The sequence below is a fragment of the Corynebacterium sp. HMSC074C03 genome (assembly GCF_001838285.1).
Lineage (GTDB): Bacteria > Actinomycetota > Actinomycetes > Mycobacteriales > Mycobacteriaceae > Corynebacterium > Corynebacterium amycolatum.
This window is the reverse complement of sequence record NZ_KV836196.1, coordinates 1-115,343: the sequence shown is the minus strand read 5'-3', so window position 1 is coordinate 115,343 and position 115,343 is coordinate 1. Positions and strand designations below refer to the sequence as shown.

Annotated in this window: 97 protein-coding genes (1 of these 97 running past the window's edge); 69 read left to right on the top strand and 28 right to left on the bottom strand. The window is 59.4% G+C overall.

Going from position 1 to position 115,343, the window contains the following annotated elements:
* The 3 genes from HMPREF2847_RS02205 to HMPREF2847_RS02195 form a co-directional block, all read left to right on the top strand.
* Position 1, top strand: a 1-nt sliver of a protein-coding gene (locus tag HMPREF2847_RS02205; protein WP_070595620.1) for a lysophospholipid acyltransferase family protein. 791 nt of this gene lie to the left of the window's left edge; a 1-nt sliver of its 792-nt coding sequence is all that appears in the window; the start codon falls outside the window, past its left edge; the stop codon is cut by the window's left edge — 1 of its three bases falls inside, at position 1.
* A gap of 151 nt (positions 2–152) precedes the next feature.
* On the top strand, positions 153–644 hold the full coding sequence (locus HMPREF2847_RS02200; protein WP_048731205.1) for a polyadenylate-specific 3'-exoribonuclease AS: 492 nt from the start codon (positions 153–155) through the stop codon (positions 642–644).
* A 68-nt stretch (positions 645–712) separates the two neighbouring features.
* Entirely contained in the window at positions 713–2,098 is a 1,386-nt protein-coding gene (locus HMPREF2847_RS02195; protein ID WP_005510339.1) for a class II 3-deoxy-7-phosphoheptulonate synthase, read from the top strand.
* 71 nt (positions 2,099–2,169) lie between these two features.
* Here HMPREF2847_RS02195 and HMPREF2847_RS02190 read toward each other — a convergent pair whose 3' ends face one another.
* The gene (locus tag HMPREF2847_RS02190; RefSeq protein ID WP_070851377.1) at positions 2,170–4,542 is read right to left on the bottom strand and encodes a Stk1 family PASTA domain-containing Ser/Thr kinase; all 2,373 of its coding nucleotides are present in this window, start codon (positions 4,540–4,542) and stop codon (positions 2,170–2,172) included.
* A gap of 79 nt (positions 4,543–4,621) precedes the next feature.
* Here HMPREF2847_RS02190 and HMPREF2847_RS02185 point away from each other — a divergent pair, with 79 nt between their 5' ends.
* Positions 4,622–4,996 (top strand): Rv2175c family DNA-binding protein, encoded by a 375-nt coding sequence (locus HMPREF2847_RS02185; RefSeq protein WP_005510311.1) that lies wholly within the window; start codon positions 4,622–4,624, stop codon positions 4,994–4,996.
* A 30-nt stretch (positions 4,997–5,026) separates the two neighbouring features.
* Here the strand turns inward: HMPREF2847_RS02185 and HMPREF2847_RS02180 are convergent, their stop codons facing one another.
* From HMPREF2847_RS02180 to HMPREF2847_RS02165, 4 genes are all read right to left on the bottom strand, one after another.
* Entirely contained in the window at positions 5,027–6,007 is a 981-nt protein-coding gene (locus HMPREF2847_RS02180) for a phytoene/squalene synthase family protein (protein ID WP_016423016.1), read from the bottom strand.
* Positions 6,008–6,013: 6 nt separating this feature from the next.
* The gene (locus HMPREF2847_RS02175) at positions 6,014–7,630 is read right to left on the bottom strand and encodes an alpha-(1->6)-mannopyranosyltransferase A (protein ID WP_070851376.1); all 1,617 of its coding nucleotides are present in this window, start codon (positions 7,628–7,630) and stop codon (positions 6,014–6,016) included.
* Between the two features lie 86 nt (positions 7,631–7,716).
* Positions 7,717–9,417 carry a phytoene desaturase family protein gene (gene crtI / locus HMPREF2847_RS02170; protein WP_070851375.1) on the bottom strand — a complete coding sequence of 567 codons (1,701 nt, stop codon included), beginning with the start codon at positions 9,415–9,417 and terminating at the stop codon, positions 7,717–7,719.
* 18 nt (positions 9,418–9,435) lie between these two features.
* Positions 9,436–10,548: a polyprenyl synthetase family protein gene (locus HMPREF2847_RS02165; protein ID WP_049182151.1), complete on the bottom strand. Its 1,113-nt coding sequence runs from the start codon at positions 10,546–10,548 to the stop codon at positions 9,436–9,438.
* Positions 10,549–10,614: 66 nt separating this feature from the next.
* On the opposite strand from HMPREF2847_RS02165, the gene metF reads away from it, so the two are divergent.
* Entirely contained in the window at positions 10,615–11,601 is a 987-nt protein-coding gene (gene metF / locus HMPREF2847_RS02160; protein ID WP_070851374.1) for a methylenetetrahydrofolate reductase [NAD(P)H], read from the top strand.
* A 3-nt stretch (positions 11,602–11,604) separates the two neighbouring features.
* Here metF and HMPREF2847_RS02155 read toward each other — a convergent pair whose 3' ends face one another.
* Positions 11,605–12,279, bottom strand: coding sequence for an LppM family (lipo)protein (locus HMPREF2847_RS02155; RefSeq protein ID WP_070851373.1), 675 nt, complete (start codon positions 12,277–12,279; stop codon positions 11,605–11,607).
* The gene (locus HMPREF2847_RS02150) at positions 12,260–12,850 is read right to left on the bottom strand and encodes a GNAT family N-acetyltransferase (RefSeq protein WP_070851372.1); all 591 of its coding nucleotides are present in this window, start codon (positions 12,848–12,850) and stop codon (positions 12,260–12,262) included. Before HMPREF2847_RS02150 ends, HMPREF2847_RS02155 begins: the two co-directional genes overlap by 20 nt.
* A gap of 206 nt (positions 12,851–13,056) precedes the next feature.
* Here HMPREF2847_RS02150 and HMPREF2847_RS02145 point away from each other — a divergent pair, with 206 nt between their 5' ends.
* The 22 genes from HMPREF2847_RS02145 (at position 13,057) to HMPREF2847_RS02040 (ending at position 41,673) form a co-directional block, all read left to right on the top strand.
* Positions 13,057–13,545 carry an SAV_6107 family HEPN domain-containing protein gene (locus HMPREF2847_RS02145; protein ID WP_246821910.1) on the top strand — a complete coding sequence of 163 codons (489 nt, stop codon included), beginning with the start codon at positions 13,057–13,059 and terminating at the stop codon, positions 13,543–13,545.
* Between the two features lie 230 nt (positions 13,546–13,775).
* Positions 13,776–14,219, top strand: a complete 444-nt coding sequence (locus tag HMPREF2847_RS02140) for a DUF3040 domain-containing protein (protein ID WP_070851370.1) — start codon at positions 13,776–13,778, stop codon at positions 14,217–14,219.
* A gap of 706 nt (positions 14,220–14,925) precedes the next feature.
* A complete protein-coding gene (gene mraZ, locus HMPREF2847_RS02135; protein WP_005510286.1) occupies positions 14,926–15,357 on the top strand; it encodes a division/cell wall cluster transcriptional repressor MraZ in 432 nt (143 codons plus the stop codon).
* Positions 15,358–15,616: 259 nt separating this feature from the next.
* A complete protein-coding gene (rsmH, locus tag HMPREF2847_RS02130) occupies positions 15,617–16,657 on the top strand; it encodes a 16S rRNA (cytosine(1402)-N(4))-methyltransferase RsmH (protein WP_070851369.1) in 1,041 nt (346 codons plus the stop codon).
* Positions 16,658–16,722: 65 nt separating this feature from the next.
* A complete protein-coding gene (locus HMPREF2847_RS02125) occupies positions 16,723–17,559 on the top strand; it encodes a cell division protein FtsL (RefSeq protein ID WP_070851368.1) in 837 nt (278 codons plus the stop codon).
* A gap of 170 nt (positions 17,560–17,729) precedes the next feature.
* Positions 17,730–19,811, top strand: a complete 2,082-nt coding sequence (locus HMPREF2847_RS02120) for a peptidoglycan D,D-transpeptidase FtsI family protein (RefSeq protein WP_083327299.1) — start codon at positions 17,730–17,732, stop codon at positions 19,809–19,811.
* A gap of 138 nt (positions 19,812–19,949) precedes the next feature.
* Complete coding sequence (locus tag HMPREF2847_RS02115; protein WP_070851366.1) at positions 19,950–21,524, top strand: UDP-N-acetylmuramoyl-L-alanyl-D-glutamate--2,6-diaminopimelate ligase; 1,575 nt, start codon at positions 19,950–19,952, stop codon at positions 21,522–21,524.
* A 132-nt stretch (positions 21,525–21,656) separates the two neighbouring features.
* Positions 21,657–23,183, top strand: a complete 1,527-nt coding sequence (gene murF / locus HMPREF2847_RS02110; protein WP_070851365.1) for a UDP-N-acetylmuramoyl-tripeptide--D-alanyl-D-alanine ligase — start codon at positions 21,657–21,659, stop codon at positions 23,181–23,183.
* Complete coding sequence (mraY, locus tag HMPREF2847_RS02105; protein WP_070432109.1) at positions 23,184–24,290, top strand: phospho-N-acetylmuramoyl-pentapeptide-transferase; 1,107 nt, start codon at positions 23,184–23,186, stop codon at positions 24,288–24,290.
* Positions 24,287–25,765, top strand: a complete 1,479-nt coding sequence (gene murD, locus HMPREF2847_RS02100; protein WP_070851364.1) for a UDP-N-acetylmuramoyl-L-alanine--D-glutamate ligase — start codon at positions 24,287–24,289, stop codon at positions 25,763–25,765. The genes mraY and murD overlap by 4 nt, the downstream gene beginning before the upstream one ends.
* Positions 25,758–27,566 carry a putative lipid II flippase FtsW gene (ftsW, locus tag HMPREF2847_RS02095; RefSeq protein ID WP_070851363.1) on the top strand — a complete coding sequence of 603 codons (1,809 nt, stop codon included), beginning with the start codon at positions 25,758–25,760 and terminating at the stop codon, positions 27,564–27,566. The genes murD and ftsW overlap by 8 nt, the downstream gene beginning before the upstream one ends.
* Before the next feature lie 4 nt (positions 27,567–27,570).
* Entirely contained in the window at positions 27,571–28,743 is a 1,173-nt protein-coding gene (gene murG, locus HMPREF2847_RS02090) for an undecaprenyldiphospho-muramoylpentapeptide beta-N-acetylglucosaminyltransferase (protein WP_048731177.1), read from the top strand.
* 13 nt (positions 28,744–28,756) lie between these two features.
* The gene (gene murC, locus HMPREF2847_RS02085; RefSeq protein ID WP_070851362.1) at positions 28,757–30,250 is read left to right on the top strand and encodes a UDP-N-acetylmuramate--L-alanine ligase; all 1,494 of its coding nucleotides are present in this window, start codon (positions 28,757–28,759) and stop codon (positions 30,248–30,250) included.
* A gap of 4 nt (positions 30,251–30,254) precedes the next feature.
* Complete coding sequence (locus HMPREF2847_RS02080; RefSeq protein ID WP_070851361.1) at positions 30,255–31,031, top strand: cell division protein FtsQ/DivIB; 777 nt, start codon at positions 30,255–30,257, stop codon at positions 31,029–31,031.
* Positions 31,032–31,299: 268 nt separating this feature from the next.
* Entirely contained in the window at positions 31,300–32,619 is a 1,320-nt protein-coding gene (gene ftsZ, locus HMPREF2847_RS02075; RefSeq protein ID WP_048731171.1) for a cell division protein FtsZ, read from the top strand.
* Between the two features lie 6 nt (positions 32,620–32,625).
* The gene (gene pgeF / locus HMPREF2847_RS02070) at positions 32,626–33,348 is read left to right on the top strand and encodes a peptidoglycan editing factor PgeF (RefSeq protein ID WP_070851360.1); all 723 of its coding nucleotides are present in this window, start codon (positions 32,626–32,628) and stop codon (positions 33,346–33,348) included.
* Positions 33,349–33,470: 122 nt separating this feature from the next.
* Positions 33,471–33,992: a cell division protein SepF gene (gene sepF / locus HMPREF2847_RS02065; protein ID WP_070605634.1), complete on the top strand. Its 522-nt coding sequence runs from the start codon at positions 33,471–33,473 to the stop codon at positions 33,990–33,992.
* A gap of 63 nt (positions 33,993–34,055) precedes the next feature.
* Positions 34,056–34,355 carry a YggT family protein gene (locus tag HMPREF2847_RS02060; RefSeq protein WP_038625790.1) on the top strand — a complete coding sequence of 100 codons (300 nt, stop codon included), beginning with the start codon at positions 34,056–34,058 and terminating at the stop codon, positions 34,353–34,355.
* 398 nt (positions 34,356–34,753) lie between these two features.
* Entirely contained in the window at positions 34,754–35,767 is a 1,014-nt protein-coding gene (locus HMPREF2847_RS02055; RefSeq protein WP_049192954.1) for a DivIVA domain-containing protein, read from the top strand.
* Positions 35,768–36,188: 421 nt separating this feature from the next.
* Positions 36,189–39,449, top strand: a complete 3,261-nt coding sequence (ileS, locus tag HMPREF2847_RS02050; RefSeq protein WP_083327298.1) for an isoleucine--tRNA ligase — start codon at positions 36,189–36,191, stop codon at positions 39,447–39,449.
* A 15-nt stretch (positions 39,450–39,464) separates the two neighbouring features.
* Entirely contained in the window at positions 39,465–40,931 is a 1,467-nt protein-coding gene (locus tag HMPREF2847_RS02045) for a DNA polymerase IV (protein WP_070851359.1), read from the top strand.
* A gap of 79 nt (positions 40,932–41,010) precedes the next feature.
* The gene (locus HMPREF2847_RS02040) at positions 41,011–41,673 is read left to right on the top strand and encodes a DapH/DapD/GlmU-related protein (protein WP_083327297.1); all 663 of its coding nucleotides are present in this window, start codon (positions 41,011–41,013) and stop codon (positions 41,671–41,673) included.
* A gap of 1 nt (position 41,674) precedes the next feature.
* On the opposite strand, the gene HMPREF2847_RS02035 is transcribed toward HMPREF2847_RS02040, so the two are convergent.
* Entirely contained in the window at positions 41,675–42,661 is a 987-nt protein-coding gene (locus tag HMPREF2847_RS02035) for an asparaginase (protein WP_070851358.1), read from the bottom strand.
* Positions 42,662–42,785: 124 nt separating this feature from the next.
* Here HMPREF2847_RS02035 and HMPREF2847_RS02030 point away from each other — a divergent pair, with 124 nt between their 5' ends.
* Positions 42,786–43,553, top strand: coding sequence for a WKL family lipoprotein (locus HMPREF2847_RS02030; protein WP_246821907.1), 768 nt, complete (start codon positions 42,786–42,788; stop codon positions 43,551–43,553).
* Positions 43,554–43,721: 168 nt separating this feature from the next.
* Here the strand turns inward: HMPREF2847_RS02030 and HMPREF2847_RS02025 are convergent, their stop codons facing one another.
* A complete protein-coding gene (locus tag HMPREF2847_RS02025; RefSeq protein ID WP_246821906.1) occupies positions 43,722–44,750 on the bottom strand; it encodes a hypothetical protein in 1,029 nt (342 codons plus the stop codon).
* A gap of 90 nt (positions 44,751–44,840) precedes the next feature.
* Between HMPREF2847_RS02025 and lspA the strand changes: the two genes are divergently transcribed.
* The 4 genes from lspA to rarD all read left to right on the top strand — a co-directional run bounded on the left by lspA (position 44,841) and on the right by rarD (position 48,201).
* Entirely contained in the window at positions 44,841–45,410 is a 570-nt protein-coding gene (gene lspA / locus HMPREF2847_RS02020) for a signal peptidase II (RefSeq protein WP_070851355.1), read from the top strand.
* A gap of 68 nt (positions 45,411–45,478) precedes the next feature.
* On the top strand, positions 45,479–46,390 hold the full coding sequence (locus HMPREF2847_RS02015) for an RluA family pseudouridine synthase (RefSeq protein ID WP_070831731.1): 912 nt from the start codon (positions 45,479–45,481) through the stop codon (positions 46,388–46,390).
* A complete protein-coding gene (locus HMPREF2847_RS02010; protein WP_038625766.1) occupies positions 46,387–47,112 on the top strand; it encodes a hypothetical protein in 726 nt (241 codons plus the stop codon). Before HMPREF2847_RS02015 ends, HMPREF2847_RS02010 begins: the two co-directional genes overlap by 4 nt.
* Positions 47,113–47,232: 120 nt before the next feature.
* Positions 47,233–48,201 carry an EamA family transporter RarD gene (gene rarD, locus HMPREF2847_RS02005; RefSeq protein WP_070851354.1) on the top strand — a complete coding sequence of 323 codons (969 nt, stop codon included), beginning with the start codon at positions 47,233–47,235 and terminating at the stop codon, positions 48,199–48,201.
* Here the strand turns inward: rarD and HMPREF2847_RS02000 are convergent.
* The 3 genes from HMPREF2847_RS02000 to HMPREF2847_RS11540 form a co-directional block, all read right to left on the bottom strand.
* On the bottom strand, positions 48,198–49,625 hold the full coding sequence (locus tag HMPREF2847_RS02000; protein WP_070851353.1) for a D-arabinono-1,4-lactone oxidase: 1,428 nt from the start codon (positions 49,623–49,625) through the stop codon (positions 48,198–48,200). The two genes, rarD and HMPREF2847_RS02000, sit on opposite strands and share 4 nt — an antisense overlap.
* On the bottom strand, positions 49,622–50,911 hold the full coding sequence (locus HMPREF2847_RS01995; protein WP_070851352.1) for an alanine racemase: 1,290 nt from the start codon (positions 50,909–50,911) through the stop codon (positions 49,622–49,624). Before HMPREF2847_RS01995 ends, HMPREF2847_RS02000 begins: the two co-directional genes overlap by 4 nt.
* Before the next feature lie 80 nt (positions 50,912–50,991).
* On the bottom strand, positions 50,992–51,156 hold the full coding sequence (locus HMPREF2847_RS11540; protein ID WP_005510327.1) for a hypothetical protein: 165 nt from the start codon (positions 51,154–51,156) through the stop codon (positions 50,992–50,994).
* 243 nt (positions 51,157–51,399) lie between these two features.
* Here HMPREF2847_RS11540 and dnaE point away from each other — a divergent pair, with 243 nt between their 5' ends.
* The 3 genes from dnaE to HMPREF2847_RS01980 all read left to right on the top strand — a co-directional run bounded on the left by dnaE (position 51,400) and on the right by HMPREF2847_RS01980 (position 60,165).
* Positions 51,400–54,957 (top strand): DNA polymerase III subunit alpha, encoded by a 3,558-nt coding sequence (dnaE, locus tag HMPREF2847_RS01990; RefSeq protein ID WP_070851351.1) that lies wholly within the window; start codon positions 51,400–51,402, stop codon positions 54,955–54,957.
* 56 nt (positions 54,958–55,013) lie between these two features.
* On the top strand, positions 55,014–56,309 hold the full coding sequence (ilvA, locus tag HMPREF2847_RS01985) for a threonine ammonia-lyase IlvA (protein WP_070851350.1): 1,296 nt from the start codon (positions 55,014–55,016) through the stop codon (positions 56,307–56,309).
* Between the two features lie 106 nt (positions 56,310–56,415).
* Positions 56,416–60,165 carry a hypothetical protein gene (locus HMPREF2847_RS01980; protein WP_246821904.1) on the top strand — a complete coding sequence of 1,250 codons (3,750 nt, stop codon included), beginning with the start codon at positions 56,416–56,418 and terminating at the stop codon, positions 60,163–60,165.
* Between the two features lie 9 nt (positions 60,166–60,174).
* On the opposite strand, the gene treZ is transcribed toward HMPREF2847_RS01980, so the two are convergent.
* Positions 60,175–62,091 carry a malto-oligosyltrehalose trehalohydrolase gene (treZ, locus tag HMPREF2847_RS01975; protein WP_070851349.1) on the bottom strand — a complete coding sequence of 639 codons (1,917 nt, stop codon included), beginning with the start codon at positions 62,089–62,091 and terminating at the stop codon, positions 60,175–60,177.
* A gap of 128 nt (positions 62,092–62,219) precedes the next feature.
* On the opposite strand from treZ, the gene HMPREF2847_RS01970 reads away from it, so the two are divergent.
* Positions 62,220–62,921: a YigZ family protein gene (locus tag HMPREF2847_RS01970; RefSeq protein WP_187401131.1), complete on the top strand. Its 702-nt coding sequence runs from the start codon at positions 62,220–62,222 to the stop codon at positions 62,919–62,921.
* A gap of 6 nt (positions 62,922–62,927) precedes the next feature.
* On the opposite strand, the gene HMPREF2847_RS01965 is transcribed toward HMPREF2847_RS01970, so the two are convergent.
* Entirely contained in the window at positions 62,928–63,674 is a 747-nt protein-coding gene (locus HMPREF2847_RS01965) for a helix-turn-helix domain-containing protein (RefSeq protein WP_048734728.1), read from the bottom strand.
* Between the two features lie 152 nt (positions 63,675–63,826).
* Between HMPREF2847_RS01965 and HMPREF2847_RS01960 the strand changes: the two genes are divergently transcribed.
* Positions 63,827–64,072 carry a hypothetical protein gene (locus tag HMPREF2847_RS01960; protein WP_005510313.1) on the top strand — a complete coding sequence of 82 codons (246 nt, stop codon included), beginning with the start codon at positions 63,827–63,829 and terminating at the stop codon, positions 64,070–64,072.
* Entirely contained in the window at positions 64,073–64,465 is a 393-nt protein-coding gene (locus HMPREF2847_RS11200; RefSeq protein ID WP_016422972.1) for an RNA-binding S4 domain-containing protein, read from the top strand.
* Here the strand turns inward: HMPREF2847_RS11200 and HMPREF2847_RS01955 are convergent.
* From HMPREF2847_RS01955 to HMPREF2847_RS01945, 3 genes are all read right to left on the bottom strand, one after another.
* Positions 64,413–65,579 (bottom strand): GTP pyrophosphokinase, encoded by a 1,167-nt coding sequence (locus tag HMPREF2847_RS01955; RefSeq protein WP_070600824.1) that lies wholly within the window; start codon positions 65,577–65,579, stop codon positions 64,413–64,415. The two genes, HMPREF2847_RS11200 and HMPREF2847_RS01955, sit on opposite strands and share 53 nt — an antisense overlap.
* Positions 65,569–68,031: a malto-oligosyltrehalose synthase gene (gene treY, locus HMPREF2847_RS01950; RefSeq protein WP_070851348.1), complete on the bottom strand. Its 2,463-nt coding sequence runs from the start codon at positions 68,029–68,031 to the stop codon at positions 65,569–65,571. The genes HMPREF2847_RS01955 and treY overlap by 11 nt, the downstream gene beginning before the upstream one ends.
* Before the next feature lie 113 nt (positions 68,032–68,144).
* The gene (locus HMPREF2847_RS01945) at positions 68,145–69,788 is read right to left on the bottom strand and encodes an exonuclease domain-containing protein (protein ID WP_070851347.1); all 1,644 of its coding nucleotides are present in this window, start codon (positions 69,786–69,788) and stop codon (positions 68,145–68,147) included.
* A 323-nt stretch (positions 69,789–70,111) separates the two neighbouring features.
* On the opposite strand from HMPREF2847_RS01945, the gene HMPREF2847_RS01940 reads away from it, so the two are divergent.
* Entirely contained in the window at positions 70,112–70,354 is a 243-nt protein-coding gene (locus HMPREF2847_RS01940) for a HigA family addiction module antitoxin (RefSeq protein WP_005510305.1), read from the top strand.
* Between the two features lie 148 nt (positions 70,355–70,502).
* Here the strand turns inward: HMPREF2847_RS01940 and glgX are convergent, their stop codons facing one another.
* Positions 70,503–72,644, bottom strand: coding sequence for a glycogen debranching protein GlgX (glgX, locus tag HMPREF2847_RS01935; RefSeq protein ID WP_070841043.1), 2,142 nt, complete (start codon positions 72,642–72,644; stop codon positions 70,503–70,505).
* Positions 72,645–72,918: 274 nt separating this feature from the next.
* On the opposite strand from glgX, the gene HMPREF2847_RS01930 reads away from it, so the two are divergent.
* The 5 genes from HMPREF2847_RS01930 (at position 72,919) to HMPREF2847_RS01910 (ending at position 78,242) form a co-directional block, all read left to right on the top strand.
* The gene (locus HMPREF2847_RS01930; RefSeq protein WP_070841042.1) at positions 72,919–74,415 is read left to right on the top strand and encodes a methylmalonyl-CoA carboxytransferase subunit 5S; all 1,497 of its coding nucleotides are present in this window, start codon (positions 72,919–72,921) and stop codon (positions 74,413–74,415) included.
* Between the two features lie 23 nt (positions 74,416–74,438).
* Positions 74,439–76,052 carry an acyl-CoA carboxylase subunit beta gene (locus HMPREF2847_RS01925; protein ID WP_070600829.1) on the top strand — a complete coding sequence of 538 codons (1,614 nt, stop codon included), beginning with the start codon at positions 74,439–74,441 and terminating at the stop codon, positions 76,050–76,052.
* Entirely contained in the window at positions 76,052–76,357 is a 306-nt protein-coding gene (locus tag HMPREF2847_RS01920) for a hypothetical protein (RefSeq protein ID WP_049182113.1), read from the top strand. The genes HMPREF2847_RS01925 and HMPREF2847_RS01920 overlap by 1 nt, the downstream gene beginning before the upstream one ends.
* Positions 76,358–76,428: 71 nt before the next feature.
* Positions 76,429–76,788 carry a biotin/lipoyl-containing protein gene (locus HMPREF2847_RS01915; RefSeq protein WP_016422964.1) on the top strand — a complete coding sequence of 120 codons (360 nt, stop codon included), beginning with the start codon at positions 76,429–76,431 and terminating at the stop codon, positions 76,786–76,788.
* 89 nt (positions 76,789–76,877) lie between these two features.
* Positions 76,878–78,242 (top strand): Na+/H+ antiporter family protein, encoded by a 1,365-nt coding sequence (locus tag HMPREF2847_RS01910; protein WP_070851346.1) that lies wholly within the window; start codon positions 76,878–76,880, stop codon positions 78,240–78,242.
* A 40-nt stretch (positions 78,243–78,282) separates the two neighbouring features.
* Here HMPREF2847_RS01910 and HMPREF2847_RS01905 read toward each other — a convergent pair whose 3' ends face one another.
* The gene (locus HMPREF2847_RS01905; RefSeq protein WP_246821902.1) at positions 78,283–78,951 is read right to left on the bottom strand and encodes a TetR family transcriptional regulator; all 669 of its coding nucleotides are present in this window, start codon (positions 78,949–78,951) and stop codon (positions 78,283–78,285) included.
* A 191-nt stretch (positions 78,952–79,142) separates the two neighbouring features.
* Here HMPREF2847_RS01905 and bioB point away from each other — a divergent pair, with 191 nt between their 5' ends.
* From bioB to nadC, 6 genes are all read left to right on the top strand, one after another.
* Positions 79,143–80,150, top strand: coding sequence for a biotin synthase BioB (gene bioB / locus HMPREF2847_RS01900; RefSeq protein ID WP_038625737.1), 1,008 nt, complete (start codon positions 79,143–79,145; stop codon positions 80,148–80,150).
* Positions 80,137–80,439 (top strand): biotin synthase auxiliary protein BsaP, encoded by a 303-nt coding sequence (locus HMPREF2847_RS01895; RefSeq protein WP_070851344.1) that lies wholly within the window; start codon positions 80,137–80,139, stop codon positions 80,437–80,439. Before bioB ends, HMPREF2847_RS01895 begins: the two co-directional genes overlap by 14 nt.
* 75 nt (positions 80,440–80,514) lie before the next feature.
* A complete protein-coding gene (locus HMPREF2847_RS01890; RefSeq protein WP_070851343.1) occupies positions 80,515–81,093 on the top strand; it encodes a hypothetical protein in 579 nt (192 codons plus the stop codon).
* Between the two features lie 292 nt (positions 81,094–81,385).
* Complete coding sequence (gene nadA / locus HMPREF2847_RS01885; protein WP_070438948.1) at positions 81,386–82,462, top strand: quinolinate synthase NadA; 1,077 nt, start codon at positions 81,386–81,388, stop codon at positions 82,460–82,462.
* Complete coding sequence (nadB, locus tag HMPREF2847_RS01880) at positions 82,443–84,032, top strand: L-aspartate oxidase (RefSeq protein WP_187401134.1); 1,590 nt, start codon at positions 82,443–82,445, stop codon at positions 84,030–84,032. Before nadA ends, nadB begins: the two co-directional genes overlap by 20 nt.
* Before the next feature lie 6 nt (positions 84,033–84,038).
* Entirely contained in the window at positions 84,039–84,920 is an 882-nt protein-coding gene (gene nadC, locus HMPREF2847_RS01875; RefSeq protein WP_070851341.1) for a carboxylating nicotinate-nucleotide diphosphorylase, read from the top strand.
* Positions 84,921–84,954: 34 nt separating this feature from the next.
* Here nadC and HMPREF2847_RS01870 read toward each other — a convergent pair whose 3' ends face one another.
* From HMPREF2847_RS01870 to HMPREF2847_RS01860, 3 genes are read right to left on the bottom strand one after another with little or no spacing between them, the layout of a single operon-like run.
* On the bottom strand, positions 84,955–85,530 hold the full coding sequence (locus HMPREF2847_RS01870; protein WP_048734664.1) for a hypothetical protein: 576 nt from the start codon (positions 85,528–85,530) through the stop codon (positions 84,955–84,957).
* Between the two features lie 50 nt (positions 85,531–85,580).
* Entirely contained in the window at positions 85,581–87,407 is a 1,827-nt protein-coding gene (locus tag HMPREF2847_RS01865; protein WP_246821900.1) for a hypothetical protein, read from the bottom strand.
* 40 nt (positions 87,408–87,447) lie between these two features.
* Positions 87,448–89,154, bottom strand: a complete 1,707-nt coding sequence (locus tag HMPREF2847_RS01860) for a hypothetical protein (RefSeq protein ID WP_070851339.1) — start codon at positions 89,152–89,154, stop codon at positions 87,448–87,450.
* Positions 89,155–89,450: 296 nt separating this feature from the next.
* On the opposite strand from HMPREF2847_RS01860, the gene hisD reads away from it, so the two are divergent.
* The 4 genes from hisD (at position 89,451) to HMPREF2847_RS01835 (ending at position 94,335) form a co-directional block, all read left to right on the top strand.
* Positions 89,451–90,803, top strand: a complete 1,353-nt coding sequence (gene hisD, locus HMPREF2847_RS01855) for a histidinol dehydrogenase (RefSeq protein ID WP_070851338.1) — start codon at positions 89,451–89,453, stop codon at positions 90,801–90,803.
* Positions 90,803–91,945: a histidinol-phosphate transaminase gene (locus tag HMPREF2847_RS01850; protein WP_070851337.1), complete on the top strand. Its 1,143-nt coding sequence runs from the start codon at positions 90,803–90,805 to the stop codon at positions 91,943–91,945. Before hisD ends, HMPREF2847_RS01850 begins: the two co-directional genes overlap by 1 nt.
* Before the next feature lie 45 nt (positions 91,946–91,990).
* Positions 91,991–92,629, top strand: a complete 639-nt coding sequence (gene hisB / locus HMPREF2847_RS01845) for an imidazoleglycerol-phosphate dehydratase HisB (RefSeq protein ID WP_070851336.1) — start codon at positions 91,991–91,993, stop codon at positions 92,627–92,629.
* Between the two features lie 284 nt (positions 92,630–92,913).
* A complete protein-coding gene (locus tag HMPREF2847_RS01835) occupies positions 92,914–94,335 on the top strand; it encodes an MFS transporter (RefSeq protein ID WP_070851335.1) in 1,422 nt (473 codons plus the stop codon).
* A gap of 112 nt (positions 94,336–94,447) precedes the next feature.
* Here HMPREF2847_RS01835 and HMPREF2847_RS01830 read toward each other — a convergent pair whose 3' ends face one another.
* The gene (locus tag HMPREF2847_RS01830; RefSeq protein WP_070851334.1) at positions 94,448–95,071 is read right to left on the bottom strand and encodes an arsenate-mycothiol transferase ArsC; all 624 of its coding nucleotides are present in this window, start codon (positions 95,069–95,071) and stop codon (positions 94,448–94,450) included.
* Between the two features lie 188 nt (positions 95,072–95,259).
* Here HMPREF2847_RS01830 and hisH point away from each other — a divergent pair, with 188 nt between their 5' ends.
* The 12 genes from hisH to pyk all read left to right on the top strand — a co-directional run bounded on the left by hisH (position 95,260) and on the right by pyk (position 106,735).
* On the top strand, positions 95,260–95,958 hold the full coding sequence (hisH, locus tag HMPREF2847_RS01825) for an imidazole glycerol phosphate synthase subunit HisH (RefSeq protein WP_070851333.1): 699 nt from the start codon (positions 95,260–95,262) through the stop codon (positions 95,956–95,958).
* A 148-nt stretch (positions 95,959–96,106) separates the two neighbouring features.
* Positions 96,107–96,841, top strand: a complete 735-nt coding sequence (gene priA / locus HMPREF2847_RS01820) for a bifunctional 1-(5-phosphoribosyl)-5-((5-phosphoribosylamino)methylideneamino)imidazole-4-carboxamide isomerase/phosphoribosylanthranilate isomerase PriA (protein ID WP_070851332.1) — start codon at positions 96,107–96,109, stop codon at positions 96,839–96,841.
* A gap of 102 nt (positions 96,842–96,943) precedes the next feature.
* Entirely contained in the window at positions 96,944–97,756 is an 813-nt protein-coding gene (locus HMPREF2847_RS01815) for an inositol monophosphatase family protein (protein ID WP_070851331.1), read from the top strand.
* A gap of 83 nt (positions 97,757–97,839) precedes the next feature.
* Positions 97,840–98,616: an imidazole glycerol phosphate synthase subunit HisF gene (gene hisF, locus HMPREF2847_RS01810; RefSeq protein WP_070851330.1), complete on the top strand. Its 777-nt coding sequence runs from the start codon at positions 97,840–97,842 to the stop codon at positions 98,614–98,616.
* On the top strand, positions 98,613–99,011 hold the full coding sequence (gene hisI, locus HMPREF2847_RS01805; protein ID WP_070851329.1) for a phosphoribosyl-AMP cyclohydrolase: 399 nt from the start codon (positions 98,613–98,615) through the stop codon (positions 99,009–99,011). Before hisF ends, hisI begins: the two co-directional genes overlap by 4 nt.
* A 112-nt stretch (positions 99,012–99,123) precedes the next feature.
* The gene (locus tag HMPREF2847_RS01800; RefSeq protein WP_070851328.1) at positions 99,124–100,668 is read left to right on the top strand and encodes an anthranilate synthase component I; all 1,545 of its coding nucleotides are present in this window, start codon (positions 99,124–99,126) and stop codon (positions 100,666–100,668) included.
* A gap of 7 nt (positions 100,669–100,675) precedes the next feature.
* Positions 100,676–101,326, top strand: a complete 651-nt coding sequence (locus HMPREF2847_RS01795) for a TIGR02234 family membrane protein (RefSeq protein WP_038625711.1) — start codon at positions 100,676–100,678, stop codon at positions 101,324–101,326.
* A 4-nt stretch (positions 101,327–101,330) separates the two neighbouring features.
* Positions 101,331–102,137 (top strand): indole-3-glycerol phosphate synthase TrpC, encoded by an 807-nt coding sequence (gene trpC / locus HMPREF2847_RS01790; protein WP_070851327.1) that lies wholly within the window; start codon positions 101,331–101,333, stop codon positions 102,135–102,137.
* A 148-nt stretch (positions 102,138–102,285) separates the two neighbouring features.
* Positions 102,286–103,575, top strand: coding sequence for a tryptophan synthase subunit beta (gene trpB, locus HMPREF2847_RS01785; RefSeq protein ID WP_083327295.1), 1,290 nt, complete (start codon positions 102,286–102,288; stop codon positions 103,573–103,575).
* Complete coding sequence (gene trpA / locus HMPREF2847_RS01780; protein ID WP_070851326.1) at positions 103,576–104,355, top strand: tryptophan synthase subunit alpha; 780 nt, start codon at positions 103,576–103,578, stop codon at positions 104,353–104,355.
* Positions 104,356–104,362: 7 nt separating this feature from the next.
* Complete coding sequence (gene lgt / locus HMPREF2847_RS01775; RefSeq protein WP_070851325.1) at positions 104,363–105,286, top strand: prolipoprotein diacylglyceryl transferase; 924 nt, start codon at positions 104,363–104,365, stop codon at positions 105,284–105,286.
* Positions 105,287–105,319: 33 nt separating this feature from the next.
* Complete coding sequence (pyk, locus tag HMPREF2847_RS01770) at positions 105,320–106,735, top strand: pyruvate kinase (RefSeq protein WP_038625706.1); 1,416 nt, start codon at positions 105,320–105,322, stop codon at positions 106,733–106,735.
* 138 nt (positions 106,736–106,873) lie between these two features.
* Here pyk and HMPREF2847_RS01765 read toward each other — a convergent pair whose 3' ends face one another.
* Together HMPREF2847_RS01765 and HMPREF2847_RS01760 are read right to left on the bottom strand one after the other, a co-directional pair.
* Positions 106,874–108,151, bottom strand: coding sequence for an amidohydrolase (locus HMPREF2847_RS01765; RefSeq protein ID WP_070851324.1), 1,278 nt, complete (start codon positions 108,149–108,151; stop codon positions 106,874–106,876).
* 44 nt (positions 108,152–108,195) lie between these two features.
* Positions 108,196–109,545 carry a DUF4921 family protein gene (locus tag HMPREF2847_RS01760; protein ID WP_070851323.1) on the bottom strand — a complete coding sequence of 450 codons (1,350 nt, stop codon included), beginning with the start codon at positions 109,543–109,545 and terminating at the stop codon, positions 108,196–108,198.
* Positions 109,546–109,658: 113 nt separating this feature from the next.
* On the opposite strand from HMPREF2847_RS01760, the gene HMPREF2847_RS01755 reads away from it, so the two are divergent.
* The 3 genes from HMPREF2847_RS01755 (at position 109,659) to HMPREF2847_RS01745 (ending at position 112,499) form a co-directional block, all read left to right on the top strand.
* The gene (locus tag HMPREF2847_RS01755) at positions 109,659–110,042 is read left to right on the top strand and encodes a hypothetical protein (RefSeq protein ID WP_038625702.1); all 384 of its coding nucleotides are present in this window, start codon (positions 109,659–109,661) and stop codon (positions 110,040–110,042) included.
* Positions 110,043–110,297: 255 nt separating this feature from the next.
* Positions 110,298–111,641, top strand: a complete 1,344-nt coding sequence (gene gdhA / locus HMPREF2847_RS01750) for an NADP-specific glutamate dehydrogenase (RefSeq protein WP_070851322.1) — start codon at positions 110,298–110,300, stop codon at positions 111,639–111,641.
* A 96-nt stretch (positions 111,642–111,737) separates the two neighbouring features.
* A complete protein-coding gene (locus tag HMPREF2847_RS01745) occupies positions 111,738–112,499 on the top strand; it encodes a sulfite exporter TauE/SafE family protein (protein ID WP_070851321.1) in 762 nt (253 codons plus the stop codon).
* A 49-nt stretch (positions 112,500–112,548) separates the two neighbouring features.
* Here the strand turns inward: HMPREF2847_RS01745 and HMPREF2847_RS01740 are convergent, their stop codons facing one another.
* The 3 genes from HMPREF2847_RS01740 to HMPREF2847_RS01730 form a co-directional block, all read right to left on the bottom strand.
* The gene (locus HMPREF2847_RS01740; protein ID WP_070851320.1) at positions 112,549–113,322 is read right to left on the bottom strand and encodes an amino acid ABC transporter ATP-binding protein; all 774 of its coding nucleotides are present in this window, start codon (positions 113,320–113,322) and stop codon (positions 112,549–112,551) included.
* Positions 113,323–114,240, bottom strand: coding sequence for an amino acid ABC transporter permease (locus HMPREF2847_RS01735; protein ID WP_370523131.1), 918 nt, complete (start codon positions 114,238–114,240; stop codon positions 113,323–113,325).
* Positions 114,241–114,303: 63 nt separating this feature from the next.
* Positions 114,304–115,197, bottom strand: a complete 894-nt coding sequence (locus HMPREF2847_RS01730; RefSeq protein ID WP_070851318.1) for an ABC transporter substrate-binding protein — start codon at positions 115,195–115,197, stop codon at positions 114,304–114,306.
* Positions 115,198–115,343 lie beyond the last annotated feature (146 nt).

The following is a 115,343-nucleotide window of genomic DNA, read 5'->3' as shown; positions in this document are numbered from 1 at the left end:
GAATAATTAGGCGCAGATAGTTTTCGCGACAGTGGGGCTGCACACTTCCTATGGCGATTCGGTGCATGGGTAAGATTTGCTCGGTAGGGCTCCACGGTCTTTTGGTCGCGAGGTAGCCGACGCGAGGCCGAGGCTGGAGAGGATTCCACACCGTGCGTTATTTTTATGACACCGAGTTTATTGAAGACGGCAAGACTATTGATCTTGTCTCCATCGGTGTCGTAGCTGAGGATGGCCGCGAGTACTACGCGGTGTCTACCGAGTTCAATGAGAGCAAGGCCGGGCCGTGGGTTCGGACCAATGTGCTCAATCAGCTGCCCAACCCCTCATCTCCGCTGTGGAAGAACCGGGACACGATCCGCGAGGAACTGCTGGCATTTTTCACCGAACCCGGTACGGGCAGCCCAGAGCTGTGGGCCTGGGTAGGTGCCTACGACCACATTGCGTTGGTGCAGCTTTGGGGCGATATGACCAAGTTGCCGCAGTTTATGCCGCGCTATACCCGTGAACTCAAGCAGTACTGGGAGATGGCGGGTAAGCCACGGTTGCCAAAACAGACTGCAGGTAAGCACGACGCGCTGGCAGATGCCCAGCACAATCTGCTGAAGTTTCAAAAGATTGCACAGAAATTGCCGCTCGATTAAGCAGCGGAATTCGAATATTTGGTGACCTGACTAACACCCTTCTAGCAGGGGCACTACAATGAACTTCTGTGAGTTGGACTATTGATCTCCCTGTAGATGACCTGCCCGATCTGCCACCGCTTCCCGGCGACATGGCTGAGCGTTTTGCTGATGTCGTATCCCGCCAAGCCCTACAGCAGCCAAGCTGGGATGCCCGCGCCGCTGCAAACGTACGTCGCATTCTCGAATCGGTACCGCCAATTGTGGTCGCGCCTGAGGTTCGTAAGCTTCGTCAGGAGCTTGCCGACGTCGCTAATGGTAAGGCCTTCCTGTTGCAGGGTGGCGATTGTGCGGAGACCTTTGAGTCCAATACTGAGCCGCACATTCGCGCCAATGTGAAGACCTTGCTGCAGATGGCCGTTGTGCTGACCTACGGCGCATCCACCCCGGTCGTAAAGATGGCTCGTATCGCTGGTCAGTACGCCAAGCCGCGCTCGAAGGATATCGACGGCGACGGTTTGCTTAGCTACCGCGGTGACATGGTCAACGGCGTTGAGCCGACCGAAGAAGCTCGAGTTCACGACCCAGCTCGAATGGTGCGTGCTTACGCCAATGCCTCTGCGGCGATGAACCTGGTACGTGCACTGACAGGTTCGGGCACCGCTGACCTGCACCGTCTGCACGAGTGGAACCGTGAGTTCGTCAGCAACTCGCCGGCTGGCGCCCGCTACGAGGACCTGGCACGCGAGATTGATCACGCACTGCAGTTCATGGCTGCCTGTGGTGTTGCGGACTCGAACCTGCAGACCGCGCAGATTTACTGCTCGCATGAGGCGCTGGTTGTTGACTACGAGCGCGCTATGCTGCGCCTTTCTGAAAACGATGGCAACCAGGAGCTGTTCAATCTCTCCGCGCATCAGCTGTGGATTGGTGAGCGCACCCGTGGCATTGAGGACTTCCACATCAACCTGGCTGCCATGATTGGCAACCCCGTCGGTGTGAAGATTGGCCCGACCACCACGCCGGAGGAGGCTGTCGCTTACGCCGACAAGCTCGACCCGTTCTTCCAGCCTGGTCGCCTGACCCTGACTTCGCGTCTGGGCAATGACAAGGTTCGCTCCGTGCTGCCTCCCATCGTTGAGGCTGTGGAAGCTTCTGGTCACAAGGTCATTTGGCAGTGCGACCCGATGCACGGCAACACTTACTCGGCTTCCAATGGTTACAAGACCCGCCATTTCGACCGCATTGTCGACGAGGTTCAGGGCTTCTTCGAGGTGCACCGCTCGATCGGTTCGCACCCGGGCGGTATCCACGTGGAGCTGACCGGCGAAGATGTCACTGAGTGCCTCGGTGGCGCGCAGGACATTTCCGATGTCGACCTGCCAGGCCGTTACGCATCCGCTTGTGACCCGCGTTTGAACACTCAGCAGTCGCTGGAGCTGGCCTTCCTGGTTGCCGAGATGCTGCGCAACTAGTTGCAACCAGCTCAGCTAGGTACAACTAGCCCAGCTAGTGCAGCGCCGCACTCATTAGCGCGCCGCACTTTTTACAGAGTGCTGACCGAAATGCTGTCACCCGCCGTGGCCTTAGCGCCCGGTCGGGGTGACTGCAATACGATGCGATCGTCCTCGTTCGCAGAGCCGTCGATGTCGAGCTGAAGATGCTGTTTCTCCGCTTCACGACGTGCCTGCGCAACAGTTTTACCCAGCAGCTGCGGAACCTTCACTGCTCTGGACACCGTCAGCGTGACAGTCGCATCATTGGGGTTAACCAGACGACCTGCACTCGGTGAGACTGCGTCGACACGGCCGTAGTCGCGCGAGGAGGAGGACGCGTCCTTTACTTCGCTTACCTCAATGCCCTCGCGCTGCAGAATTTGGCGAGCAGTATCCTCCGACTTGCCCACTACATTGGGCACTTCGATGCCGTTGTTAATGGTCAACGTCACAGAACTACCGCGTTCGAGGCCAGTGCCTTCCTCAGGAGACACGGAAAGAACCTCTTCCGGCTCAGCAGAGGAGGAGAACTCCGCCGATACTTCTCGGACCTCCAGCCCGGCCTTGCTCAACAGCTCACGAGCTTCATCCTCTTGAAGCCCCACGATCTTTGGCACCTTCACCGGTGCTGGCCCCTTGGAGTAATGCACAGTCACAACCGAGCCAACTTCGACGGTCTGTCCTGGAGCAGGAACCGCAAAGACCAAGCCGCCGGTGGAGACATCATCGGAAAAGACGGGGTCTCCGACCTCTTCTTTCAACGTCCGCTTAGCTAGGGCAGCGCTGAATACTTCCTTTGAGTGGTTCGCGGGATATGCGGGCACTGTCGGGCGGCCGAGGCTGACCAGCACGCGAACATCATCACCGCGGACAACCCGCGCTCCAGCCAGGGGGTCCGAGCCAATAATCTGGGACACTGCGACATCGTTGTCGTAGCGCTCATCAACCACCGGTTCAAAGCCCGCCTCACTGATTGCGGTCATCGCCTGTGGTTGCGACAGCCCAGTGATAGAGGGCACTTCGCCGTAACGGCCAGAGCCCAGCCACCATGCGCCAAGCCCCATGCCCAACGTGGCAACCAGGGCGATAATCAGCCACAATGCACATCCACGGCGCGTCCGCTGTCGGGTAGCTCGACGGCTCTTAGGCGTCTGAGTCTGAGCAGATCGCGGCTGCGGATGCTGTGGGTGCTGTGGGCCCTGAGTGTCCGGCGGCAGCGGATATTCCGGAGCGCCTGGAACGTCGGCTGGTACGAGAGCTCCACCAGACGGCTCCGGGGATTCCCAGCCAGGGGGGTTGTACTCGTCATAGCGATCGAAAGTGCGTGTCCGCCCCGCATCCGGGTCGTCGAAATCATCGAAAACGTTTGGTGGTCCCGGTGGTCGGGAAGAAACGGGGCTACCGGGTGCGTCCGTCGAGAAGCCATAGCCGTCGTGACCGAAGCGCTCGGGTGCCGTCTCTGCGGTGCCGTGTCTGTCATCGAAATGGTCGTTGCCCGGTCGGTGGAAGTCCTCTGTGAGCCCCTCCATGGCGGCAGCGTTGGCGGCTGCTGAATTGACGGGCGACGGCACGCGGAATGGTGGCAGCGCGAGTTTGTCCGCAATGTCTTCGAGTGCGTCACCGAATTCCTCGGCCGTCTCAAACCGATCCTCCGGCCTGCGGGAACAAGCGCGGGCGACCAACTCGTCGAACTCCTCGGGAACGCCGTCGATGAACTCCGAGGGTGGCGGGACATCTTCGTTCAATCGCTTCATGGCAACGCCGAGCGAAGAATCGGCGATGAATGGCGTGGTGCCGGTAAGCAGCTCAAAGAGCAAAATACCCGCCGCATACACATCGGATGCAGGGGAGATGGATTCACCCGTGACCTGCTCCGGAGCCAGATAAGCGACGGTGCCGACGATGACCGAGTTAGAGGTCACCTTGGCATCAGCGGCCGCGCGCACTAGACCGAAGTCCGCCAGCTTCACTCGCCCGTCCGAGGCAATCAGCACATTTTCCGGCTTGATATCTCGGTGCACCATGCCGCGGGAATGCGCCACCGATAGGGCGCGCAGAACTGAGCGCATCACGACGGCAGCTGCATGCGGAGGCATCGGACCGCGCTGACGGAGCAGTTCGCGGAGGGTCCCACCGTCGACGAATTCCATAATGAGGAAAACATGCCCCGCCGGGTCCGTGCCCTGGTCGTAGACGTTGACAAGCGACTCGTCATTGAGGTGCGCGACCGCGCGGGCCTCACGTTCGAAGCGGATGCGGAAAGACTCGTCGTCGACAAAACGCGGATCCATGACCTTTGCGGCCACCCTGCGATCGAGCCGCAAATCGGTGGCGCAGTACACGGTGCTCATGCCACCGTGTGCGATGGTGGCTCCGATGCGGTAGCGACCATCGAGAATCTGCCCCTCGACAAGCTGCGACATAAACCAGCCTTCCCTGTTCCAATCAGTTGCTTCTAATAAGTATATGGGGACGTACCTACTGCAAGGCCAACGCGCTAAAGTGACCAGTGTGAGAAAGATTCCAACTTGCCACGATGTCCTGAGCGCCGACGAACCCACTCTTGCGCTGCCCGATGCCGCTGACCTCATTGGCGTCACCGTCACCCGAATTCACGCGTTGCTGCAGGAGGGTCGCCTTATTGCAGTCCACCGCGACGGCATTGCACAAATTCCCGCCCGCTTCTTTGAAGATGATGAGGTCGCGCGTTTTGTACCTGGCGCACTCGCATTGCTTGCCGACGGCGGCTACACGCGAGAAGAAACGCTGGAGTGGCTATTCACCGAAGATGAATCTCTGCCTGGACGTCCGGTGGACGCCCTGCACGGTCACCTTGCACGCGAAGTAATGCGCCGCGCACAGGCTATGGCGTTGTAAAGACCCGGACGGCGTCCTACGCCCGCCGTCCTACGCCCGCGATAGCTCCTGTCGTAATCGCCCGGCCACTGCTGTGAAAAGCAGCGGGAGGGCGATTTTTGCTTTTCGAGCGCGTCCCACTTGAGCGCGTTGCGCAAAGACGTTGTAGTTCATGCGCTCAATTTCGCCGAGAATGTCTGAGTAGAGAATCTCCGCGGCACGGATAGCCTGACGCCCTGGCACCTCTAACATGTCCACGCCGCTGCTGGCTTCGGCATAGAGTGCGCGGTTGCGAGCGATGAAGAAGGCCAATGCCTGACGTACCGCCGGGGTCGTCTGTCCCGTGGCGGCACAGTAGCCGATCTCCTCGGTACCCACTCCGAAGGCCTCCCACTCATTCAGTGGTAGGTAAATACGGCCACGGCGAAAATCCTCGGCGATGTCGCGGAGGAAATTCGTCACCTGAAAGGCTTTTCCCAGGAGCTCTGCGTAGGGAGTGGCTTCCTCGCGGGAGACCCCTGCGCGGGTGCCTAGGATGGGCATCATCTCAAGGCCGATGACTGCTGCGGAGCCCCACATATACGAGTCGAGTTGCTCCCATGTTTCAAAATGCGCAATGTGGCACGATGTGTCGGGCACGTCCATCAACATGGAGTGAACAAAGTCCGCAGAGAGCTGTGGATCGATGTCGTAGTCGCGAAAAGTCTGTGCGGCCGCCGAGATGACGGCACGGTCGCGGTCGCGGTGGACGTCGTCAAGCGAACCGATGACGACAGCTGAGTGGAAAAGCTCGCTTAAACGTGTGACCGTGGCTTCGATGTGCGTGGGGGAGCGGTCGGCGTCGGCGGGGCAGTCGACGTAGTCATCGACGATGCGTGCCCAGGCGTAGAGAGACCACACCGCACGCTGTTGGCGGGGTGCCAATAGTCGCGTGGCCAGGGAATACGTGCGACCGTGGGAGGCCATAATATCGCGGCAGAGCTCGTAGGACTGTGGCAGCGCGATGGTCGAGAGGGGCTGTGGGGTGGGCATGGACAACTATGCGACCTCGGTCGACCGCGACAGGGGCGCCACCGTGGAATCCGTGTCTGCGGCGGTTTTATCGTCGCGCCACGGGTACTTCCAGCTGAATTTTCCAGTGGTCAGCCAGCCGACGGCCAGCCAGCCGAGAACGGTAATGATAACCATCCAGGGCACGTCGTAGAAGCGGTGATTGCCGCCGCCGGCGAAGGACAGCGACAGGATGAATGTGAACAACACGGTGCCTTGAACCACCCATCGTGGCGGGCGAATCGTTCCCATGGGAGTCAATAAGCTGGCGTAGTACCAGGGAAGTGCCACGGCATTAAATACGCAGGCCACCACGTAAGCGGCAATCATGCCAGCGACACTGTTACGAGGGGTGGCTCGGAAGTAGAACCAGGAGATCACGAGTCCCACCAGCATGATGATAGAGGAGACCACGCGTGTGTGGCTGACGATGACATTGAAACCGATGTCGTCGTTGAACCACGCCATGACGCCCGAGATCACACCAGCGACCGCTGACGGTGCTGCCAGGGGGTTAATCACCTTGGTATTGCCACTGATCTCGGAAATCCAGCCCCAGCTCGAGCCGGTCAGCCACGTCACCACTGCAAGCGTGCCGACGCAGACTGCGACCAACACGATGCCCACACCGGCAATCGCCGGAATCTTGCGCAGCATCTCTTGAACCGTGGCGATGGGCTCGCGCCTGGTCAACACAATCCACACGACGAAGGGAAGCGCCAGGACAGCGGTGGCTTTCAGCGCGACGCCGATTCCGATGAGGACAGCAGCGACCAGGCCACCCCGCATGTGCTCCATGTGCAGTGCGGCAACTAGTGCCAGGCTGACCAATCCGACCATCAGTGCCTCGTTGTGCATACCCGCAATCAGATGCAGTAGCACCAGTGGATTGAGCACACCGAGCCACTGTGCGAAAGCCGGATTTGCTCCAAGCTCCCGGGCGATTCGCGGGATCGACCAGACAATGGCGGCGAAGCCCAGCAGACACACAATGCGGTAGAGAATCACGCCGACGGTGATGTTGTCGCCGACAATCCGCGTGATGACCTCGCCAATTCCCAGATGCAGCGGGCCATACGGGGTGGTGGTATTCCGCCAATCTGCGGATACCTCCAGCAGCATCGGCCCTGGATTGGCTGCAGCTCCCTCAGTGTAGGGATCAAACCCATCGCGGACCATCGCGCCCTGCATGAGATACGAATAGACATCGCGAGAGAACAGCGGTGCGGCCAGCGCGAGGGGAATTGCCCAGGCCATCAGGATTGAATTGAACCGACGCAACGTGGACTCATCGCCGCCAGCGTTCGCTGGAACCGCAGCGTCTGCTGCGTCGCCATCATGGGCAGAACCGGCCACAATGTCCCGGATGGTCCCCGTCGAGAACAGCAGTTCCCGCCCGATGCGCAGCCACGAGATAAGCAGCAGGGCGATACCTACCCAAATCACAATCTCACAGAAAATCTGACCGTGACCATAGGTGATCCAGTCAAGTCCCAGAGCGTGGACAAGGCCGCCACGGTAGCGGTTCGCACCGGAACCGTAGGAGCCCAGAGCAATGAGGATGCCACCGTAGACACCCAGCTGAGCACTCCGCGATAAATTCATGTCAACCTAAACAATCGATACATTGCTGATGCATTAATCCTAGTTGGTCAGTGACCACCGGCAGACATCCGGGAGACCTTCAGGAGCTAAGGCGTTTCAAACCGCTGTGCCGCAAGTCGTCCAGAAATCATGACCGTCGGCACGCCAACTCCCGGCACCGTCGTCGATCCCGCCAGCGTCAGATTCTTTGGCATCTTCGGAGAGAAGTTGCGGGGACGGAATGGCCCCGTCTGTCGGAACAGATGCGCCAGCCCAAACGGCGAGCCAACGCCCATGTCACGTTCTTGCCACTGTTGAGGGGTATCGATCCGACCGACTCGCCACTTCGTAGAGATCCCGGTCAGTCCGCGCCGCTCCAGCTCAGCGGTTATTTTCGCGACGTAGTCCCCACCGATTCGCGACCAAATCAGATTGGCCGACTGCAAGTTGGGGCACGGCGCGAGCACGCTGACAGGCTCCCACTGCACGCCGTTCGCATCTGTGACGATACGCTCCGGCGCGCTCACCGCAGGCCGGGTGACCAGCAATGACGGGTCCGACATTAGCTTTCCATGACGCGGTGACGAGATTTCTTCAAAGGTCTCGTTCCACTTTTCGCCAAACGAAATCAGGTGATGCCGTTTCGGCCACGTCGTCGTCTCCGAAACCGGAATCAGTCCGTGCGCCACCACCGCCGATGGGGAAAATCGAACCGGGAACAGCCGCCGCGCTCCTGTCCGCTTTACGACGCTCCGAAGGCCTCGCCGCTTCGATGAGCTACTGGCGGCAGAGGTAGTCGCGTCGTGAAGCCAGCTCTGCACCACAGGTAAATCGGTAGTAGCGATGACGGCATCGGCGGGACGCTCGCCAGTTGCTGTGGTGATGGCGGAGACAAAGCCTGCCTCGTCGACTTTCAGTCCAGTGACTTCAACGCCGAAGTCGATGGTTCCGCCAGCTCGGCGGACGGCCTCGGCGAGCAGTTCGCTGACGGCGCCTATACCCGAACCAAATGCGGGGGAGTGTGGATAGTAAACCCCCATCGAGGTATCCATGTGGGAAATGCAGCCGTAGACCGCACGGGCCTTAGCAGGAGGTACACCTGCGTAAAGCGCCTGGAAGCTGAAAACGCGAGCGAGATCATTATCTCCGAGGAAGGCACGAATCTTAGGTTCGAGGGCCCCGAAGGCACCGAGTCGGAGGAGCGTAGTGAGGTCGCGAAGCGCGCCGGGCCCGGTGAATAGGTCCGTAACGCGGTCAAAGCTGCGGGACATGAAGTTGTCGAAGCAGGCATTGAAGAGACTTTGCAGCCATGCGCGGAGTTTGCGGTAACCGGCGACGGTGGAGTCAGAGGCGCCGAAGCGGGCGAGCTCATCGGCCATCATGTCTTCGTTGGAAAACACGTCGAGCCCGCCGCGGGTGGCAAATTCCGCACGGTAGGTGGGCGTGATTGGGGAGGCCGAAAAACCCGGGTCGATATCGCGCGCGTAGAGGCCGACGGCGGTGAGGGCATCGTCGACAAGCGAGGGCATGGTCCATACAGTTGCGCCAGTGTCGAAGACCGCGGTGAGCGATTGCTCGTCGATGTCGACGGTGACGGGTTCACTGGCGCAGCGTCCGCCGACGAAACTTTCCCGCTCGACAACGGTGACATCGTAGCCATCGGCGATGGCGTAGAGCGCGGCGGTAAGTCCGGACAGGCCTGCGCCGATGATGGTCAGTCGTGGTGTGGCGCCCTTATGAGGACGAGTGATCGCACGTCGCAGACGCGGGGAATTACTGAGGGCACGAGTGGGGGAAGCAGCGGGCATGACTACGCAACACCTGGTCTAATGCTGACGAGCGGTGGCGCGAACGCCCATAGCAATGAGGTTCTCGCGCGAGGTTGCAGGCAGGTCTGCATTCTCGATAGTGGAGAAAGCGCGGCTGGTCAGGCGGTCAATTTCACGTTCGACGGCATCGGCAGCTCCGGATTCAGCGATAAGATTGCGTAGCTCATCGATTTCTGCAGCAGACGAGACTGTTCCCAGGCGTTCATCGATAAAGCGGGCCTTTTCAGGTGCGGAATCGCGGTAGAGGCTCAAAGCCTGGCCGACCAGGACGGTTCGCTTGCCCTCGCGGAGGTCATCGCCGGCGGGCTTGCCCGTGACTTCGGGATCACCGAAAACGCCAAGCTGATCGTCGCGGAGCTGGAATGCCACGCCGATATCGCGGCCGAAGCTGCGGTAGGCCTCAACCAATTCCGCTGGCGCGCCGGCAATCGCGGCACCAATGTGGAGAGGCCGCTCGATGGTGTAGGCGGCGGTCTTGAACAGATTGATTTTCTCAGCGGTCTCGACGCGACTGTCCCGGCTGGCTTCGGCCGTGATATCGAGCAGTTGGCCGCCAAGTACTTCAGTGCGCATAGCCCGCCAGGGGACAAGTGCGCGGGTTAGTGCCTCCGAGCTGAGACCTGAAGAGTGCATCATGTCATCAGCCCAGGTCAAAGCGACATCGCCAATGAGAATTGCGGCCGAAATACCGAAGCGGTCGGCGGCTCCATTCCAGCTATTGGCCTCGTGCTTGGCCTCGAATACCTTGTGGATAGTCGGTGCGCCACGGCGCGTATCAGCGTCATCGATGATGTCGTCATGAATGAGTGCGCAGGCTTGAATGAGTTCCAGGGCACTCACCGCGTTCATCACAGCCTGGGAATCCTCTGCTGGGGAGAAACGGCCTTCGAGTCCGCCTGCTCCCAACCACCCCTGCCAGGCGAAGGCTGGACGCACGCGCTTGCCCCCATTGAGGACGAAGGAGTGGAGCGAATCTATGGCCTCGGTGTACACCGCATCGACCGACGCGACATCGTCGCCACGGCTTTTGAGGTAATTCTCCAGCGTTTTGGTAACAGCAGCTGGTACTTCGCGGGGCTGCAGCGCGGCCAAATCCAGTTCTTCGCTCATGTGAGCCTCTCGTCGATGACGGGTAATGCTGACTCAAGAATAGGACACCGCTTAGTATGAGTGACTATGTCCTCAACAATGCCACTGTCGCCAGGCCGCCAAGTGACGATCCGCCAGGCTCTTTCAATGCCGAGCGCGGGCAGTATTCCCTTCTCGGTCGAGTTCATGCCTCCGCGTGACGACGCGGCCGAGGAACGTCTTCTCCGAGCAGCTGAGGCTTTCCATGATCTTGGCGCCTCCTTTGCATCGGTGACATACGGCGCCGGTGGTTCTAGCCGCGACCGCACCCTGCGAATCGCCCAGCGCGTTTCGAAGCAGCCGCTTACAACGCTTGTGCACCTGACATTGGTAGAGCACACTGTCGACGAGCTGCGGGAAATCCTGCGTTCTTACCTCAGTGCGGGGCTGACAAATCTGCTCGTTCTACGTGGTGATCCGCCGGGAGACCCGCTTGGCCCTTGGATGGAGACCGAAGGGGGTCTGCACTACGCCAGCGAATTGATTGAGCTGATTAAGGCCGAATCGGAGTTCGAGAGGTTTGAAATCGGCATTGCGTCGTTTCCGGAGGGACACTACCGCTCGCCGGATTTGGACCATGACACGCAGTACACGCTGGCCAAGCTGCGCGCGGGAGCCGAATACTCGATTACGCAGATGTTCTTCGATATTGAGCACTACTTGCGCCTTCGAGACCGCCTGGCGGAAGCCGACCCAGTGCACGGTGTCAAGCCCATCATTCCGGGGCTGATGCCGATTACGTCGCTGCGCTCAGTGCGCAGGCAGGTTGAGCTCTCAGGTGCGCAGTTGCCATCCGATTTGGAGGAACGCCTGATTAAGGCAGCAGATGGTGACGAGCAGGCCAATAAGGATGAGATTCGCAAGATTGGTATCGAGTTTTCGACCAACATGGCAGAGCGTCTCATCGCCGAAGGCGTGCCGGGGCTGCACTTTATGACTATGAACTTCGCCCGCGCCTCCCAGGAGGTTTTGCACAACCTCGGCATGGCACCCGCATGGGGCACCGGCCAGGATATGCTGCGCGGCGGTTTTTAATTGCTAAAAGTCCTGCATGTCGCGGATTCTTCGCGCCCACAGGACGCCTAGTACTGAGGCCAGGACACCGGTGGCTGTAGTCACACCGGCAAACAAGAGGAATTGATTCCGCTTGGTGGATCCAGCCGGCGACGAAGCCCATACATTATGGTTCTCGCCACTGGCGAGCTGCCACTCCACCTTGTTCGGTTCGGTCTGGCGGCCATTGGAGTCAGTAACCTGCTCCGGGAACGCGACGACGAAATCTACCTTCGCGCCGGGCAGATGAGTCAAATCCATGTGACCGTTCATCGAAATCTTGCCGCCACCGGTACGGTCTAGGTCGATGTCTATGCGATCGTCGGAAAGCTGTCGGAGCGTATCGGTGAGTTCAATGAAGTGCAGCTCGTTGAACGAGACTTCCATCTTTCCCGTGGAGGAGTCGATTTCTCCCTGTGAGACGCGGTCGGAGAGATCTTCCGGCACTTGCCACTGCTCAAATTGGGAACGGACTTCCTCCGTGGGCGTTACGTGAATTGTGCCCGAGACCCTGTCGTCGCCGGAAATGGTAATGCCAGCCTGCGCGTCAAAGCAGCCGCTGAGCGGCAGGACGGCGGCAATCCCTGCCATTGCTGTGGCAATGCGCAGAGGCGAAAGCCGTCGACGTGGTGTGGAAGGTTCACTCGGTGATGATGTCACGGGGAAGATCTACTCCTAGAACTGCAAAGGGACGGGAGTCCCCTGTGAAATAAAAGTTCCTTAAAACATCCTTGAAGCCAAATTGGCGGTAGAGCTGCCATGCCCTATTGGCCTCATTCGGGTATTCCGGGGTTGACAACAGAACTCGCGTCTCTGGGCGGGAATCGACCAACTCGCGGAGCAGCCGTTTACCGAGTCCCCGCCCCTGAAAGCTGGGGTGTATGTGAATCTCAGACAGTTCGGCGTAGTTTCCCAAGAGCTTGACGACGTCCGGTAGCGAGCGCCCGTCCATGAGCAGTCCATCTCTTACCTGGCGATACCACCAGTGCGTGTCCAATCCTGTACGGCAGTAGCCGATGCCAACCAACCTGCAGCGCGGGTCGCGGAGAGCCTGGGTAGGGGAGAGCTCTTCGGGGTGAGCTATGGCTGCAGCAGCCATGAAGCCGGGTTGAGTGGTTTGCTTCTGCCATTCATGGAGACGACCGGGCAAGATCGCGGGGTTGTACTGCATCGCGGTGATGTAGAGAGCCACTGCTTCTTGCAGGCGGAGATTGAAGTCTCCTGCTGTCATCGGAACCACGCTGTATTTCACAGTGACCAGATTAGCGACTTAGACGAACTTAGTTGTGAGATTACTGCAATAACATAGGGTCGAACGGGTGTTCGAAACTATGCCTGGCGTAGTCCGGGGTTGGGGATAGATTGCAGTCAATCCCGCTAAGGGGAAGCGGAAAATCTGTGCTCATGTGAATGCTGTGCGAAAGGAGAAGCAGGGTGGTGGCAAGGTCGAACGTGGTGGAGTTTAGGGCGATTTCGCAGTCGGGTTCGGTCGCCCCGGTCGGTGTCTCAAAGCAATCGCTGGAGCTGCTGGGGCGGGCAGAGGCTTTGCTAGTGAATGCTCGGAATGTCGGCTCTGATGAGATGCTGGAGCTTTCCTACTGTGCGGCACTGCGCTGCGCAGGCGCGCTGTTGAATCGCGACGATGCATCGGCGGCTGGGGGTTCCGGCTCGGGCTCTCGTTCGGGCTCGGCAGTTAAGCGTCGTCGTTCGACAACACAGAGTGCCTGGTTGCGTTTAAAGAAAGAGCAGCCCGAATTTGATAGCTGGGTCGCCAAATTCGAGCAGTTCACCGCGCTGCGTGAGGAAGTTCGGTTGGGTATTTCGCGTCGCATTGACTCGCGGCGGGCACAGGAATTGTGGGATTTAAGTTGTGCATTTTTGGGGGCTGTCCGGGCCGAGCTGGGTGTTCTGCCCGCGGCTGCGTAAGCCGGTGGGAGCGTGTTAGAGCGTTGCTTTCCTAAATAAATGGGGGATTGTTGGGATTCATGGAACAATAGAGGTGAGTTGCCCGTTGAAGGGGTAAGAATGAAGCTAACGGACGCCGCGTTAGCAGCAGGTGGCCTGTGATTAGCTTTGTTGTATCGACATTGTTAGTTGAAGGGTCGAGGCTCGCCAGTACCGCGGTGGGCAATGCTCAAGTAGGCGATGGAGGAATTGTGGGACTATCTGAGCACGAACAGCGGATGCTCGACGAAATCGAGTCTGCACTCTACGCTGAGGATCCTAAATTTAGTTCGACGATGGCCGGAAATGCGTTCAGCTTTCCGGAGGAAAACAGCGCACCCCGTGGGTTTTCGATCCAGGTTTTTGCGCTCATGCTCCTTGGTCTGCTGATGCTGATCGGCGGCGTCGCTCTTTTCTCTGTCAGCAATTGGTTCATTGTGTTGTCGGTAGCCGGCTTTGGTCTTATGTTCGGTTCCGGCGTTTGGGCTCTGACTGGCGCCGGTAAGCAGGAGAAGTCTAGTTCTGCTTCGGGGCTGAACTTTGGAAAGTCTAAGTCTGGAGCGGCAAAAAGTCGTCGAGGAGCCTCGGGTGGTCGTGGTTCCTCTGGTGATTCCACGTTGGAATCACGTTTCCGTGGCCGCTTCGAGGGGCGTTAGGGGACAGGCCTCAAAGATAAAAAGTGAGGGCAAGCCAGTGATGGCTTGCCCTCACTTTTTGTTTTTCTAGACGCGAATCGGCTCCGCAAGATCTCACCCACTTTGCCCCACCGCGAGTCCCCACTTTCCCCCACTTAGCTATTGGGGTGGAGGAATTGTTGTCTGCAGTCGTTGCCGGCATTCCTGAAACCTTGGCTCCGGCGATACAAAGTTGCAGTTCAGCGGGCTAAGTCCGGCAACCAGGTTGAATCTGGATAGTTTTTAGTAGGTAAGTGGTGTGTATTGGGGTGCAGGCCGCCTGTTGTTAACTATGTGGTTGGTGTGGCGTCGTTATCTGTGGGGTTGCGGGTGGGTGCCCCACTTTTTGTTCACACTTTAATTGTCGACGATTTTCTTTAAAAGCCCATGTCAACTGGGTTAAATCAGGTGTCGCAGCGGTGGGGTTGCGCTGATATTGTGGCTATTTTTCTCCTTCTTATGTTGATAGTGGCAGATAGTGGGGTAAAGTGGGGCGTGATGTTGATTGAGGTTGGTCAACATTGCAGAAGTGAATATCCGATTTGCGCTTAAAGTTTGGCGAGATTTTGGCACGGCGGGAAAAGCACGGCCCTCCGGCTCTGCTTGAAGGCAATGCCTAAATCCCTAATTCGGTAAGCGTTTGTGCGTTGACATTGAGGTTGACACGGGGATAGGAGGCCAGTGACGCATGTTTCTGGGCACCTATACTCCGAAACTTGATGACAAAGGGCGCCTGACGTTGCCGGCGAAGTTCCGCGAGGATCTCGCAGGTGGCCTGATGGTCACTAAAGGGCAGGATCATTCTCTGGCGGTGTATCCGAAAGAGGAGTTCGTCAAACTAGCTCAGCGGGCCACTAAGGCCTCTCGTACGAATGCCAAGGCGCGAGCTTTCATCCGAAATCTTGCGGCGAGCACCGATGAGCAGCGCCCCGATGGTTCCGGGCGAATCACGTTATCGATGGATCACCGTCGGTACGCGAATCTCTCCAAGGAGTGCGTGGTTATCGGTTCTATTGACTTTCTGGAGATCTGGGACAAAGAGTCCTGGGAGGCCTACCAGGCGGAGCATGAAGCTGATTTCTCCGAAGGTGAGGATGACTCGCTGTTCGGCGTTTTATAAACCGCTTGGAATAACCGAAAAGAGGGAATGTCCGCATGGACTCTGCCTGATAGCCCCTGGTGTACTTCCCCGATACCAGGTTCTGTCAGGCGGGGCCCTGTGAACATCCCCGCTTTTTGTTTTAGCACCGATAGCAGCATTCCCAGTAGTGCTCATGAGGTGCGGTCTGGTTGCTGGCGCGGCACTCGTCGTCAAGCAAACCGGGAATACACTCGATAGATTCTCTGACCAGTGCAAACATACCCGGTGAGGAGGGGAAATGAACGGATCGGCGCCTGCGGATGATCGCAAGTCCGGCGAGTTTGGTCATGTCCCCGTTTTGCTTCATCGAGTAACTGATTTGTTGCGCCCGGGCATCGAGGCACTGGGTGACGACGCAGTAGTTGTCGACGGCACTCTTGGTGCCGGTGGGCACACGGAATATCTGTTGGAGCAGTTCCCGAAGCTCTGCGTTGTTGGACTCGATCGCGACGACAATGCACTGCGCGGGGCAGAAGAACGTCTCGCGCGTTTCGGTGATCGCTTTGTAGGGTTCCGTGTGCGTTTCGATTCGCTCGCCGAGGTGCTTAGTGGTGAGATTCCTGCAGCCGCTGGTGGAAGCGGCGCGGAGAACATTCTTGCCTGCGCCGCTGAGAAGGGTATCGCAGGTGCGCTTTTCGATCTCGGTGTTTCCTCGATGCAGCTTGACCAGGTCAATCGTGGATTCGCCTACCGAGTCGACGCCCCGTTGGACATGCGCATGGATGCAAGCCAGGGGATTACCGCAGCGGATGTGCTCAATACCTATTCGCACGGTGATATCGCGCGCATCCTATCGACTTACGGCGACGAGCGCTTCGCCGGCAGGATTGCCTCGGCAATCCTGCGTGAGCGGGAAAAGGAACCGTTTACCACCTCCGGCCGTCTGGTTGAGCTGCTCTATGAAACCATTCCGGCGGCATCTCGCCGTAAGGGCGGACACCCGGCCAAGCGTACGTTCCAGGCTCTTCGTATCGAGGTAAATCGTGAGCTTGAAGCTATAGAAAATGTGCTGCCGCAGGTCTGCGATGCACTCGCAGTCGATGGGCGTGCAGTGTTCATGAGCTACCAGAGTCTGGAAGACCGCATCGTTAAGAAGGACTTTGCGGAGCGTGTGAAGTCGACAACCCCACCGGGGCTCCCGATGGAGCTTCCGGGGCATGAACCGCACTTCGCTCTCATCACGAGAGGTGCGGAGAAGGCGTCGGCAAGCGAGATCGAAGACAACCCCCGAGCCGCACCGGTGCGAGTTCGCTGTATCGAGCGAATTCGAGCCGATTGACCCAACCCTTTCCAACCGCACCAAACGCACCCTTCACAATCTAAGTACTGGGAGAACTTTCGAGCATGGCAACGACAATCACGGAGCACGCCCCCACCCGGCGCACCTCCCGCGGCGCGTCTGCAACCGTCGCCGGTGCCAAGACGAAGACGCGTCAGCGCGGTCGCAGCGCCCGCACGGAAAAGGATCTTTATCAGCGTCGGCGGTTTGGGCGCACAGGTTCTCAGCAGGTCATCTCGGTGCGGGGGCGCCGCGTTACGACGTCCTCGAGGGATAGCCACAAGTTTGCCGGTGCGGCTCTAATGATTTTTCTCGTTGTCGCGGGCATCGTGATGGCGATGTTCCTGTCTGGTATTTCGACCTCGACATCCTTGCAGCTGGATGCTGCGCAGACCAAGGAAAAGGAGCTGCGTAACCAGCTGGAGGTGCTCGAGCGGGATGTTGCTTACATGAAGTCAACCGGCGCTATCGCGCAGCGTGCCGTGGAAGAGGGCATGGTTAATCCGGAGCAGCCTGCCGTTTTAACTACTGACCCGGAAGGCAAGGTCGTGGAAGTGCGACCGGGCGATGAGAAGCAGCAGAAGATTATCGACCTCAACAGTGAGTCGCCGAATAATCCGCATGCGCCGTCGTCGAACCCGAAGGACACCGAGAATGTTCCGGGGATGCAGGCACCGGCTATTGAGGAAGCGCATCCACGTCCGAACGGGTTGCCGGCTACTGCTCCGTATGCGCCGCAGAACCACGCACCCGCACCAGCACCAGCACCAGCACCTGCGCCGGCTCCGGCACCCGCGCCTGAGGCTGAAGCGCCAGCGCCAGCTCCGGAAGCGCCCGAAGCGCCAGCCTCGGTGCCGGGAGCACCGGAAGCACCGGCACCCGAGCCAGCTCCAGCACCGTAGGAACTTAGAAACTAAACACGGCCAAACTGGCCAACTGTCCGATATTCTGGCGGTTCCACTGTTTCTGGTCAGGCGACTGTAGACTAATTAATTCAGTACTCGCGATGGCAGGGAATACCGCCTAACGTTATCGCGCGCGGGAGAATCGACTTAGTAGAAAGCACTAGCGCATGATTCGATCTGAAGACGACTACCCCAACCGTGGAGGGGGGTATGACTTCGGCGAACGTGCTTACCGAATTACATCCCGTGAGCGCAGAGACCAAAGTCGAGTTCGGGATGGTCAGCGCAGCCGGAGGCTCGATGCTAATACCAACCGAAGCGTGCACCCGCGCGAAAAAATGCGCATTAGTAATAAGGACTTCATCCGGCGTCGCAACTGGCTGCAGTTTATAGGCGCTATCGCAGTCGTAGTGCTGGTCTCCCGTTTGGCTTGGGTGCAGCTCGTCGCAGGTCCTGACCTGTCGGCGGCGGCACAGAATCAGCGCACGGTGGAAGTTGTTGATGCAGCTCGGCGCGGTGCGATTCTCGACCGTAATGGAGCTCAGCTTGCCTTCACGATGGAGGCACGCAGTATTACCGTGCACCCGAACACTTTGCGCAAGTGGATTGGGGACGCACATAAGCAGCGCCCGGATGATGTCGATACCTATGATGAACGCCTCGAGCAGATCGCCAAGGATTTGCCGAAGCTACTCGACGTGGCCGACATCGACGCGGAGAAGTCGGGAAGCAGTCGCCGTCGTCAAGCGGAACCCGAAACCGAGGAGAACTCGGTGATGAGCGCGCCGTCCCGGGTGAGCTCGAAGGACATTCTGGAGAAGCTGCGCAATGAGGACAGCACCTACGAGGTGCTCGTGCGTAATGTCGATCCGGACAAGGCCGCCGCCATCGTGGAAAAGTATCCGGAACTGGTGGCGGAGCGTCAGGATATTCGCCAGTACCCGAATGGGGCGACGGCGGCTAACGTCATCGGCAAGATTGGCATGGACGGCGTCGGTCAATTCGGCTTTGAAGCCTCCCGTGACGCAACTCTGCAGGGTATTAACGGTGGTAAGACCATTGATATCGCTTCTAATGGTGTGGCAATCCCGGGGTCCACGCGCGATGTGCACGCAGCTGTGGACGGTACGACATACGAGCTGACCCTGGACCTCGACATGCAGTACTTTGTCCAGCAGCAGGTCAACCAGGCGAAGGCCAACTCGGGAGCGAAAGATGCGTCGGCAGTTGTGCTCGACGCGAAGACCGGCGAAGTGCTAGCAATGGCGCAGGCGGACACGGCTAACCCGAATAAGGATATGGGGGCCGAGCTCGAAGAGGGGCGCACTATCGGAAACTCCGCTGTATCGAACCCATTTGAGCCGGGCTCTGTAGCAAAGATCATTACCGCCGCGGCCGCTATCGAAGATGGCAAGACCACACCGGATGAGGTTCTGCAGGTCCCGGGCACGATTGATATGGCGGGTGTCACCGTGCGCGATGCATGGGAGCACGGCACGGAAGCTTTCACGACGACCGGTGTATTCGGCAAGTCCTCCAATGTCGGCACCCTAATGCTGGCAGAGCGTTTGGGTCAGGACCGCTTCGCTGAGATGCTGCATCTCTTCGGGCTGGGGCAGTCCACGGGTATCGAGTTGCCCAGTGAATCGTCCGGCTTTGTGCCACAGCGTCCGCAGTGGTCCGGCGGTACATTTGCGAACCTGCCCATTGGTCAGGGTATGGCCATGACACTGCTGCAGATGACAGGAGTTTTCCAGGCAATCGCCAACGATGGCGAGCGCATCCCGCCGCGTATGATTCGTTCGACAATTTCCCCGGACGGCACGAAGACGGCAACAGAGCGCCCGGAAACAGTGCGTGTGGTTAGCCCGGAGACCGCCCAAACTGTGCGCGCTATGTTTGAAGGCGTTATGCAGTCTGATCCCACGGGGCAGCAGTCGGGTACCGCGGCCGGCAATAGTATTGAGGGATACTCGCTCACAGGCAAGACAGGTACGGCGCAGAAGTTTGACCCCGACACCGGCGCGTACTCGAATTCCAAGTACCACATCACATTTGCAGGTATCGCGCCTGCCGACGATCCCCGTTTTGTCATTGGCATCATGCTTGATGAACCCCAGCGCGGTGTCCATGGCGAAGGTGGCCAGTCGGCAGCCCCACTGTTTAAGGACATTGCCGCCTGGGCGCTCAATCGCTACAACGTACCGCCGTCGCCACCCCGCGAGGGCAAGTTGTTGCTGCAGCCGTAACGAGGTCACCACCACAATGAAGTTACAGCGACAGCACTAATACACAGACTTTTATTACTTTGGTTTCTGCAAAGTGAATCTCTTGAATTTTTCCAACCTGTTGTACACCAACGACTGACTTGAAAGAGGGAACAGCCAATGACCGCCACCCTTGCGAAATTGTGTAACCTCGCGCATGGCCGACTTGACAGCATTACCGAATCCGCGGCGGCAGGAACGGATATCGCCGCAATCGAACTCAACGCTGCCGACGTACCTGAAGGCGGAATGTTTGCTGCCGTCCCAGGTACTCGCACGCACGGTGCGCGCTACGCGCAGCAGTCGGCTGCTACAGCGATTCTGACTGATGAGGAAGGTCTGAAAATCCTGCGGGAAGCAGGGGAGACTCGCCCAGTCCTGGTCGTCGACGATGTCCGGGCTGTCATGGGGCACGTTGCTGCAGAAATCTACGATCACCCCTCGGATTCACTGACCATCATTGGAGTTACCGGCACCTCTGGCAAGACCACCACGACCTACATGCTGGAGGGCGCGCTGCTGGCAGCTGGATGCTCGACAGGCATCATTGGTACTACCGGCACGCGCATCAATGGCCGTGCCGTTCCATCGAGCCTGACTACCCCAGAGGCTCCGGCCCTCCAGCGCCTGTTCCACCAGATGCTCTCCGAAGGCGTGACGCATGTTGTCATGGAGGTTTCTTCTCACGCACTGTCGTTGGGGCGTGTAGACGGAGTCAGTTTCGACGTCGGATGTTTCCTCAATCTCTCGCAGGATCACCTGGACTTCCACAAGACCTTGGAAGAGTATTTCCAGGCCAAGGCCAAGCTCTTTGATCCCGCAGGTCCGACACACGCACCGAAAGCTGTCGTGTGCATCGACGACGACTGGGGCGTCCGCATGGCGGATATCGCTGCCGGTGACCCGGATGTCCAAGTCACCACTGTCCACACTCAGCATCGCGTAACCGACAAGACACCAGCTGCCGAGGTTTTTGCAGAATGGCACGCCGCCGCAGCGACCGTCACCACTAATGGTGTCCAGCATGTGGAGCTAACGCGAAATAACACTGACACAGTTGAGGTGGAAGTTCCTCTTCCTGGCGCCTTTAACGTTGCCAATGCCGCAGTTGCGTGGTCTGTTCTCGATGCGATTGGGCATGCCAATGACGCGGCCAAGAGCGGCCTGGCACAGGTTCGTGTGCCGGGCCGGATGGAGCGCATCGATCGCGGACAGGACTTCCTGGCTGTGGTGGACTATGCCCACAAGCCAGCCGCAGTAGCTGAGGTGTTGGCCACATTGCGTGCACAGACCGAAGGTCGCGTGTTGGTTGTCGTCGGCGCCGGTGGCGATCGTGATAGCGCCAAGCGTCCAATTATGGGAGCTGAGGCTGCTTGCGGTGCCGATGTCGTCATCATCACCGATGACAATCCACGCTCTGAGGTGCCCTCTGAAATCCGTGCGGCCGTGGTCGCTGGTGCGAACGAAGCCGTTGCCAGCGGCAAGGCCAGTTCTGACACGGTTGTTGAGGAAATCGGCGATCGTGGCCAGGCAATTCGTCGTGTCGTCGAGCTCGCCCGCAGCGGCGACAGCATCGTGGTGGCAGGCAAGGGACACGAAACCGGCCAGGATATCGGTGGCGTGATTCACCCGTTCGATGACCGTGAACAGCTGGCCGAAGCACTCGCACAGCGACTGAACGGATTCGCTGATTGAGATTGCCGAAATCGCTGAGGAAGCACACCACCTGACATGCCTACCGCGAACCAGTCGCGGTAAGCGAATAAAATCAAGAAATCATCCTTTACTAGGCGCCTGGAACTCTAACCAACAAGGACTATAGACATCATGATTGCCCTGACCGCCGCGGAAATCGCTCACATCGTGGGAGGTGAACTCGTCCACGTCGATGATGACGCCACAGTGACTCAACCCGCAGAATTCGACTCTCGAAAGATCCGCGAAGGCTCGCTCTTCCTCGCCCTGCCGGGCGCGCGGGTCGACGGCCACGACTTCATCGATCAGGCTGTGGCCGCTGGAGCGACGATGGCACTGGCGGCACGAGATGTTGGGCAACCTGCGGTCGTCGTCAAGCCCCTTGGTAAGCAGGACTCCAATGCTGACGCATTTGCACACGATCCGGATGGGTCCGGGGCGGCGGTGCTGGAAGCGCTTGGTAAGTTGGCGCGTTACGTCGTCGACGAGCTGAAGAAGGATCAGCTGCATGTCGTCGGTGTGACGGGTTCGGCGGGAAAGACGTCGACGAAGGACATGATGGCGACGCTGCTGCGTACCGACGGTCCGACGGTGGCTCCGAAGGGGTCGTTTAACAACGAAATTGGGCATCCGTACACGGTGCTGCAGTGCGCTCCGGAGACGAAGTACCTAGTTGCGGAGATGAGCGCGCGCGGAATTGGGCATGTGGCTCACCTGGCGCGCATCGCACCACCGACGATCGGTGCGGTGCTCAATGTTGGTACGGCGCACCTTGGCGAGTTTGGCTCGCGCGAGGCAATCGCGCAGGCTAAGGGCGAGCTCGTGGAAGCGCTGCCGGCTGCGGAGCAGGGCGGCGTGGCCGTACTCAATGCCGACGATGACTACGTCACTGGCATGGCTCCGCGTACCCAGGCGAAGGTGGTGTTCTTCTCTGCCGATGAGAACTCCGAACGCCACGCAACCGCGGATTACCGCGCCACGAATGTGCAGCTCGACGATTTTGCTCGTGCGTCCTTCGACCTGCATATACCGGATGGGCGTACATTCCCGATCCAACTGCAGGTCTATGGTGCGCACCAAGTGGCCAATGCCCTGGCGGCGATTGCGGTGGCAGTGGAGTCCGGTATTGATGCTGAGCAAGTCGCAAAGGCGATGGCCGCGCATGTGGCAGCCTCGGAGCGGCGCATGGATGTCCAGCAGCTCACTGGCAATATCGTCGTTATTAACGACTCCTACAATGCCAACCCTGATTCGATGCGTGCGGGGATTGATGCTCTGGCTCGTACAGCAGCTGGCCCAACGCACCAGGACGCCTCATCGTGGGCGGTGCTGGGACAGATGGGTGAGCTTGGCGATTCCGCTGAGAATGAGCACTCGTCACTGGGCGAGTACCTTGTGGGCCGCGGCATCGATCGACTAATTGCAGTCGGAGAGAGTTCTAATGTGCATGCCTTGGCCGACAAAGCGGAAGAGTTGGGGTTAAATACTTCTAGGGTGCCGGATACATCCGCTGCCGCGGAGTTGGTGGCGGCTGAGGTGCGTCCGAACGATGTTGTGTTAGTCAAGGCCTCCTACGCGGACGGTATGTGGCGGGTCGCGGACTCGCTAGCTGCCAAGGTTGGAACTGCGCCCGAAAGTGAAAGCGGAGAGGAAAAGTAAGTGATTCAACTTATTCTCAGTGGTGCGATTGCATTCCTGGTGAGTGTCTTTTTAACACCAGTGCTTATTCGCAAATTCTCTGCTGAAGGTCTTGGCCAGGAGATTCGTGAAGAAGGGCCGAAGAGCCACCTGCGCAAGCGGGGAACTCCGACCATGGGCGGCATCGCCATCATCGCCGCAATCGTCGCTGGCTATTTCCTCTCTCACCTCGTCACTTATATCCAGACTGGCGTGGGGCCGTCCGCCTCCGGTCTGTTGGTCATGTTCCTGGTTCTGGCGATGGGCGCATTGGGTTTTGCCGATGACTTCATCAAACTCTATAAGGGCCGCAACCTGGGGTTGAACAAGACAGCGAAGCTAGTGGGGCAGCTGGCGGCAGCGTTGATTTTTGGCGTGCTGTTGCTGCAGTTCCCGGATGCGTCAGGCTTGACTCCGGGTACGACGAATTTGTCGCTGATTCGAGATATTCCGTTCCTGAATCTGGCTCCGGGGCCGGTGTGGTTCGGCATGATTGTCTTCCTGGTATTTGTCTTCATCGTCATTGCTGCATGGACAAATGCCGTCAATCTCACTGATGGCCTTGACGGCCTGGCCGCTGGTGCCACCGCGCTGCTGCTGGCCACCTACACGCTGATTTCCTTCTGGCAGTTCCGTAACTCCTGCGACGCTTCGCTGGGTAGCGGCTGCTATGACGTCCGCGATCCACTGGATATCGCCGTTATTTCCGTCGCGGGTCTGGGCGCCTGCTTGGGCTTCCTGTGGTGGAATGCAGCGCCGGCAAAGATCTTCATGGGAGATACCGGTTCGTTGGCTCTTGGCGGTTTGGTAGCGGGTCTGTCATTTGTCACCAAGACTGAGCTGCTGATGGTTATCATTGGCTTCATCTTCGTGATGGAAGTTGCTTCCGTGGCAATCCAGATTGCGGTTTTCCAGACGACTGGCAAGCGCGTATTCCGCATGGCTCCTCTCCATCACCACTTCGAAAACGGAGGTTGGGCGGAGACAACTGTTGTCGTTCGCTTCTGGCTACTCGCAGGCATTTTCAACATGATTGGTGCAGCCATCTTCTACAGTGACTGGCTCTCTCAGGTAGGCGTATTTCAATGATTAACTCACCAGACCCGACCAACCTCACCGATATCCGAAACCTCGACTTAGTCGCTACGGTGCGCTCTGGTCGAGTTCTGGTGGCAGGAGCCGGGGTTTCCGGTCGCGGTGCCATTGCGATGCTCAAGGACATCGGCTGTCCGGAAGTTGTCGTCGTGGACGACTCCGCTCTCGGCGCACTGGTTGCCGCTGACTTTTCGGTTCGGCATGTCACGACTGCAGACGCTCGCGACGAGCTTGCCGACGCGGTTGCGATTGTGACCTCCCCGGGGTGGCGTCCGACCAGTCCGCTGTTCGACGCTGCCGCTGAGGCCGGTGTCCCGGTATTCGGTGATGTGGCGCTGGCTTTCGCTGGTGACTGTGCCCAGCTGTGGGGGCCGAAACGTACCTGGTTGGTAGTCACCGGCACTAATGGCAAGACCACAACTACCTCCATGCTGGCCGCCATGCTCGGGGAGCAGGGCGCTGCTGTGGGCAACATTGGCGTGGCTCTGTACGATGCACTGACCGCTGAGCCTCGTATCGAGGTGTTGGCCGCAGAGCTGTCCAGCTTCCAACTGCACTGGGCGCCGAATATTCGCCCAGATGCGGGAGTACTGCTGAACCTGGCGGAAGACCACATCGACTGGCACGGTTCTTACGAAAACTACGGTCTGGACAAGACCCGTGCGCTGCGTGGTGCTGTCGCAATCTACGGCGCGGATGACGCCGATGTCGTCGAGCACGTGGAAAAGATGCTGAAAAACGATGAGCTCGGCAACTCCGTCGTGGGCTTCACCGATGGTCCCCCGGAGGCACACCAGGTCGGAGTTCGCGATGGCATGATTGTCGACCGCGCTTTTGGCGGTGGCGATGCCGCAGATGACGACTCTGAGCCGGGCATTGTCATCGCACCGGTAGCGGGAATTTCTCCTCCCGGCCGGGCAGGTGTTCTCGATGCGGTGGCCGCCACCGCGATGGCGCGCAGTATCGGTACATCACCGGAGCAAATTGCAGCGGCGCTGGAGACTTTCGAAGTCCGCGCACACCGCGGTCAGATCGTCCATAAGACAAATGATGTCGTGTGGATTGATGACTCCAAGGCCACCAATCCCCACGCTGCCGACGCGGCACTGTCCGGCCATGAACGTGTTGTTTGGATTGTCGGTGGCCAGCTCAAGGGCGCGGAAATCTCGCCGCTAGTGGCAAAGCATGCTCATCGCCTGCAGGCCGCCGTGGTTCTGGGCGTCGATAGGCAACTAGTCAGCGATGCGCTCTCCCGCATCGCACCTGCTGTGCCGGTCGTTGTCATCGATGACACCGACAAGGTCGATGCCATGGCGAAGGTCTGTATGGCAGCTAGTGAATATGCCAATCCGGGGGACGTGGTGCTATTGGCACCAGCTGCCGCCAGCTTGGACATGTACTCCGGTATGGCTGAACGCGGCGACTTGTTCGCGCAATGGGCGCAGAAGGTGACATCAACTGATGGATAACTCCCGCAAGGCTCGTAATTTAAGCGCTAGCGCCGCGACAGCACAAAAGGGGACGAAGGCCACCAAGTCACAACAGCCCTCGTCGTCAAGCACTAGTGCTCGAGAGCGGCCGGCGTGGGTGGAGCGTTTTAACGACTGGAAGTCGCGCCCGCTGTTCGACTACCACCTGCTGATGATTATCGTCGCACTGCTGACGTCTATCGGCCTGGTGATGGTGCTGTCGGCATCCATGGCCAGTGCGGGTAACGACTCGGGCAGCGTGTGGTCGGTGTTTATCCGCCAGCTGGTCATGGTGGTGGCGGGTCTCATCTCCATGTGGATCGTGTTGCGAATGCGGGTGGAGCTGATTCGCTCGCTATCGACGGCAGCGCTGATTCTGTCCTTTGTGCTTCTGGTTTTGGTGATTATCCCTGGCATCGGCATTGGCCTGGAGGAAACCGGTGCGCGTTCGTGGCTGAGTATTGGTGGTATCACCATGCAGCCATCAGAAATCGCGAAAATTGCGCTGGCATTGTGGGGCTCGAAGCTACTGGCTGAGAAGGTCCGCACTGCTGTGTCCTACACCGATTTATTTGGGCTGTTTGGCGTGGTCAGCTTCGTGATATTGGCACTGGTGATGCTACAGCGTGACCTCGGCATGGTTGCTTCTATGGCGTTCGTCGTGGTGGCGTTGGCGTGGTTTGCTGGCCTGCCGCGAGTCTTTATCACCGGGCTTCTTGCTGCAGCGGCTTTTGCCATGGTGATTTTCACCGTCACCGCGGGTTTCCGTTCGGCGCGAATCAGGGTCTACTTGGACTCGCTGCTCGGTAACTTCAACGACGTGCAGGGCGATGCCTACCAGTCTTACCAGGGCTTTCTTTCGCTTGCCGACGGATCTCTCACCGGTGTCGGTCTCGGTCAGTCGAGCGCGAAGTGGGGATACCTACCGGAGGCGAAGAATGACTTCATTTTCGCCATTATCGGTGAGGAGACTGGTTTCCTCGGCGCGCTGATGGTTATTTTGCTCTATGCAGCGCTCGGCTGGGTGGGACTTCGTATCGCCGGTCGCCAGAACGATCCGTTTCTCCGTTTGCTCGCGGGCACGATTACTGCTGCAACCGTGGTGCAGGCCTTCATCAACATTGGCTACGTCGTTGGTGCGTTGCCAGTGACTGGTCTGCAGCTGCCGCTGATTTCCGCCGGTGGTACATCGGCGATGGTGACGTTGTTCTCGATGGGGCTGCTGGCCACATGTGCCCGCCACGAATCGGAAGCAGTCTCTGCAATGCAGACTTCGGGCCGTCCGGCGCTGGATAGGTTCCTGGGTATTCCGGAGCCGATTCCGTATGACGAATCGCGTCGCCACGCGCCGAAGGTGCGTGCCCATCGCGATCCGCAACGCTTCGGCCCTCCCGTGGTGACCAGTGGAGCGCGTACTCCACGCGGCGAGGGGGCGCAGGTGCGGGAAACCTACAGCGGCCGAGCTGACCGATCCAATCGGGCCGGCCGTAGTGGAGGCAGCCGCAGTGGTCGAGGTGCCGCCTCGCAGCGTCGCTCCCGAACCTCCGGCAGCTCCGGAAACTCGGGCAGCGTTCGTGGCCGCGAAGTGGATTATTCCTCTCGTAGTGACAACGGACGGGCTTGGGGATTTACAGCGAGGTCGCCGCGGGCTGGACGGGCACAGGGCTCCTGGTCGTCGTCAAGCTCAGGTCGGGGCAGTAGGATTCGGGGCGAAGGCCGTGGCGGACAGTCGCGTTCGCGCCAGCGCCCGGGCCGAAACAATAGGAATGGCGGTTCAGCACCGCGGAGGAGGAATCGATAACACCATGGCAGACAAGAATCTGGGCGCAGCCGCTGGGGCGAAAGGCGCTTCGGAGTCTGAGCAGTTTCTCAAGGAAGATGGCTCTGCTCCGACCATTGTGGTGGCCGGCGGTGGTACGGCTGGCCATATCGAACCCGCACTGGCAGTGGCGGATGCGATTTTGAACCTGCAGCCGGAAGCCCGCGTCATTGCACTCGGTACGAATCGGGGGCTGGAGTCGACCCTCGTACCGGCGCGAGGCTATGACTTGGAGCTAATTCCGCCAGTGCCGGTGCCGCGCAAGCCGACTGCGGATTTGTTCAAGCTGCCTCTCAACGTCGCTCGTGCGGTGCGTGAGACCCGCAAGGTTTTCAAGCGTATTGACGCTGATGCGGTCATCGGTTTTGGCGGCTACGTATCGGCACCTGCCTACATGGCGTGTCGTGCGGGGAAGAGGATTCCGTTCCTGGTTCACGAGGCCAACGCCCGTGCGGGTCTGGCCAATAAGCTCGGTGTCGCACTCGGTGGCGTCGGCCTGGCCGCTGTGACCGGTTCGGGTCTGAAGGCCGAGGTCGTCGGCAATCCCGTGCGTGCCAGCCTCGCGGCGCTGGACCGCGACGCCAAGCGTGCCGAAGCCCGCGAGTTCTTCGGTTTACCGCAGGAGGGACCGGTGCTCTTTGTCACCGGTGGTTCGCAGGGGGCGCGTTCCATCAACGAAGCTGTCAGCGGTGCAGCCGCAGAGCTCGCCCAGGCCGGTGTATCCGTACTGCATGCCTACGGAAAGAAGAATCACGTCGAGGTCGAGTCCATCCGCGAGGACGCCCCCTATGTCGCTGTGCCGTACATCGACCGGATGGATCTGGCGTACTCCGCCGCTGACCTGATTTTGTGCCGTTCCGGTGCGATGACGGTAGCTGAAGTCTCAGCTGTCGGCCTGCCTGCGGTGTATGTACCGCTGCCACACGGAAATGGGGAACAGGCACTCAACGCCACCGATGTCATCGATGCTGGCGGCGGCATTCTCATCGCCGACGAGTCGCTGACTGCGGCATCAGTTTCGGATATCGTAATTCCGCTGGTCACGTCCCCTGAAAAGCTTGCCGACGGGCGCCGCGCCCTGGCCAATATCGGACATGGTAACGCTGCGGAGAACATCGCCCGTCGGGTGCTGTCTGCGGCTGTGAACTCTAAGAAGTAAAGCGAGCATAAACATGAACGTTAATTTCGATGGCTTTCAGCCGGTAACGGGAGAGCTGCCCGCAAGTGTCCACATGATTGGCATTGGCGGTGCCGGCATGTCCGGTATCGCTCGCATCCTGTTGGCGCGTGGCATTCGTGTTACCGGTTCCGATGTCAAGGAGTCCCGCGCGGTGGTGGGACTGCGTGCGATGGGAGCCACCATCGCCATTGGCCATGACCGTGCGAATCTCGAGCTGGCCGGTGAGGGAGAGCTGCCGGAGGCAGTGGTCATTTCCTTCGCAGCTATTCCGAAGACGAATCCGGAGCTGGCCGGTGCACATGAGCTGGACATTCCGGTGCTCAAGCGTTCCGATGTGCTAGCGCTGTTGATGCAGGACTCCAGGGCTCTTCTGATTGCCGGTACTCACGGCAAAACCTCTACTACGTCGATGACCGTCGCCGCTTTGCAGGCAGCCGGTTTGGATCCGTCTTTTGCTGTTGGCGGTCTAATGAGCAAGGCCGGTGTCAATGCTCACCAGGGCAGCGGTGACGTCTTTGTTGCTGAGGCCGATGAGTCGGATGCCTCGTTGTTGACTTACCAGCCGCAAGTGGCCGTAATTACCAACATCGAGCCCGATCACCTGGACTTTTTCGGGGACGACGAGACCTACTACGCCGTCTTTGACGCTTTTGCAGAGCGCATTAAAGATGGCGGTCATCTGGTCGTCTGTGCTGAGGATCCGCATGCGGCCGCATTGGGCGAGCGCGCGGTGGAACGCGGCATTAACGTGCTGGCTTATGGTGGGGAAGAAGCCTTGGCTGAACACCCGACGCTGCCGGTCGGTGCCGTTTTGCACGGCTGGACTCCCGTCGGTGGTGGCGCCCGCGTGGAGGCCACCGTTGGTTCGACATCGGTGAGGTTTGAACTGCATCAGCCCGGCCGTCACATGGCGCTCAACGCGCTGGCCGCAATGGTTGGTGGCGACTGCGTCGGGGCAGATTTGGGGCGTATGGCACGCGGTCTTGGTGAATTCACCGGTGTCCGTCGTCGCTTCGACTACCACGGCACTATCGGCGAGGGGCCATTTGTTGGTGCTCGTATCTACGACGACTACGCGCATCACCCGACCGAGGTCTCCGCAGTTCTCGGCGCAGCTCGGGAATTGGTCACCGAGGCCGGTCGTGGCAATGTCATCGCTGTTTTCCAGCCTCACTTGTACTCGCGTACTCGCAACTTTGCCGACGAGTTCGCTGCCGCCCTGTCGCTGGCGGACGAGGCCGTTTTACTCGACGTCTTCGGTGCCCGCGAGGAGCCACTGCCGGGCGTCGACGGTGCGCTCGTTGCCAACAAAATGACCATCCCTGTGACGTATGAGCCGCATTTCGCAAGTGTCCCGGCTCGCGTCCGCGAAATCGCCGAACCGCACGATGTCATCTTGACCATCGGCGCTGGCTCTGTGACTATGCTTGCCGACGAAATCGTGCGCGAGCTCAGCGGAGACAACGACGAACAGGTGGAGTCGTAGCACTGTGAAAACCAGCCGAAAGCAATCTCAGCAGACCGACGGTGCAGACCAGGGCACAGCCGTGTCGCGGCGACAGCGTTCAGCGCGCGCCCCGCGACGCGGCTGGCTCATCGGCGGTGGCCTGGTCGCGATTATCGCCATTGTTGCAGCGGTGGTGTGGTTTTCGCCGTGGCTGGTTGTGAAAAACATCGATGTTGAAGGCGTCGTCCACGGGGATAAAGACGCAATTGTCGAGGCCAGTGGTATCTCCGAGAATCAAAAGCTCATTCGCTTGGACACGGATGCCTCAGCGCGCTCCGTGGCGGGGCAGCCGTGGGTCGATAGCGTGACCGTCAGTCGTTCATGGCCGCAGAGCGTGACTATTTCGGTACGGGAATTCACCCCGGTGGTGTTTGTCCGTGCCACTGACGGAGAGCATCTGTTTTCCGCAAATGGGCAGGAGTTCGTCACGGCGGCCCCGCCTCCGGGTGTCATCGAAGTTGTTGATGCACCTCGCGTGGATGAGCCAACAGACGGCAAAGTTGACCCCGAACCGCGCGTTATCAAGGCGGTTTTGAACGTCGTCAAGGCGTTGCCGGAGCCCGTCGCACACCGTGTGGAGCGGATTAGCGCGCCTTCCGAGGCAGAAATCAAGCTATTTCTGACCGATGGATACGAGGTGTACTTCGGGTCCTCGGATAATGCGGCAGAAAAAGCGCGTGCGACGGAGATTGTCCTGAACCGTGGCGAGAAGATTTGGAATGTCTCCAACCCCCGACTACCCGCTGCAAAGGGAGAGTAGAGAATGGTGGTGTCTGGAGTGATTTCTGTGGCTAAACACTATCCCTCAAGTGCAGGTTTAAGGTAGCGACACGCGCTAAAAGGTCGCTGAATTATTTGCAGTTTTCGACCACAATGGGGTCAACAGCTTTTCGGCCATGATGCACTTCTTCCGTGCGGTGTCATGGAGAGCTGTACTGCCCGGCGGTGCCAATGCTGTCGTGCGGCCCATGTGCAACGTGGCTAGATGAAATTATTTAGGACCTATAGGAAAGGGCGAGAAACGCGCAATGACCTCCCCGAATAACTACCTCGCCGTTATCAAAGTCGTCGGTGTCGGCGGCGGTGGCGTCAATGCTGTCAATCGCATGATCGAGGAGGGGCTGAAGGGTGTCGAATTTATCGCAGTCAACACCGACTCGCAGGCCCTGATGTTCTCCGACGCTGATGTCAAGCTCGACATCGGGCGTGAGGCAACTCGTGGTCTGGGAGCTGGCGCTAACCCCGAGGTTGGCCGCACTTCTGCGGAAGACCACAAGGATGAGATTGAAGAGACCCTCAAGGGCGCCGATATGGTCTTCGTTACCGCAGGTGAGGGCGGTGGCACCGGTACTGGTGCAGCTCCGGTTGTCGCGAGCATCGCCAAGAAGTCCGGCGCCCTGACCGTCGGCGTAGTAACCAAGCCGTTCGACTTCGAGGGCAAGCGCCGTGCGCGCCAGGCCGCTGAGGGCATTGAAACCCTCAAGGAGGTCTGTGACACCCTTATCACCATTCCGAACCAGCGTCTGCTGCAGATTGGTGAGCAGGATCTGTCCATGATGGACGCGTTCCGCTTTGCCGACGAGATTCTTTACAACGGTGTCCAGGGTATTACTGACCTGATTACCATTCCGGGCATGATTAACGTCGACTTCGCCGACGTCCGCTCGGTAATGGCGGAGGCTGGCTCGGCTCTGATGGGCGTTGGTTCCGCACGCGGCGACGACCGTGTGATGAACGCCGCTACTCAGGCCATTAACTCCCCGCTGCTGGAGTCCACCATGGATGGTGCACAGGGTGTGCTTATTTCCGTCGCCGGCGGCTCCGACCTCGGCCTGATGGAGGTCAACGCTGCCGCGTCCATCGTGGAGGAAAAGGCTGACCCGGATGCCAACATCATCTTCGGTACCATTATCGACGACAACCTCGGTGACGAAGTTCGTGTCACTGTGATTGCTACCGGTTTTGAGCAGGGTAATGGCAACCCGCTGGATAAGCCAGCTGCAGGTGCCGCTGCACGTCCGGCTGCACAGGATGCCGAGGCACGTTCGGCTGCTGAGCAGGCGCCGCGCCAGGGCAGCGCACTGCCGGGCGGTGACAATCTCGGCGCTCCGGCTCCACGTTCGGAGGAAGAGCGCCCGGTCGCACAGCCGCGCGAGCGTGAGGACCGCGACCGCTTTGTCCCGCGCACGAACCCGAACAGCGGTGGTCTGTTCACCGACAACCCGACACCGCGTACGCAGGAAAACCGCAACTACCGTGGTGCTCACCGTGACGAGGATCGCGATGACCGCGATGATCGTCGTGGTGGCTACCAGGCCTCCAGTGACCTGCCGGAGTGGGGCTTCTAAGAAATCATGACTGAATCCCGCCGCAGCCGAAAAATTCTGACGAATCGGCGCGGCGGGTTTTCGCTGCCACCATATGATTCCTTCAATCTTGGAGATCATGTCGGCGATGACCCGTCCGCAGTCGAACGCAACCGCCAGCGGTTGGCCGATTCTCTGGGAATCGACCGCGCCCGCTTCGTCTACATGGAGCAGCTTCACACCAACACGGTCACCGTCGTTAACGAACCACAAACTGAGCCTGTCCCGGCTACCGATGCCATCGTCACGACCACGCCGGGTCTCGCGCTGGTAGTGCTCGTTGCCGATTGCGTTCCCGTCTTGCTTTCCGACGATCATGCGGGTGTCGCCGCTGCGGTACACGCGGGGCGGACTGGTGCCCGCAACGGAATCGTTCGTAAATCTGTCGAAAAGATGATTGAGCTCGGTGCCACGCCCGAGAATATCCATGCGCTTCTCGGTGCAGCGGCTTCTGGTCACAATTACGAGGTGCCTGAGTCGATGGCCGATGATGTCGATAAGCACTTGCCCGGAGCGAAGACGCGGACGAAGCAGGGGACTGCCGGTGTCGACGTGCGCGCCGGCCTGTTGCGTCAGCTCTATGACCTCGGCGTGCGGCATGTCAACGTCGAGCCCAGCTGCACTATTGACAATGAGCAGTACTTTTCTTACCGGCGGGAGGGAAAAACTGGCCGTCAGGCGGGCATCGTGATCCTGTCTGAGCAGGACTAAGTTTCAAAGTTGTAATTTTGGCTCGCCAAATTTGCGCGTGTCTATGCGATATTGCTGACCCAGCCGGTAGGTTGTGGGTAGCACAGACTTAAATTCGCACACTAAGAAGGACGTAGCAGAAGATGGCTGATTTCTTCCGTGGGGTTTCAAATTTCTTCGGTCTTACCCCGACTGATGACGCGGCTTACGACGAGCACTACGACGAGTTTGACCGCCGTGACGAGGAGCGTTTTGATGACTCCTATGCCGACTCGCGTCGTGCGGAGCGCCACCGCTACGAGCTGCGCGAAGAGGCTCCACGTGAGGCTGCAAGTGTGAACTCCCGCGAGGAGGACTACCGCTACGGCAACCTGCACTCCGTTGCTGAGACCAAGGAACCAGAGCAGGTCTTTATCAAGCCGGAAAGTGGTTTCCAGGACAAGTACTCCAAGGCTCCGGACATCGGTTCACACTTCCGCGACGGTGACATCGTCACCTTCGATCTGAGTGGGCTCGACCCATCTGAGGCTAAGCGCTACGTCGACTTCGTTGCTGGACTGGTTTTCGGTCTGCGCGGCCGGATCAAGGCTGACGGCTCCGTGTTTACCCTGTACCCGCACGGCTGCGATGTCAACGAGGGACAGTTCGACCGGATGTCCGGCTAGTCAGCCGGCTCGCATGACTTGTTAGTGTTTCGTATTTCGATTAATTAGCTAGACTGTTTATTCGTGTCTTCACTACTGCTAGTTCTGCTAATCCTGCTGAAGCTTTTCACCTATCTGCTGTTGGCTCGCATCGTGATTGAAATGATTCAGTCATTTTCTCGCTCCTGGCGACCAGGCAGGGTGTTTTCGTCGATTGGCGAAATTGTCTTTGTCATCACCGACCCGCCGGTGAAGCTGTTACGCCGACTCATCCCGCCTATGCCGATGGGCAACGTGATGGTGGACATGTCTGTGCTTGTTTTGTTCTTCATCCTTATGATTCTGCGAATGGTGCTGCAGGTAGCTCTCGGCGCGGTGGCGTAAATATCGCTAACTGTTTGCTTGGGGTCCACAATGTGGATTTCGGTGGAGCTGTGTTGTTTTGGCTGTCCCGAATGTGATGTTCTCGGGCATTGAATTGCTGCCGGGGGTGTTAATCGGGGGCAATAATAGGAACCCGTTGGGGAATGTAATCCCCAACGGGTTTTTGTTGTGTCGGGGGTAAAGTTCTGTGGCTAAAGGTGCAGGGTAAGGGCGAGGTTTAATGTTTTACTAGAACTTTGCCACTGGTTAGAACGTGGGGGATAGAGTCCTGCCCAAAATAAATGGGGTGAGGACTGTGACTAGAGCAGGTAGGATTGGCCGGGTAAACAGTACTACTGGAAATAATTCTCTTAAGATTTCTTAAGAACTGTCCGCTCAAAGTGTTAGGGGAACTCACCATGCCGTTGACTCCGGCTGATGTGCATAATGTGGCTTTCAGCAAGCCTCCGATTGGCAAGCGTGGTTACAACGAGGACGAGGTCGATCAGTTCCTCGACCTCGTGGAGGACGCACTGGGTGAGCTCCAGGATGAAAACGCTGAGCTGCGCCAGCGCGTTGAAGACCTTGAAGGTCAGCTAGAGCAGGGTGGCGGCGCAGACTATGCCGCTTCCGGTGCTGCCGCTGCGACACCGGCTGTCGATGAGGACAAGCTGCGCAAGGAAATTGAGCAGGAACTGCGCGCTGAGTACAACGAGCGCCTGAGCGCTCAGCAGCAGGAGATTGAGGCTCACTACCAGGATCGTCTGGATGCTCTCGAGAAGCGTGCTTCTGAGGCAGAGGCTTCTGCACAGCAGGCTTCCTCCGCATCTGCGGAGCAGCCGCAGGCAGTTGCAGCAAGCACCGGCACTGAGTCGCAGGAAGTTAGCCTCCGCGCTGCTCGTATCCTGCAGGCTGCTCAGGACACCGCTGATCGCGTCACCACTGACGCCTACGCTGAGGCCAACAAGCTTGTCACCGAGGCTCGTGAGAACGCTGACCGCACCGTGGCAGAGGCCAATGAAGAGGCCGAGCGCACTATCACCAACGCTCGCAATGAGGCAGACGCAACTTTGGCTGATGCCAAGGAGCGCAGTGAGCAGCTGCTGGCTGATGCCCGCAACGAGTCTGAGTCGACCCTCACTGACGCTCGCCAGCGCAGCGAGCAGATGATCAGCGACGCAGACGCTCGCTCTAACGCCACCATCACCGCAGCGCAGCAGAAGGCAACCGCGCTGCAGGATGATGCAGAGCGCAAGCACCACGAGATCATGACCACCGTCAAGGAGCAGCAGACCGCTCTGGAGGGTCGCATCGAGGAGCTGCACATCTTCGAGCGCGAGTACCGCACCCGCCTGAAGACCTTCCTGGAGTCCCAGCTGGACGACCTGAACTCTCGCGAGTCGGCTGCCCCGGCCGACGGCTACAACAACTAATTACGTAGCCAGCACGTAGAAAATCACCACGCTCGGCTCCCCAGGGAGGGGAGGCAGAGTGCGGTGGTTTTCTGTTATCGTTCCCTGCGAACCAAGCGCATTCTTTGTTCCGGTCAGGGTTGTAGTAGTTGCCTGAGAGACTGCTATACTGACACCCATACGCGCAATGAGCCGGCCATCACCGGGGAGCGTTTCGGAAGAACGGTTCAGCAGAAAATGGGCCCAGTAGAACCGAACGGTTTGGCACCGTTACAAAGCCTTATCAAATAAGCGGGCTATCGCGTGAAACCGCATGGTTCTTGGTCGCAAGAACCGTCGTAAAGCGTGATGCCAAGCGGGGTGGTACCGCGCGAGACTCCTTTTCAGCGTCACCAGTAACAACGCCGAAGGGGCTAGGCACGCGTCCCCGTGGTGAGTATTAATGATGTTCGACCACGGAAGCGACGTAAAAACGGTGTCTAATTCGAACGATGTAAATGCCTCTGCTGAGGCCACTCCGGCAGGTGGCGCATATCCGCGCACTGCTGACTTTGGTAAGTACACCTCGAGCCCGAAGTTCCCGGAACTGGAAGAAAAGGTCCTGGACTACTGGGGTAAGGACAGCACTTTCCAGGCCTCTATCGATCAGCGTGATGGTGCTGACGAATACGTCTTTTATGACGGCCCTCCGTTCGCCAACGGTCTACCGCACTACGGTCACCTGCTGACCGGTTACGTTAAGGACATCGTTCCGCGTTACAAGACCATGCGTGGCTACCAGGTTGGCCGTGTCTTTGGCTGGGACTGCCATGGTCTGCCGGCTGAGCTGGAGGCAGAGAAGCAGCTCGGTATTAAGGACAAGGGTCAGATCGAGGAAATGGGTCTGGCTAACTTCAACAAGTACTGCGCCGAGTCGGTGCTGCGGTATGCGGGCGAGTGGAAGGAATATGTCACTCGTCAAGCTCGTTGGGTTGATTTTGACGGCGGATACAAGACCATGGACATGAGTTACATGGAGTCCGTGATCTGGGCCTTCAAGGAGCTCTATAACAAGGGCCTGGTATATCAGGGGTTCCGCGTGCTGCCGTACTCCTGGGCAGAGCACACCCCGCTGTCCAACCAGGAGACTCGCCTGGATGACTCCTACAAGATGCGGCAGGACCCGACCCTGACCGTGACCTTCCCGTTCACCGGCGCCAAGGCTGGCTCTGCAGCGGAGAAGACGCTGGCGGACAATCCGGTGCTCGCTGACACTGCAGCTATCGCTTGGACCACCACGCCGTGGACGCTGCCGTCCAACCTTGGCCTGGCCGTGAACCCGAAGGTCACCTATGCCGTAGTTAAGGTCGGCGAGGATTCCTCCGTGCCGGAGTTTGCAGGTAAGACCTTCCTGCTGGCAGAAGCACTGATTGGTGCCTACGCCAAGGAATTGGGCAAGGAACACGAGGTCGTGGCTACGTTCGCTGGTGCTGACCTGGAAGGTCTGACCTACCAGCCGATCTTCGAGTACTTCGCAGATCACCCGAACGCCTTCCAGATTATGGTGGCCGACTATGTCACCACCGAGGACGGTACTGGTGTGGTCCACCAGGCACCGGCATTCGGTGAAGACGATATGAACACCTGTAATGAATATGGCATCGATGTCATCATTCCGGTGGACATGGACGGTAAGTTCACTTCCCAGGTGCCGGAGTACCAGGGCAAGTTGGTCTTCGACGCCAACAAGGACATCATCCGTGACCTGAAGGCCGCTGGCCGCGTCGTCCAGCACCGCACCATCGAGCACTCCTACCCGCACTCCTGGCGTTCGGGCGAGCCGCTGATCTACATGGCACTGCCAAGCTGGTTCGTGTCCGTTACCAAGATCCGCGAGCGCATGGTGGAGCTCAACCACAACGAGATTGAGTGGATGCCGGAGCACGTCCGCGACGGTCAGTTCGGCAAGTGGCTCGAGGGTGCACGTGACTGGAATATCTCCCGTACCCGCTACTGGGGTTCGCCTATTCCGGTGTGGGTTTCCGACAACGACGAGTACCCGCGTGTCGACGTCTACGGTTCCCTCGATGAGCTGGAGGCGGACTTCGGCGTTCGCCCGACCACACTGCACCGCCCGGAGATTGACGAGCTGGTGCGCCCGAACCCGGATGACCCGACCGGCAAGTCCATGATGCGTCGCGTCCCGGATGTCCTGGATGTCTGGTTCGACTCCGGTTCCATGCCGTTTGCGCAGTTCCACTACCCGTTCGAGAACAAGAAGTGGTTCGAGTCCCACGCACCGGCCGACTTCATTGTGGAGTACATCGGCCAGTCCCGCGGCTGGTTCTACCTGCTTCACGTCCTGTCGGTGGCACTGTTTGACCGCCCGGCGTTCAAGAAGGTCGTCGCCCACGGCATCGTGCTGGGTGATGACGGCAACAAGATGAGTAAGTCCAAGCGCAACTACCCGGATGTCAACGAGGTCTTCGACCGCGACGGCTCCGACGCCATGCGCTGGTTCCTCATGTCCAGCCCGATTCTGCGCGGCGGCAATCTGATTGTCACCGAGCAGGGCATTCGCGAGGGCGTGCGCCAGGCGCTGCTGCCGATGTGGAACGCATACTCCTTCCTGCAGCTCTACGCTTCCAAGCCGGCCGAGTGGTCGGTGGACTCCGACAACATCCTGGACAAGTACATCCTGGCCAAGCTTGCAGCAACTGTCCGTGCTGTCACTGAGTGCCTGGACAACACCGACATTGCTGCTGCCACCGATGAGGTCCGGCAGTTCTGTGACGCACTGACCAACTGGTACGTGCGCCGCTCCCGCGACCGCTTCTGGGCCGGCGATGTCAAGCACCCAGAGGCGTTCAACACCCTGTACACGGTGCTGGAGGTTCTCACCCGCGTGGCTGCTCCGCTGTTGCCGATGGCCACCGAGGTCATCTGGCGCTCGCTCACTGGCGGCCGCTCGGTGCACCTGGAGGATTGGCCGGACGTCGACAAGCTGCCGACCGATGACGAACTCGTTGAGTCCATGGACATTGTCCGCAATGTCTGCTCGGCAACATCGCGCATCCGCAAGGCCAACCAGCTGCGTAACCGCCTGCCGCTGAAGAAGCTAACCCTGGCATTCCCGGATGCCGAACGTCTGCGTGATTACGCCGACATCGTTTCCTCTGAGGTCAACGTCGACAAGGTGGAGTTCACCTCCGACGTGGACTCGGTGGGACGTTTCGAGGTCTCCGTCAACGCCCGCGTTGCCGGACCGCGCCTGGGTAAGGACGTTCAGAAGGTCATTAAGGCTGTGAAGTCCGGCAACTACGAGGTTGTCGACGGCGCCGTTGTCGCCGATGGTATTCCGCTGCAGGAGGGCGAGTACACCCGCAATCTGGTCGCGATCTCGCCGGATTCCACCGCTGAGGTCGACGGCGTCAATGGCCTGGTCGTGCTTGACACCGAGCTCGACGAGGACCTGGAGTCCCGTGGCTGGGCTGCTGACCGTATCCGCGGTCTCCAGGACGCCCGCAAGAACGCTGGCCTCGAGGTCACCGACCGTATCTCGGTGAAGCTGCAGGTCCCGTCCGAGCGTGAGGAATGGGCCAACCGCCACGCTGACCTCATCGCCCGCGAGGTTCTCGCAACCGCCTTCGACGTCGTCGCTGGCGGAGAGCCACTGAGCTACGACGTGGCGGACGGCTGCTCGGCGGATATTGCCAAGCAGTAGGGGAGAGTAATCTCAATGCCGACTTCCGGGCGGTGGGTCCTGCACATCGACATGGACGCGTTCTTCGCGTCCGTCGAGCAGCTCACCCGCCCGACTCTGCGCGGGCGGCCAGTTCTCGTCGGCGGACTGGGTGGTCGAGGTGTGGTCGCCGGTGCCTCCTATGAGGCCCGCGCGTACGGCGCGCACTCGGCTATGCCGATGGCCCGCGCACGTCGGCTCATGCCACCGAACGCAGTGACGGTCAGCGCGCGCAAGGGCATCTACGGGCCGGTGTCGCGCCGCGTGTTCTCTGTAATCCGCGAGCGCGTGCCCGTGGTCGAGCAGCTCAGTGTCGACGAGGCTTTCATGGAACCCGAAGAGCTTCAGGGAGCCTCGAAGGAGCAGGTCATTGCCTGGGCGGAGCAACTGCGGGCAGATATTCGGCGGGAGACCGGTTTGGCCTCGTCGATAGGCGCGGGTGCGGGCAAGCAGTACGCGAAAATTGCGTCCGGCCTGGCGAAACCCGACGGCGTGTATGTGCTGGATCCCGCACGCAATCACGAACTGTTGCACCCGCTGCCGGTAGAGAAGCTCTGGGGCATTGGCCCTGTCACCGCTGCGAAGCTGCACACGATGGGCGTGGAGACAATCGGCGATTTCGCCGCCATGTCCCAGCGCGATGTCGAGGTATCGCTGACCTCCAAGACCGGTGTAATGCTGTGGCAACTGGCGCAGGGAAGGGATGACCGGCCGGTCAAGGAGCGCGATGTCGCCAAGTCCGTGTCGGCTGAGTACACCTATCCCGAGGATTTAGAGTCGCAGGCACAGCTCCACGCCGCCGTCGATCGCGCAGGTGAGTCCGCTTTTCGACGGCTCAAAAAAGATGGCCGTGGTGCGCGCACTATCACTTGCAAGGTGCGTCTGTCCGACCTGAGCATCCATACCCGATCTGAGACGCTCGCCTACGCCACACAGGACTTCGACACTCTCATGGCTGTCGCTCACCGAATCGCGTTCACACCCGCGGAGGTTGGCCCAGTGCGACTGGTGGGCGTCGGTTTCTCCGGGCTGGATTCGCACATACAGGAAGTCCTGTTTCCTGAGCTCGACCGCGCTATCACCGTCGAAGATCGAGTGCCGGCCCCTACGCTTTCCGACGCTCCCGCCGGCCTGGTCGAGCTATCTGGAACCGGTGCGTTGCCGACTGTTCGGCTTTCCGACTCCAAGTGGGCACCCACCTCGGACGTACACCACAGCGAGTATGGACATGGTTGGGTACAGGGGTCGGGGCACGGGATTGTGACTGTCCGTTTTGAAAGCCGCACCAGTGGCCCCGGGCGCATGATCACGCTGAAGGAGGACGACCCGGAGCTGCGCCCGTGCTCTGCGGTGTGCAGTTTGGACTGGCCAGAGTGGCTGGCTTCCGACAAAGAAGCAGCTCTTGACTTGCCGCAACCTGAGCGTGAAAGTGAAGATGAGGTTGGCCCCGATGCGGATGCTTGATGCGGCTGCCTGACGTGGCCGTTATCCTCGGTGCCGTTGGCGGCTCTCTGTTTATGGGCTGTCCGTAAACTGGGGCACTATGACTACCGAATCCCGCATTGCAGAGCTCGAGGCAGCTCGCCGCGCCTCGTTGCGCAACACCGATCGAGATCCGAATCCGACGACCACACTTCCCGACGACGGTCTGGATAACCGCCAGCGCATGCTGAACGGTCAGTGGTATATCGCCGATCATCCGGAATCGCAGGCTCTGAACGCGCGAATTGGCCAGGTGGCCGCTGAATTTGAAGTCGCATTCCGCGAAGACCAGCAGGCAGCACAGCAAGTGCTGGCACCGGCACTGGGGTCTTTCGGAGAGGACAGCACCGTCCGCCCGCCGATCTACCTGGACTACGGCGATAACATCCACATCGGCGACAACGTTTTCATCAACTTTGGGCTCACCGCACTTGACGTGGTGAAGGTGACAATCTGCGACTACGCGCAGCTCGGGCCCAATGTGCAGCTGCTTCCACCAGTACACCCACTGGGAGCTGAGGCCCGCGCCGCTTATCTAGAGTCCGGTGATGAAATCATCATCGGGCGCAATGCTTGGATCGGTGGTGGAGCCATCATCCTGGGCGGTGTTTATGTCGGCGACGATTCCGTGGTCGCCGCGGGTGCGGTGGTGACAAAGGACGTTCCCGCGGGCGTAGTCGTGGCTGGAAATCCGGCGAAAATCATCCGCATCATCGAGGCGTGAATTAGAACAGCGTCTGCGGATGCACATTCGCGGCCAGCGCGGCAGCGAGAATGATGCGCGCCTGCGGTGCATGCACGCAACCAGCGCTAATCACACCGTGCCGAGCCAGCGTCGCACCGCCACCGGCGCCACCGTAGGCGGCGTGGACATCGCCACGCGGGACGCGCGTCGCCATCACGACGGTCACATCAGCGGCAATGGCCCGGTCAATGGCGGCGGCAAACTCATCGGAGACATTGCCCGATCCCAGGCCTTCTACGACAATGCCGCGTGCACCGGCGGCGACGGCCGAATCCAGCTGTGAACCATCTGCACCTAAGTAGGCGGGGATAATCTCTACCTTCGAGCCCGCCAAGGCGGCCAGCGGCAGCGGATCTGGACGAACCGGCTCCTCCGGGGCATTAGTGGCAAAAGCCAAAGGATCGGTTGTGTGCCATTTTGTCGCACCTCGCACCGGCAAGACTGCGTGGCCAAAGACAATAAGAACGCCAATTCCCTGCGCAGAGGCATCGGAAGCAATGGTCACGGCCTCAAAGAGGTTCCCGGGTCCGTCGGTTTCCGGATGATCATAGGGAAGCTGTGCACCAGTAAAGACAACCGGACGCGAGTCCGCATGGAAAATATCGGCAGCCATGGCCGTTTCTTCCATCGTGTCCGTGCCATGAGCTACGACGACACCGTCCACGGAGTCGTCGTCAAGCACTTCGTGAATAGTGGCGAGAATACGATCGACATCGTTGAGTGTGAGACTCGACGAGTCCAACATGCCGAGCTCACGAACTTCCAGCTCTAACATGCCCTCTGGATAACGCTGCGCGACCGCCGCGACGAGCTCCGCGCCCGAGATGGTCGGGGTTAGCGCACCATTGCGATTCGTGGTGCAGGCGATGGTGCCGCCGGTGGTGATGACAACGATTCGGCGAGGGGAGGCCGGGGTAGACGAGGCCGAGCTAGCCGGGGAATGATCCTGAGTCGACATGTCCACCATCTTACCTAGGCGATGTTTTGGCCTTGTGTAGGATTATGGAAGGCGTGAAGCCAGCGAATCTTCATGCAGATTTTATTGGAGTAGTGCACATATGAAAGTCCCCTGCAACCAGCGCGTTAGCGGAATGCGTTGGCGCACAGCGCGTGGTGTGACAGTAGCGGCGATGGTCTCGGTCAGCGCACTTGGGCTCGCTGCCTGCGGTGGTGGCAATACTGCAGCGCCGACGACTGAATCGAAGACATCCAGCTCGGCGGAACCCGTCATCATGCTGCCGACGCGTGCAGAGCTTAACGACGTTCTCGCACGCCTCATCAACCCCAATCTACCTATCGAGGAAAAGGCGCTGACCATCGAGGACGGCGATACTGCCGGCGATTTCTTCGACATTGTCACTCACAGTGCCAATGAGCAGGAAATCAGCTTTGATGTCATTGACCCGGTCACGCCTGGATTTACTACTAAGCAGGCCGTAGCCGGTGTCAATATCCTGCGTCCGGAGGAAGATCCGATGCTCGTGGAGCAGGTGGACTTTATCCACCGGGATGGCCGTTGGATGCTGAGCAAGGAATGGGCCTGCAACCTGGCATCGACGCTTGATCCGGAGCACAAGCCTGGGTTCTGCCTCGCGCCCGGCGAGACTCCTCCGCCGCCGCCTGATCCAGAAGAGGAAGAAACCCCGGTTGAAGAGGCTCCGGTTGAAGAGGCTCCGGTTGAAGAGGCTCCAGCACCGGTCGAGGAGCCAGCTCCGGCTGCGGAGCCCGAAGCGCCGGTCGAGGAAGTGCCGCCTCCGCCGCCTCCCGCACCTGAACCACCGGCTGAAGAGGCTCCGCCACCGCCGCCACCGCCGCCGCCGGCTCCGGCTCCGGCGGAGGACGCGCCTCCACCGGCTTAGGTGCCGTCGGGCCAGGCATCACAGCCTAGTCCGGTCGGGTGCACTGGCCACACAAAAGAAAGTGTCTAGGTTTATGACAGTTCCGCCCATTTTTTGGGCAGAAAAGTGACATAAACCTAGACACTTTCTCGTCTTCTAACCTTGCAGTGCCCGAGCTATTCTTCTGGGCTACTTCCTCGAGCCGTCGCCGTCCTTAAACTCCAGCCCGCGGTGCGTCTGCTGAGTGATGCGCACATCGGAGTTGCCGTCGCCGTAGGTCACGGAGGTCACAAAGTCGATGTTGCCCTTCATCGGAAGCGGCTTAGTCAGGTCGATGGTGACGCGGTCGGCAAGCATGTCAGTCGTGGCCTCGACAACCTTCAGTGCACCCTCGCCGCCAGTGTCCAACTCGGTGACTGTCGGAACCTGCTTGACATCGACCTTCAAATTAACAATGTCGCCCGCACGGCTGAGCAGGGTATAGGTCACTTTCTGCGTCATCGTGGTCTGGCCTTCGACCTCGCTTTCGACCGTCCAGGTCGCATCCTTTCCGATGTCCTCGGAGGGGAAGACGATAGGTACGGAATGCAGCTGCTGCAGCGCCATCTCCACGCCAGCGCGAGCGGTGTCGGTCGCCTTCTCCGGCGCTCCCAGTTTGAGTTCCTTGACCTCACCAGTGGCCGTTGTTGACCAATCAGAGATGAAGCCCTGCGCGGTCGCGATATCCTCATTCAGCTCATCGTTGGAGCCGTGGGGTTTACCCACCTCTGACGTCACCACACGAGTATCGTCATCGCTGGTAACAGTACTAGTCAGGGGGATTTCCAGGCGGGTGTCCGGGAAGGTCTGGTCGCTATCGGCGTTTCCGCCACGCTGCGCGAAGCCCTGCGTCACCGCCACGGTCGACTCCTGCTCTGCACCGTCGTCCTTCCAGCGCACGCTCGCCAGCTCACCGCTACCAGCACTGGTCAATTCGACCTTGGGTTGTGCAACGTCCACGGGTTGCGTTTCCACCGAGCTTTCCGACGAGCACGCGGCCAATGACACCACAGTGGTAGCGGCAACAACAGCGGTGCCGACCCTCGCCAGCAGGCCATGCTTGGTGTGACCAGGCTGGTCGCTGCGGCTAGGTCGACGGAACCACGAGGAGGTGGTGTCTCCTGCACGTCGTAAAGCAGTGGAGGCCGGAACAAACTGAGATTGGAAACGTCGAGTCACACCGGTTAGCGTACCGGTTTCGCGGTGGATAGGAACCACCCGGGCGGTGTCAGTTGGCTGAATATGGGTTTGTTAGGCCATTATGGGACAGTGACTAAGAAGGAAACGAGGACATATTTCCCGCGGCGGGGGATTCTCGCTGCGGTTATTGTGTCAGTTGCGATTATCGATCAGCTGACCAAGATTATCGCTTTGAAGACTCTCGATGGCCGTCCTGCGGTGCAGGTCATTGGCGATCTCTTCGAGTTGCGGCTCGTTTTTAACCCCGGTGCAGCCTTTTCCTTTGGCACGAACGCCACCTGGGTTTTTACTACGTTGCAGCTGGTTTACATCCTGGCTGTGATGTGCTTTTCCCATTGGTTGCGCAGTCCTATATCGGCGACTGCGGCGGGGCTTATTGCTGGTGGTGCGCTGGGCAACCTCATCGATAGGCTGTTTCGGGAACCCGGTTTCTACGTCGGCCACGTCGTCGATTTCCTGTCGGTTAAGGGTTTTGCCGTATTTAATATCGCGGACTCCGCGATTACAGTGGGCGTTATTATCCTCGTTATCTGGATGGTTTTTTCCAAGGAGCCGGATCTCTTCGCTGATCAGATTGCAGCGGAGAAGAAATCTGCTCAGAAGAATCAGAAGCAGTCGGCGGAGGGAGGACAGCAGTGAACGACAATGCATTAAATCGCGGTGCAGCACTCGGGGGAGCGCACCAGCCCGACCGAGAAACCCGGCAGATGCCCGTTCCACCGGGCTTGGCCGGAATGCGGGTAGATGCCGGTGTGGCTAAGTTGCTGGGGCTCTCGCGCACAGCGGTGGCTGATTTGGCAGCGGCTGGGGACATCACGGTTGATGGCGTGAGCGTGGGCAAGTCCGACCGACTGGAAGAAAACGCTTTCCTCTCCGTGTTGTTACCGCCCGTGGAAAAGCCATTGGTTCCCAAAGAGGAACTCGTCGAGGGCATGGACGTGCTCTACCACGACTCCGATTTGGTAGCTGTTCACAAGCCTGTTGGCGTGGCTGCGCATCCGTCGGTCGGTTGGGAAGGTCCAACGGTTATCGGCGGGCTGGCGGCTGCTGGTTTCCGCATTTCTACCTCCGGTCCGCCCGAGCGAAAAGGCATCGTGCATCGCCTGGATGTTGGCACCTCTGGCGTGATGGTTGTCGCCTGCTCAGAGCGGGGCTACTCCGTGCTCAAGCGGGCGTTCAAAAACCGTGAGGTGTCGAAGACCTATCACGCTCTGGTTCAGGGGCATCCGGATCCGCTGTCGGGGACAATTGATGCTCCGATTGGCCGTCATCCTTCGGCGGGGTGGCGCTTTGCCGTCCGTCAGGATGGCAAACATGCTGTGACGCACTACGAAACGCTTGAGGCTTTCGCCCCAGCAACGCTGTTGAAAGTGAATCTAGAGACTGGGCGCACGCACCAAATTCGTGTGCACTTCTCTGCGCTGAATCACCCATGTTGTGGCGATCCCATGTACGGTTCCGATCCGGCATTGGCCCAGCGGCTTGGGCTTAACCGCCAGTGGCTTCATGCTGTCTCGCTTGGTTTCCACCATCCGGCAGATGGTCGCTGGATGGAAATCGAATGTCCATACCCAGATGATTTGAACCACGCATTGGAAGTTTTGAGGCAGGGCGCATGACGCAGACTCCATTGGGATCCAAGAATCGAGCGCGCCCCGAAACTCGTGCGAAAAGCACCGGTGACGGCAGTATTTCGCCAGTGATGGCACTAATCTCAGGTTTCTGTGTTGTCGTATTGGTGATTGTTTTAGCAGTCGCTTCGACATCCGATCGCGTGAGCAAGCCGCAGAATATCAACGGCGATGCGCTCGGTCCAGACCCGTGGGAAGCAACCGAGCAGTACGTAGAGCGTGCCGACGAGTCCCTCGAGAATATGAAGAAGGAAGACTACCAGCTAAAGAACGGCCAGCCAGTCGTGGAGGACCCGAAGTTCTGGGCGATGGTGACTTTTGACCGGCTGCTCGATGCGCAAGAAGCGGCACAGGTCTATGAAAAAGAGCCCTCTCTGCGAGTATCGACTGCAATCATCGGTGGCGTGAGTACCCGGTATTTGCCGCAGCCGAGCAAAACGGCGAGTGAAGAAAAGCTGCTGCAAGATCAACTGGAGTTAGCGGCTGCCTACGCAGACGTCGCGATTGACGACGAACGGCTCGGCTTCAACGGTTTACTGGTCTATGGAGACGCTGAGGCGTTGATGAATGTCAAGAAACTGCCTGCTGTTAAAGCAGTCGAGGCGCTGCCATCAGATGCGGCACGCGGCCGTTTTGGTATCCGACCGGTGCTGAGTTCCGGTTTCACGGATAAAGATCCGCTTTTTGCGCCGGGGCTGAGCCAGAACTAATAGAAGCCAGAACTAAGTGCCCAAATCCAAAAGACTAGGATGAAGCGGCTAGAACTCTGCCGTCAGTACGCCGCCAGTACGCAGTCAGTTTCAACGAGAACGAAAAGGAGTCAGTCAACAGTGATTCAGGCATTCGGTGCGTACCTTTTGTGGGCGCTGTTTCCGCTCTACTTTCCGCTGCTGGAGCCGGCGGGGGCCGTGGAGATTTTGGCGCATCGATTCGTCTGGACGCTTGTCTTTATGGCCATTGCCCTCAGCTTCATGCGCGCATGGCCAGAGCTGAAGGCCGCGAGCGCCAAGACGTGGGGCACTATTTTTATTGCCGCACTGTTGATCTCCGTCAACTGGGGCGTGTACGTCTACCTGGTCAACAATGGGCAGGTGGCGGAGGCCGCACTCGGCTACTTCATTAACCCGCTGGTCAGCGTTTTGTTGGCGATGATTTTCTTCCGTGAAAGCATCTCGCGGTTGCAGCTCGGCAGTGTCATCTTGGCAACCATTGCGGTCATTGTTCTCACTATCGGTGTGGGACATCCGCCGTTGGGTGCGCTGGCGCTGGCGTTCAGTTTCGGTTTTTACGGACTAATGAAGAAGCGGGTATCGCTTTCCTCGGCAGCGTCGCTGACGGCCGAGTCCGCTGTAATCACACCGATCGCGCTGGCCTACATCTTCTGGTTGAGCTCCAACGGGCAGAGCACCTTTACCTCCGAAGGAACCGGCCACACGCTGCTCATGATGAGCGCCGGTGTTGCTACCGCCATTCCGTTGCTGCTCTTCGGCGAAGGTGCCAAGCGCCTGCCACTAGCCACCTTGGGCCTGATGCAGTACATCACGCCGGTTCTCCAGATCACTTTGGCAGTCACCGTGCTCGGCGAGGAGCTCGAGCCGGAGCGCTGGATTGGCTTCTTCATCATCTGGGGTGCCGTCGCGCTGTTCATCTGCGACCTCATCCTGAAGATGCGCCGTCAGCGTCGGGTACGCCGGGAACTCCGCAAGGCTGGCATTGAACCGGCCACGGTTCCCGACGATGCCGCCGACCAGACGGATGGGGCGGTTACCCGGGACGTCGTAAAGCCGGCAGACAGTTAGCAGAAAAGGTCGCGCAGGTGCTCGTTGAGGAAGATTCCCTGCGGGTCGACCTTTTCGCGTAACGCCTGGACCTCGCCGAAGAGTGGATAGCGTTCTGCGAAATCCTCCGCGCGGAGCGTGTGCAATTTGCCCCAGTGCGGGCGACCTTCGTGGGCCTTGAAAATCGGCTCAATGAGGTTGAAGTACTCTCGGTAGTTTTCCTTCCAGTAGCGGTGGATGGCGATGTAGGCACTGTCGCGGCCGTACGCAGTTGACAGGGCCACATCATCGGCTTTTGCGGAGCGCACCTCGATGGGGAAGGAGATTTTCATCCTCTTGCGGGCAATCGCGTCGCGGATTTCTCCGAGGACATCGGAAGCGGCCTCGAGCGGGACGGAGTACTCCATCTCGGAGAAACGAACGCGGCGCGGCGAGACAAAGACCTTGTGCGCCTCGTTGGAGTAGCGGCGCTCGGGCACTGTGTTGGTGGCAATCCGGTTGATGGTATCGGTCGTAGCGGGAATGGCTTTGGCAATCTCGCAGCACGCCAAGAGTCCCATGTTGTTGACGACTTCGTCGTTAAGATACGTGCGCGCGCTGCCCAGGCGCTGCTTCAGGCTATTGCGGCTCGGGCGGCGGTGGCGCTGCGGTTCGATGCGAGTATTGTGCTTGACCAGCGTCTCGCGCTGTCCCGGGAACCAGAAAAACTCCAGGTGGTCAGCTTCTTTGCAACGCTCGGCGAAGCTCTTGCGCAGGGAGTCAAACTCTTCGCGATGCTCGTCGGCATGCAGATCAAACGCCGGTACAACGGACATCGTGACCTCCGTGAGCACGCCGAAGACACCCAGCCCCAGCCGTCCGAGGCGGTAGAGCTCGCCGTCGATTCCCTCAGCGTCCGGATGACAGTGCCTGACGACGCCATCCGCGGTGACAATCTTGAATCCCTTAACGGTGCCTGCGAAGCCGGTGAACCCAAGGCCGGTGCCGTGCGTGCCAGTAGAGATAGCGCCGGCCAGCGACTGTGGATCGACGTCGCCCTGGTTGGGAAGCGCCCAACCGAGTGGGCGCAGAATACCTGGAGTGTCGCGCAGGCGAGTGCCGGCACGCAGCGTGGCGGTTTGGTTGGCCGCGTCCAGTTCGACCAGGCCAGCGCAGCGGTCGAGTTGAATGCGATGCCCATCGGTGGTGGCCACGGACGTAAAGGAATGACCGGCTCCCAGCGGACGCACCGTAGTGCCGTCGGTCTTCGCTGCCTTAATTACCGAGATGACGCCCTCGTCATCGTGCGGCTGATGCATATAGGACGGGGTGCACGACTGAGTGTGAGCCCAATTGTTCCACCGCGAGTTGGCAGCAGCTTTCGCCTGCGCACGCCGACGTACGCGTGGTACGCGGGACTCAACTGTGGAGACTGTGAAGCGGGCGTTGTTGCGTGAATTGCTCATGTGAAGATCAATCCCTTTCCTCGGTACGTGGGCCAGTGGGCGATGATGGCGCCATCTCGAACTGCAATGACTTCTTGTGCGTGCTCGGCTATTTCGCCGGCCTTGGCGTGGCGGAACCACACGGGATCTCCCAGCGAAAGTGCATCGGCGCTCTTGCCGAGCAACGGAGTCTGCACCTCACCGGGGCCTTCCTCTGTCGCGTAGCGCAAGCCAGTGGGGTACCAGGGAATTGGCAGCCGGTCATCTCCCGCCGGCCCAGAGGCAATTCGACCACCGCCGGACACCGTGACCACGCCCTTCTTAGGGCGTCGCGTCGCCGGCAACACAAACCAGGACGCCGGGCGCAGATTGAATGCGCGATAGTTATCGAACAGTGTTGGTGCCAGGAATCCCGACCCCGCCGCTGCCTCGGTTACTGCGGCTTCGGCGCACGTCGACTCCAACGACCCCGTGCCACCGCCGTTGACAAACTCCAGTGGTCCCGCCACTTTCTCGACTGCAGCGACAACCTTCGCGCGGCGCTTCGCCAGCTCCTTCCTGGACACGGCTTGCATGAGGCGAATCGCCCGAGCACGCAGGGAGTGTCCGGCATCGCCCACTCCGGCAATGTGCCCCTCATACATCATGATTCCCGCCAGCTGCAGCTCCGGACGGGCAATGATCTGCTTGGCAAACGCCGCTGCCTGCTTCGGCGAGAACAGGCTGGAGCGCAGCGTACCGATATGCACGCCGGGGAGGGGGCGAAAGGACGCATCGACGTCCATGCACACGCGGATTGGCGCATTTTCGCTTGCCGACGTCGCCAGCGCCTCCAGATGCTCGGGACGGTCAACCATTACGCAGATGGCGGCACGCGCTGCATCATCGTCGGCAAGCTCTGAGATCGCGCGGGCGTCAAGTGTTGGGTAGGCGACGACGATGTCGTCACTAATGCCTTCTCGGAATAGGTACAGCGCTTCTGCCAGCGAATATGCAAGCACGCCCTGGAAACCGGGGAAGGCCAGGACGTGCGAAATAAGCTGTGGAATGCGAATCGATTTCGAGGCCACGCGAATAGGCATCCCGTTTGCACGGCGGAGCATATCGCGGGCATTGGCTTCGACCGCCGCGAGGTCGACGACGACTGCGGGAAGGGAAGTGCAGTTAAGTAGCGTGTCGGTAGCTAGTGGCGGGCGGGCTGTCTGGGGCATCAGCGGCGGCAGCGCCTCAGGCAGGTGAGACATCGATGTCGGAGCCGGGAGGGATGTGTCCGAGGACTCCGGGGCAGAAGCTCGAGAAAGTTTCATGCCCTAAAACGTAATCATTGGAAACCTGTACTGTCTTTGATTTTGAAAAGAAAGTCAGAATTTCCCGGGTCTGTGCTTTATTAGACCAGCCAGCTGTAGCGGGCGGCATCCATGTTGGAGGTGATGACATCGCCATCGACGAGGTAGCCGGCAGCAACGGGGCGGCGGTCGATGGTTGCAAGAACCTCGTCAAGCTCGGGCTTGGGGAAGTAGGTGAAGTGGCCATCGGAAAGTGGTGCGAACACTGTATTGCTCCTTTGGTTCTTTGCTCGAGGGCAGTGCGTTTCTCTATGGCCGCGAGGAAATATGAGGACTTCCTCACAAACCGTGGTGTCGAGTATTGTCAACTGGTTTTGAAAAGTAAAGTAAGTGGTGCGGTGATGTTAAACACATCTTTAGCCATAACTGTGCAGACATAAGGGGCTGCTTCATTTTGAGTGTTCGAAGGAATCGTGTTCAGTCCGGGCGATTGTCTACAATCTGGACTCATGGCTAACTCCTCCTTCGTGCACCTCCACAATCACACCGAGTACTCCATGCTCGACGGTATGGCGAAGATTGATTTGCTTGCCGACGAGGTTGCGCGACAGGGAATGCCTGCGGTCGGTGTCACCGACCACGGCAATATGTTTGGCTCAAATGCTTTCTATCGGCAGATGAAGTCCAAGGGCGTCAAGCCGATCATCGGCATTGAGGCCTATATGGCGCCGGAGAGTCGTTTTAATAAAAAGCGCATTCAGTGGGGTGAACCGCATCAGCGTCGAGATGACGTCTCCGGTCGCGGTTCCTACTTGCACCAGACCATGTTGGCCGCGAATGCGCAGGGTCTGCGGAACCTGTTCTACCTGTCGTCGATGGCGTCATATGAGGGGCAAATTAGTAAGTACCCGCGTATGGATGCCGAGTTAGTGGCGGAACGCGCCGAGGGCATTATCGCAACCACTGGTTGCCCGTCTGGTGATGTGCAGACTCGTCTGCGCCTGGGGCAGTTCGACGAGGCTCTGCAGGCCGCCGGTATGTGGCAGGACATCTACGGCAAGGAAAACTACTTCCTTGAACTGATGGATCACGGGCTGGATATTGAGACCCGTGTGCGCAGTGAGCTACTGGAGATTGGGCGGAAGCTGAACCTGCCGCCGCTGGTTACTAATGACTGCCACTATGTCACCCGTGACCAGGCCAAGGCTCACGAGGCTATGCTCTGCGTGCAGACGGGTAAGACGCTCAATGACCCGGACCGTTTTAAGTTCGACGGTGACGGCTACTTCATTAAGTCCGCTGAAGAAATGCGCGCTACCTGGGACCATCTAGTTCCGGGTGCCTGCGATAACACGCTGCTCATCGCTGAGCGCGTCGAGGACTACGACGAGCTGTGGGAAGAGCATCCGCACGACCGCATGCCGAAGGCCGACGTGCCGGAGGGGGAGACACCGACGACGTGGCTGCATCACAACGTGATGGAGGGCCTGCGCAAGCGCTTTGAGGGCCGCGAAGTTCCGGAGGAATACATCCGGCGCGCGGAGTATGAGATTGAGGTTATTGACGGTAAGGGCTACCCGTCGTACTTCCTCATCGTGGCGGAGCTTATTCGCCATGCCCGCGAGGTGGGCATCAAGGTCGGTCCGGGGCGTGGTTCCGCTGCCGGTTCCCTGGTTGCATACGCGACGTGGATCACCAATATCGACCCGATTGAGCACGGTCTTCTTTTCGAGCGATTCCTGAACCCAGAGCGTCCGTCCGCGCCGGATATCGATATCGACTTCGACGACCGCCGCCGCGATGAAATGATTCGCTACGCGGCCGATCGCTGGGGTGAGGACAAGGTCGCGCAGGTGGTCACCTTCGGTACGGTGAAGACCAAGCAGGCTCTGAAGGACTCGGCGCGTGTGCAGTTCGGTCAGCCGGGTTACCAGATTGCAGACCGCATTACTAAGGCGCTGCCGCCTGCGATTATGGCTAAGGACATTCCGCTGAGCGGTATTGTCGACCCGGAGCACCCACGCTACGGCGAGGCCGCCGAGGTTCGGCAGCTTATTGAAACCGACCCGGATGTGGCTCGAATTTACGAGACGGCTCGTGGTCTCGAGGGCGTCGTTAGGCAGACCGGCGTGCACGCCTGTGCCGTGGTGATGGCGTCGGTGCCACTCTTGGATCACATCCCGATGTGGAAACGACAGGCTGACGGTGCGATTATCACCGGCTGGGACTACCCGGCATGTGAAGCCATTGGTCTGTTGAAGATGGACTTCTTGGGTCTTCGAAACCTGACGGTTATCGGTGACTGTATTGAGCACATCAACTCCAACCGGGACGAGACAATAATGCTCGATGAGCTTGAGACCGATGACCCAAAGGTCTACGAGCTGCTGTCGCGCGGTGACACCCTCGGTGTGTTCCAGCTTGATGGTGGCGGCATGCGTGAGCTGCTCAAGCGTATGCAACCGACGGGTTTCGAGGACATTGTCGCATCGCTGGCGCTATACCGTCCGGGCCCGATGGGCGTGAACGCGCACTTTGACTACGCAGATATTAAGAATGGCCGCAAGCCCTACAACGCCATCCACCCGGAGCTGGATGAGCAGCTGAAGGAAATCCTGGAAGAAACGCACGGCCTGATCGTGTACCAGGAGCAGATCATGAAGATCTCGCAGAAGCTGGCGAATTACACCGCGGGGCAAGCAGATGGTTTCCGTAAGGCCATGGGTAAGAAGAAGCCCGAGGTGCTGGCCAAGGAGTTCGTGAACTTCGAAGGCGGCATGTTGGAAAATGGTTTCTCCAAGGATGCTGTCCAGAAGCTGTGGGATATTATTCTGCCCTTCGCCTCGTACGCGTTTAACAAGTCCCACGCGGCGGGCTATGGCCTAGTGTCCTACTGGACCGCGTATCTGAAGGCCAACTACACCGCTGAGTACATGGCGGCGCTGTTGACCTCGGTGGCGGATGATAAGAACAAGCTGGCTATTTATCTGTCGGACTGTCGCCACCTTGGCATTAAGGTGCTGCCGCCGGATGTCAATGAGTCGGGTATGGATTTCGAGCCGGTCGGTGAAGATATTCGCTTCGGCCTCGGCGCTATCCGTAACGTTGGCCATGATGTGGTCGCGTCGATTGTGAAGACGCGCGAGGAGAAGGGCAAGTTCACGTCCTTCTCGGACTACCTGGACAAGATTGAAACGCTGCCATGCAACAAGCGCATCACCGAGTCGCTGATTAAGGCTGGCGCTTTCGACTCGCTTGGGCACCCACGAAAGGGCCTTGCGCTCATTCACGAAGAAGCCATTGACTCGGTGCTGTCGACCAAGAAGGCTGCAGACAAGGGACAGTTCGACCTGTTTGCGGGCTTCGGTGGCGAAGAGGACACCGGTTCGGAGGGCATCTTTGAAATCCGTGTGCCGGATGAAAATTGGGATCGCAAGCACGAGCTGACCCTGGAACGAGAAATGCTGGGCCTCTATGTCTCCGGTCATCCACTCGATGGGTTCGAAGAATCGCTGGCCGCGCAGACCGATACCGCTTTGACCACGGTCGTCGGTGGGGAGGTCGCTAACAACACCGAAATCACTATTGGTGGCATTGTCTCCAGCGTTGACCGTCGCGTGAATAAGAACGGTCAGCCATGGGCGATTATCGGTATTGAGGACCACAACGGCGCGCGCGTGGAGGTTATGGCTTTTGCGAGAACCTACGCGATGATTGCCACCAGCATTGCTGAAGATGCCATCGTGCTTATTCGTGCTCGCGTTCAGTACCGCGATGACCGCATGAGTGTGGTCTGTGATGACCTAAAGCTGCCGGATCTTGGCCGCAATGGCTCCACTTCGGCGCCGTTGCGTCTGACCATGCGCACTGATCAGTGCACACCGGAGATGATTGCCAAGCTGAAGTCAGTCCTGTTGGATAACCCCGGCGACTCCGACGTTTATCTCAAGCTTGTCGACGGCGATTCCCACACCACTTTGGTTCTCGGCGAGCACTTGCGGGTCGACCGGGACGCCAGCTTGATTGGTGATTTGAAGGCGACGATTGGGGCCAGTATTTTGGGGTAGCTTATCGTGGCCCTGATTGTCGCAACCGATTGTATGACCGAGTAGAGTCATAGCTCATGAGTGAGAATTCTGTGCCTGCTTCCCAGCCCGAACGCCGACTTGTCCACGCGGCCGATATTCAGATTGCGCAGGCACGAATTTCTTCGGTTATTGCGGCCACTCCGCTGCAGTTCAGCCCACGTCTTTCCGAAATTACCGGCGCTAAGGTATTCCTCAAGCGGGAAGACCTCCAGGACGTGCGCTCGTACAAGATTCGCGGTGCCTACAACGCCATGGTCCAAGTCACCGACGAAGAGCGGGCAGCAGGCGTCGTTGCGGCATCTGCAGGAAACCACGCTCAAGGCGTGGCCTACGCATGCCGTCAGCTGGGTATTAAGGGGCGCATCTATGTGCCCAATGCCACGCCGAAGCAGAAGCGCGACCGTATCGCATACCACGGCCGCGATGCCGTTGAGATTGTCGTTGTCGGAGACTCTTTCGATGAGGCCGCCGCTGCTGCTCGTGCCGACGCACAGCGCACTGGTGCAACCATGGTGGAGCCATTCGACTCTTTCAACACCATCGTCGGACAAGGCACTGTCGCAGCTGAAATCATTGCGCAGCTCTCCGGTCAGGGGTTGACTCTGGATACCATCTGCGTACCGGTCGGCGGCGGTGGTCTGCTCAGCGGTGTCACCTCGTACCTGTCGGATATGTCGCCGAACACCCAGGTCATGGGCGTGGAACCTGCGGGCGCGGCCTGTATGCGCGCAGCCCTGGAGAACAACGGCCCGATTACGTTGGGGCACACCGACCCGTTCGTCGACGGCGCCGCGGTGGCCCGCTTTGGTGACCTGCCATGGCACATCCTGGAGGCCAACCGCAACCGCGTTCATCCGATGATTGCGCCAGAGGGCGCGGTCTGTGAGGCGCAGCTGGATCTTTATCAGAACGAAGGGATTATCGCTGAGCCGGCCGGTGCGCTGTCTGTGGCAGCTCTGGAGCAGATGCAGTTTGAGCCGGACGAGGTTGTTGTCTGCATCATCTCGGGTGGTAATAACGACGTGCTGCGCTATGCCGAGATCATGGAGCGCTCGCTGGTCTACCGCGGCCTCAAACACTACTTCCTGGTGAACTTCCCGCAGAAGCCCGGCCAGCTGCGTATGTTCCTCAGCGATGTTCTCGGCCCGGATGACGACATCTCGCAGTTCGAGTACCTCAAGCGTAACAACCGCGAAACTGGTGCGGCCCTCGTCGGTATTGAGCTGCGTCATGCTTCTGACCTCGAGGAATTGCTGGCACGCATGGATGCCTCGCCGCTGAAGTGTCGCCGACTGGTGCCCGGCACACCAGAGTATGACTTTTTGACCTAGACTTGCTGGGTCCAGCTGGGAAACTTCCGAGGGAGTCCTCCCAGGTCCATTAATTAAATGAATCTTTTCGAACAAGCTTTGTAGCGAAGGGGAGCGTCCACCCACTATGACTGGGGCAAGCAGTGTCGACCAGGGTGTCCGAGTGGAAAATACCGTGATTGTCGAAATGTGGCTGGCTGCCGCAGAGCAGGATCTGGCCACCCGGATTCCAGGGCTGCTGGAATCTGCCACGCAGGCCAAAGTTGAGCCACTGTTTGTCTGGTCAGGGCTGTCGATGGACGAGGTTGAGCGTATCGACCGCTTCTTGGGAACGCTCCTGGCCCATCATCTGGCTGGTGGTACCGCTGCCGATATTGATGCTGCGAAGAGCGTCGTTGACAATCACCCGCTGGTCACCCTTGCCTCGCTGGTAGGGCGCGCCGCGCGTGTTGCGTCGGCAAGCGAAATGTGGCTGGACTGGCCGGCCGCTTTGCAGCTGAATCCAGACGCTGACACTACCGGCGCGCTTATTGCCCACCTCGCCGCCACAGTGCCGACAATGCTAGCCAATGCCGGTTTGCCTAACGACGTAGACAGCGACCAGGCCGATTCGGATGAGCTGCAGCAAGCGGCACAGGTGCTTCTGCTGCACGCGGGTGTGCAGCTATCGGTGATGCCACTGATTATCGAGCGCTGCGAGGAACTTGCCGGGGTAGCGGAGCTGACCAATCCTTCGGCCAATGACCTGGTACAGGCGTTGTCGAAGGTACATCCGCTGCTCGAGGGGCTGCTGACCGAAATCGCGGAGGCGGAAGATGGTGCCTACCCGCTGGCGCTGCGTCAGTTGGCCAGGACGGCACCCCGCCAGGCACACAAGTTGTTTAAGGCAACCCTCGGTTACGCCATTGCCACCGCCGCTGATCCGGCCAACTGGGAAGCTCGGGAAGAGCTGGGCCAGCTCGATGCGGGCCTTCCGCCCATACTGGTGGCCGCTGCGCGTGAAGAGCTGCGTATGCGTCCGGCGGGTACTGCGAACCGTCGTGAAGCCGTGGGCGTGGTGGCAACGACCGGCCGCCCACAGCTGTACTTCGATGAGCTGACACAGACCGTTGGCGTACAGCTACCGACGCCGCTGGACCCGGCGGGGCGGACCTGGCGCGTCACCTTCGGCGGCACGGTAGCAACGACGCCGGTGGTGGGCCTGCAGGATTCGCTGCCACGTCCAGTGGTGACCATTGATGAGCCGGTGCGCGATGTGCTGGTGGAAATCGGCGATGAGAAGCACTGGCGAGTCCCGGCGATTAGCACTGAGGACCCGATTCTCATTTTCGGTGCCGACGGTCAGTCGGTCACGGATAAGGTATCGCTGCACTCGACCTCCGCTACAGTGGTCTACCCCGTTGATGCCACACTCGTTGACCCCGTCACGGGTGCTGAGGTGCCATTGCTATCGGACCCGCGCCCATTCAACTGGGAGCTGTGGCAAGTCGCTGAGATCGATCTTCGCGATGTTCATGCAGTTCAGGTTCGTCGGTCCGGGGCGGCTGGCGAGGTTCGGTCGGCATCACCTCAGCGTCAACCGCGAATGACCATGCCTCACGCGCGTCTCGACGGCGCGGTGTCTGCCTACGGTACCCCGGTTTACGCTGGCGGTCCGGTCGCTGTGTTCCCGCCGACGCTGTCCGGAAAGGACGAGTCCTGGCGTGCCATCGTCACCGAGTTTGGCGGCTATGGTGCGTTTACCACGGATTCCGTCATGGTCTATGACCTCGAGGTACCCGCCGCGGGTGGCGAGGTTGAGATTCTTACCGATGATGATTACCCGTGGGTCGGCGAGTTCGTGGTTCGCCTGGTCAATCCGCGTGGCCGCAGCTTCCAGAAGCACTTCGCCATTGCGGAGCAGGCTGACCTCACGATTACTTACAGCGGTGGTGGTGACGGCTTCCGCATCCCGACCATCGATGGTCTGAGCCCCGCTGACATCCGCGTTGTCTCCGGTGACAAGCCGCTTGACGCCGAGCCCGCTATCGTGCGCCTCGGGGCGGACGAAATCACCGGTACCGTCGAGCTTTCCACCGACGAGGGCGCATGGCTGCAGTTGCAGGTCACGCCAGGCACTCTGCAGTTTGAGGTTCCGCTTGCCGACGAATCCGTCGCCCGCCGCACCACTACCTTGGTCACCCGCCCGAAGCGTGTCGATGCCTTCGGCAAGATTGTCGTCAATGCCCCGGGCGAGCTTCGCCATGCGCATGTTGCAGTTTCCAGCGGTGAGCGCGACATCTGTCGCGTCCCCATCAAGCGTTTCGGCGATACTGGCTACGCGGAGTTCGGCAAGTTTGCCGACCGTATCTCTCTGCTGAAGGCCTTGCGTATCAGCTTGGACTGGACTCGTGTGACGGGACGTAAGCGCCTGTCTGTACCGCTGGTGGAGGCTTCCTCCCGCGATGCCATCCGTCAGATTGCCTTCAACGATGAAGCCACTGACATCATCGAGGTTGATGTCGCTGACGATGTTTCGCACTTGCCGATGACCCTGTGGCTCTGGGCCGCCGGTCAGCCGTGGCGCGAACCCGTCGCCCTGGAAGTCGTGGAGGGTGAATGCGAGCTTCCCGACGAGCTCCGCGGCCTTGGCCCATTCGTCGCGCAGGTGACTCTCGGCGTAGAAAAGGAACGCCATCCGCAGTGGCCGGCGGCCGGGTCGACCATTTTGCATCATGTTGATGATGCCGAGGCTGTCGACCTCGACAGCGAGGACACCAATCCCGTTGCTCGCGCGCAGGAACTGTGGGGCAAGCTAAATCAGGAGCAGCTCGCACGTTTGTGGACGCTACTGGCGACCTTGCGCGCTGGTCGTGCAACCGACATGGCGCAGGCGAATCCGCTGTTGGCCGCTCCTATGCTGGGCGCGATCCTGCGTGCTGAACCGCGCGCCGGTCTGGCTGCGTTGAACCGCTCAGTCATCGCGTTGGACGATCAGCCGGGTATGTTTATCGCCTCCGGACTCGTGCTGGGAGACTTCAGCGCTACTAAGCCGGTGCCGGGGCGTCGCCGTGTGCCGTGGCTCGGTGCCTTGGCAGCATTGGCGGATCTCACCGATGAGAGCGTGGACCGTTCTCGACAGCTGGATTACCTACGTACTACTGGTGGCCAGGGACTGCTGGACATTGCTGCCAGTGGCCAGGACACTACTCTGGAGTCCGCGACTATCGACCAGAGCTCGGTGCAGATTACCGCGCTGCCGGAAGCACAGGCTAGCGCTATTTTGTCGCAGGTCTTTGATTCTTACCGCATGGTCCCGGGTCCGCTGACCGACGATGACGCTCGCTTCACCGCAATTTACGAAGTGGTACGCAATCGCGCTGAGATTGTGGAATCCGGTGTGATGACCCAGCTTGCCGCTGCCTCGCGGGTGTTGTTTAAGACGGTGTCGAAGGCATCTCCACGACTGCGCAAGGCGGTCAATGTGCGCTTCCACAAGCTCGATGGCATCGATGCGGATGATCCTTCGCTGCACTGGACTCTGGTGCCGGGAACGTCACTGCTTATTGCAGTGGCTGCCCGCGTATTGGCCCGCACTCAGGCTGAGAACTCTAATGCCAGTGTCGCCGCTGTCCGTGAGCTGATTCCGATGTGGGCTCAGCTGGCGGACCTGGTTCCGACGTTGGTGATGAGCGATATTCTCATCGCAGACGCGTTGGTGGCTCACGCCCTCCACGGTGATGTCACCGAGCTGCCGTGGCCAGCACCCGAGTCGGGTGCTGATGTCGAAGCTGATGCTGACGCTGCGGCCGACGCTGATACTGACGCTGCGACCGACGCTGATGCTGACGCTGCGGCCGACGCGGATGCTGAAGGCACGGCTGACGTGGAGGACTAGCCTGTCTGACTAGCTGAGCGAGACGACAGCGTAGCCCCACGCTGGAAGCGAGATTTCGGGACCAGCAGCTTCGTCATTGACGATGCTGGCTGCTGCGTCTTCAAAAGTGTGCAGCAGGTGGGCGGAACCGAACTCGGAATCCAAGTTGACGCTGGTTTCGGCGTCTGAGAAGTTCGCGACCAAAGCGACAGTTTCAAAGGCATCTGAGCCTCGGGCACCCATTTCGCGCTCATCCTGACTGCGCACAACAACAAGGCACCGATTGTCCTCGTCATACTCGGTCACTACAGATGCTGACCACGGAGTGCGAAGCGACGGGTGAGACTTCCGCAGCGCGAAGAGATCGCGGTAGGCCGACAGAATAGTGGCGTGCGCGCCCTCCGAGACCTCCTGCCAATTGAGCTTCGAGCGATTAAAGGTCTCTGGATCCGACGGATCGAATACCTCTTTCGGATCCCACCCGGCACGGGCAAATTCACGTAGGCGTCCCTCGCGCGTGAGCCGTTGCAGCTCCGGATCTTCATGGGAGCAGAAGAAAGCAAATGGGGTAGAGGCACCCCATTCCTCACCTTGGAAGAGCATCGGGGTGAAAGGACTGCATGCGATAACTGCTGCCTTTAAAACCTGCTGCGCCGGGGTGAGGTTCATGGACGGACGGTCACCGACAGCGCGGTTACCCGTTTGATCATGCGTGGTTGTGTACGTCACAAAAGCATGCATGGGCTGGACAGACAGGTCAAAGGGACGGCCGTGAGTACGACCGCGGAATGTCGACATTGTGCCCGTGTGCCAGAAGCCGGTTTCCAAAGCGCTAGCCAGCGCTTCCACCGAACCAAAGTCCGAGTAGTAGGCGTGGTCTTCATCAGAGATCAATGTGTGCAGCGCATGGTGGACGTCATCATCCCACTGAGCGTTGAGGCCAAAGCCACCGGCAGCCCGCGGGCGGACCAAGCGCGGATCATTTTGATCGGACTCTGCAATCAAGGAACGCGGAATACCAGTCTCGGCTGCGACAGTGTCTGCGACAACCTGCATCTGCTCCAGAATGTGGAATGCCCCCTCATCATGCAGAGCATGGACTGCATCCAGGCGCAGACCGTCGACGTGGTAATCCACCAACCATTGGCGCACTGCATCCAAAATGTAGGCACGCACCTCATCAGAGTTGTCGCCGGTGAGATTGACAACCTCACCCCAACCCGTCGAACCACCAGCGGTGTAGGGCCCGAAAAATCCCACATAGTTGCCGTCTGGACCGAAGTGGTTATAGACCACATCCAAAATGACGGCCAACCCCTTGCGATGGCACGTATCAATCAGCTTCTGTAGGCCTCGTGGGCCACCGTAGCCCTCGTGCACACTGTGCCAGGACACACCGTCATAGCCCCAATTACGGTCACCGCCGAAAGGCTGCACTGGCATCAGCTCAATGTGTGTCACCCCCAGCTCAATCAGGTGGTCTAGATGTTCCACCAAACCTTCGAAATTGCCAGAATCGCTGAAGGTACCCACATGCAACTCATAAATCAGACCTCCTGGCAGAATCCGGCCCGACCAGGCCGAGTCCTTCCACTTATAGGCACTCAAGTCAACGACCTCGGAGAAACCATGCGGACCATCCGGCTGGGACTGGGAACGCGGATCTGGCAGCGGTATTGTCCAGTCACCGACAGCGGGGGAGGAGCCGTCCCCCGATTCGCCGTTAGGCGCGCCGTATCCCGCATGTGCCCGCAGCGAAAAGGCGTAGCGATCCCCCGGTGTGCGAGCCACATCAGCTTCGAACCAACCAGAGTTGGCGCTGTAGCCATGGGTGGCATCAGCGATTGGATGCATATCAAAAATCGCAGGCGCGTCAGGATTACCCAACAACAGACGGACTTCGGAAGCGTACGGGGCCCAGACTCGGTAGTTGCTCATGAGCACCATGGTAGGTCAGTCAGCGGATTGACACAGTGAAACTTTTTCGACCACTGCGGATTTGAGGTGAGCCCAAGGTGAGGTCGAGATAGTAGCGACCGACGGTGATTGGGTGTGCACGAAGCCCATACGCAACAATGGACACTATGACCACCGAGCCATCCACTTCGACCGAAGCGACGCAGAATCAGCGTGACATCGAGCTGATTGTCCCCGCCGACGGTGACATCGTCACGAATGAAATCGAGATTAAGAAATCGCGCTTCATTACGTGGATTGCGCGTGCCGACGACGAAGATAGCGCCCGAGAGGTCATTAATTTGGCCAAGGCGGAGTACCCGGATGCTCGCCACCACTGCAGCGCATACATTCATGAGGTCGTCGGAGGAAATCGGGTGGAGCGATCCTCAGATGACGGTGAACCTGGTGGCACGGCAGGGCGCCCGATGCTCGATGTGCTCCAAGGCTCTGGAATGACGAATGTCACCGCCGTAGTAATCCGCTATTTTGGCGGCATCAAATTGGGCACGGGCGGGCTTGTAAGGGCTTATTCGGATTCGGTCTCAGAGTGTCTAGAAAAAGTCACGCGCATGCGTCGAGTGCAAAGAGCCTTAAGAGTAGTGAGTGTCTCCGCTGCAGATGCCGGTCGCATCGAGGCAGAATTGCGTGCTCGCGGCTACGAGATTGTGGAAACGCGGTGGGGGCAGCACGTGGAGTTTTCCATCGCAGTGACTGCCGATGGGATTGCCCAGCTTGACGGCGAAATGCAGGCGCTGACTAAGGGAGCTAGCGAGCCGTCTACGGACGGTGGCGAAATCTGGTGGGACCTGCGCGCCTAACAGCCACTAACCCTGGTTCGGGGACTCCTCGCCGTTGTGTGCGCCGCGATGACGCTTGAGAATTTCCACCAGTTCGTCCTTGTTTTCCGCAATCTTTTCCGGCCGACCGAAGACACAGACCGCTGCCACAGTAGCGCCGTCTTCCTCCACTGCGATAGAGACACCATCGACGCCACCGCCTTCGGCAATACCCGGGGCAGCACAGACGCCGGTCTCTGCGATTTCCCCAGCCTGGCGGAGGAAATCATCCACATAAACCTGGTCTTCCGGTCGCGCAGAGTTCAGGTAGGACCACAGTTCGCGCTTTTCAAACCGACTCATCAAAACCCAACCTGCAGAGGTGCGCAGCAGCGAGCGTGGCAGGAAGTTCTCCGTCAGGTACTGGTAGCGCATGGATTCACCGACGGTTTTGAGGTAGAAAAGCTTGCCACCAACCGGCAGTGCCAGCACGGTAATCAAGCCAGTTTCGTTGTGAATCGCCTCAAGCTCGGCCGTCGGAACGTGGACCATGCGACGACCGGCCATGACATTGAGCAGAAACGGCGCCATGCCGAGCGTGTAACGCTTGTTGGACTCGTCAAGGTAACCTGTCACAGTCAGACCGTTGACAAGGCCCTGCGTGGTACTGAGCGGATAGTTCAACGTGTGGGCGATGTCTGTGAGGGTTAGACCTTCGTTAGAGCGCGCAACGAGTTCGAGGATCGCCGCAACGCGGTCGACCATACGGTGGCGGGGGCGGACAGTTTCTGTCATAGCGCTAACTCTAGCAACCTAGCTACGCCATTGTATTAATTACCTACTCAAATAGGAATATTTAGCAGGCTTGCTATATCTGTCGGGATTTTTCCCGAATTGTACGCCCTATCGACCTATGCGATGCGTCAGGGCGACCAGAACGCTCTAATATGTACTCCATGAGCTATCTTCAGCCCCAACCTCAGAACCCCATTGAGCTCCGCAAGAACGCGGTGCGAAAGTACTCCCGCAATGCCGTTGTATGGGCAGGCAGCGGTGTCGTCGGCGGTGCAGTGCTCGGACTTCTAGCCGGAAGCATGTCGCTATTCCTCATCCTGGCAGTAGTCGGCCTGGTCGGTGGTTTTCTCAATTGGCAAAAGGTTCAGCGGATCGTCAACTACAAGGATCCGCAGTAAATGCCTGCTCAGCAGCAATTGTCTACCGAACCAGTGCGTATCGATGCCTGGATCTGGGCGGTCAGGTTGCTGAAAACTCGCTCATTGGCCGCAGATGCGTGCCGTGGCGGCCACGTCAAAGTCAACGGCGAGGCCGTGAAGCCCTCAGTTCTAGTCGTCCCAGGGGACAGAGTGCGATTGTGGGCAAACCACCGCGAACACATTGTTGAGGTCACCAAGACTGTGAAGAAGCGGGTCGGAGCTCCGGTGGCCAGGCAGTGCTATATCGACCACTCTCCGCCACCGCCTCCGAGGGAGATTCTCGCATCGATGCCGATGCGCGACCGCGGTGCCGGGCGGCCTACGAAGCGCGATCGCCGTCAGCTCGATCGTCTTCGGGGACGTCGCTCATAGGCATCCCGGCCTCAGCTAGTTGCTGCAATCGTGCGCGCAAACGAGCTGGTCGGCGCTTCGGGTTATGGCTGGTATCCGCAGTGGCCTTGATGTGCTTGTCGCCGCGAGCCGCTAGTAGCAGGTCATCGATAACACGCACATGACCTGGGTTAAAGCGGTACTTCATGGCCTTGCTTACCGCGCTGAGACGCTGCGGATTAAGTAGCTCTCGCAGCTGCCCGACAGTGCGAATGCCATTGCGCTCCAGCAGTTCTTCTGCCCAGCCGTAATGCTCTGATTTCGAGCGGGGTGCATCGGGAAGCAACATCGTCAGCACTCCGGGTAGGGTTTCCTCAGTCACCACAATGTCATCGGCTGTGGTCTTTGCCGGAACTGAGGGCTGTTCGCCCTCTCCTTGCGCGGAATCGTCTGGCGTAGATTCCTCCAGCACGGCAACGACTTGGTCGAACTGCTGATCCGCGAGCTCAATAAGGCCAGCGGCCAGCGCAAAAGCTCTATCAATCCGCGGGTCTGTCGCTCCCTCAGGGGCCTTGTAACGAATATCGTGCTCAAACTCCGCCCACGCATGCTGCAGCACAGTGCGCAGTTGCACCTCAAACTGCATATCCGCATATGGAGCTAGCTCTGACGGCGCCGCCGTCGACACCTTGCAGATCAAGTGCTGGGAGCCGTATCCCAACCGGCCGCTGATTCGTGTCTCCGCGGTCTTGTCGATCGTGCGCAGCACAGTCAGCGAATCTCCCAGCGCATCCATAATCGCGGGAATCTCCGTCGAATGGTACGTGGTTACACGCACGCCGATGATGTCGTGGATATCGTGCCACGGGTCAGGGTAGACGTAGCTGCCGTCCGCTTCACGACGCAGGGCCTTCTGCCGCAATGAGCGGAAAGACTTCACCCGCGCCGTGACATTGTCAAAGGCCAAACCGGCATCGGAGAGAATCTCTTTAATCGCATCGACAAAGTCCTGTGCGGCAGTGGGGTGCCGAGTTGCCCACGAGTCGTACTTCGACTGCAGCGCACGTGTAACCTCTCGATCCTCCGCCAACTGAGCCTTGCGGGTCTGCTCGCGGGAATCGTCGGCAAGCGAATCCTTCATCCGATTAGTCGTCATCGTCCTCGCGTACCAGCAGTGCCACTGGGAAGGAGCTGAACAGAGAAGCCACGGCGATGGTGCCCGACCAGGTATGGCCGGTGAAACGGTCGGTCCAGAATCCCTTGGGAAGTGTCACTGTAGTGTCGCCCCAACCGCCTTCGCGCTGCAGCCCCAGCGGACGGCGCGTCACCAGCGCGATAACATCTTCCGGCTCGCCCTTCGGTCCACGTGCTGCACCGACCAGGTGACGCTCGCCCACACCAACGGCGAATACTGGCTGGTAGGCACCGCCGACGAAGGACTCCGGGCGCTCCGCACGCAGCTTCACGCCGTGGTGAGTCACCATCAGCTTTGCGACGTCCGCATCGGCATCCGTAAAGTCCTCCGGCAGCTCAGCTGGGTGCTCTGGACTCTTAGTCACCGACGTGACCTCATCGCGGGCAACCTTATCCAGCGCCGCGACGCGCGCATCGTAGTCGACGAAGCGGCGGTTGTCGGGATCAACCAGGGAGTCCTCGGTGAACTCCGTCCCCTGGTAGGTATCGGGGATGCCGGGGCCGACAAGCTGGAGGAGCTTGCGCGACAGAGACGTGGTCAGGGCAGCTGGCGCAATGGAGCGGACGAACTCTGTGATGGAGTCGGTCAGGGGGCCGTCGAGAAGCGCGTCAATCCAGCTGCGGATGCCGAGTTCGAACTCCTCGACCGGCTCCGTCCAGGAGGTGTGCACATCTGCCTCGCGGATAGCCTTGATGGCGTAGTCGTGGAGGCGTTCGCGCAGTTCATCGGTAATTACGCCGTCGGTCGGCCAGACTCCGATGATGTTCTGCAGCAGGAAGTAGCCGGTGGCATCGTCCGGGGCGGGGGTGATGGCCATCCAGTTGCGAACATTTTCAGCCCAGTCGCCGGAGACATCGGAGAGCTGGAGAATGCGGGCTCGGACATCTTCGCCGCGCTTGGTGTCGTGCGTGGACAGCGTGGTCATGGTTCGTGGCCAGAGGCGAGCACGTTCCGACTGCAACAGGTGGAATTCCGCTGCCGACATGCCGTAGCGACCGAGATCACCGCCGACTTCGTTTAGGCTGATCAGGCGACAGGCGCGGTAGAAGGTGGTGTCCTCGACACCCTTTGCCATGACCGCACCACAGACCTGCGCGAACCGCGTGGCGGCCTCACCACCGGCTACCAAACCTGCCGAAATGAGGTCGAGAGCAAAGACGCGCGAGGGGAAACGCGCTGCCATTTCACCAATGACCGTGGAAGCCACTCGCGACAGGGAGACATAGTCCGAACGGTAGACAGGCATGGCCGCGACCAGCTTGCAGATGGTGTCGATAAGCACTTCATCGCTGACGCTGGTGCCGCTGATAGACCAGTTGTCCCGGCGTAGAGCCCGCGCTAGACGACGAACCTCCGCAGCCAGCTCGTGAGCCGCGACATCGTGTTTGAGAGCTTGTGCGGTTGCCTGCACGGCAGTCTTGTCCCAGGTTGAGCCGGACTGCTGCAGAGCCAACATGCTCATGGCGTCTCGGGAGTCGCGGTTGACGAAGACATTGTCGAACTCACGCAGGGCGTCGTAACCCGTGGTGCCGTCAACCTGGAGCCTCGGATCCAGTGGCTCTTCGGCACCCAGAATCTTCTCGATAACCAGCCACTTGTCATCGCCGAGTAGACGGCGCAGCTCACTGAGGTAGCCGAACGGGTCGCTGAGACCATCCGGGTGGTCAATGCGGACACCGTCAATGATGTCCGCAGCTAGCAGCTCGCGGATGATGCGGTGTGTGTGCTCGAATACCACCGGGTTTTCCTGGCGGATGCCAGCCAGACCGTTGACGCTGAAGAATCGACGGTAGCCAATGACCCCGTCCTTCCAGTACATCAGGCGATAGGCCTGGCGATCATGTACTTCCTGCGGGGTGCCGTCCTCGGTGCCAGGGCGCACCGGGAATTCATTGTCGTAGTAGCGCAGAAGTGGCTCGTCGCCAGAGGTGTCGAGCTCCAGCTTGTCGATATCTTCCGGGGAGCCCAGAATCGGCAACCCCATCTTGCCGTTGGCACCGTTGTCCTCGTGCCAGTCGATGTCGAAGTAGGGCTCGAACTGAGAATCCTTGCCATAGGTCAGAACGTCCCACCACCAGGCATTGAGCTTGGGCTCCTCCACACCGAGGTGGTTCGGTACCAGGTCGATAATGATGCCCAGACCGGCCTTGTGCGCCACCTGCGCGAGCTTCTGCAGCTCTTCCATGCCGCCGAGCTCCGGGTTCACAGTCGTCGGATCGATGACATCGTAGCCATGGTTCGACTCCGGCACGGAAGTGAGGATAGGCGACAGATACAGGTGTGAAATTCCGAGGTCTGCCAAGTAGCCGACCTGTTCAGCCGCGTCAGCGAACGTGAAAGCGCGCCCGTTTGGATCGGCCTTGGGGCCACGGAGTTGGAGACGGTAGGTGGACGTAATTGGTCGGCGACTCATGTTCCCCTTTATACCGCCCACCAGGAAAAGCTGCTGCCTGACCGCTGTGGCAGCAGCTAGACCCAGAGCCTGCGCCCGCCGTCCGAATGCGAATCTCTTTCCGTGAACGTGGCCTAGAAGGGCGGCATTCCGTCATCGCCGGGCAGGGAAGTGGAACCAAACAACGGAACCGACTCACTGGAGTTGTTTCCGTCGCTGGCGCTAGGTGTCCCTTCCGCAGTGTCTCCTGTTTCGGACGCGCCATCCTCTTCCGGATTCAGCCCGAGTGCAGTAAAGAGCTCCTTCTCGCTCCAAATCTGGATTTCCTGGCCTTCGGCCTGCAGCTGTCGAGCCCTCTTCTCCTTCGACGTCACCGAATCCCACGGACCGGCGACCAATATGGTTGTTTTCTTCGTAACACCCTTATTGATATTCGCACCTGCAAAGGCAATCTTGTCCCACAGAAAACCCTTGTCATACGGTGCAAAATCGCCCGTCAGTGTCACACGCTGCTGGTACAGAAGGCCGCTTGGATCCGCGTCCGGATTCGGGTCTGGAATGGTGTCCGGTGTCTTGGCTGCATCCCATTTCGCATTGCGACGCGGCCGACGTGACGGCGCGGAACTGCGGGACTGCGCACCAGCACTAGCACCAGTGCCCGCGTTGGTTCCGGCTCCAGTGCTGGCGACGCCAGACGGGTCATAGCGCACCATCCGCACTCGTCCACTGCCAATCTGGCCCAAGCTCAGCGAGACCTTCTTGCTCAAATCAGCCACCGATGTCGCGTGCTGCTGCTCCATCAACCACAGCGCTACCTCAGCACATGCGACCGCATCCGCCGTCGCATCATGATGATTCTCCAGCGACGCTCCAGCGGCCTCCGCCAACGTCGGCAGCTTCAAGTTGGGCAGCCCCAACTGCATCTGCCGAGCCCACATATAAGTACACGCAAAATTCAACTTTGGTGCCGCGACGCCCTCAGCCCGGCACGCCCGCGACAGGGCTGTGAAATCAAACCGCGCATTGTGAGCAACTACGTCCAAATCCCCGACGATGTCAACAAACTTCGCCAGCTGCTCCGGAAATGACGGCTCACCGGCCACATCTGCTGCCGTGATGCCATGAATCGCGACATTGGCTTCATCAAAATACTCCAACCCCTTTGGCGGACGGCACATCCAGGAATAACGCTCCGTCACCTTCCCGCCACGCACGACCGCAACGCCAAGCTGAATAATCGAGCCGGTGTCTTCGTTCGCTGTCTCTACATCGAACGCCGCAAACGGTGCGATGTCCGACACCGCAACCTCATCCCCCGAAGGAAGCGGCGCAAAAGGCACAGAGTGCTTTACGACGTCGCCCGCGCCCTCAACCACACTCACGCCTTCGGTGACCGCCGCGCGCTGTGCCACCCACGGCATCAACGTGGAAGTAAAAGCATCTGCTGAGCTGTAGAACTCCGGATTCTTGGCCATCTCCGCCATGAGGTCTGCCAGCAACTGCGCCGCTGCCTGGCGATGAGACATCACACGGGCCTTGGGCAAAGTTACTCCGAGGTCTACCGTGCCGGGGAAGAAGCGGTTGGCCGGAGTGTAGGCACCGTTTTTACTTGCTGATGCGACCTCGGCAACGTCGGCAAGCGGAAGGGGCTTCGCGGGGGCGGTGCTAGCCGTGTTGATGGTGTGGGTAAGGCGGAGCCCATCTGCGGTAATAGTCACCGTGTCGCCGGTGAGCTCGAAGACGACGGCGGGCTCGGAGGATGGCGTGGTCGTAGTCATGCACTAGATGGTAGCGCCGATGGCGGATTGAGCCCTATAGAGGCTGCGGTACCTGCGGTTCTAGCCGAGTACATGTGGCTTCCGACAATGTGGAAATGTCCACAGAAATAGGAATATTTATGGAGTGTTCGGATAGTGGGGGTGTCTGTACCCCTGAAAACCACATGTTTTGGGAGGTTAAATGTCCGGATGCATTTTGAGCGGGCGCTCCTTATACTTTTCGACGAACGGCGGTAACTGGTCGTTCGAGCTTTCGAGCTCAAGCGAAGGGCAAAGCGGAAACAACGTATGCCAGTGAAGCGATGAAATAAGGAGTAAACATTTTGAGCACGCATCCTGTGCACCCTGGTTCTATCTTGAACGATAATTTCCTCGAGCCGCGACACCTCTCTATCTACCGACTGGCTCTTGCCATCGGCGTGCCAAGCTCAACTCTGGAGCGCTTTCGCACCGGCCGCACTGCGGTCACCACTGACCTCGCAAATCGACTGTCCGACTACTTTGACACCGAGCCGGAGTACTGGTTGAACTCTCAGGCGGAGTTTAATATGCGCGCATCTGCGTAAGAAGACTTCACGCCAGCTCGGCTCCCGCGGTGCTGTGTTGACCCAAACCCTGTTTTGAGTTGAACTCAGAGCCGAAAATCCCCTGTCAGTGGAAGAAAAGTCTTCCGCCGACAGGGGATTTTTTGTGTAGGACCCAACGCGGACGCGGCTAGTGTCGCTCGATCAGCACGATGGTCGAACGGGCCGGCACGCGGAGCTCGCCTTCCGGCTCAACGATGCGCTCGCGAGTCGGTCGACCCGTAATCTCTGTGGTGTCGATGATGACTTCCCAGCTGTGTGCGTATTCGGTGCCCGGAATTTGGAACATGATGTCCTCGTGGTGGGCGTTGAAGCACAGGAGGAAGGAGTCATCTTCAATCCGGTGACCTCGGCGATCAGGTTCAGTGATGGCATCGCCGTTGAGCCAGACCATCAACGACTTGCCGAAGTCGAAGTTCCAGTCATCGGTAGTCATGACACGACCCTCATAGGTCAGCCAGGCAATGTCACGATCATCGGTTTCCGCACCGAGCGGGCCACCGCGCAGGAAGCGGCGGCGCCGGAAGACTGGGTGTTCCGCACGCAGTTCAGTCAGGAACTGGGTGTATTCGACCAGTTCAGAGTTAGTACGAGTCTGATTCCAGTCCACCCATGACAAACGGTTGTCCTGACAGTAGACGTTGTTATTGCCCTTCTGGCCACGTCCCATTTCGTCGCCATGGCTAATCATTGGAGTGCCCTGGGACAGTAGGAGAGTGGTCAGGAAGTTACGATGCTGACGGGAGCGCAGAGAAAGAACGCGCTCGTCGTCGGTCGGGCCTTCCACACCGCAGTTCCACGAACGGTTGTGGGACTCGCCGTCGCGGTTGTCCTCGCCGTTGGCCATATTCTGCTTCTCGTTGTAGCTGACCAAGTCGTTGAGAGTGAAACCGTCGTGCGCGGTCACGAAGTTAATCGACGCAGTTGGGCGGCGGTCATTGTTTGCATACAGGTCCGAGGAACCGGTGATACGCGAAGCGAACTCGCCGAGCGTGGATGGCTCACCGCGCCAGAAGTCACGGATAGTGTCGCGGTATTTACCGTTCCATTCAGTCCACTGCGGTGGGAAGTTACCGACCTGGTAGCCGCCTTCGCCGACATCCCACGGCTCTGCGATGAGCTTGACCTGGCTGACAATCGGATCCTGCTGCACCAAGTCAAAGAAGGCGGAGAGGCGATCCACATCGTGGAATTCTCGAGCCAGGGTGGAGGCCAAATCGAAGCGGAAGCCGTCGACATGCATCTCGGAGACCCAGTAGCGCAGCGAATCCATAATCAGCTGCAGGGAGTGCGGGTGGCGCACGTTCAGGGAGTTACCGGTGCCGGTGTAGTCCATGTAGTGCTGTCGGTCACCCTCGACCAAACGGTAGTAGGCCTCGTTGTCGATGCCTCGGAAGCAGATGGTTGGGCCCATGTGGTTGCCCTCAGCGGTGTGGTTGTAGACCACGTCGAGGATAACCTCAATCCCCGCATCGTGAAATGCGCGCACCATGCCCTTGAACTCGCTGACTGCGCCGCCTGGCTTTTGGGAAGCCGAGTAGTCCTGGTGTGGCGCCAGGAAGCCGAAGGTGTTGTAGCCCCAGTAGTTGCGCAGCCCCTTTTCGCGCAGGTGGTCGTCCTGGAGGAACTGGTGGACAGGCATCAGTTCGATAGCCGTGGCACCAAGGTCCTTGAGGTAGTCAATAATCGCCGGATGAGCGAGACCGGCATAGGTACCGCGTAGCTCCTCCGGAATATCCGGGTGAGTCATGGTCATGCCCTTGACGTGGGCCTCGTAAATCACGGTCTCGTTGTACGGCGTGCGAGGTGCGCGGTCAGCGCCCCAGTCGAAGAATGGGTTGATGACCACGGAGGTCATGGTGTGTCCCAGGCTGTCCTCGGTGTTGCGCTTCGAGTGGTCATGAATGTCATAGTTGAACAGTGATGGGTGACCGTCGAATTCGCCGTCGAAAGCCTTGGCGTATGGGTCGACCAGCAGCTTGTTGGGGTCACAACGCTTACCGTTTGCCGGATCGAATGGGCCGTGTACACGGTAGGCGTAGCGCTGGCCCGGCATGATGGACGGGATGTAGCAGTGCCAGATATGCGCATCGACTTCTTCCAGCGCAATGCGTGTTTCTTCGCCTTCGGCGCTAATCAGACAAAGCTCCACCTTTTCCGCAACATCGGAAAAGAGCGCAAAGTTGGTGCCAGCGCCGTCGTAGGTAGATCCGAGCGGGTAAGGCTCACCCGGCCATACTTGATAATCGCCGACTGTATTTGCTTGGTTCATGTGACTACCTTAACCGCTTTGTAAAAAACATGAGCCATTTTCAGTCCCGTGTGGGCGCGCAAACCGTCCTATTCGCCGAGCGCACTTCGCAAAAACGACCCCCAGACAAAAAGTCGAGTTGAACGGTTAAGCGTGTAAAGTTCGCGCGAAAATAAGTATTTAACCCTGCAAGTGGGCAATTTGACACTCCAAACGCACCTTGGTGGGCGCCGAATCCCCAATATTCGCGGTCACCAACGCGCGAAGATTCCCAAAGGCCTTTACTTTTGGAATTATGAGTCCACGAACCATTGGTGTAACGGAAGTAGCGTTCCGAGACGCTCATCAGAGCCTCATGGCAACGCGAATGGCTATGGAAGACATGGTCGATGTCTGTGAAGAAATGGACAAGGCCGGTTTTTGGAGTGTGGAGTGCTGGGGTGGCGCAACCTTCGACGCTTGCATTCGCTTCCTCAACGAAGACCCCTGGGAGCGACTGCGGACATTCCGCAAACTGATGCCGAACAGCCGCCTGCAGATGCTGCTGCGCGGTCAGAATCTCCTCGGCTACCGCCACTACGAGGACATGGTGGTTGACAAGTTCGTCGAAAAGTCCGCTGAAAACGGCATGGACGTATTCCGTGTTTTCGACGCCCTCAACGATCCACGCAATCTCGAGCACGCCATGCGCGCGGTCAAGAACGTCGACAAGCACGCGCAGGGCACGATCTGCTACACGACGTCTCCGCTTCACGACGTCGACGGGTACGTTAAGCTCGCTGGTCGTCTACTGGATATGGGGGCGGACTCCATTGCGTTGAAGGACATGGCAGCGCTGCTGAAACCCCAGCCGGCTTACGACATCATCCGTGGCATCAAGGAAACTTACGGCGAGGACACCCAGATTAACGTCCACTGTCACTCGACCACCGGTGTCACCATGGTGACTTTGATGAAGGCCATCGAAGCTGGTGCGGATGTCGTGGACACAGCAATTTCGTCGATGTCGCTGGGGCCGGGACACAACCCGACCGAGTCGCTGGTGGAGATGTTGGAGGGAACCGACTACACCACCGACCTGAACATGGATAATCTGATCACCATTCGTGACCACTTCCGCAAGGTGCGTCCGAAGTACGCAGAGTTCGAGTCGAAAACCCTGGTCAATACCGACATTTTCATGTCGCAGATTCCTGGCGGCATGTTGTCGAACATGGAAAACCAGCTCAAGGCCCAGGGCGCGGGCGACCGCGTCGAAGAGGTCATGCGTGAAGTACCGATTGTCCGAAAGGACGCCGGTTACCCGCCGCTGGTGACTCCGAGCTCGCAGATCGTCGGCACGCAAGCTGTGTTTAACGTACTGATGGGACGCTACAAGGTTATGACGGCTGAGTTCGCCGACCTCATGCTCGGCTATTACGGGCAGTGCCCGGGTGAGCGCAACCCAGAGCTGATTAAGCAGGCAGCGGAGCAGACCAAGAAGGAAGAAATCACGGTTCGTCCGGCTGATCTCCTCGAGCCAGAGTGGGACGACCTGGTCGAGCAGGCCAAGGAGCTCGACGGTTACAACGGCACCGCGGAAGACGTCCTGACCAACGCACTGTTCCCATCTGTCGCACCGGGATTCTTCACCACGCGCGGCGAAGGGCCGAAGAACGTCGGTAAGACTGTCGAACAGCTCAAGCGCGAGGCAGAGCAGGCCTCTGGTGCAGCCAATGCCATTCGCGAGCCAATTCGCTACAAGGTCACCGTCGGCGGTCGCTCGCAGACCGTCCAGGTGGAACCCGCCTAGGAACATCGGGAGAAGAGATAGCAATGTCGCAAAGTTCAGCAAACCAGCCGACTTCGGCGGATGCCGTCGCGCCGGGCGTCGATGCCTCGATGGCGGAGCGCCTGGATTATTTGGATGCTCAGCGTCGCCGTGTTGAGGCCGGTGGCGGTGAAGCCCGGCAGGCCAAGCAGCACGAACGTGGGAAGATGACTGCCCGCGAGCGTATCGACAACTTCGTCGACGAGGGCACTTTCCGTGAAACCGGCATGTTCATGACTCACCGCACCACCGACTTCGGCATGGATACCGCCGATGCGCCTGCCGACGGTGTGGTCACCGGCACTGCCGCGGTTCTCGGCCGGGCAGTGCACGTGGCCTCCCAGGACTTCACAGTCATGGGTGGCTCCGCTGGTGAAACGCAGTCCCGCAAGGTTGCAGCCACTATGCGTGCCGCTGCCGACAACGGCACTCCGTTCGTGTTTATCAACGACTCCGGTGGTGCTCGCATTCAAGAGGGGATTGACTCTCTGTCGGGCTACGGCCAGGTCTTTTACAATAATGTCTGGCTGTCCGGTCTGGTGCCGCAGATTTCCATCATTGCAGGTCCATGTGCTGGTGGCGCTGCCTACTCGCCAGCGCTGACCGACTTCATCATTCAGACTCGCAAGGCACAGATGTTCATCACCGGTCCGGGCGTTATTAAGTCTGTGACCGGCGAGGAAGTCACCTCCGAGCAGCTCGGTGGCGCTGATGCGCACATGGCTAAGGCCGGTAATATCGACTTTGTTGCCGACGATGACGAGCAGGCCATCCTAATTGCGCAGAAGCTCTTAAGCTTCCTGCCACAGAACAACACAGAAGAGCCGCCGGTTGTTGATCCGGTATTCGATGCCGAGCCGGATTCAGAGCTCCGCGACATCGTCCCTGTGGACGGCAAAAAGGGCTACGACGTCCGCGAGGTCATCATCCGTATCGCCGACAATGGCGACTTCCTCGAGTGCCAGGCGGGTTTTGCCACTAACCTGGTTGTCGGCTTTGGTCGAGTTCTGGGCCGTACCGTGGGCTTTGTCGCCAACCAGCCGAACGTGATGTCCGGTGTGTTGGACATCAATTCCTCGGACAAGGGCGCAAAGTTCATCCGCTTCTGCAACGCCTTTAATATCCCGCTGGTCACCCTGGTTGACGTTCCTGGCTTCATGCCGGGCGTCACCCAGGAACACGGCGGCATCATCCGCCACGGCGCAAAGATGCTCTACGCATACTCCGCAGCGTCTGTGCCCAAGGTGACCGTCGTCATGCGTAAGGCCTACGGCGGTGCGTACCTGGCGATGTGCTCGAAGGACCTCGGCGCGGACTACGTATTCGCATGGCCGACCGCAGAAATTGCGGTGATGGGCGCAGAAGGCGCGGTCAACGTGGTCTTCCGAAAGGAAATTGCGGCCGCGGGCGACGAGGAAGAGCAGGCGCGCGTGCGCGACGAGCGTATCGCCGATTACAAGACACGCTTCTCGACGCCGTATGTCGCTGCCTCGCGAGGACTGGTCGACGACGTGATTGACCCGGCGGAAACTCGCCTGCGTGTGGCTGACGCACTGTCGGTTCTGCGCAACAAGCGTGAGGTTCGCCCGGCCAAGAAGCACGGATTGGGGCCACAGTAATGTCGGACAGCATCGGTGAGATTAAGGAGCTGCGAGCGCTCGTCGCTGAACTGACCGATCGGTTGGATGCGACCTCGACAAGCTTGCAGAAGGCCACGGCACGCCTGAATCAGGCAGAAAGCGAGTTGGCTGAACTGCGCAAACGCGTGGACGCAGATATCCCCGAGGACACTGTCATCGCCATTTCGGCAGCGGTGTCTGCGTACCTAGGCAATCGCGGCAAGGTGAAGGCAATTCGTTACAACCGCCACAAGACGTGGGCTGCGCAGGGCCGCCAGATCCAGCAGCAGCGCAACCTGCGTTAGTTGGAAATTTTCGATAACCGACTTATTTGAGCCTGACTCATTGACTTTTGCTACGTGAGGATTGTTGAGCCATGAAATTGAAAGTGACTGTCGGCGGCATTGCCTACGATGTCGACGTTGAAGTAGTTGAGGAGCCCAAGCGTCTTTCGCCCATCGTTTTGGGTGGGTCGTCTAGCGCTTCCGTTGAGCCGGCCACCGCTAGTGTCTCGGGTGTCTCCGCCAATTCGGTGGTGGCGCCACTGGCAGGTTCGGTCAGCAAGATTTTGGTCGAGGAAGGCCAGAAGATTGAGGCCGGGGAGGTGCTGCTCATTCTCGAGGCAATGAAGATGGAAACCGAGATTACGGCCCCGGCTGCAGGCACCGTCGGCTCTATTCATGTCGAAGTCGGTGACGCAGTGCAGGGCGGCCAGGGACTCGTCTCGATTGATTAGTCGCATTAGCCGGGGTGTAAAGATTTTGGGGTGAAATCTTTCTAGCCCCGGTTGCTGGAAATACTTAAGGTTGCCTTAATGTTTTCCTTATGAATGCCGTTCTTCTCGCCGTTTTGGTGATGCTAATCCTGGCGGTCTGCCGGGTACACGTTGTGCTAGCGCTGTTTATTGGCGCCTTGGTCGGTGGTCTTTCCGCCGGTATGGGGCTCGATGCCACAATGGTTGCCTTCCAGGAAGGCCTCTCTGGTGGTGCGAAGATTGCCCTGAGTTACGCCATGCTGGGTGCCTTTGCCATGGCAGTGGCGTCCTCTGGGCTGCCCAAATTGCTGGCCGATTGGCTGATTGCCAAGATTGGCACAGAGGATGAAGGCGCTAAATCTAAGGCAGAAGCATGGACCAAGTGGGGTATGGTGGCCGGTATTTTGGCCATGGCGATTATGTCGCAGAACCTCATCCCAGTTCACATCGCGTTTATCCCGCTGATTATTCCGCCACTGTTGCCGGTGTTTAACCGGCTCAACATCGACCGCCGAATGATCACCAGTGTGATGACCTTCGGTTTGATCACCACCTACATGTGGGTTCCGGTCGGATTCGGTTCTATCTTCCTGAACGACATTCTGCTGGGGAATATCGAGAATGCTGGTCTTGATGTTTCCAATATCAACATCATGATGACGATGGGCATCCCGGCTCTCGGTATGTTGTCGGGTCTGGCCATTGCTGTGTTTTTCTCCTACCGGAAGGCACGCCATTACGAAGATTTGCCAATCGCCGAGTCCTCGCGCGTGGAATCCCAGTCTGACGAACCGGTGTCGAAGTACCGAGTCATCGTTGCTCTCGTTGCGATTGTGGTGACCTTCGTCGTCCAGATTGTGATGAACTCTATGGAGACCGATGCCGATCCATTGTTGATTGGTGCGCTCACTGGTCTGGCAATCTTCATGCTTACCGGTGCCGTGCGCTGGCGTGAGGCGGACGACGTATTCACTGCCGGTATGAAGATGATGGCCCTGATTGGTTTCATCATGATCTCCGCACAGGGCTTCGCCTCGGTGATGTCGGAGTCCGGCCAGGTCGAGCCGCTGGTGACCGCCACTGCAGACCTGTTTGCGGGCAACAAGCCTGCCGCTGCATTCGCCATGTTGGTCGTCGGTCTGGTGGTCACGATGGGTATTGGTTCATCCTTCTCGACGCTGCCGATTATCTCCATCATCTACGTGCCGTTGTGTTTGTCGCTGGGCTTCTCGCCGATGGCTACCGTCGCCATCATTGGTACTGCAGGTGCTCTGGGTGACGCTGGTTCGCCAGCATCGGACTCGACGCTCGGCCCGACGATGGGTCTCAATGCCGATGGGCAGCACGACCACATTCGCGATTCGGTTATCCCGACCTTTCTGCACTTCAACCTGCCGCTGCTGGCAGCTGGTTGGGTAGCAGCTCTGGTGCTCTAATGCCAGGGTTTGGCTATGACCGCGAATGCTTCAGTGGGGCTTACTGACCTGCGGGTCCCTTAATCCCGGCAACCCCCGCAATTCCGGCGATAAAGAGCTCGGTTCCCAGTGCAATGCGCTGGCGACCGAGCTCTTTTGCCTGTTCAGCGGCATCTTCAGAGGAAGCCTCGGCCGCAGCGCCCGTACTAGCGTTGTTCTCGCCATTAGTGTCACCCGTGTCAGATACAGACTTGGCGCCGTTCAGATTAAGCGCGATGGCTGTCTGCTGGTCGACTGTCGCGCCGAGAATGAAATACACGAGGACGGACGCGGTATCAGCCGCTGATGGGGTGCTGATGGAGGTTTCGGGTGCGTTCTCCAGGACGTCGGCAAGCAATTGCTCGGGGCGAATCGTGGCGGTGCCCGTAGCCAGCGCGGCCGAGACGACCTCGGCGCCATCCCGATGAGCGGTGAGGCAGGAGTAGAGCAGCTCGGCGATGGCTTCGGTGTCGGCGCGCCAATCGCCTGTGGCGGAAAACTCTGTGCAGGGAGTCAAGATGCGGTCAGCGACGGCGCCGAGCAGTGCCTGCTTGGAAGGGTAGTGCCAGTACATTGCGCCAGCGGCGGTACCCAAGTGGCGAGTCAGGCGGCGGATTGTGAGATCGCCGAGTCCATACTCGTTGAGAATGGTAAGAGCTGCGTCGACAATGATGTCCTTGGTCAATTGCACACTGCCTACCGTAGACGAAAGAAGAATCATCTGGAAGATGTCTCAAGACTGAAATGCGGAGCGTAAAACCGCGACACGACGGGAATTGAACCCTGTTCGACATTCTGTAGATGCGGTATTAAGTTTGATAACTGAACAACTTCTCAAACAGTGTTCAAGTTTTATCCCCAGCCTCAAGGAGTGTCGCCCCCATGACTCAACAGCAGCAGGACATTTTGGAACTCGCCCGCGAAAAGGTGCTCGCCCGCGGAGAGGGGCTGAACTACGAGGAGACCCTGGCGGTTCTCAACCTCGACGACGACAGCATCGAGAATCTGCTGGCGCTGGCTCATGAGGTGCGCTTGAAGTGGTGCGGCGAAGAGGTCGAGGTTGAAGGCATTATCTCGTTGAAGACTGGCGGCTGCCCAGAGGATTGCCACTTCTGTTCGCAGTCGGGTCTGTTCGAGTCCCCGGTGCGTTCGGCATGGCTGGATATCCCGGCTCTGGTGGACGCCGCCAAGCAGACTGCAAAGTCTGGTGCAACTGAGTTCTGCATCGTTGCTGCAGTAAAGGGGCCGGATGAGCGACTGCTCAGCCAGATGGAACAGGCCGTCGCCGCCATTCAGGCAGAGGTTGATATTAATGTGGCCGCATCGATGGGCATTCTGACGCAGGAACAGGTGGATCGCCTGGCCAAGGCTGGTATTCACCGCTACAACCACAACCTTGAGACCGCCAAGAGCTACTTCCCGCAGGTCGTGACCACCCACACTTGGGAAGAGCGCCATGACACCCTGCGCATGGTCGGCGAAGCTGGCATGGAAGTCTGCTGTGGCGGCATCCTGGGTATGGGCGAGACCCTTGAGCAGCGTGCTGAGTTTGCTCAGGACCTGGCGGCGCTCAACCCGACCGAGGTGCCGATGAACTTCCTCGACCCGCGCCCGGGCACTCCTTTCGCCGGTCGCGAGCCGATGCCAGCTAAGGATGCGCTGCGTGCCATCGGTGCCTTCCGTTTGGCACTGCCGAAGACCATCCTGCGTTTTGCTGGTGGTCGTGAGCTCACCCTGGGAGACCTGGGTGCAGAAAAGGGTCTGCTCGGCGGTATCAACGCTGTCATTGTCGGTAATTACCTGACCACGCTGGGCCGTCCGGCGGAGCAGGACCTGGACATGCTTGGCAAGGTACGACTTCCAATTAAGGCCCTCAATGCAACTGTCTAAGCCTCGGCCATCTAGCCCGCGCGCGACGCGGAGTAGGAAAGTCGACTCCACAGAGCTGCTACAGGCCATGGTGCTGGGAGACGAGCCCAAGTTCGATCCTTTTACCGGCGCCAACCTCCAAGCTGGTGAGGTGCGCGAACGCTCTTATGGTGCAAAAGCTGGATTGGAGGCACCTCGGTTCTGCCAGCTCTGTGGACGTCGGATGGTGGTGCAGGTGCGTCCGGACGGCTGGACTGCAAAGTGCTCGCGCCACGGCGAAGTAGACTCCGTTATGTTAGAGCAGCGATAAAAGGTGCTGGTTGTGCAAGTGCGCCGTTCAGGCGCGCTAGTACTGGATGCGCGCCGTGAGGTAAGTTTGTCAACTATGACTATGAAAAATACCCGAGTCCCACACGTTGAAAAGCAGAGCGTGGCAATGGCCTCGGGTATTGTTCTCTTCTCCGTTGTAACGGGAGCAGTTACGGGAGTGGCCTGGGCATTCCTGCGACCCAAGCAGCAAGTGCAAATGCTCCCAGATAACCAACTAGCGATTATTCAGGAAACCGTTGACGCTGGTTTTATCGGGCTGCTCTGGTTTGTTGCTGTCACTGCCCTCAGCGGCCTGGTGCTGGGAATCACTACCTTCCGAAACCGTGCCATCACGACCCCTGCACAGATGCTCACAGCAATTGGATGGGCAGGTTTCTCCGCGTTGATGAGCGCAGCAGTGACGTACCTTGTCGGTCAGTCGGTTGCGGCATTGCTCCAGCCGAATCTGGCGGGAATGCAGCCGGGCGATAAGTTCTCGGTGATTCCGGACTTCAAAACCTATGTAGCACTGCTGGTCGCGCCACTGGTTGCCATGCTCGCACTGTGGTCCCGGGTGTTGTTCCAAACTGACTTCACGGAAGGCAACGAGAGCGCTGCGGACAATGCTACGGACGCAGATTCGGTCACTAAGTGAGACAGTGAGGTTCTGCGCGGGGGCCGTCGTAAAGCACTACTTCCTACTGAACAGGGGTAGTTATTGGGAAATAGGCTTATACAAGCCTTACAATTTTGGGAAATAGGCTCGTCCTCGATGCCGGTATTCGCCCCGATTTAGGGGCATTTTCGATATTGTGTGGCGAGCTTAGGTCTCTTGCACTTGCCCGTTTGAGTCCGCTGCGAATGCCTCCGGGGATCGTTGCCGGTAACGGTGACGGCGTTTTCTCCGGTCGTAGCCACAGCCCATTGAAGTAAGGACGTAGTTTTCCGTGAATACCAGCCTTGCGGCCAATGCTTCCAGCCTGCCGCGCCTTGAATCGGATCTGTACGAATCGGTAGTCGATAAAGATGGCCGCTACGGTGGCGTAATTGCAGATGAGCGCTGGGCTCAGGAGATTAAGCGCCTCGCCCGCGAACGCAATGCCGTAATTCTTGCGCACAACTACCAGCTGCCGGAGATTCAGGATATTGCCGATTACACCGGCGATTCCCTCGGGCTTTCCCGCATCGCTGCGGAAACCGATGCCGATGTCATCGTTTTCTGTGGTGTCCACTTCATGGCGGAAACCGCCAAAATTCTGAGCCCTGAGAAGACTGTCCTTATTCCGGACGAGCGCGCCGGCTGCTCCCTGGCGGACTCCATCACTGCAGACGAACTGGCCGAGTGGAAGGCTGAGAATCCCGGCGCACTGGTGGTCAGCTACGTCAACACCACGGCAGACGTAAAGGCTCTGACCGACATCTGCTGTACTTCCTCCAACGCCGTCGACGTGGTCAAGTCCATCCCGGAAGACCAAGAGATCCTGTTCAACCCGGATCAGTTCCTCGGCGCACACGTTCGCCGTGAGACCGGCCGCGACAACATCAAGGTATGGGCTGGTGAGTGCCACGTCCACGCCAACATCAACGGTGAGGAACTCGCGCACCGCGCGGAAGAGAACGCCGATTCGCAGCTGTTCATCCACCCGGAGTGCGGTTGCGCGAACTCTGCGATTTACCTCGCGGGTGAAGGCACTATTGAGCCGGAGCGCGTGCAGATGCTCTCCACCGGCGAGATGCTGACCGAGGCGCAGAAGCTGAAGGAGAACGAGCCCAACGGCAAGGTGCTCGTGGCCACTGAGGTGGGCATGCTCCACCAGCTGCGCAAGGCCGCACCGGATGTCGACTTTGAGCCAGTCAACGACCGCGCTTCCTGCTCGTACATGAAGCTCATCACCCCGGCGGCTCTGCTGCGCTGCCTCGTTGAGGGCACCGATGAGGTCGACGTCGCCCCTGAGGTCGCCGACAAGGCGCGCGCCTCGGTCGAGCGCATGATCGCCATCGGTAATCCAGGCGGGGGCGAGTAACACGTTTGGTCTGCGCCCATCATTCGACAGTTGGACACTGACGTGTGACTTCCTCGTCATCGGCGGGGGAGTCGCAGGGCTCAGTGCTGCGCGTAGGGCCCTTGAGCTCGGCCTCGACGTGCTGGTTATCGACAGCGTCGAGTGGCGCGTCGGTGCCCGCAAACAGCTGCGTTTCGCCGATGCCGCCACGAATCTCGCACAGGGCGGACTCGCGGTCGTCGGGCTTGACGACGACCCCAGCGGCCATGTGGCCAATGGGTTCGACGACACCACTGATTCCCATATCGCGGACACTCTCGATGCCGGTGCCGGCCACTGCGATGAAGGGGCCGTGGCTTCTATCATCCGTGCCGGCGCTGCGGCGACCGAGTGGCTGATTGAGCTAGGCGCCACATTTGACCCGGCGCCGGATAACCCGGCTGTATATTCCCGCACCAAAGAGGGCGGACACCACGCGCGGCGCATCATTCATGCCGGTGGTGACGCCACTGGCGCTGAAATTGAGCGCGCCCTAGAAGCCTCAGTTACCGGCGTGCGAGTACTGCAAAACGCTACAGCGCGCCAGCTCATCGTTGGCAAAGACGGCCGCGTGCTGGGGGCGCTGGTAGCAGATCCCCGTGGTGGCGGCGCTATTCGCGCAGGTGCAACTCTGCTGGCTACCGGCGGCGTGGGCCATATTTACCGCGCGACTACGGCGCCCTCGGGCGCCCGCGGTGAGGCTATCGGCATGGCCTCCGACGCTGGCGCGGAGATTCGTGACATGGAGTTTATCCAGTTCCACCCGACAGTGCTCTATGACGAGCGCTCGGCATCAGACGGCACCGGCCGACGCCATCTCATCAGCGAGGCTGTCCGTGGTGAAGGAGCCATTCTCGTCGATTCCCGGGGAAACAGTGTGACCGCCGGCGTTGACCCTCGCGGGGACCTGGCTCCGCGCGATATCGTCTCGCGCGCCATCGCGACTCGCATGCGCGAGCTCGGCGAGGACCACGTCTTCCTCGACGCACGTCACATCGACAACTTCGCCGTCCGCTTTCCGACGATTACAGCGGGCCTGACCGCAGCGGAGATTGATCCGACCAAGGACCTCATTCCCGTGGCCCCGGCGGTCCACTACACCTGTGGTGGCATTGCCGTCGACCCATTCGGTGCAACTTGCGTGCCGGGTCTCTTTGCAGCCGGTGAATGCTCCGCGACGGGGCTGCACGGTGCCAACAGGTTGGCTTCCAATTCGTTGCTGGAAGGACTGGTCGTCGGCAAGCGGGTGGCCGAAAAAGTCGCTGAAACACACGCTGTGCCGGTCGGGGACGAGGAATTCGCAGCGGCGGTTGAAGGCCTGCCGCAGCCACGGCCGGAACTGGAACCGCGCCAGCTTTTCCGGTTGCAGACTGCGATGCAGGAAGGTGCTGGTGTAACGCGCAATGAGCAGAGTTTGCGGCAGGCTTTGGCGGTTATCGATCGGCTCCCGCAATCGGTTCAGGTCGTAGCCGCAAGGAAAGTTGTCGAAGCGGCATTGGCACGACCATATACTTTGGGGTGCCACACTTGGTTTGAAAAGGACAGGGATTAGCTAGCCATGACTCTTGAGAAGGACACTCTGCGCGGGGTGCTGAACGAAAACATCACCCGCGGACTCATTCGGACGGCACTGCAGGAAGATATGAGCTTCGGGCCGGATGTGACCTCGCTGTCGACAGTCTCGGCAGCTGCGCAGGCACGCGCCCGGCTGGTGGCCCGGCAAGAGGGCGTTATCGCGGCTATCGATGCGGTGGAGTGGACGCTGCAGGAGGTCATCTCGGGTGAGTTCACCGTCGAAAAGCGCGTTGAAGATGGCACCCTGGTGCGTCCTGGCACAGTGCTGGCAACGATTTCTGCGCCGACTCGGGGGTTGCTGACTGCTGAGCGGACAATGCTGAATATCTTCACGCACGCCAGTGGTGTAGCTACTGCGACGCGCCAGTGGGCTGACGCAATCGTTGGCACCGGTGCGCGGGTGCGTGATTCCCGAAAGACACTGCCGGGTCTGCGCAACCTGGAAAAGTATGCGGTGACCTGCGGTGGTGGAATTAACCACCGCTATGCATTGGGCGATGAGGCACTGATTAAGGACAACCACGTGGTGGCCGTCGGTTCCGTGTCCGGTGCGTTGAAGAGGGTGCGGGCTCAGTATCCGGAGCTGCCGTGCGAGGTGGAAGTCGATACCCTCGCACAGCTCGATGAAATCCTGCCGATGAAGCCGGACATCGTCATGCTGGACAACTTCGAGGTCTGGGAGACTCAGATCGCGGTGCAGCGCCGCTCGCAGATTTCGCCGGCCACCCAGCTGGAGTCCTCTGGTGGACTGACCATCGATGTGGCTCGTGAGTACGCGTCCTGTGGTGTCGATTACCTGGCTGTGGGCGCGCTAACCCACTCGGCCAAGGTGTTCGATGTCGGACTCGACTTCGACGAGCAGTAGCTGAATCAGCCCCGGTTTCGCTTCGTAGCTTCGCCTACAGGCGACGGGCGATCTCTGCCCCAATCTCGCTTAGTGCCGACCCCCAGCGCTCCCGCGATTGCTCATCACAGGTTTCCTGTGCGCGGTAAAGCGCCTTCTCCGCAGCACCGACATCGCCCAAATGCAGGTGGCACTGTGCAATTTGTGCAAGCAGAGGCACGGCCTGGATATTGAGCTTGTCGGACTGGAAAAGTCCCGCCGCCAACTCCAGGTGATCAATGGCGCGCCCCTGATGTCCTCGACGAATCTCTGCTTGGCCGTTCAAGGTGTGCCACATCGCCCAGCGCAAGTGGCGCGGTGGGGTGTCCGCGGTCGGCTCGAAGCCGTCTTTCTCCAGGTTATCCAGCAGATCCAACCAGTCCGCGGCCTTGTCCATCAGCTTTGGTGCAGAGCCACGGATGGGGCGCCCCAGACTGTCGGTCTGCGGGGCATCAGCCTTGTCGCCGAGCTCCTCGAACCCCTGCATCAGAGTTAGGGCTGCTTCCCAGAGGTTGTTCTCCTCAGCCAATGCCGTGGCGGCGTCGAAAAGCTGCTGCGGGCTAGAAGTCGCGGAATCGCCAGAAGTAGTCATGACCTAACACTCTACTTTGTGCCACCGCCAGCACCGAAGTGGGCGGGGCGCTAGTATTCGTCGTCAAGCGACTGAATGATGATGACGTCAAGGGCATCGAGAACAGGATGGCCTTCCCACACGTCGCGGGGCAGAAGCTCTTCGACGCGCCGAGCATAGGCGGCGGCACCGTCGGAATCACCCGCGTCGAGACGGTAGCGAACCCCCGCCAGCAGCGCGCGGGCGGCTTCCTCGCCATCGCCGGACTGCAGGTAGCCCTTCGCGGCGGCTTCCACATGGTTGATAGCCAACGTGTCGCGGCCAGCGGAGTAGAAGACGTAGGCGGCATCGTCGTGCCAGTCGGCGAGTGACCAGTCGTCGGAGATGAGCTTCTGAGAACGCAGCAGAAGGTCCTCAGCCTCGTTGAGCGTGTGGTCAATGGCGGCGGAAGCGTCCTCAGAGACAATCTCGCCGGTGAATTCGGAGCCCTCTTCGGAAATGACCAGGTCAATGACATGAATGATGGAACGCGCAGCCTGGCGGTAGGCCTTGGCAGCGCCCTTGGTATCGCCGTTGCGTTCAAGGTGCTCGCCGTGTTCGATGAGCAGCTTTGCCGCCTGGCGGGGATTATTGCCGAGCCCCGCGGCTGTGGAGGCAATAGAAAACGCCGCGTCGGTGCGTTCTTCATCGGCAGTAAATGCTGACCAGTGCGCAACTGGTTCGGCAAAGCGCAGTGCCTCGTCAACCTCGTCGGCATCGAGGAGACTGCGGGCCAAAACGAGCTGGATATCCATGGTGATGGGGTTGACTGGCATGCCCTCGGCGCTGGCGAGCGCGCGGCGGGCAAATTCGGCGGATTCCGCGAAATCGCCGTGGGCGTTGAGAAGCGCACAGAGCAGACGCACGCTGCGAAGCACCGCGACCGTGAGTCCTGCATCGAGACCAGCCTGCACGATTGGGCGTAGCTGGCGGATTGCCTCCGCTTCCTCACCAGCTTCCAGAGAGAGAAAAGCCAGAAATTGGCGCGCTTCAATCGTCGTGGTGACGGGTTCCGACTGAGGAGCCGCTGCGACGCTGGCAGCGATGCGGGCGGCCCTGCGCAGCTCACCACGGCTGTGCGCGAGCTGCGCCTCCAACAGCTTCCGGTCGTCGAAACTGCTTCGCTTTGGTGCCCAGCGTGCGGACCATTCAGAGAGCTGACCGGCGATTTCCGCCCGGCGCGCCAGCGATGCTGCGGCGCCGGCAACAGCCGCGCTGACCAGGTAGTAATAGGCCTCGCCGGGCTGTGGAGTGGTGGCGACGATGTCCTTAGTAAGGCTGATCAGCTCAGGGATTTCGGAGTCCTCGGGGCGCCGGCCGGTGATGGCATCACCTGGGTTGGCGTCGATGAAGGCCTCAGCTTCGGCGAATGCTCCGTAGGAGCGTGCGTGCAAGATCGCGGGGCGGATGTTGGCCTCAGTTGCCCAGCGCAGCCACTCGGCGCGTGCAGCAGCGGCTTCTTCTACCAATTCCAGTTGGTCGGCAACTGCATGCCTGAGTGCGTGGAATTCGCCAATGACATCGGGGGAGTTGGTAGGCGCGTCGGCCAACCAGTGCGTGTGGGCGAACTTGGTGACAGCGCGCCAACTGGTGACGTGGTCGAGCGTGGCACCGGCCTTGCGGGAAATAGCCAGCAGCTCCGGGAGGGAGTCCGGCAATGCCTTTAGCGGATTGGGCAGGGGAGGAAAGTCCAAGGGGTCGGACGAGTTCTCCGTTGCTGATGCGTTTTCCGAATTCACTGACACGTGGTCGGCAGCGATGCCGGCATCCCAATCGCCAACTTGAATTTCAGACTCAGAGTTTTCTTCTTCCCACCAGACCATTGGACTATCTTCGCCCGTGGCATCGGGAAGATGCAAAACTGCTTTGTTTTTCAGACCTGTGCAGCCGGATGCGCTGTTAATCCGGGTTTGAAAAGCTACGCATTAGTTCACGAACTTCATCGCGCACCGGGTGATCCGGGCCGACTAGGTCGCCGATGCGAATCGCGAACCGGCGGGCGCGTTCCTCATTGTTATCACTAGCAGCAGCACGCACCGCGATAGTCAGTGTGCGGGTGGCGTCGGCAGGGGCGTGGGCTTCTAAGAAAAGCTCGGCAGCTTCGTCGGAGTACTTGTACACGCCGTCGTTGTCCCACACAGACCAGCACAGCAGCGCCTGCGCTTCGTGCCACTTGGCCGATTCCCAGGACCCAACCACGTAGCCACGTGAGCGTTCCATCAGGTGGTCGGTCAACTCACTTGTGGCGCCCACGTTACTGAGTGATAGTGCGGCATTCATCAGAGTTTCCGCAGGTGAAATCGGTGACGAGTATCCGGCACGAATATCGGCCAGCGCGTCGAAGAGCACTGCCGCATGTTCAGTATTTCCCTCTTGGACTGCCGATTCCGCCGCAATAGCACAGGAAAAATCAGTACGCGCGGAATCCTGGGTAGGCTCAGACCACTTTGCAACCGACTCCGCTTCCTGGCCGGCGTGGCGGAAATCTCCGAGCTCGTACAGTGCCGTTGCCTTCAGCAGCGCGATTTCCATGGTGACTTCACAGTCGGGGTAGTCTTCTGACACGTCCTGGGCGCGCTGAGTCAGCTTCAGCATCTCCTCGGCATCGGGTTTGTTGTGTGCGACCTCGAAGTTGATGTCTGCCATCTCACGAACCGCGAGAATATAGTCAGTGTCCAGTCTGTGCTGGTCCGCGACTGCCACGTTGTTCGACAGCATTCGGAACGCGGTATCGCTATTACCGGTCTCTATCGAGTACCGTGCCAAATTCTGCCTCAGCTCAAGGCCCGCGATTACGGAGCGGTTACCGATTGCATTGAGCTGTGAGGCGCAAAGTCGCGCTGCGTCGACGACCTTCCCGGCTCGGTGCAGCAGTGATGCCTCCGTTAGAGTCTTCGCCAGCGCAATCGACTCAAACTTATCCTCATTCGGCAGTGCCCGAATCATCTCGTGCAGCTCCTGTGCCAAGTCCTCACGGTTGACCTTTCGCAAGGCGCTCGCAATCCGAATCAGCGCGTCAGTCAGTGCCGCCCGCTTCTTCCACTGGCGGGGGCTAAACGGTTCATCCGCTTCTTCGCTTGCCGACGATTCCTGCGGCCGCAGCCCATCCGCATCCGTGGTCACCGCGCTGTGACTGCTGGTTGGGGCATCCAGATCGTCGGCAAGCACGAGTGCCCGGTACCAGGTGATTTCCCTGCTCATGCGTGCGATGAGGGGGATTTCGGTCTCTGCGGCAGCAGAGGTTGGACCATCGGCGATAAAGGTGGTGTAGCGGCGGGCTTCGTCGGCCGCCAGCCGTGCCCGGGCGCGCCAGTACTCCGGCACGTTGTCGTTATCGGATGCCCATACCATCCAGTTCAGGGCGGCATCGTGCGCAGCTGTCATCATGCCGAGCGATTCGGTGACCTCGCGGACTATGCGGTAAAACGCGCCGACGTGTTCGGTAACGCCGTGGGCTTCCGGAGCAGAAAAGAGTTGTGGGTTGTAGAAATGATGCGCGAAAACTGATTCCAGTTGGCGCGTGGCCAGGGAATTATCGGCTGCGGTCGCTTCTGCGTAGTCTGCGACGAGCTTCCGCAAATCCGGGCTGTTTCCGTCCTGGTTCAACAGCTGGCCTTTCTACGACTGGTTACTACTTTCCCTAACACTGTAATGGGTCACTGTGGCAGAGCTAACTTGCGCCACAGTATGAGGGGTTAAATGGGGCAATCGGTATGAACCGGGCGTGAGAAAGATATGCTTAGTTCATACTCAAGGGTGCCTTTAAGGGCGAATAGTAGCGAAAACCGTGGATAAAGTCTTTGGCTTTGACCGAGATTTTCAATACTTTGTTGTCATTTCTTTGTCACTCTGAAGTGCTCACGTATGAATCCATCGTGCGAATAGGCGGTTACTAATTAATTATGTTGTCCACTATTGATCTTCGCGGTCAGACTCCCACCACCGCCACTCTGCGTCGAGTGTTGCCGCGCGGTGCGGCAGACGTTGATTCCATGATTCCCACGGTCAAGCCCGTTGTCGATGACGTGGCAGCCCGTGGTGTGGAAGCGGCGATGGAGTACTCCGAGAAGTTCGACCGTATTCGTCCGGCATCCATGCGCGTTCCAGCGGAGGTTATCGATGCCGCGGAAGCCGCGCTGGAAGACGACGTCCGCTCTGCTCTGCAGGAGTCCATCGGGCGCGTGCGCGCGTTCCACGCTGCTCAGAAGCCGAATGACAAGACTGTTGAAATTCTTCCCGGCGGCATTGTCCGTGAGAAGTGGATTCCGGTTTCGCGCGTCGGTCTTTACGTCCCCGGGGGCAATGCCGTCTACCCGTCGTCTGTGTTGATGAACGTCATCCCAGCTCAGGAAGCTGGTGTGGAGTCCCTCGTCGTCGCCTCTCCACCACAGGCCGACAACGACGGCTGGCCGCACCCGACCATCCTGGCTGCCTGCAAGCTGCTTGGCGTGACCGAGGTGTGGGCCGTCGGCGGTGCACAGGCCGTCGCACTGCTCGCATACGGCGATGAAAATGAGAGCCTCGAGCCGGTCGACATGGTCACCGGTCCGGGCAACATCTTCGTTACCGCCGCTAAACGCCTGTGCCGCTCGGTCGTCGGTATCGACGCCGAAGCTGGTCCGACCGAAATCGCCATTCTTGCAGATAACGCCGCTGATCCTGTCTCCGTCGCCTACGACCTGATTTCCCAGGCAGAGCACGACATCATGGCCGCCAGCGTACTTATTACCGACGACGCCGATTTCGCCGCCGCTGTCGACCGCGAGGTCGAAAACCGCTACGAGGTCACCATGAACGCCGACCGCGTGCGCGAGGCGCTCACCGGCAAGCAGTCTGGCATCGTGCTTGTCGACGACATGAATATCGGCATCCAGGTTGCAGATGCCTACGCCGCTGAGCACCTGGAGATCCACACCGAAAACGCACAGGCCGTTGCCGAACGCATTACCAACGCTGGCGCAATCTTCATCGGTCGCTTTTCGCCGGTGCCGCTGGGCGATTACTCGGCTGGCTCCAACCACGTGTTGCCGACCTCCGGTACCGCCCGCCACGCCTCGGGGCTGTCAACGCACACCTTCCTCAAGTCGGTCCACATGATTGACTACAACGAGGCCGCGTTGAAGGAAGTTGCCGACAGCGTAGTAGTCCTGGCGAACGAAGAACGACTGCCAGCGCACGGCGAGGCCATCCGCGCCCGCTTTGAGACGCTTCTCGGCTCTGAGAGCAATGGCGCAGAAAAGGGGAACGACAACTAATGAGCAACCAGCCTGAGAACCAGTCACAGCCGTCGGTAGCCAAGTTGGCGCTGGCAGATCTGCCACTGCGCGACGAACTGCGCGGCGAGGAAGCCTACGGTGCTCCGCAGCTCGACGTCGATGTTCGCCTGAACACCAACGAAAACCCGTACCCGCCATCCGATGACCTCATCGCCGACCTAGTGGCGCGAGTGGAGAAGGTCGCCTCTGACCTCAACCGCTACCCGGACCGTGACGCAGTAGCACTGCGCAGCGCACTCGCCGACTATGTCACCCGCCAGACCGGCGTGGACATCACCGTTGACCAGGTATGGGCTGCCAACGGCTCCAACGAGATTCTCCAGCAGCTGCTGCAGGCATTCGGCGGGCCAGGGCGCAGCGCAATGGGGTTTGTGCCCAGTTACTCGATGCACCCAATCCTCTCGTCCGGCACGCAGACGGAGTTTATCGGCATCGACCGCGACCCGGAGACCTTCGACATCGACATGGATAGTGCGCTCGCGGCAATTGCCGAGCACCGTCCTGACGTCATCTTCATCACGACGCCGAACAACCCGACTGGCAACCTGACTACGCTCGCTGACTTGCGCCGCATTATTGAAGCCGCGCCGGGCATCGTCATTGTCGATGAGGCCTACGCCGAGTTCACTGAGGAGCCGTCGGCGACAACGCTGCTGGCTGAGTTCCCGTCGAAGCTGGTTGTCTCCCGCACGATGAGCAAGGCTTTCGACTTCGCAGGAGGCCGCCTCGGCTACTTCGTTGCTAACCCGGCATTTATCGATGCTGTGATGCTCGTACGTCTGCCATACCACCTGTCGACGTTGACGCAGGCCGCAGCCACAGTTGCACTTCGCCACTCGGATGCGACGCTGTCGACCGTCGCAAAGCTTGCCGACGAGCGTGACCGCGTCGTGGCCGCCCTGAACAGCTATGGCTACGACGTTATTGACTCGTACTCGAACTTCGTCTTCTTCGGGCGTTTCGCCGATGCCTCGACGGCATGGCAGAGCTTCTTGGCCGAGGGAGTACTCATCCGCGATGTTGGCGTGCCCGGTCGTTTGCGTGCCACTATTGGTCTGTCCAGCGAAAATGATGCGCTGCTGGCGGCGGCCAAGAAATTGGCAGCGACCGCGCTGGCTTAAGCGAAATGCTGCTGGTACATCCCACTACAAGGAGAAATCTGACTTATGCACGCCAGTGATAAGGACCATCTGAAGGAAGAGCGCACTGAGCGCGTTGGCCGTATCGAGCGCGCCACCCGCGAATCGAGCATCGTCTGCTCGGTGAATCTCGATGGCACCGGCAAGGCCGATATTTCGACCGGTCTGCCGTTCTTCGACCACATGTTGACCGCTTTCGGCTCCCACGGCAGCTTCGACCTGACTGTGCACGCCAACGGCGACACCGAGGTCGATGCGCACCACACGGTGGAGGACACCGGCATCGTTATGGGGCAGGCGTTTGCCCAGGCGCTGGGGGATAAGTCCGGTATTCGCCGCTTTGGTGACAGCTTCATTCCGATGGATGAAACGCTGACGCACGCAGTGGTTGACGTATCGGGTCGTCCGTATTTTGTTGGCACTGGCGAGCCAGAGCAGATGTTGACTGCCGTTATTGGTGGCCACTACGCAACTGTTATCAACGAGCACTTTTTTGAGTCCTTCGCCCTAAATGCCCGTATTGCGCTGCATGTTCGCTGCCTCTACGGGCGCGATCCGCACCATATCACCGAGGCTGAGTACAAGGCCGTGGCTCGTGCCCTGCGTGCTGCCGTCGAGGACGACCCGCGCGTCCACGGTGTGCCCTCGACCAAGGGCACTCTGTAGGGCGCAGCTGTAGTAAACAGCCGCCGTAGGCAACAGGAAAATCCACCTTAGCTGGCATTTTAGGGGAATCGATGGTAACAACGTCTGTAGACGTGCTTTTAGCGCAGGTGTCTACCGCCTCGACGCTGAGCACTTATTTTTTGTTCATTGTCGCTGGCCTGCTGGTGGGCGGAACATGGTCACTCTATAAGTCCGGATCGAGGGTCGGAACAATCATCCTTGGTCTCTTATCTGTGATCGCGCTCGCCGGCGCAATTTTGTGGTTGATAGGAGTGATGGAGTAAATGGCGTCCCGGGTGATGGACCGCAGGCAGCTAGACGAACTGGACAGCATGTGGAAAGCGCCCGGACTAGTACCTACGCTAGTCGCCGTGATGGCCGCCTTCGGTGGCTGGTCACTCCTCATGCCTGTCATTCCGCAGGCAATTCTTGACGATGGCGGTGGAACCTCGCTCGCCGGTGCCTACACCGGTGTTTTTATGGCCGCCACAGTTCTCACGCAGACGCAGACTCCACGTATGTGTCGCCGTCTTGGCTACGGCATGACCATGCTGATTTCAGGTCTGTTTCTGGGCTTGCCGACGATTCTGCACATCTTCGGCACCGATGCTGCTTTGGTGCTCATCATTGCGGTTCTCCGCGGTATGGGCTTCGGTGCGTTGACTGTCGCCGAGTCCGCATTGATTGCAGAGCTTGTGCCACTGAAGTTCCTGGGGAAGGCCTCCGGTGCGCTTGGTGTGGCCGTTGGTTTGTCCGAGCTCATTTTCCTGCCGCTTGGTCTCATCATTGCAGATAAGACTGGCTCCTACACTCCGGTTTATATTCTGGGTGCCGTCATTTCGCTCGTTGGCTCGGTGATGGCCCTATTCATTCCGAAGATTAAGCCAGCGCCGAAGGAGGGCAAGGGCGGCAACGAGGATGTCGGTGACCCCGTTCCTGGCTCTGCAGCAACGCAGCCGAGCCCAGTTGAGCATGTTGCCACTTGGAAGCTGGTGGCCATTCCCGCGCTTGCAATCTCCACGATTGCTATGGGCTTCGGTGGTATTTCCGCTTTCCTTGCGCCGGCAGCTCGAGAGGTTGATGCTGTTTCTGGTGCAATTGTCGCTGGTCTGGCACTATCGGTTCTCGGTGGCGCGCAGATGGTATTCCGTTACTTCGCAGGAATCTACGCCGACCGTAAGTCCGAGGCTGGAATTCTGCTGATTCCGGCATTGATCAGTGGTTTTATTGGCCTGCTGATGATGTCCGGCGTGGTTCTCTTTGATCTGTCGGCCTGGCTGCTGCTGGTCGCTGCCATTTTCTACGGCGCGGGCTTCGGCATTGTGCAAAATGAGGCTCTGCTGCTGATGTTTGCCCGCCTGCCGCGTGACCGTACTGCTGAGGCCAGTGCCTTCTGGAACATGTCCTTTGACTCGGGCACAGGTATCGGCTCGTTCGTTCTGGGAGCCGTAGCTGCGGCTGCACTCCGTCCGTACCCGGCTGTCTTTGCCTTTGCAGCAGCTCTGCTGGCAGTTGGCCTCATTGGTGCGGTGCTCGACCGAATCATCGGAAAGCACCGCGTGGCGGAGTACCAGAACACCCGCGCTACGCTGCGTCGTCTGGGAGATGCCGTGAAGCGTCATACGCCGGAGGCAGCCGTGCGTGTTGCCCGCCCGGCAAAGAACGCAGTGACGCGCTTGACGGTTCGGGACCGCAAGAAGAAGTAACCACATAAAAAGAGACGTTAGAAAAAGAGTGGCTGCGCTAGTCCTAGCGCAGCCACTCTTTTTTGGTTAATAAATGCAACCCCCCCCCCGGTGTGTGATCAGCCGTGCCTGTTTACGCGACGGCGACGTCCATCTCGGTGAAGAGAGACCGCAGGCGGGTTTCGATATCGTCGATAAGCGACTGGAGCTCGTCGTCTGTGAGATGGTCCGGATCCGCGACATCCCATTCCACGTAGCGGTCGCCGGGGACTGCTGGTGTCTCGTCGATGCCCATGAGTACGACAACATCAGCGCGGTGGGAAACACGGGGAGTAATCGCCTTTTGGGTGAGGCGTGAGGTGTCCACGCCACGGTCGCGAAGAGCCGCGACGACGCGCGGGTTCAGGCCATCCTCTGGGTTGAGGCCGATAGTGCGGATAAAGACTTCATCACCAACCAGGTGGTAGGCCAGGGCAGTGGCAATCTGGCTGCGGCCGGAACCACGGCTATCGGCAAAGAGAATCTCTTGGCGCGGGGCGAAGTCCTTGCATCCGCTCTCGGCCTTGATGCGCTGGGTGGCCTCGCGTTCGGCGAGGACGGGGAGGAAGTTAGTCACCTTCGCAGAGCCGGACAGCTCTGCAATGACATCGTCGAGGATGGAATCGATGGTCGCAGCGTCGCAGGCTGCACCATAGAGCCGGTGAAGGTCCTCGCGGACAATGGCAAATGATTTACTAAGAACGGATGCGGTAGTCATAGCGTCGGAGCCTCTCTGTGAAAAGTAATCAGGGGTATTAGGGATCAATCAATAACTTAGTTAACCTGTTGTTAACCGTGGGTTTACCAAAGTATTCGGTGGGCGTATACCAGCGCTTTTGCCTGTCCAGGCAGTTTTCTTGGGGTAAATGGGAAACATCGATTCCCAGCGCCTTAAAATGTCCAACTATGGAACAAGTCTCACCTTCGACGAAGACCTCAACTGTTGCCATCCTTGATTACGGCTCCGGTAATTTGCGTTCAGCTGAGCGCGCTGTGGCCACCACGGGTGCCGAGGTTATTGTGACCGCCGATCCGAAGACCGTGATGGAGGCCGATGGTCTCCTCGTTCCCGGCGTCGGTGCCTATGCCGCATGCATGGAGGGTTTGCATCGAGTGCAAGGGCCGCGCCTGATTGGTTCTCGACTCGCAGGTGGTCGGCCGGTGATGGGAATCTGCGTTGGTATGCAGGTGCTCTTTGACCGCGGCGTCGAGTACGCCGACGGCATCCATGCAGTGGAGACCGACGCATCCGCAGCTGTCACCGGCACCCCGGGTTGTGGTGAATGGCCCGGTACTGTCGAGCGCCTCGAGGCGTCGATTCTGCCGCACATGGGCTGGAACACGGTTGAGGTGCCGGAAGGCTCAAAGATGTTTAAGGGGCTGGAGGGTCAGCGTTTTTACTTCGTCCATTCCTACGGTGTGCGCGAGTGGGACCTTGATACGGATTCTCGCATCGCTCCGCCGCTGGTGACGTGGTCTGCCCACGAATCCGATCGGTTTATCGCCGCCGTGGAAAACGGTCCGCTGTGGGCCACGCAGTTCCACCCTGAGAAGTCTGGCGAAGCAGGGTTGAAGCTGCTGCAGAACTGGGTGGACACGCTGTAGTTGCCCAATCGGTAGTATCTGCCCTAACCGCACTACCTGGTAGGTGACGGAATTTCGCCACCTAGACCACCTATACTGAGATAACTAGCAACAAGCGTCGTGGCGACTATGGCCACAACGCCCAAAAGTCGAAGAGAGTAGAGCCCCCATGAGTTTGACCCTGCTGCCCGCTGTAGACGTAGCCGATGGCCAGGCTGTGCGCCTTGTTCAGGGTGCTGCTGGAACCGAGACTTCCTACGGTGCACCGCTGGAAGCTGCCATGAATTGGCAGAACGCAGGCGCTGAGTGGATCCACCTGGTCGACCTCGACGCCGCGTTCGGTCGCGGTTCGAACTACGACCTGCTTGCCGACGTCGTGGGCAAGCTCGACGTGAAGGTGGAGCTCTCCGGCGGTATCCGTGACAACGCTTCGCTCGAGGCTGCGCTGGCCACCGGCTGTGCCCGCGTCAATATTGGCACCGCCGCACTGGAGAATCCGGAGTGGTGCCGCGAGGTTATCGCCAACTACGGCGATCGTGTGGCCATTGGACTGGACGTTCTTAACGAAGAGCGGCAGTGGCGCCTGCGCGGTCGCGGCTGGGTCTCCGACGGTGGTGACCTCTGGGAGGTGCTGGAGCGCCTGGATGCCCAGGGTGCATCCCGTTTCGTGGTGACTGACGTCTCCAAGGACGGCACCCTGCAGGGGCCGAATGTGGAACTGCTGCGCGAGGTCGCCGCTGCCACCGATGCTCCAATCGTCGCTTCCGGCGGTGTCAGTAGCCTGGACGACATTGCAGCTATCGCCAAACTGGTCGATGAGGGCGTCGACTCCGCAATTGTGGGTAAGGCGCTCTACGCAGGGCGTTTCACCCTTGAAGAGGCCCTGGCAGTAGCCCGCGGCTAAAGAGAACACTTTCGTGGCCGGGCCGGGGAGACGTCGTCAAGCGAAAGCGTTAACGAGCGAACGGCACCCCGGCTGTGACGGCGGATGAAGGACTTAGAAAGTATGGATGCCCTGGAACCGCGGGCGATGCTCGCTATTGCTGAAGCGGCGCTCGATGAGGTTGAAGGCCTGTTCACACAGCAGGTGGGCGCGGACCCGGTTGTCATGAAGCCGCGCGGGGATTTCGCGACGGAGACTGACCTGGAAATTGAGCGTCGTCTGCGCCAGCTCCTCACGCAGTATTCTGGCCTGCCCGTCTACGGCGAGGAATTCGGTGGCAAGGTTCCCGAGGAACACACAGCCTGGGTCATCGATCCGATTGACGGCACCACGAATTATTCCAACGGCTTTCCGCTGTGTGCCATGCTGCTCACGCTCATGCACGAGGGGGAGCCGGTGGTCGGCATCACCTCCATGCCTCTGCTGCGCCGTCGTATCACCGCAGCTAAGGGCAGTGGCACGTTTGTCAACGGCCGTCGCGTCAACATCGATGCCGAGGCCGGTCGCCCGGTTTCGATTGCCTTCGGGTCCGTCATTGCGAGTACCGACGGCACACTCCCGCGCAAATGGCGCCAACTGCTGCTGTCAAAGGTGGGCGAGCGCTATCCGACGATCCGAATTACTGGTTCTGTCGGAGTGGACTTAGGCTCCACCGCGATGGGGGCATTCGGCGGCACCGTGACTTTCTCGCCGCATGTGTGGGATAACGCAGCTGGTGTACTGCAGATTTCCGAAGCTGGTGGCGTGGTCACAGACTTGGCGGGCAATCCCTGGCGACATGATTCGGTAGGCGTGCTGGCGGGAACTCGAGATGTTCATGCCACGCTGCGGTCGATTATTGACGAACTGGGTCGTCCCGAGGCTTTCCGGAGCTAAAACGTGGGCGATGCCCCGAGCTGGGTGGTTGCGCAAACCTTCGAGCCACAATTTTGAGCTAACACGAGGAGAACTTAAAAACTATGTCTCTGGCAGTACGCGTGATTCCTTGCCTGGATGTCAACAATGGGCGGGTCGTCAAGGGGGTTAACTTTGAGAATCTCCGCGATGCCGGCGATCCGGTGGAGCTGGCCCGCCGCTATGGCGAGGAGGGTGCTGATGAGCTGACCTTCCTGGACGTCACGGCTTCCAAGGATGGTCGTGGCACCATGCTCGAGGTGGTGCGCCGCACCGCGAGTGAGGTCTTCATTCCGCTGACGGTCGGCGGTGGCGTGCGCAGCGTCGAGGATGTCGATCAGCTGCTCCGCGCCGGAGCCGACAAGGTCAGTGTCAATACCGCTGCGATTGCACGCCCGGAACTGCTCAGCGAGCTGTCGCGTCGTTTCGGCGCGCAGTGCGTCGTCCTGTCGGTGGATGCCCGCCGTGTTCCCGAGGGAGGCACGCCCCAGCCGTCGGGCTTCGAGGTCACTACGCATGGTGGTTCACGCTCGGACGGGATCGACGCCGTCGAGTGGGCGCGCCGCGGCGAGGAACTCGGTGTCGGCGAGATTCTTCTGAACTCCATGGACGGCGACGGCACCAAGGACGGCTTCGACCTGGAGCTGCTGGAGAAAGTCCGCGCTGCCGTCGACGTCCCGGTGATCGCCTCTGGCGGTGCGGGTAAGGCCGAGCACTTTCCGCCAGCAGTGCGCGCCGGTGCCAACGCGGTTTTGGCCGCATCCATTTTCCACTTCGGCGAGGTCAGCATTGCTGAGGTTAAGGAAGAGATGGCCCGCGAGGGAATCGAGGTGCGCCAGTGACTGGTCTAGCCCCGGGCGCGGCAGCTCACGGCGCCGGAGATGATCCGCGTGAGTACACGCTCCCGGCGGACATCGCGAACATCGCCAAGTTCAACGCTGACGGCTTGATTCCCGCCATCGTGCAGGAAGAATCCACTGGCCGCGTGCTCATGATGGCCTGGATGGATTCCCACGCCCTGGCGTACACCATCGCTACCAAACGCGGCACCTACTGGTCGCGCTCCCGATTGGAGTACTGGATTAAGGGTCTGACCAGTGGTCATTTCCAGACGGTGACATCGCTGGCGTTGGACTGCGATGGCGATACCGTGCTGATGCAGGTGGTGCAGGACGGCGCCGCATGTCACACTGGCTCGCACAGCTGCTTTGACGTGCATCCCGTGTTCGAGGACTAGGCGGTCAACCGTGGCTGCCGAGGTGGGGATTTCGTCGTCAAGCGCGCCCACCTCCGGTGAAGTCCGGGGGTTAAGTGATATGCAATCCGGGGTGCGTGGCACAATAGCGGCTATGACTCGTATCACCATGACCACGCGTGAGCGCTTCCGCGAACTGGCTGCACATCATCGGGTCGTACCCGTGGTTCGCAAGGTTTTGGCGGACGGCGAAACGGCGCTGTCGGCCTACCGCAAGCTTGGGGCCGATCGTCCCGGCACCTTCTTGCTGGAGTCCTCCGATGTGGGGCAGTCGTGGTCGCGCTGGTCATTTATCGGTTGCGGCAGTCGCGCCGCGCTGACGGTGGATGATGCGGGGGAGGCAACCTGGATTGGCAATGCGCCGTCGGGTGCGCCAGAGGGCGGAAATCCGTTGGATGCTCTGCGTCGTACGCTGGAGCTGCTGCACACGGAACTCCCGCTTGCCGACGATGCCTCGGTGCCCAAGCTCACCTCTGGTCTTGTCGGCTACTTCGGGCATGACATTGTCCGCTACATCGAGCCACAACTGCCGGATACCACTGACAATGATTTGCAGATTCCGGAGCTCATGCAGCTGCTGGTGGAGGACCTGGCTGCTTTTGACCACCACGAGGGTGTGCTGTGGCTGATTTCCAATGCCGTCAACTGGGACGGCTCGGATGAGCGGATTGATCAGGCGTATGACACCGCCTGTGATCGTGTCAATGCGATGGTGGAGCGGTTGTCAGAGCCCTCTGATCTGCGTCCGGCGGAAGTTAGCTTCCCAGAGCCGGTGATTCGTCGCCAGCGCGCCGCCGAGGACCACATGGATCGTATTGAGCGTTGCAAGGATCACATCCGCGCCGGTGATGCGTTCCAGATTGTGCTCTCGCAGCGGTTCGAGATGGACACGCAGGCCTCCGCCTTTGATATCTACCGCATCCTGCGGGTTTCCAATCCGTCGCCCTACATGTTCCTGGTCAACGTTCCAACCAAGAACTTCTCCGATACTGCTTTCCAAATTGTCGGTTCCTCCCCGGAGTCGCTCGTGGCAGTCCAGGGCAGTGAGGTCATCACCAACCCCATCGCGGGCACACGTCCGCGCGGTACCACGGTGGAGCAGGACAATGCGCTGGAAGCTGATTTGCTGGCAGACGAGAAGGAAAATAGTGAGCATCTGATGCTCGTCGACCTTGGCCGCAATGATCTCGGACGCGTCTGCCGCCCGGGCAGTGTTGTTGTGCATGACTTCCGTCATATTGAGCGCTACAGTCACGTTATGCATCTGGTCTCTACGGTCACTGGCGAGCTTTCCAGCGACGCCACGGCTGTCGACGCATTCGCGGCCACCTTCCCAGCGGGAACGCTCTCAGGTGCGCCGAAGCCTTCCGCGCTGAGCATTATCGACAAGTTCGAAGACACTCGCCGGGGTGTTTACGGTGGCACCGTTGGATACTTTGACTTCCGGGGCAATACCGATCAGGCAATTGCCATCCGCACGGGTGTGAAGAAGGGCGATACGGTCTACGTTCAGGCCGGTGGCGGAATTGTCAGTGATTCTGACCCGGTGGCAGAGGATGAAGAGACCCGCAACAAGGCCGCGGCTGTGCTGCGAGCTGTCGCGGCAGCTGAGACACTAGTCCCAGCGGAAAGGAGCTAGGTTTTCGATGAAGTCGACAACGATGCTCTCCGGTGGCCTCATTGGTGTGGCCGCGGCGGGAATGTGGTTGTGCAGCCGAAGTGCGTGGCTGACAGTCGATACTGTTGATGACAAGTCTGGTCCGGCGACCACTGATTTGGTGGGCGCTGTCTGGGCTCCAGAGTTGACGTCGATTGCACTGGCAATGGTGGCTGCGCTGTTTGCCACCACCATTTTGGGCGCACTCGGCCGCCGTATCGTCGGTGGGCTTGCGGCGCTGCTCGCAATTGCGGCGTCGTGGACTCCGATGACTTTGCTTGCCAGCGGAGAAGACGGTGTGGACTCCCAACGGGCGCTGGATTTGTTGACATCGGGAAGCGCCTCACAGCGCGCCAGTGATGCGGTGACTGTGGCAGACTGGGCGCAGGTCGATAACATTCAGGTACACGCGATGGGGCCAGCTCTAGCCTTGCTGTGCTGCGCATTGGCGTTGGTCGGGGCGGTATTGCTGGTGCGCCGACCGGGTGCCGTGAAGAAACAGAAGTCCAGCGCGTATGAGACCCCGGAGGTACGCCGTCAGCGTATCGCCGAGGATCTGGAGGAAGACCCGCAGTCGGGTCGAGTTCTGTGGGATGCTTTGGATGCCGGTGTAGATCCTACGGATCTGGATAAGGAGTAAGGCCATGGCTAACGTTCTGGACAAGATTATTGAGGGCGTACGGGAAGATCTCGCTGCTCGGGAAGCCAGGATTTCCTACCGTGAAATCAAGGAGCTCTCGCTGAAGGCACCGTCGCCGATTGATGCCGTGGCGGCACTGGCAAAGCCTGGGGTGCAGGTGATTGCAGAGGTCAAGCGTGCCTCTCCGTCAAAGGGAGAGCTGGCTGACATCCCCTCGCCGGAAGTTTTGGCGGCAGAGTACGAGCAGGGTGGCGCGGCTGTCATTTCCTGTCTGACTGAGGAGCGCCGCTTCCGCGGTTCACTCGCTGACCTCGATGCCGTGCGCCGCGCGGTGAACATTCCGGTGCTTCGCAAGGACTTCATCGTCACTCCGTACCAGGTCCATGAGGCCCGCGCGCATGGTGCTGACTTGGTGCTGCTGATGTGCTCCGCTTTAGATCAGCCGACGCTGGAGTCGCTGCTGGATCGCACCGAGTCGCTCGGTATGAACGCTCTGGTTGAGGCGCACACCGCCGAAGAGGTCGAGCGTGCCGAGGCCGCTGGTGCCAAGATTCTCGGCATCAACGCCCGCAACCTGAAGACTCTCGACGTGGACCTCTCCGTGTACGAACGTCTTGCGCCGATGCTGCCGGATCATGTTGTGAAGGTGGCAGAGTCCGGTGTCAAGGGGCCGGAGGAACTGCGCTACTACGCCTCCCACGGCGCCGACGCGGTGCTGGTGGGAGAGGGGCTGGTCACCGCGGGCAAGCCAGGAGATGCTTGCCGACGTCTCGTTGCCGCCGGTGTTCACCCGACACTCCGCAGCGAGTAGCGATAGCCCACGGTTGCGATGTAGCAGCTTTCTCGCATCGCGAATTCCGCCTCATTTGGTTGTGTGTCACACCTGTTGTGCTGGCACACCACAGTTTCTTAGGCCTTATCTCCCCGCAACGGGTGGGGATAGTCCACAATAGATAACTGTGAGTGACCAAGATTTCAAGAATTATGATGCCCGCGGTGACCGCCTGCCCACGATGGGTGAGGTTATCGCGGAGACAACGAACCACGAGTCAGATGCCATTGGGCACTGGGGTAAGTGGGGCGGCCAGTTTGTGCCGGAGGCGCTGATGGCCGTTATCGGTGAGGTCACCGATGGCTACGCGAAGGCCCGCGTTGATCAGGATTTTCTCGATGAGCTCGACCGGCTTCAGCGTACTTGTGTTGGACGTCCCTCGCCGCTGTACTACGCGGAGAAGTTCTCCGCTGACATCGGCGCTGACGTCTGGCTCAAGCGCGAGGATCTGAACCATACTGGCAGCCACAAGATTAATAACGTCTTGGGCCAAGTCCTGCTTGCCAAGCGCATGGGTAAGAAGAACATCATTGCCGAGACCGGTGCCGGACAGCACGGTGTTGCAACCGCCACCGCTTGTGCGCTGCTCGGCCTTAACTGCCGTATTTACATGGGCAAGGTCGACGCGATTCGCCAGCGTCTCAATATCGCCCGCATGCGCCTGCTTGGCGCTGAGGTTATCGAGGTCGAGATTGGCTCGAAGACTCTCAAGGACGCAATCAATGAGGCCATGCGTTTTTGGGTTTCACACGCCGATGACACCTACTACTGCTTCGGCACTGCAGCCGGTCCGCACCCGTTCCCAACAATGGTGCGCGACTTCCAGCGCATCATCAGCGCCGAGGCACGCCAGCAGATTCTCGCGGAGACCAGCTCGCTTCCCGACGCTGTCGTGGCCTGTGTTGGCGGCGGTTCTAATGCAATCGGCGCGTTCCACCACTTCATCGATGATGAATCGGTTCGCCTGATTGGCGCTGAAGCTGGCGGCGATGGTGTTGAGACCGGTCGCCACGCAGCCCCTATTTCGGCCGCCGGTAATCCGGGTGTGTTCCAGGGCTCCTTCGCCGCCCTGATGCAGAACGAGGACGGCCAGATTACAGAGTCGCATTCGATTTCTGCGGGTCTGGATTACCCGGGTGTGGGCCCGGAGCACTCTTATCTGGCTGATATTGATCGCGCGTCCTACCTGCCGGTGACCGATACCCAGGCGATGCAGGCATTCCAGGACCTGACTCGGATGGAGGGCATCCTGCCCGCTATCGAGTCCGCACACGCGGTGGCTGCCGCCCGACTCATCAGCGGTGACCTGAATGAAGAGCTGGGCCGTAAGCCGCTGATTATTGTCAATGTTTCCGGTCGCGGTGACAAGGATGTCGACACCGCTGCTAAGTGGTTTGATCTGATGGAGGAGTCCTAAATGAGTCTGAGTGACGTCTTTGACAAAGTCCGTGAGGAAAACCGCGCTGCATTTATCGGCTACTACCCAGCGGGTTTCCCGACCACCGATAAGTCGATTGAGAACATCAAGGCGATTGTCGACGCTGGCGCCGACATCATCGAGGTTGGTCTGCCTTTCTCCGACCCGATGATGGATGGCCCAACCATTCAGGATGCCGCCAACGTGGCTCTGGATGCGGGCTTCCGCACCCGTGAGATTATGCGTGTGGTCCGCGAAGTCACCGAGCACGGCGGTACCTGTGTGGTCATGAGCTACTGGAATCCGATTCTCCAGTATGGTCCGGAGCGTTTCGCTGAGGACTTGGCCGCCGCTGGTGGTCGTGGCACCATCATCCCGGATCTCATCCCCGAGGAGGCCGGCCAATGGCAGCGTGCAGCTGAGGCCAATGGTCTGTCCAACATCATGTTGGTTGCTCCGTCATCGACCAACGAGCGTCTGCAGCTAACTGCCACCGCGTCGACCGGCTTCGTCTACGCCACTAGCCACATGGGAGTCACAGGTGCCCAGGCCAGCGTCGACTCGGCCGCCGGCAAGTTGGTTGCCCGCACGCGTGAGGTTACCGATACACCGGTGTGCGTCGGTTTGGGCGTCTCCAATGGGGAACAGGCCGCGGAGATTGCCGAGTTTGCAGATGGCGTAATCGTTGGCTCGGCACTGATCAAGGCCGCGATGAAGACCACCGATGACCTGGTAACGCTCGCCCGTGAACTCGCCGCGGGCGTACGAGGAGAGAGCTAGCGCATTTATGAGTTCCACCCTTGTTCTCGCTGAGACTGCAACGACGTATCTGGCCAACATTCCCTCTCCGCCGCAGGGCGTGTGGCAGTTAGGGCCGCTACCACTGCGCGGTTACGCGATTTCCATCTTGGTTGGCGTACTCGTCGGCATTTACTGGATGCAGCGCCGCTACGCGGCCAGGGGTGGAGACCCGGAGTTGGTCCTCGACATTGCCATTGCGGTTATTCCTGCGGGCATTATCGGCGGCCGTCTCTACCACGTCGCCACCGACTGGGAGAAGTACTTTGGCCCCGGCGCCAATCCCGCCGATGCACTGAAGATCACCAATGGCGGTCTCGGTATTTGGGGAGCAGTGGCGCTGGGGGTGCTGGCCGCGTGGGCGGTCGCTAAGTGGCGGAAGGTGCCGTTTGCGCCAGTTCTTGACGCGGCCGCACCCGCAATCATCCTTGGTCAGGCCATTGGGCGTCTGGGCAATTGGTTCAACCAGGAACTCTACGGTGGCCCAACGTCGCTTCCGTGGGGTCTGGAAATTTACCAACGAGTTGATGAGTTTGGTCGGGTTGCCCCTGTCACCGGAACGTCGACAGGCGAAGTGCTGGCCGTGGTGCATCCAACGTTCCTCTACGAGATGGTCTGGAACGTCCTCGCCTGTCTGGTCATTGTTTGGGCGGACCGAAAGTTCAAGATGGGCGGCGGCCGCGTCTTTGCACTCTATGTCGCGGCCTACACTTTGGGACGTTTCTTCATTGAACTCATGCGCGTCGATGACGCAACGCTGATATTCGGTGTGCGTATTAATAACATCACGTCGCTCGTAGTCTTTTTCTGCGCTGTAATTGCTATGTGGATTCTGCGAGCGAAGAGCCGCGAAACCGCAGCTGAAGTCAGGGGAGAGCGCGAGGCTGCTGAAGCTCACAGTGTTTCCAACTGACGCATAGCCCGTTAAGGGACTAGGCTGGAGGCCGTGCTTAGACGAACGAAGATTGTATGTACCCTCGGTCCAGCAGTTGCTTCGCTGGAGGGGATTACCGGGCTGGTCAACGCCGGCATGGATGTTGCCCGTCTGAATTTCTCTCACGGTGAGCATGAGGACCACGCTCAGAACTACCACTGGGTGCGTGAAGCATCCGACGCTACGGGACGTGCGGTTGGTATTCTCGCCGATTTGCAGGGGCCAAAGATTCGCCTCGGTCGTTTTAAGGAAGGCTCGACCTATTGGGCTGACGGCGAGATTGTGCGCATCACCGTCGACGATGTCGAAGGCACGCACGACCGCGTCTCCACCACGTACAAGAACCTCGCTGATGATGCCCGTCCGGGCGATCGCCTGCTTGTCGACGACGGTAAGGTCGGCCTGGAGTGCATCGAGGTAGATGGCAATGATGTGGTGTGCCGTGTCATCGAGGGCGGTCCGGTCTCTAACAACAAGGGTGTTTCCCTGCCGGGGATGAACATCTCGGTGCCGGCTCTGTCGGAGAAGGATATCGCTGACCTGCGCTTCGCTCTGAAGCTGGGGGTGGACTTTATTGCGCTGTCCTTCGTCCGTTCGCCTTCCGACGTCGAACTGGTCCATGCAGTCATGGATGAGGTTGGCCGTCGTGTCCCGATTATCGCCAAGCTGGAGAAGCCAGAGGCAGTCGAGTCTCTTGAGGCCATCATCCTGGCTTTCGATGCTGTGATGGTTGCCCGTGGTGACCTCGGTGTTGAGGTGCCGCTGGAAGATGTTCCGCTGGTTCAGAAGCGCGCTATTCAGATTGCCCGCGAGAACGCCAAGCCGGTCATCGTGGCCACCCAGATGCTCGACTCCATGATTTCGAACTCGCGCCCGACTCGTGCGGAGGCCTCCGACGTGGCCAACGCTGTGCTCGATGGTGCAGATGCCGTGATGCTTTCGGGTGAGACCTCAATTGGTAAGTACCCGCAGGCCACGGTGAAGACCATGGCTCGCATCGTTACCGCCGCTGAGCGCGAGGGGGAAGTTCCTGCGCTGACTCACATGCCGCGCACTAAGCGTGGTGTTATTTCCTACGCAGCTCGCGATATCGGTGAGCGCTTGAATGCCCGCGCTATGGTTGCTTTCACCACCTCGGGTGATACCGCTCGCCGTGTGGCACGCTTGCACTCTCGCCTGCCGCTGCTGGTATTCACTCCGAATCAGCAGGTTCGTTCGCAGCTTGCGCTGACGTGGGGCGCGGAGACCTTCTTGGTGCGCGAGGTTAACAGCACGGATGAGATCATGCAGGTCATCGATGAGCAGCTCTTGACCATGGAAAACTACAACGCTGGTGACACGCTGGTCGTTGTTGCTGGTACCCCTCCAGGAAATGAGGGCAATACCAACATGATTCACGTCCACGTTATTGGCGAGGACGCACGCTAGCTCTTTGGCACGTTTGAAAAGCCGGTAAGCCCTTTTGGGGCTTACCGGCTTTTTGCTAGAGCCTTTCGACCTGGGCTGTTGGGCTGTTTCGTGGAATCCTTGCCCGGTGCGCGGTGGCAAGCAGCCGGCAAACGCCCCTTACTTTGCCAGGTAGGACAGCACGGCGGCAGCGGCGGCAGAAGTCGCGGAGGTAGCCGTCGGCTTGAAATCCGGCAAGAACGTCGGCATGTGGTTTGACGGCACGTCTTCGACCACGCGGTCGGCAGCAACGGCGGCTTCCCACGTATCCCGAGGTGTGGCGCCAACTGTCCAGTAGACATACGGGCAGTTCAGGCCACGGGGAAGGTCTGAGAAGTCCTCCGACGCCGTCCACGGCACAGCATCGGTGGAATCTTCGCCGAGAACAGCGTCCATGACCGGGCGAATCGTGGCAAACGCTTCCGAATCATTGTCAGTGACTTCGCCGTGATCCGAGTAGTCAATCACAGGTTCAACCTCAGTGCCGGAAGCCAGGCACTCGCCACGAACAACGCGCTCAATGCCCGCAATGAGCTTGGCGCGTACCTCGTTGGAGTAGTAGCGAATGTTCAGCACAATCTTGGCCTGACCTGGGATTGTGTTATTCGAATTGCCGGACTGCAGCGTGCCGACGGACAAAACACCAAACTCGTGGGGAGGAATCTCGCGCCCCACAATTCCCTGCAAGCGCAGAACGATTGCGGCAGCCAAGTACGTCGGGTCAATGGCGTTGTGCGGCATAGACCCATGTGCGGAGCGACCGGTCAGCGTGATGCTGATGGTGTCACAGCCAGCAAGTGCCGGGCCGGGCATGGTCATTACCTGACCTGCGGGGCCGGGAACAATGTGCTGGCCGAAGCACACATCTGGGGTGGGGATGAGGTCTGCCAGGCCATCGTCAATCATGGCCTGTGCGCCACAGGCCAATTCCTCGGCGGGCTGGAACAGTGCAATGAATGTACCCGACCACTCAGACTTAGTCGCTGCCATCAGGCTAGCCAGACCAAGACCAGCCGTCATGTGCATGTCATGGCCGCAGGCGTGCATGACGGCGGTGGCGGAACCATCGCGGGCGGTACCGGTGGCTGAGGAAGCGAAGTCCACACCTGTTTCCTCGAAAACTGGAAGCGCATCGATATCAGCGCGGAACAGCACGGTGGGGCCGGGACCATTTTCCATGACACCAACCAGTCCGTGGCCGCCGATTCCCTCGTGCACTGTGTAAGTGCCCATGTCGCGAAGAGCACCGGCCAGATAAGCGGCAGTTTTCTCCTCTGCTTGAGACAGCTCCGGGTGCTGGTGCAGGTAGCGGTAGATTTCCCACTGCCTGTCCAATGGCACTCGATGGGTGGCGATGAGGTCGCGAATGCGGCTCAATCGTGCTTCATTGTTGCTCACCTGGATTAAGACTCCTTACTTCTTTCTCTATTCTGCCCAGAGGCCTACAGTCGCGTTCCGTCCTCGACAAGCGGGTTGTACTTCAGGGAATTCGGCAGGCACTGGCACTCGGTCGCAATGTGAATGCTGTCCGAGATTTTCCCGGTCTCCCGTAGACGGTACATCTCTGGTACGACGCGGTCGCGCAGATCCCATGGGGAGATGGTGTTCAGATAAATCTTGGTGCCACCTTCAAAGCCGGCCAAGTTTGAGGTGCGCCACTTAATCATCACACGCCATGGCATGCGGGCATCCAAATCGACAGGACGGTGATGCCATTCCTCATTGCATGGAATGGTGGGGCCGGCAGCGGCATGACAGGCGTGAATCAGATCCGACATGGCGTCGATTTCAGCGCGGGTTTGCAGCCACGGTTCGCAGATGTCCGACTTCGAGAAAATCTCCAGCGTGGGGTAGCGGTGTCCGAATCCGGCAAAGGCCACTGCATGCTCATTTTCCGCGATGATTAGATTGTGGCGGGCAGCATAGTCCACTGCGAACTCGTTGTAGATATTCGGGTTCTTGCGCACCGCTTGCACTTCGCGCTTGAGCTGCTCGCCGTGCTCATCGATGGCCACAAGCTGCTTGTGCAAGTGATCGAAGCTCGCGCCTGCCGGTTTCAGCCAGTTTTGGAAAGCGGCCACATAACGCACGTAGCGGTTACGTCGGTACAGGTCAGCAATCGACTCGACGGTAAACGCAATGAGTGCGCGGTGCTCGGCAACGCTCAACGTGCCAGAAGAAGCCAGCTGGTTATCGTGAGTAGCGCCGTCCACAAAGTGGCGACGGGCAACAATCACATCGTGGCCGCCGGCGAAGTAGCTCGGGGCGCGGCGCAGCAATTCCTCGTCGGAAAGCGCGCTGATTTCCTCTTCGCTGCGTCCAGCGGCGCGGTAGCGCGTGCGAATGATGTTGAGCACATGCTCGCGGCCTTGCGGGTCGTCGAGGTAGGCCTCCATACGCTGCTGAGTCTCGCGATCGGGCTCGAACCCGTAGTTGTCCGCCCAGTAGTCATACGAGACGATTTCGAACAGGTTGGGCACGCGGCGGAATTCCGCAGTGGTGTCGAAGAGCTGGTCAGGAAGTACTCCGGTCACTGTGGTGTAACCGCCGAATACTGAGTCATCGAGGACAACGCGGGCCTTCTCTGGCGGGGTTTGCAGCAGATTGTTCCAGCCGAAGGAATCGCGGGAACCAAAATCCTCCTCGCTCAGTGGCTGCGGATCCGGGTGCTTAAGTCCCAGCGGCCGATTGCCACGACCGGGGACTGTCCACACCTGGGTACCGGAAAAAGGATTGACTTGCTTCACCGTGCCGTCGGCAAGCGTGATGAGAGGATTGCTGAAAGCCTGCATAAATTCAACACTACGTCGTTGTCAGCGATGGGCGCGCGTCAATGTAGGGGGATAGGAGCTTGATGACGGTTAGTTATTGTCTGGCCGTCTCGCGTGGCTTAGCCTGTGAAGTTATGTCGAAGATTGTTTTTCACTGCCTGGTGAAGCCGACCGAATCGGAGGCACTGGCCGAGGCATTTCGTACCAAGTTGAGTGAGTTTGACCGCGCCGGGCGAGTTAGTGATGTGGCTGTGTCGGTGGCGTCGGCGGACACTGACGCGCAGCTGGTGGAGCAGTGGGAGCGTGAGAACCCTAAGGAGCCGCTCGGAGAGAGAAAGGTATTCCGCTATCTCTTGAGCTTCGATCAGCACGGTGGTTCTCTCAATGAACTCGCTATGGACCTCTCGGAGCTACTGACTCCGCGTGCAGAATTGCCCCCGGACCCGGTGCTGCGTGAGTTCGACGAATTACTCGAATCTGTTGCGACGTATCCCTGGAATGTTGCCGTATTTAGGTAATTTCCTACCTAATTCGTGAAAAGCGTAAGTCTCCACGAAGCCGGTGCTTGGCTTGGCCAGCGGGTGTAGCGCGAAACGCTACGAGTTTTCCCAGCAATATGCCGTTGTATAATTATGTCCGCTTCAATATCGACAGTTGCCCAGTCCTTGTGCACACAACCTGTGCCACCGAGTTACGGCAACCGGGAAGCGGTTTACAACCGCTGACGGTTTGTTCTTCGTGGGCGCCATAATGGTTTCGCAGAGAGGTTTATTTTGAATATCGAGCAGAAGGTTTCGGGTCTCTATGACCAGATTCTCACCCGAAACGCCGGTGAGCCGGAGTTCCACCAGGCAGTGGCAGAAGTTCTGGAGTCTCTGAAGGTCGTCCTGGAAAAGGATCCACACTACGGTGACTACGGCTTGGTTCAGCGTCTGTGTGAGCCGGAGCGCCAGATTATTTTCCGCGTGCCGTGGGTCGATGACCAGGGCCAGGTCCAGGTCAACCGTGGCTTCCGCGTTCAGTTCAACTCTGTGCTGGGCCCGTACAAGGGCGGTCTGCGCTTCCACCCGAGTGTGAACCTCGGCATCATCAAGTTCCTGGGCTTCGAGCAGATTTTCAAGAACTCCCTGACCGGCCTGCCAATCGGCGGAGGCAAGGGCGGCTCCGACTTCGATCCGAAGGGCAAGTCCGAGCTGGAGATCATGCGCTTCTGCCAGTCGTTCATGACTGAGCTGCACCGCCACATCGGTGAGTACCGCGATGTGCCTGCCGGTGACATCGGTGTCGGCGGCCGCGAGATTGGCTACCTGTTCGGTCAGTACCGCCGTATGGCCAATCAGCACGAGTCCGGCGTTCTCACCGGTAAGGGCCTGACCTGGGGTGGTTCCCTGGTTCGTACCGAAGCTACCGGTTTCGGCTGTGTTTACTTCACCGAAGAGATGATGAAGGCCAACGGTGCTGACATCAGCGGCGCCAAGGTTATCGTTTCCGGTTCCGGTAACGTCGCCATCTACGCCATTAAGAAGGCTCAGGAGCTCGGCGCTACCGTCATCGGTTTCTCTGACTCCTCCGGTTACGTCTCCACCCCGAACGGTGTCGACGTCGAGCTGCTGAAGGAAATCAAGGAAGTTCGTCGTGCTCGCGTCTCCGAGTACGTGGCCGAGGCTGAGGGCGCTGAGTTCCACGAGGGTGGCAACATCTGGGAGCTCAAGGCCGATGTTGCACTGCCGTGTGCAACTCAGAACGAGCTCAATGGCGAGTCCGCCAAGCTGCTGGTCGAAAACGGCTGCCGCTTCGTTGCCGAGGGCGCAAACATGCCGTCCACCCCGGAGGCCATCGAGGTCTTTAAGTCCAACGGTGTCCACTTCGCACCGGGCAAGGCTGCCAACGCTGGCGGTGTTGCTACCTCCGCTCTGGAGATGCAGCAGAACGCGACCCGCGATTCCTGGTCCTTCTCCTACACCGATGAGCGCCTGAAGCGCATCATGACCAACATCTTTAAAAACTGCGAGACCACCGCAGCTGAGTACGATCACGAGGGTAACTACGTGCTCGGTGCCAATATCGCAGGTTTTAAGAAGGTCGCTAACGCAATGCTGGCTCAGGGCGTCATCTAGTTCGCATCGAGTCCGCTAACGTCTCCGCTTTACGACGGGTTCCCGGAGACCCCGCCCGTGGAGTAGCCAAAAAGCCCACGCTGTAAACTCCCTCCCATGGAGTTATCAGTGTGGGCTTTTGTCTTTATCGTGGCAACGATTTTCATCGGGGCACTGATGCAGCGAGTAGCTGGCATGGGACTCGGCCTGCTGGGAGGGCCAGTCCTCTCACTGATTGCAGGCCCAGTAGCAGGTATTTTGATTATCAACGTGCTCGCCACCGTCAATGCGGTCATGCAGACTATCTCGGTGCGAGAAAACGTCGACTGGAAGAAGTTCTGGCTAATTGGTCCGGTGATGGCTTTTGGGGCGTTGCCAGGCGCCTGGGTGGTTCACAACACACCCAGCGGGCCACTCCAGGTTCTGGTCGGTGGGCTAGTGCTGCTTGCGCTGCTGGTGACATCCTTTATGCCTCACCGCATGCGTGTTGACGGCCCACAGTACGCCGTTGCCTCTGGCGTTGCCGGCGGCTTTATGAATACCTTGGCCGGCATCGCGGGCCCGGCCATTACCGTTTACGCACAGGCTTCCCGTTGGCCAGCGCAGACGTTTGCGGCCACCCTGCAGCCGCTGTTCTTTGTCTCCGGTGGGTTGTCCTTGCTGTTCAAGGAAATCAGCGCTGATGTCTCCGTCTTCTCCACCACGCCGGTTATACTCTGGCCGCTGTGTCTGGCTGCCACGGTGGTGGGTATATTTTTGGGCACTCGCGTTTCTCGGCGAGTGCCCATTGTGGAAGCCCGAAAGCTCGCGGTCATTCTGGCGACTACCGGCGCGGCAGTCACTATGCTTCGCGGAATCTCCGCAACTTTTGGCGCTTAGGCTTGCTGTTCCGCCTGCCAGCCTCCCCTGGCTGTTACTTCAACGGCTGTTACTTCAACAGCGAAGACAGGAAGTTGCGGGTGCGTTCGTGCTGTGGATTCCCCAACACCTCATCCGGAGTGCCCTTTTCCACAACCACGCCATCAGCCATGAACACAACCTGGTCGGCGACTTCGCGGGCAAAGCCCATCTCGTGCGTCACGACGACCATGGTCATACCCTTATCGGCCAGACCATGCATGACGTTGAGAACCTCACCGACGAGCTCCGGGTCAAGAGCGGAAGTCGGCTCATCGAAGAGCATTAGCTTCGGCTCCATGGCCAGTGCACGAGCAATGGCAACACGCTGCTGCTGGCCGCCCGAGAGCTGAACAGGGTAGGCATCGGCCTTGTGAGCCAGACCAACAGTCTCCAGCAGCTCCATGGCACGCTTTTCAGCCTGCTCCTGGGAGACACCCTTTACCAGCACTGGTGCCTCGGTGATATTTCCCAGCACCGTGCGGTGCGGGAACAGGTTGAAGTTCTGGAATACCATGCCAATGTCGCGACGCTGACGGGCAGCTTCTGCGGCGGAGATTTCGTAGAGGCTACCGTTCTTTTCGCGGTAGCCAATCAGGGAACCATCGACGTAGAGACGGCCTGCGTTGACCTTCTCCAGGTGGTTGATACAGCGCAGCAGTGTGGACTTGCCGGAGCCCGAAGGGCCAATGAGACAGGTAACCGTACCGCGTGGAACCTCCAGGTCGATGCCCTTGAGGACCTCGAGCCGGCCGAAGTTCTTCCGAACCTTTTGCGCCTCAACCATCAAATCTTTGGTAGTCATTTACTGCGGATCCTCTCGGTAGAAGTGCTCTTCGTCCTTATCGACAACGCGAGTATTAGCAAGCGGCACACCTTCGGCGTCGGCAAGCGCTGCCAGCTGGCGGGCGGTGAGCTGGCGTGTAGCGCCGCGGGCGAAGTAGCGCTCAAGGTAGAACTGGCCGATCATCAGAATCGATGTGATGACCAAGTACCAGGTGGCGGCGACCAGCAGCATCGGCACCGGCAGGAATAGAGCATTGGCGATGTCCGTGGAGCGGCCGTAGAGTTCCAGCGAGAACGGCACTGCGATGACCAGCGAAGTGGTCTTCAGCAGGGAGATGAACTCGTTGCCCGTCGGCGGGATGATGATGCGCATGGCCTGCGGCAGGATGGTGCGGCGGACAGTCTGCCACCAGCTCATACCCAATGCCTTCGATGCCTCGGTCTGGCCCTCTGGGACAGCCTGAATGCCGGCACGGACAATTTCAGCCATGTATGCGGACTCGTTCAAGCCGAGACCGACGAATGCCAGCACGAAGGTATTGGAGAGAATGGTACTTAAATCAACCTCGGTAACGCCCAGGTCAATCGTCGAGTAGATAGTGCCGAGGAGACCCCAAAAGACCAGCTGCACGTAGACCGGCGTTCCTCGGAAAACCCACAGGTAGAACCAAGCAACTGTGGACAGCACGGGGTTTTCCGACATGCGGAGCACTGCGACGATGGCACCGCCGATGATGCCGATAAGCATGGCCAAGACTGTCAGTGCAATGGTCCAGCCAGCGGCAGCGGCGATTCGTGTGTCGAACAGGTACTGGAAGTAAACATCCCAGTGGTAGGCCTCATTGCGGGCGGCACCGATGATGAACCACAGGAAGAGCACCAGCAGCACTGCTGCGGTAATCCAGCGCCCCGGGTGTGGCAGCGGTTTGGCCTTAATTTCTTCGTTGAGTTCCGCCTGTGTGGCCTCGTAGCGGGCGCCAGACGCAGATGAGTCGCTCACTTAAAGTTCCTCTCCGTTAATAGTGGCGCGTTCCAAAGCACCGTCTTCCAAACCCCATGTGGTCAGGATTTCCTTGTACTGGCCGTTGTCGATGAGGTACTGCAGTGCCTGCTGCAGCACTGGGCCGAGTTCTGAATCCTTCGGAATAGCGAAGCCGAACGGGGCACCATCGTAGATATCTCCGGCAAGTTCGAGTTTGCCCTCAGAGCGATTGACCGCGTAGGCACTAACTGGTGAGTCAGCGGCCAATGCATCAGCACGCCCCAGCACCACGGTGGTAGCGGCGGTACCAGCATCCTGGTAGGCCAACTTGTTAATTGGTGGCAAGCCACGATCCAGACAATCCTGATTCTTTACCGGCAGGTCCTCCATGTCAGCGACGGTATTACGCTGAACGGCGACAGTTTTGCCACAGTAGTTGTCGGAGCTGGCGTCGCTGCCCGGGCGACGTGCCCACTGCAGGCCGGTATCCAGATAGTCGACGAAGTCGTAAGTCTTGCGGCGCTCCTCGTTTGAGGTGAATCCGGATGCGCCAACATCGACTGCGCCGGCCGACAGGGCCGGCAGAATCAGTGCGAAATCCTGTTCTTGGATTTCAATCTTCAGGTCCAAGACACTGGCCATGGCTCGGATGAGGTCGATGTCGAAGCCAATGATGGAACCGGCGGAATCCTTAAACTCTGCCGGGGCGAATGTTGGGTTGGTGCCGATGCGCAATACTTCGCGCTTACGAAGATCTGCTGGGACCTGTTTCGCCAGTTCGGGGACCGCTGCCGGTTTGATTTCTGACCAGCCCTCGGGGTTACCGCTTTCGTCATTGGTGACGCAGCCTGTAAGCCCTAAGAACAAGGTCGCAGTCAGCGTGGCAGCCGCCAATGCGATGGGTCTTTTCATATCTGAATATGTTACCTAGGTGTGATGTCCAGGGACGTTGTTCTGGCCCCCGCCCGTAATGACACCGTGCCGATTCAAGAAGTATCTGTCCAGACCGCTTGCCATTGAAGGCTGAGGTTACCCTCGTTTAGTGGACACCCTATTTG

Excerpts from the sequence above, each read along its gene's own strand:
- HMPREF2847_RS02190 (WP_070851377.1), bottom strand. The coding sequence starts at position 4,542 with ATGTCGCAGCTTGTCGAGGGGCAGATTCTCGATGGTCGCTACCGCATC.
- HMPREF2847_RS02180 (WP_016423016.1), bottom strand. The coding sequence starts at position 6,007 with ATGCCCACCCCACAGCCCCTCTCGACCATCGCGCTGCCACAGTCCTAC.
- HMPREF2847_RS02175 (WP_070851376.1), bottom strand. The coding sequence starts at position 7,630 with ATGAATTTATCGCGGAGTGCTCAGCTGGGTGTCTACGGTGGCATCCTC.
- crtI (WP_070851375.1), bottom strand. The coding sequence starts at position 9,417 with ATGCCCGCTGCTTCCCCCACTCGTGCCCTCAGTAATTCCCCGCGTCTG.
- HMPREF2847_RS02165 (WP_049182151.1), bottom strand. The coding sequence starts at position 10,548 with ATGAGCGAAGAACTGGATTTGGCCGCGCTGCAGCCCCGCGAAGTACCA.
- metF (WP_070851374.1), top strand. The coding sequence starts at position 10,615 with ATGTCCTCAACAATGCCACTGTCGCCAGGCCGCCAAGTGACGATCCGC.
- HMPREF2847_RS02150 (WP_070851372.1), bottom strand. The coding sequence starts at position 12,850 with ATGACAGCAGGAGACTTCAATCTCCGCCTGCAAGAAGCAGTGGCTCTC.
- mraZ (WP_005510286.1), top strand. The coding sequence starts at position 14,926 with ATGTTTCTGGGCACCTATACTCCGAAACTTGATGACAAAGGGCGCCTG.
- rsmH (WP_070851369.1), top strand. The coding sequence starts at position 15,617 with ATGAACGGATCGGCGCCTGCGGATGATCGCAAGTCCGGCGAGTTTGGT.
- HMPREF2847_RS02125 (WP_070851368.1), top strand. The coding sequence starts at position 16,723 with ATGGCAACGACAATCACGGAGCACGCCCCCACCCGGCGCACCTCCCGC.
- HMPREF2847_RS02120 (WP_083327299.1), top strand. The coding sequence starts at position 17,730 with ATGATTCGATCTGAAGACGACTACCCCAACCGTGGAGGGGGGTATGAC.
- HMPREF2847_RS02115 (WP_070851366.1), top strand. The coding sequence starts at position 19,950 with ATGACCGCCACCCTTGCGAAATTGTGTAACCTCGCGCATGGCCGACTT.
- murF (WP_070851365.1), top strand. The coding sequence starts at position 21,657 with ATGATTGCCCTGACCGCCGCGGAAATCGCTCACATCGTGGGAGGTGAA.
- murD (WP_070851364.1), top strand. The coding sequence starts at position 24,287 with ATGATTAACTCACCAGACCCGACCAACCTCACCGATATCCGAAACCTC.
- ftsW (WP_070851363.1), top strand. The coding sequence starts at position 25,758 with ATGGATAACTCCCGCAAGGCTCGTAATTTAAGCGCTAGCGCCGCGACA.
- murG (WP_048731177.1), top strand. The coding sequence starts at position 27,571 with ATGGCAGACAAGAATCTGGGCGCAGCCGCTGGGGCGAAAGGCGCTTCG.
- murC (WP_070851362.1), top strand. The coding sequence starts at position 28,757 with ATGAACGTTAATTTCGATGGCTTTCAGCCGGTAACGGGAGAGCTGCCC.
- ftsZ (WP_048731171.1), top strand. The coding sequence starts at position 31,300 with ATGACCTCCCCGAATAACTACCTCGCCGTTATCAAAGTCGTCGGTGTC.
- pgeF (WP_070851360.1), top strand. The coding sequence starts at position 32,626 with ATGACTGAATCCCGCCGCAGCCGAAAAATTCTGACGAATCGGCGCGGC.
- sepF (WP_070605634.1), top strand. The coding sequence starts at position 33,471 with ATGGCTGATTTCTTCCGTGGGGTTTCAAATTTCTTCGGTCTTACCCCG.
- HMPREF2847_RS02055 (WP_049192954.1), top strand. The coding sequence starts at position 34,754 with ATGCCGTTGACTCCGGCTGATGTGCATAATGTGGCTTTCAGCAAGCCT.
- ileS (WP_083327298.1), top strand. The coding sequence starts at position 36,189 with ATGATGTTCGACCACGGAAGCGACGTAAAAACGGTGTCTAATTCGAAC.
- HMPREF2847_RS02045 (WP_070851359.1), top strand. The coding sequence starts at position 39,465 with ATGCCGACTTCCGGGCGGTGGGTCCTGCACATCGACATGGACGCGTTC.
- HMPREF2847_RS02040 (WP_083327297.1), top strand. The coding sequence starts at position 41,011 with ATGACTACCGAATCCCGCATTGCAGAGCTCGAGGCAGCTCGCCGCGCC.
- HMPREF2847_RS02035 (WP_070851358.1), bottom strand. The coding sequence starts at position 42,661 with ATGGTGGACATGTCGACTCAGGATCATTCCCCGGCTAGCTCGGCCTCG.
- HMPREF2847_RS02030 (WP_246821907.1), top strand. The coding sequence starts at position 42,786 with ATGCGTTGGCGCACAGCGCGTGGTGTGACAGTAGCGGCGATGGTCTCG.
- HMPREF2847_RS02015 (WP_070831731.1), top strand. The coding sequence starts at position 45,479 with ATGCCCGTTCCACCGGGCTTGGCCGGAATGCGGGTAGATGCCGGTGTG.
- HMPREF2847_RS02010 (WP_038625766.1), top strand. The coding sequence starts at position 46,387 with ATGACGCAGACTCCATTGGGATCCAAGAATCGAGCGCGCCCCGAAACT.
- HMPREF2847_RS02000 (WP_070851353.1), bottom strand. The coding sequence starts at position 49,625 with ATGAGCAATTCACGCAACAACGCCCGCTTCACAGTCTCCACAGTTGAG.
- HMPREF2847_RS01995 (WP_070851352.1), bottom strand. The coding sequence starts at position 50,911 with ATGAAACTTTCTCGAGCTTCTGCCCCGGAGTCCTCGGACACATCCCTC.
- dnaE (WP_070851351.1), top strand. The coding sequence starts at position 51,400 with ATGGCTAACTCCTCCTTCGTGCACCTCCACAATCACACCGAGTACTCC.
- ilvA (WP_070851350.1), top strand. The coding sequence starts at position 55,014 with ATGAGTGAGAATTCTGTGCCTGCTTCCCAGCCCGAACGCCGACTTGTC.
- HMPREF2847_RS01980 (WP_246821904.1), top strand. The coding sequence starts at position 56,416 with ATGACTGGGGCAAGCAGTGTCGACCAGGGTGTCCGAGTGGAAAATACC.
- treZ (WP_070851349.1), bottom strand. The coding sequence starts at position 62,091 with ATGGTGCTCATGAGCAACTACCGAGTCTGGGCCCCGTACGCTTCCGAA.
- HMPREF2847_RS01970 (WP_187401131.1), top strand. The coding sequence starts at position 62,220 with ATGGACACTATGACCACCGAGCCATCCACTTCGACCGAAGCGACGCAG.
- HMPREF2847_RS01965 (WP_048734728.1), bottom strand. The coding sequence starts at position 63,674 with ATGACAGAAACTGTCCGCCCCCGCCACCGTATGGTCGACCGCGTTGCG.
- HMPREF2847_RS01960 (WP_005510313.1), top strand. The coding sequence starts at position 63,827 with ATGTACTCCATGAGCTATCTTCAGCCCCAACCTCAGAACCCCATTGAG.
- HMPREF2847_RS11200 (WP_016422972.1), top strand. The coding sequence starts at position 64,073 with ATGCCTGCTCAGCAGCAATTGTCTACCGAACCAGTGCGTATCGATGCC.
- HMPREF2847_RS01955 (WP_070600824.1), bottom strand. The coding sequence starts at position 65,579 with ATGACGACTAATCGGATGAAGGATTCGCTTGCCGACGATTCCCGCGAG.
- treY (WP_070851348.1), bottom strand. The coding sequence starts at position 68,031 with ATGAGTCGCCGACCAATTACGTCCACCTACCGTCTCCAACTCCGTGGC.
- HMPREF2847_RS01945 (WP_070851347.1), bottom strand. The coding sequence starts at position 69,788 with ATGACTACGACCACGCCATCCTCCGAGCCCGCCGTCGTCTTCGAGCTC.
- glgX (WP_070841043.1), bottom strand. The coding sequence starts at position 72,644 with ATGAACCAAGCAAATACAGTCGGCGATTATCAAGTATGGCCGGGTGAG.
- HMPREF2847_RS01930 (WP_070841042.1), top strand. The coding sequence starts at position 72,919 with ATGAGTCCACGAACCATTGGTGTAACGGAAGTAGCGTTCCGAGACGCT.
- HMPREF2847_RS01925 (WP_070600829.1), top strand. The coding sequence starts at position 74,439 with ATGTCGCAAAGTTCAGCAAACCAGCCGACTTCGGCGGATGCCGTCGCG.
- HMPREF2847_RS01920 (WP_049182113.1), top strand. The coding sequence starts at position 76,052 with ATGTCGGACAGCATCGGTGAGATTAAGGAGCTGCGAGCGCTCGTCGCT.
- HMPREF2847_RS01915 (WP_016422964.1), top strand. The coding sequence starts at position 76,429 with ATGAAATTGAAAGTGACTGTCGGCGGCATTGCCTACGATGTCGACGTT.
- HMPREF2847_RS01910 (WP_070851346.1), top strand. The coding sequence starts at position 76,878 with ATGAATGCCGTTCTTCTCGCCGTTTTGGTGATGCTAATCCTGGCGGTC.
- bioB (WP_038625737.1), top strand. The coding sequence starts at position 79,143 with ATGACTCAACAGCAGCAGGACATTTTGGAACTCGCCCGCGAAAAGGTG.
- HMPREF2847_RS01895 (WP_070851344.1), top strand. The coding sequence starts at position 80,137 with ATGCAACTGTCTAAGCCTCGGCCATCTAGCCCGCGCGCGACGCGGAGT.
- HMPREF2847_RS01890 (WP_070851343.1), top strand. The coding sequence starts at position 80,515 with ATGACTATGAAAAATACCCGAGTCCCACACGTTGAAAAGCAGAGCGTG.
- nadC (WP_070851341.1), top strand. The coding sequence starts at position 84,039 with ATGACTCTTGAGAAGGACACTCTGCGCGGGGTGCTGAACGAAAACATC.
- HMPREF2847_RS01870 (WP_048734664.1), bottom strand. The coding sequence starts at position 85,530 with ATGACTACTTCTGGCGATTCCGCGACTTCTAGCCCGCAGCAGCTTTTC.
- hisD (WP_070851338.1), top strand. The coding sequence starts at position 89,451 with ATGTTGTCCACTATTGATCTTCGCGGTCAGACTCCCACCACCGCCACT.
- HMPREF2847_RS01850 (WP_070851337.1), top strand. The coding sequence starts at position 90,803 with ATGAGCAACCAGCCTGAGAACCAGTCACAGCCGTCGGTAGCCAAGTTG.
- hisB (WP_070851336.1), top strand. The coding sequence starts at position 91,991 with ATGCACGCCAGTGATAAGGACCATCTGAAGGAAGAGCGCACTGAGCGC.
- HMPREF2847_RS01835 (WP_070851335.1), top strand. The coding sequence starts at position 92,914 with ATGGCGTCCCGGGTGATGGACCGCAGGCAGCTAGACGAACTGGACAGC.
- HMPREF2847_RS01830 (WP_070851334.1), bottom strand. The coding sequence starts at position 95,071 with ATGACTACCGCATCCGTTCTTAGTAAATCATTTGCCATTGTCCGCGAG.
- hisH (WP_070851333.1), top strand. The coding sequence starts at position 95,260 with ATGGAACAAGTCTCACCTTCGACGAAGACCTCAACTGTTGCCATCCTT.
- priA (WP_070851332.1), top strand. The coding sequence starts at position 96,107 with ATGAGTTTGACCCTGCTGCCCGCTGTAGACGTAGCCGATGGCCAGGCT.
- HMPREF2847_RS01815 (WP_070851331.1), top strand. The coding sequence starts at position 96,944 with ATGGATGCCCTGGAACCGCGGGCGATGCTCGCTATTGCTGAAGCGGCG.
- hisF (WP_070851330.1), top strand. The coding sequence starts at position 97,840 with ATGTCTCTGGCAGTACGCGTGATTCCTTGCCTGGATGTCAACAATGGG.
- HMPREF2847_RS01800 (WP_070851328.1), top strand. The coding sequence starts at position 99,124 with ATGACTCGTATCACCATGACCACGCGTGAGCGCTTCCGCGAACTGGCT.
- HMPREF2847_RS01795 (WP_038625711.1), top strand. The coding sequence starts at position 100,676 with ATGAAGTCGACAACGATGCTCTCCGGTGGCCTCATTGGTGTGGCCGCG.
- trpC (WP_070851327.1), top strand. The coding sequence starts at position 101,331 with ATGGCTAACGTTCTGGACAAGATTATTGAGGGCGTACGGGAAGATCTC.
- trpA (WP_070851326.1), top strand. The coding sequence starts at position 103,576 with ATGAGTCTGAGTGACGTCTTTGACAAAGTCCGTGAGGAAAACCGCGCT.
- lgt (WP_070851325.1), top strand. The coding sequence starts at position 104,363 with ATGAGTTCCACCCTTGTTCTCGCTGAGACTGCAACGACGTATCTGGCC.
- HMPREF2847_RS01760 (WP_070851323.1), bottom strand. The coding sequence starts at position 109,545 with ATGCAGGCTTTCAGCAATCCTCTCATCACGCTTGCCGACGGCACGGTG.
- HMPREF2847_RS01755 (WP_038625702.1), top strand. The coding sequence starts at position 109,659 with ATGTCGAAGATTGTTTTTCACTGCCTGGTGAAGCCGACCGAATCGGAG.
- HMPREF2847_RS01745 (WP_070851321.1), top strand. The coding sequence starts at position 111,738 with ATGGAGTTATCAGTGTGGGCTTTTGTCTTTATCGTGGCAACGATTTTC.
- HMPREF2847_RS01740 (WP_070851320.1), bottom strand. The coding sequence starts at position 113,322 with ATGACTACCAAAGATTTGATGGTTGAGGCGCAAAAGGTTCGGAAGAAC.
- HMPREF2847_RS01730 (WP_070851318.1), bottom strand. The coding sequence starts at position 115,197 with ATGAAAAGACCCATCGCATTGGCGGCTGCCACGCTGACTGCGACCTTG.